This is a genomic window from Acinetobacter sp. CIP 64.2, assembly GCF_000369645.1.
In the GTDB taxonomy this organism is placed as follows: Bacteria; Pseudomonadota; Gammaproteobacteria; order Pseudomonadales; family Moraxellaceae; genus Acinetobacter.
Map to the genome: position 1 here is coordinate 1,356,627 of NZ_KB850122.1, position 115,343 is coordinate 1,471,969.

At 39.6% G+C, this 115,343-nt stretch carries 107 protein-coding genes, 1 tRNA gene, 5 pseudogenes and 2 other annotated features (2 of these 115 cut by a window edge); of the genes and pseudogenes, 41 read left to right on the forward strand and 72 right to left on the reverse strand.

The features are described from left to right. The 6 genes from F895_RS04650 to F895_RS04625 all read right to left on the reverse strand — a co-directional run. On the reverse strand, positions 1–260 hold the 5' portion of the coding sequence (locus F895_RS04650) for a hypothetical protein (protein ID WP_005243069.1). 100 nt of this gene lie to the left of the window's left edge; the window shows 260 of its 360 coding nt (coding positions 1–260); its start codon is at positions 258–260; the stop codon falls past the left edge of the window. Between the two features lie 40 nt (positions 261–300). Then, positions 301–666 carry a GFA family protein gene (locus tag F895_RS04645; RefSeq protein WP_005243072.1) on the reverse strand — a complete coding sequence of 122 codons (366 nt, stop codon included), beginning with the start codon at positions 664–666 and terminating at the stop codon, positions 301–303. Between the two features lie 30 nt (positions 667–696). Then, positions 697–2,073 carry a M48 family metalloprotease gene (locus tag F895_RS04640; RefSeq protein ID WP_227501360.1) on the reverse strand — a complete coding sequence of 459 codons (1,377 nt, stop codon included), beginning with the start codon at positions 2,071–2,073 and terminating at the stop codon, positions 697–699. Positions 2,074–2,264: 191 nt separating this feature from the next. Next, a complete protein-coding gene (locus F895_RS04635) occupies positions 2,265–2,852 on the reverse strand; it encodes a 1-acyl-sn-glycerol-3-phosphate acyltransferase (RefSeq protein ID WP_005243078.1) in 588 nt (195 codons plus the stop codon). Positions 2,853–2,963: 111 nt separating this feature from the next. After that, entirely contained in the window at positions 2,964–3,929 is a 966-nt protein-coding gene (locus tag F895_RS04630; protein ID WP_005243080.1) for a 2-hydroxyacid dehydrogenase, read from the reverse strand. A gap of 17 nt (positions 3,930–3,946) precedes the next feature. Beyond that, on the reverse strand, positions 3,947–4,585 hold the full coding sequence (locus tag F895_RS04625; RefSeq protein ID WP_005243081.1) for a hypothetical protein: 639 nt from the start codon (positions 4,583–4,585) through the stop codon (positions 3,947–3,949). Positions 4,586–4,865: 280 nt separating this feature from the next. Here F895_RS04625 and F895_RS04620 point away from each other — a divergent pair, with 280 nt between their 5' ends. Together F895_RS04620 and F895_RS20325 are read left to right on the forward strand one after the other, a co-directional pair. Next, positions 4,866–5,966 carry an MBL fold metallo-hydrolase gene (locus tag F895_RS04620; protein ID WP_005243083.1) on the forward strand — a complete coding sequence of 367 codons (1,101 nt, stop codon included), beginning with the start codon at positions 4,866–4,868 and terminating at the stop codon, positions 5,964–5,966. A gap of 249 nt (positions 5,967–6,215) precedes the next feature. Then, positions 6,216–6,386, forward strand: a complete 171-nt coding sequence (locus F895_RS20325; protein WP_005243087.1) for a Rossmann-fold NAD(P)-binding domain-containing protein — start codon at positions 6,216–6,218, stop codon at positions 6,384–6,386. Between the two features lie 309 nt (positions 6,387–6,695). On the opposite strand, the pseudogene F895_RS04615 reads toward F895_RS20325, so the two are convergent. Then, positions 6,696–7,291, reverse strand: a pseudogene (locus F895_RS04615) (NAD(P)H-dependent oxidoreductase). Positions 7,292–7,390: 99 nt separating this feature from the next. Between F895_RS04615 and F895_RS04610 the strand changes: the two are divergent. Further along, positions 7,391–8,296, forward strand: a complete 906-nt coding sequence (locus F895_RS04610; RefSeq protein WP_005243093.1) for a LysR family transcriptional regulator — start codon at positions 7,391–7,393, stop codon at positions 8,294–8,296. Between the two features lie 180 nt (positions 8,297–8,476). Here the strand turns inward: F895_RS04610 and F895_RS04605 are convergent, their stop codons facing one another. From F895_RS04605 to F895_RS04580, 6 genes are all read right to left on the reverse strand, one after another. Further along, entirely contained in the window at positions 8,477–9,631 is a 1,155-nt protein-coding gene (locus F895_RS04605) for an NADH-dependent flavin oxidoreductase (protein WP_032865323.1), read from the reverse strand. A gap of 90 nt (positions 9,632–9,721) precedes the next feature. Continuing rightward, positions 9,722–10,636 carry an alpha/beta hydrolase gene (locus tag F895_RS04600; RefSeq protein ID WP_005243096.1) on the reverse strand — a complete coding sequence of 305 codons (915 nt, stop codon included), beginning with the start codon at positions 10,634–10,636 and terminating at the stop codon, positions 9,722–9,724. Positions 10,637–10,756: 120 nt separating this feature from the next. Continuing rightward, the gene (locus tag F895_RS04595; RefSeq protein ID WP_005243099.1) at positions 10,757–11,659 is read right to left on the reverse strand and encodes an AraC family transcriptional regulator; all 903 of its coding nucleotides are present in this window, start codon (positions 11,657–11,659) and stop codon (positions 10,757–10,759) included. 51 nt (positions 11,660–11,710) lie between these two features. Beyond that, positions 11,711–12,619 (reverse strand): AraC family transcriptional regulator, encoded by a 909-nt coding sequence (locus F895_RS04590; protein WP_005243101.1) that lies wholly within the window; start codon positions 12,617–12,619, stop codon positions 11,711–11,713. A 169-nt stretch (positions 12,620–12,788) separates the two neighbouring features. Next, the gene (locus F895_RS04585; RefSeq protein ID WP_005243102.1) at positions 12,789–14,087 is read right to left on the reverse strand and encodes a Y-family DNA polymerase; all 1,299 of its coding nucleotides are present in this window, start codon (positions 14,085–14,087) and stop codon (positions 12,789–12,791) included. 4 nt (positions 14,088–14,091) lie between these two features. After that, on the reverse strand, positions 14,092–14,703 hold the full coding sequence (locus F895_RS04580) for a LexA family protein (RefSeq protein ID WP_005243105.1): 612 nt from the start codon (positions 14,701–14,703) through the stop codon (positions 14,092–14,094). A gap of 292 nt (positions 14,704–14,995) precedes the next feature. Between F895_RS04580 and F895_RS04575 the strand changes: the two genes are divergently transcribed. Then, a complete protein-coding gene (locus F895_RS04575; protein WP_005243107.1) occupies positions 14,996–15,229 on the forward strand; it encodes a hypothetical protein in 234 nt (77 codons plus the stop codon). A 196-nt stretch (positions 15,230–15,425) separates the two neighbouring features. Here F895_RS04575 and F895_RS04570 read toward each other — a convergent pair whose 3' ends face one another. From F895_RS04570 to F895_RS04550, 5 genes and pseudogenes are all read right to left on the reverse strand, one after another. Next, complete coding sequence (locus F895_RS04570) at positions 15,426–15,653, reverse strand: hypothetical protein (RefSeq protein WP_005243109.1); 228 nt, start codon at positions 15,651–15,653, stop codon at positions 15,426–15,428. 395 nt (positions 15,654–16,048) lie between these two features. Then, entirely contained in the window at positions 16,049–16,480 is a 432-nt protein-coding gene (locus F895_RS04565; RefSeq protein ID WP_005243111.1) for a class I SAM-dependent methyltransferase, read from the reverse strand. Positions 16,481–16,518: 38 nt separating this feature from the next. Continuing rightward, on the reverse strand, positions 16,519–16,698 hold the full coding sequence (locus F895_RS20330; RefSeq protein ID WP_005243113.1) for a hypothetical protein: 180 nt from the start codon (positions 16,696–16,698) through the stop codon (positions 16,519–16,521). A gap of 136 nt (positions 16,699–16,834) precedes the next feature. Further along, positions 16,835–17,164, reverse strand: coding sequence for a hypothetical protein (locus F895_RS04555; RefSeq protein ID WP_005243114.1), 330 nt, complete (start codon positions 17,162–17,164; stop codon positions 16,835–16,837). Between the two features lie 128 nt (positions 17,165–17,292). After that, positions 17,293–17,718 (reverse strand): annotated as a pseudogene (locus tag F895_RS04550) (LysR substrate-binding domain-containing protein); the annotation flags it as partial. Positions 17,719–17,768: 50 nt separating this feature from the next. Between F895_RS04550 and F895_RS04540 the strand changes: the two are divergent. Further along, positions 17,769–18,988 (forward strand): IS3 family transposase gene (locus F895_RS04540; RefSeq protein ID WP_107114716.1). Its coding sequence is split into 2 segments (ribosomal slippage): positions 17,769–18,045 and positions 18,045–18,988, totalling 1,221 coding nucleotides; the frame shifts between segments, so codons are not numbered across the junction. Next, positions 18,044–18,160, forward strand: a sequence feature (AL1L pseudoknot). (Overlaps the previous gene by 117 nt.) Positions 18,989–19,027: 39 nt before the next feature. Here the strand turns inward: F895_RS04540 and F895_RS04535 are convergent. Then, a pseudogene (locus F895_RS04535) lies at positions 19,028–19,504 on the reverse strand (LysR family transcriptional regulator); the annotation flags it as partial. Positions 19,505–19,608: 104 nt separating this feature from the next. Next, positions 19,609–20,589 carry an MBL fold metallo-hydrolase gene (locus F895_RS04530; RefSeq protein WP_005243118.1) on the reverse strand — a complete coding sequence of 327 codons (981 nt, stop codon included), beginning with the start codon at positions 20,587–20,589 and terminating at the stop codon, positions 19,609–19,611. A 118-nt stretch (positions 20,590–20,707) separates the two neighbouring features. On the opposite strand from F895_RS04530, the gene F895_RS04525 reads away from it, so the two are divergent. Then, a complete protein-coding gene (locus tag F895_RS04525) occupies positions 20,708–21,634 on the forward strand; it encodes a LysR family transcriptional regulator (protein WP_005243121.1) in 927 nt (308 codons plus the stop codon). Between the two features lie 45 nt (positions 21,635–21,679). Here F895_RS04525 and F895_RS04520 read toward each other — a convergent pair whose 3' ends face one another. The 3 genes from F895_RS04520 to F895_RS04510 form a co-directional block, all read right to left on the reverse strand. Further along, complete coding sequence (locus tag F895_RS04520; RefSeq protein WP_005243123.1) at positions 21,680–21,961, reverse strand: hypothetical protein; 282 nt, start codon at positions 21,959–21,961, stop codon at positions 21,680–21,682. Positions 21,962–22,156: 195 nt separating this feature from the next. Continuing rightward, positions 22,157–24,505 carry a TonB-dependent hemoglobin/transferrin/lactoferrin family receptor gene (locus tag F895_RS04515; RefSeq protein WP_026040235.1) on the reverse strand — a complete coding sequence of 783 codons (2,349 nt, stop codon included), beginning with the start codon at positions 24,503–24,505 and terminating at the stop codon, positions 22,157–22,159. Positions 24,506–24,940: 435 nt separating this feature from the next. Then, the gene (locus F895_RS04510; protein ID WP_005243127.1) at positions 24,941–25,957 is read right to left on the reverse strand and encodes an AraC family transcriptional regulator; all 1,017 of its coding nucleotides are present in this window, start codon (positions 25,955–25,957) and stop codon (positions 24,941–24,943) included. A gap of 1,152 nt (positions 25,958–27,109) precedes the next feature. Here F895_RS04510 and F895_RS04500 point away from each other — a divergent pair. Continuing rightward, positions 27,110–27,832 (forward strand): pirin family protein, encoded by a 723-nt coding sequence (locus F895_RS04500; RefSeq protein WP_005243131.1) that lies wholly within the window; start codon positions 27,110–27,112, stop codon positions 27,830–27,832. Between the two features lie 128 nt (positions 27,833–27,960). Here F895_RS04500 and F895_RS04495 read toward each other — a convergent pair whose 3' ends face one another. The 4 genes from F895_RS04495 to F895_RS20335 form a co-directional block, all read right to left on the reverse strand. Beyond that, a complete protein-coding gene (locus tag F895_RS04495) occupies positions 27,961–28,302 on the reverse strand; it encodes a hypothetical protein (protein ID WP_005243133.1) in 342 nt (113 codons plus the stop codon). 214 nt (positions 28,303–28,516) lie between these two features. Further along, positions 28,517–28,702, reverse strand: coding sequence for a hypothetical protein (locus F895_RS0119060; RefSeq protein WP_010590169.1), 186 nt, complete (start codon positions 28,700–28,702; stop codon positions 28,517–28,519). A gap of 278 nt (positions 28,703–28,980) precedes the next feature. After that, the gene (locus F895_RS04490) at positions 28,981–29,577 is read right to left on the reverse strand and encodes a phosphatase PAP2 family protein (protein WP_005243135.1); all 597 of its coding nucleotides are present in this window, start codon (positions 29,575–29,577) and stop codon (positions 28,981–28,983) included. A gap of 158 nt (positions 29,578–29,735) precedes the next feature. After that, entirely contained in the window at positions 29,736–29,933 is a 198-nt protein-coding gene (locus F895_RS20335; protein ID WP_005243137.1) for a hypothetical protein, read from the reverse strand. Positions 29,934–30,693: 760 nt separating this feature from the next. Between F895_RS20335 and pgaA the strand changes: the two genes are divergently transcribed. The 4 genes from pgaA to pgaD are packed head-to-tail and all read left to right on the forward strand — an operon-like array spanning position 30,694 to position 36,684. Further along, a complete protein-coding gene (pgaA, locus tag F895_RS04480; RefSeq protein ID WP_005243138.1) occupies positions 30,694–33,159 on the forward strand; it encodes a poly-beta-1,6 N-acetyl-D-glucosamine export porin PgaA in 2,466 nt (821 codons plus the stop codon). Beyond that, positions 33,159–34,973, forward strand: a complete 1,815-nt coding sequence (gene pgaB, locus F895_RS04475) for a poly-beta-1,6-N-acetyl-D-glucosamine N-deacetylase PgaB (RefSeq protein WP_005243140.1) — start codon at positions 33,159–33,161, stop codon at positions 34,971–34,973. The genes pgaA and pgaB overlap by 1 nt, the downstream gene beginning before the upstream one ends. Next, positions 34,970–36,214: a poly-beta-1,6-N-acetyl-D-glucosamine synthase gene (gene pgaC / locus F895_RS04470; protein WP_005243142.1), complete on the forward strand. Its 1,245-nt coding sequence runs from the start codon at positions 34,970–34,972 to the stop codon at positions 36,212–36,214. Before pgaB ends, pgaC begins: the two co-directional genes overlap by 4 nt. Further along, positions 36,211–36,684: a poly-beta-1,6-N-acetyl-D-glucosamine biosynthesis protein PgaD gene (gene pgaD / locus F895_RS04465; protein WP_005243143.1), complete on the forward strand. Its 474-nt coding sequence runs from the start codon at positions 36,211–36,213 to the stop codon at positions 36,682–36,684. The genes pgaC and pgaD overlap by 4 nt, the downstream gene beginning before the upstream one ends. Before the next feature lie 97 nt (positions 36,685–36,781). Here the strand turns inward: pgaD and F895_RS04460 are convergent, their stop codons facing one another. From F895_RS04460 to F895_RS04425, 8 genes are all read right to left on the reverse strand, one after another. Then, positions 36,782–38,503 carry an acetyl/propionyl/methylcrotonyl-CoA carboxylase subunit alpha gene (locus F895_RS04460; RefSeq protein WP_005243145.1) on the reverse strand — a complete coding sequence of 574 codons (1,722 nt, stop codon included), beginning with the start codon at positions 38,501–38,503 and terminating at the stop codon, positions 36,782–36,784. Next, a complete protein-coding gene (locus F895_RS04455; RefSeq protein ID WP_005243147.1) occupies positions 38,500–40,086 on the reverse strand; it encodes a 5-oxoprolinase subunit B/C family protein in 1,587 nt (528 codons plus the stop codon). The genes F895_RS04460 and F895_RS04455 overlap by 4 nt, the downstream gene beginning before the upstream one ends. 33 nt (positions 40,087–40,119) lie before the next feature. Then, positions 40,120–40,935, reverse strand: coding sequence for a putative hydro-lyase (locus tag F895_RS04450; RefSeq protein ID WP_111828238.1), 816 nt, complete (start codon positions 40,933–40,935; stop codon positions 40,120–40,122). Positions 40,936–40,937: 2 nt separating this feature from the next. Beyond that, positions 40,938–41,702: a LamB/YcsF family protein gene (locus F895_RS04445; protein ID WP_005243150.1), complete on the reverse strand. Its 765-nt coding sequence runs from the start codon at positions 41,700–41,702 to the stop codon at positions 40,938–40,940. Between the two features lie 35 nt (positions 41,703–41,737). Then, on the reverse strand, positions 41,738–42,991 hold the full coding sequence (locus F895_RS04440; protein WP_111828237.1) for an NRAMP family divalent metal transporter: 1,254 nt from the start codon (positions 42,989–42,991) through the stop codon (positions 41,738–41,740). A 342-nt stretch (positions 42,992–43,333) separates the two neighbouring features. Further along, on the reverse strand, positions 43,334–44,245 hold the full coding sequence (gene mumR, locus F895_RS04435) for a LysR family transcriptional regulator MumR (RefSeq protein ID WP_005243154.1): 912 nt from the start codon (positions 44,243–44,245) through the stop codon (positions 43,334–43,336). A gap of 158 nt (positions 44,246–44,403) precedes the next feature. Further along, entirely contained in the window at positions 44,404–45,201 is a 798-nt protein-coding gene (locus tag F895_RS04430; protein WP_005243156.1) for an SDR family NAD(P)-dependent oxidoreductase, read from the reverse strand. A 91-nt stretch (positions 45,202–45,292) separates the two neighbouring features. Then, positions 45,293–46,237 (reverse strand): DUF4424 family protein, encoded by a 945-nt coding sequence (locus tag F895_RS04425; protein ID WP_005243159.1) that lies wholly within the window; start codon positions 46,235–46,237, stop codon positions 45,293–45,295. A gap of 430 nt (positions 46,238–46,667) precedes the next feature. Between F895_RS04425 and mutS the strand changes: the two genes are divergently transcribed. Continuing rightward, positions 46,668–49,346 (forward strand): DNA mismatch repair protein MutS, encoded by a 2,679-nt coding sequence (gene mutS, locus F895_RS04420; RefSeq protein WP_005243160.1) that lies wholly within the window; start codon positions 46,668–46,670, stop codon positions 49,344–49,346. A gap of 1 nt (position 49,347) precedes the next feature. Here mutS and F895_RS04415 read toward each other — a convergent pair. Then, positions 49,348–50,567, reverse strand: a protein-coding gene (locus F895_RS04415) for an IS3-like element ISAba19 family transposase (RefSeq protein WP_155757828.1) whose coding sequence is annotated in 2 segments (ribosomal slippage) — positions 49,348–50,291 and positions 50,291–50,567 — 1,221 coding nt in all. Because the reading frame shifts where the segments join, the coding sequence is not laid out codon by codon here. Further along, positions 50,176–50,292 (reverse strand) — a sequence feature (AL1L pseudoknot). Its footprint overlaps the gene before it by 117 nt. A 206-nt stretch (positions 50,568–50,773) precedes the next feature. Here F895_RS04415 and F895_RS20110 point away from each other — a divergent pair. The 4 genes from F895_RS20110 (at position 50,774) to F895_RS04390 (ending at position 53,059) form a co-directional block, all read left to right on the forward strand. Further along, positions 50,774–50,941 carry a hypothetical protein gene (locus tag F895_RS20110; protein ID WP_005243163.1) on the forward strand — a complete coding sequence of 56 codons (168 nt, stop codon included), beginning with the start codon at positions 50,774–50,776 and terminating at the stop codon, positions 50,939–50,941. 168 nt (positions 50,942–51,109) lie between these two features. Further along, positions 51,110–51,439 (forward strand): ferredoxin FdxA, encoded by a 330-nt coding sequence (gene fdxA / locus F895_RS04400; RefSeq protein WP_004652744.1) that lies wholly within the window; start codon positions 51,110–51,112, stop codon positions 51,437–51,439. A 123-nt stretch (positions 51,440–51,562) separates the two neighbouring features. After that, positions 51,563–52,276: a D-Ala-D-Ala carboxypeptidase family metallohydrolase gene (locus F895_RS04395; protein WP_026040192.1), complete on the forward strand. Its 714-nt coding sequence runs from the start codon at positions 51,563–51,565 to the stop codon at positions 52,274–52,276. A gap of 114 nt (positions 52,277–52,390) precedes the next feature. Further along, entirely contained in the window at positions 52,391–53,059 is a 669-nt protein-coding gene (locus F895_RS04390) for an O-methyltransferase (RefSeq protein WP_005243165.1), read from the forward strand. A gap of 119 nt (positions 53,060–53,178) precedes the next feature. Here F895_RS04390 and F895_RS04385 read toward each other — a convergent pair whose 3' ends face one another. The 11 genes from F895_RS04385 to F895_RS04335 form a co-directional block, all read right to left on the reverse strand. Beyond that, positions 53,179–54,021, reverse strand: coding sequence for a universal stress protein (locus tag F895_RS04385; RefSeq protein ID WP_005243166.1), 843 nt, complete (start codon positions 54,019–54,021; stop codon positions 53,179–53,181). 116 nt (positions 54,022–54,137) lie between these two features. Then, positions 54,138–54,755: an acyltransferase gene (locus F895_RS04380; protein WP_005243167.1), complete on the reverse strand. Its 618-nt coding sequence runs from the start codon at positions 54,753–54,755 to the stop codon at positions 54,138–54,140. Next, positions 54,745–55,347 carry an IMPACT family protein gene (locus tag F895_RS04375; protein WP_005243168.1) on the reverse strand — a complete coding sequence of 201 codons (603 nt, stop codon included), beginning with the start codon at positions 55,345–55,347 and terminating at the stop codon, positions 54,745–54,747. Before F895_RS04375 ends, F895_RS04380 begins: the two co-directional genes overlap by 11 nt. 94 nt (positions 55,348–55,441) lie before the next feature. Next, positions 55,442–56,632, reverse strand: coding sequence for an HlyD family type I secretion periplasmic adaptor subunit (locus F895_RS04370; protein ID WP_005243174.1), 1,191 nt, complete (start codon positions 56,630–56,632; stop codon positions 55,442–55,444). Between the two features lie 17 nt (positions 56,633–56,649). Next, a complete protein-coding gene (locus F895_RS04365; RefSeq protein ID WP_026040191.1) occupies positions 56,650–58,773 on the reverse strand; it encodes a type I secretion system permease/ATPase in 2,124 nt (707 codons plus the stop codon). Continuing rightward, the gene (locus F895_RS04360) at positions 58,773–60,311 is read right to left on the reverse strand and encodes a TolC family protein (RefSeq protein WP_005243177.1); all 1,539 of its coding nucleotides are present in this window, start codon (positions 60,309–60,311) and stop codon (positions 58,773–58,775) included. The genes F895_RS04365 and F895_RS04360 overlap by 1 nt, the downstream gene beginning before the upstream one ends. 293 nt (positions 60,312–60,604) lie before the next feature. Further along, positions 60,605–61,351 (reverse strand): LPS export ABC transporter ATP-binding protein, encoded by a 747-nt coding sequence (gene lptB / locus F895_RS04355; RefSeq protein ID WP_005243178.1) that lies wholly within the window; start codon positions 61,349–61,351, stop codon positions 60,605–60,607. Then, positions 61,351–61,899, reverse strand: a complete 549-nt coding sequence (gene lptA, locus F895_RS04350) for a lipopolysaccharide transport periplasmic protein LptA (protein ID WP_005243179.1) — start codon at positions 61,897–61,899, stop codon at positions 61,351–61,353. The genes lptB and lptA overlap by 1 nt, the downstream gene beginning before the upstream one ends. Beyond that, positions 61,883–62,431, reverse strand: coding sequence for an LPS export ABC transporter periplasmic protein LptC (gene lptC, locus F895_RS04345; protein ID WP_005243180.1), 549 nt, complete (start codon positions 62,429–62,431; stop codon positions 61,883–61,885). The genes lptA and lptC overlap by 17 nt, the downstream gene beginning before the upstream one ends. A gap of 39 nt (positions 62,432–62,470) precedes the next feature. After that, positions 62,471–63,010, reverse strand: coding sequence for a KdsC family phosphatase (locus F895_RS04340; protein ID WP_005243181.1), 540 nt, complete (start codon positions 63,008–63,010; stop codon positions 62,471–62,473). Positions 63,011–63,013: 3 nt separating this feature from the next. Then, entirely contained in the window at positions 63,014–63,991 is a 978-nt protein-coding gene (locus F895_RS04335) for a KpsF/GutQ family sugar-phosphate isomerase (RefSeq protein WP_005243182.1), read from the reverse strand. Between the two features lie 376 nt (positions 63,992–64,367). Between F895_RS04335 and F895_RS04330 the strand changes: the two genes are divergently transcribed. The 5 genes from F895_RS04330 to F895_RS04315 all read left to right on the forward strand — a co-directional run bounded on the left by F895_RS04330 (position 64,368) and on the right by F895_RS04315 (position 68,293). Continuing rightward, the gene (locus F895_RS04330) at positions 64,368–65,774 is read left to right on the forward strand and encodes a purine-cytosine permease family protein (RefSeq protein WP_005243183.1); all 1,407 of its coding nucleotides are present in this window, start codon (positions 64,368–64,370) and stop codon (positions 65,772–65,774) included. A gap of 106 nt (positions 65,775–65,880) precedes the next feature. Continuing rightward, entirely contained in the window at positions 65,881–67,302 is a 1,422-nt protein-coding gene (cysS, locus tag F895_RS04325; protein WP_005243184.1) for a cysteine--tRNA ligase, read from the forward strand. A 62-nt stretch (positions 67,303–67,364) separates the two neighbouring features. After that, positions 67,365–67,440: transfer RNA gene (locus F895_RS04320), tRNA-Gly, on the forward strand. Between the two features lie 145 nt (positions 67,441–67,585). Next, positions 67,586–67,711 carry a type B 50S ribosomal protein L36 gene (ykgO, locus tag F895_RS19615; RefSeq protein WP_010590029.1) on the forward strand — a complete coding sequence of 42 codons (126 nt, stop codon included), beginning with the start codon at positions 67,586–67,588 and terminating at the stop codon, positions 67,709–67,711. Positions 67,712–67,819: 108 nt separating this feature from the next. Continuing rightward, complete coding sequence (locus tag F895_RS04315; protein WP_005243186.1) at positions 67,820–68,293, forward strand: copper resistance protein NlpE; 474 nt, start codon at positions 67,820–67,822, stop codon at positions 68,291–68,293. A 94-nt stretch (positions 68,294–68,387) separates the two neighbouring features. Here F895_RS04315 and tsf read toward each other — a convergent pair whose 3' ends face one another. Beyond that, positions 68,388–69,263 (reverse strand): translation elongation factor Ts, encoded by an 876-nt coding sequence (gene tsf / locus F895_RS04310; protein ID WP_004652724.1) that lies wholly within the window; start codon positions 69,261–69,263, stop codon positions 68,388–68,390. Between the two features lie 138 nt (positions 69,264–69,401). After that, positions 69,402–70,154: a 30S ribosomal protein S2 gene (gene rpsB, locus F895_RS04305; RefSeq protein WP_004652723.1), complete on the reverse strand. Its 753-nt coding sequence runs from the start codon at positions 70,152–70,154 to the stop codon at positions 69,402–69,404. Positions 70,155–70,388: 234 nt separating this feature from the next. On the opposite strand from rpsB, the gene map reads away from it, so the two are divergent. The 4 genes from map (at position 70,389) to F895_RS20400 (ending at position 74,064) form a co-directional block, all read left to right on the forward strand. Beyond that, positions 70,389–71,213: a type I methionyl aminopeptidase gene (map, locus tag F895_RS04300; RefSeq protein WP_005243188.1), complete on the forward strand. Its 825-nt coding sequence runs from the start codon at positions 70,389–70,391 to the stop codon at positions 71,211–71,213. A gap of 205 nt (positions 71,214–71,418) precedes the next feature. Then, a complete protein-coding gene (locus F895_RS04295) occupies positions 71,419–72,564 on the forward strand; it encodes an OmpW/AlkL family protein (RefSeq protein ID WP_005243191.1) in 1,146 nt (381 codons plus the stop codon). A gap of 167 nt (positions 72,565–72,731) precedes the next feature. After that, positions 72,732–73,943, forward strand: a complete 1,212-nt coding sequence (locus F895_RS04290) for an MFS transporter (protein WP_005243192.1) — start codon at positions 72,732–72,734, stop codon at positions 73,941–73,943. Next, positions 73,930–74,064: a hypothetical protein gene (locus tag F895_RS20400; protein WP_005243193.1), complete on the forward strand. Its 135-nt coding sequence runs from the start codon at positions 73,930–73,932 to the stop codon at positions 74,062–74,064. Before F895_RS04290 ends, F895_RS20400 begins: the two co-directional genes overlap by 14 nt. 217 nt (positions 74,065–74,281) lie before the next feature. Here the strand turns inward: F895_RS20400 and F895_RS04285 are convergent, their stop codons facing one another. Next, positions 74,282–75,463 (reverse strand): trypsin-like peptidase domain-containing protein, encoded by a 1,182-nt coding sequence (locus F895_RS04285; RefSeq protein WP_005243194.1) that lies wholly within the window; start codon positions 75,461–75,463, stop codon positions 74,282–74,284. 187 nt (positions 75,464–75,650) lie between these two features. Here F895_RS04285 and F895_RS04280 point away from each other — a divergent pair, with 187 nt between their 5' ends. The 3 genes from F895_RS04280 (at position 75,651) to F895_RS04270 (ending at position 78,233) form a co-directional block, all read left to right on the forward strand. After that, positions 75,651–76,409, forward strand: a complete 759-nt coding sequence (locus F895_RS04280; RefSeq protein WP_005243195.1) for a Nif3-like dinuclear metal center hexameric protein — start codon at positions 75,651–75,653, stop codon at positions 76,407–76,409. Between the two features lie 348 nt (positions 76,410–76,757). After that, complete coding sequence (locus tag F895_RS04275) at positions 76,758–77,381, forward strand: superoxide dismutase (RefSeq protein WP_005243196.1); 624 nt, start codon at positions 76,758–76,760, stop codon at positions 77,379–77,381. Positions 77,382–77,606: 225 nt separating this feature from the next. Further along, positions 77,607–78,233, forward strand: coding sequence for a superoxide dismutase (locus tag F895_RS04270; protein ID WP_005243197.1), 627 nt, complete (start codon positions 77,607–77,609; stop codon positions 78,231–78,233). Positions 78,234–78,530: 297 nt separating this feature from the next. Here F895_RS04270 and F895_RS04265 read toward each other — a convergent pair whose 3' ends face one another. Continuing rightward, positions 78,531–80,135 carry an isocitrate lyase gene (locus F895_RS04265; RefSeq protein WP_004652709.1) on the reverse strand — a complete coding sequence of 535 codons (1,605 nt, stop codon included), beginning with the start codon at positions 80,133–80,135 and terminating at the stop codon, positions 78,531–78,533. Positions 80,136–80,654: 519 nt separating this feature from the next. Here F895_RS04265 and F895_RS04260 point away from each other — a divergent pair. Beyond that, positions 80,655–81,656 carry a LysR family transcriptional regulator gene (locus F895_RS04260; protein WP_004652708.1) on the forward strand — a complete coding sequence of 334 codons (1,002 nt, stop codon included), beginning with the start codon at positions 80,655–80,657 and terminating at the stop codon, positions 81,654–81,656. Between the two features lie 200 nt (positions 81,657–81,856). Continuing rightward, the gene (locus F895_RS04255; RefSeq protein WP_005243198.1) at positions 81,857–83,185 is read left to right on the forward strand and encodes a polyamine export protein PaeA; all 1,329 of its coding nucleotides are present in this window, start codon (positions 81,857–81,859) and stop codon (positions 83,183–83,185) included. 41 nt (positions 83,186–83,226) lie between these two features. Here F895_RS04255 and F895_RS04250 read toward each other — a convergent pair whose 3' ends face one another. Together F895_RS04250 and F895_RS04245 are read right to left on the reverse strand one after the other, a co-directional pair. Beyond that, on the reverse strand, positions 83,227–83,490 hold the full coding sequence (locus F895_RS04250) for a hypothetical protein (protein ID WP_005243199.1): 264 nt from the start codon (positions 83,488–83,490) through the stop codon (positions 83,227–83,229). A gap of 63 nt (positions 83,491–83,553) precedes the next feature. Then, positions 83,554–84,069, reverse strand: a complete 516-nt coding sequence (locus F895_RS04245; RefSeq protein ID WP_005243200.1) for a hypothetical protein — start codon at positions 84,067–84,069, stop codon at positions 83,554–83,556. A gap of 213 nt (positions 84,070–84,282) precedes the next feature. Here F895_RS04245 and F895_RS04240 point away from each other — a divergent pair, with 213 nt between their 5' ends. Next, entirely contained in the window at positions 84,283–84,840 is a 558-nt protein-coding gene (locus F895_RS04240; protein ID WP_162629592.1) for a DUF2239 family protein, read from the forward strand. Positions 84,841–84,888: 48 nt separating this feature from the next. Here the strand turns inward: F895_RS04240 and F895_RS04235 are convergent, their stop codons facing one another. The 6 genes from F895_RS04235 to F895_RS04210 all read right to left on the reverse strand — a co-directional run bounded on the left by F895_RS04235 (position 84,889) and on the right by F895_RS04210 (position 91,992). Then, positions 84,889–85,245: a hypothetical protein gene (locus F895_RS04235; RefSeq protein WP_005243202.1), complete on the reverse strand. Its 357-nt coding sequence runs from the start codon at positions 85,243–85,245 to the stop codon at positions 84,889–84,891. 91 nt (positions 85,246–85,336) lie between these two features. After that, positions 85,337–86,950: a sulfate adenylyltransferase subunit CysN gene (gene cysN / locus F895_RS04230; RefSeq protein ID WP_005243205.1), complete on the reverse strand. Its 1,614-nt coding sequence runs from the start codon at positions 86,948–86,950 to the stop codon at positions 85,337–85,339. Between the two features lie 83 nt (positions 86,951–87,033). Then, positions 87,034–87,942, reverse strand: coding sequence for a sulfate adenylyltransferase subunit CysD (gene cysD, locus F895_RS04225; RefSeq protein ID WP_005243206.1), 909 nt, complete (start codon positions 87,940–87,942; stop codon positions 87,034–87,036). Positions 87,943–88,265: 323 nt separating this feature from the next. Further along, complete coding sequence (locus F895_RS04220) at positions 88,266–89,723, reverse strand: capsule assembly Wzi family protein (RefSeq protein ID WP_005243208.1); 1,458 nt, start codon at positions 89,721–89,723, stop codon at positions 88,266–88,268. 145 nt (positions 89,724–89,868) lie between these two features. Continuing rightward, the gene (gene lysS, locus F895_RS04215; protein ID WP_005243209.1) at positions 89,869–91,395 is read right to left on the reverse strand and encodes a lysine--tRNA ligase; all 1,527 of its coding nucleotides are present in this window, start codon (positions 91,393–91,395) and stop codon (positions 89,869–89,871) included. Positions 91,396–91,554: 159 nt separating this feature from the next. Next, on the reverse strand, positions 91,555–91,992 hold the full coding sequence (locus tag F895_RS04210; RefSeq protein WP_005243210.1) for an SRPBCC family protein: 438 nt from the start codon (positions 91,990–91,992) through the stop codon (positions 91,555–91,557). Between the two features lie 348 nt (positions 91,993–92,340). Between F895_RS04210 and rubA the strand changes: the two genes are divergently transcribed. From rubA to oxyR, 4 genes are all read left to right on the forward strand, one after another. Continuing rightward, complete coding sequence (gene rubA, locus F895_RS04205) at positions 92,341–92,505, forward strand: rubredoxin RubA (RefSeq protein WP_004678010.1); 165 nt, start codon at positions 92,341–92,343, stop codon at positions 92,503–92,505. An 83-nt stretch (positions 92,506–92,588) separates the two neighbouring features. Continuing rightward, the gene (gene rubB, locus F895_RS04200) at positions 92,589–93,770 is read left to right on the forward strand and encodes a rubredoxin reductase RubB (RefSeq protein WP_005243211.1); all 1,182 of its coding nucleotides are present in this window, start codon (positions 92,589–92,591) and stop codon (positions 93,768–93,770) included. A 78-nt stretch (positions 93,771–93,848) separates the two neighbouring features. After that, complete coding sequence (estB, locus tag F895_RS04195) at positions 93,849–94,793, forward strand: esterase EstB (RefSeq protein WP_005243212.1); 945 nt, start codon at positions 93,849–93,851, stop codon at positions 94,791–94,793. A gap of 6 nt (positions 94,794–94,799) precedes the next feature. Continuing rightward, the gene (gene oxyR / locus F895_RS04190) at positions 94,800–95,705 is read left to right on the forward strand and encodes a LysR family transcriptional regulator OxyR (RefSeq protein ID WP_005243213.1); all 906 of its coding nucleotides are present in this window, start codon (positions 94,800–94,802) and stop codon (positions 95,703–95,705) included. A 55-nt stretch (positions 95,706–95,760) separates the two neighbouring features. On the opposite strand, the gene dusB is transcribed toward oxyR, so the two are convergent. Beyond that, a complete protein-coding gene (gene dusB, locus F895_RS04185) occupies positions 95,761–96,780 on the reverse strand; it encodes a tRNA dihydrouridine synthase DusB (RefSeq protein ID WP_026040189.1) in 1,020 nt (339 codons plus the stop codon). A gap of 118 nt (positions 96,781–96,898) precedes the next feature. On the opposite strand from dusB, the pseudogene F895_RS0119070 reads away from it, so the two are divergent. Both F895_RS0119070 and F895_RS20405 read left to right on the forward strand, forming a co-directional pair. After that, positions 96,899–98,505, forward strand: a pseudogene (locus F895_RS0119070) (site-specific integrase). Between the two features lie 435 nt (positions 98,506–98,940). Continuing rightward, positions 98,941–99,075, forward strand: coding sequence for a hypothetical protein (locus tag F895_RS20405; RefSeq protein ID WP_005243218.1), 135 nt, complete (start codon positions 98,941–98,943; stop codon positions 99,073–99,075). Between the two features lie 77 nt (positions 99,076–99,152). On the opposite strand, the gene F895_RS04180 is transcribed toward F895_RS20405, so the two are convergent. From F895_RS04180 to F895_RS04165, 4 genes are all read right to left on the reverse strand, one after another. Further along, positions 99,153–99,506 (reverse strand): hypothetical protein, encoded by a 354-nt coding sequence (locus tag F895_RS04180; RefSeq protein ID WP_005243219.1) that lies wholly within the window; start codon positions 99,504–99,506, stop codon positions 99,153–99,155. Between the two features lie 62 nt (positions 99,507–99,568). Next, a complete protein-coding gene (locus F895_RS04175; protein WP_005243220.1) occupies positions 99,569–100,609 on the reverse strand; it encodes an NAD-dependent epimerase/dehydratase family protein in 1,041 nt (346 codons plus the stop codon). A gap of 362 nt (positions 100,610–100,971) precedes the next feature. After that, entirely contained in the window at positions 100,972–101,253 is a 282-nt protein-coding gene (locus F895_RS04170) for a hypothetical protein (RefSeq protein ID WP_005243221.1), read from the reverse strand. A gap of 37 nt (positions 101,254–101,290) precedes the next feature. Beyond that, positions 101,291–102,088 (reverse strand): hypothetical protein, encoded by a 798-nt coding sequence (locus tag F895_RS04165; protein WP_005243222.1) that lies wholly within the window; start codon positions 102,086–102,088, stop codon positions 101,291–101,293. A gap of 1,690 nt (positions 102,089–103,778) precedes the next feature. Here F895_RS04165 and F895_RS20340 point away from each other — a divergent pair. The 3 genes and pseudogenes from F895_RS20340 to F895_RS04155 all read left to right on the forward strand — a co-directional run. Continuing rightward, positions 103,779–103,922 (forward strand): annotated as a pseudogene (locus F895_RS20340) (pyocin activator PrtN family protein); the annotation flags it as partial. Between the two features lie 243 nt (positions 103,923–104,165). Continuing rightward, positions 104,166–105,374, forward strand: coding sequence for a DUF1615 family protein (locus F895_RS04160; protein ID WP_005243223.1), 1,209 nt, complete (start codon positions 104,166–104,168; stop codon positions 105,372–105,374). Then, entirely contained in the window at positions 105,341–106,015 is a 675-nt protein-coding gene (locus tag F895_RS04155) for an HAD-IB family hydrolase (RefSeq protein WP_005243224.1), read from the forward strand. The genes F895_RS04160 and F895_RS04155 overlap by 34 nt, the downstream gene beginning before the upstream one ends. Before the next feature lie 25 nt (positions 106,016–106,040). Here the strand turns inward: F895_RS04155 and proB are convergent, their stop codons facing one another. The 5 genes from proB to F895_RS04130 all read right to left on the reverse strand — a co-directional run bounded on the left by proB (position 106,041) and on the right by F895_RS04130 (position 111,585). Beyond that, positions 106,041–107,174: a glutamate 5-kinase gene (proB, locus tag F895_RS04150; protein WP_005243225.1), complete on the reverse strand. Its 1,134-nt coding sequence runs from the start codon at positions 107,172–107,174 to the stop codon at positions 106,041–106,043. Between the two features lie 15 nt (positions 107,175–107,189). Beyond that, positions 107,190–108,407: an Obg family GTPase CgtA gene (gene cgtA, locus F895_RS04145; RefSeq protein WP_005243226.1), complete on the reverse strand. Its 1,218-nt coding sequence runs from the start codon at positions 108,405–108,407 to the stop codon at positions 107,190–107,192. A 159-nt stretch (positions 108,408–108,566) separates the two neighbouring features. Further along, positions 108,567–109,247, reverse strand: a complete 681-nt coding sequence (locus F895_RS04140) for a hypothetical protein (protein WP_005243227.1) — start codon at positions 109,245–109,247, stop codon at positions 108,567–108,569. Further along, complete coding sequence (locus F895_RS04135; RefSeq protein WP_026040206.1) at positions 109,247–109,990, reverse strand: hypothetical protein; 744 nt, start codon at positions 109,988–109,990, stop codon at positions 109,247–109,249. Before F895_RS04135 ends, F895_RS04140 begins: the two co-directional genes overlap by 1 nt. A gap of 137 nt (positions 109,991–110,127) precedes the next feature. After that, entirely contained in the window at positions 110,128–111,585 is a 1,458-nt protein-coding gene (locus tag F895_RS04130; RefSeq protein ID WP_005243229.1) for a glyceraldehyde-3-phosphate dehydrogenase, read from the reverse strand. 393 nt (positions 111,586–111,978) lie between these two features. On the opposite strand from F895_RS04130, the gene F895_RS0119075 reads away from it, so the two are divergent. Then, complete coding sequence (locus tag F895_RS0119075) at positions 111,979–112,224, forward strand: hypothetical protein (protein ID WP_010590098.1); 246 nt, start codon at positions 111,979–111,981, stop codon at positions 112,222–112,224. A 24-nt stretch (positions 112,225–112,248) separates the two neighbouring features. On the opposite strand, the gene rarD is transcribed toward F895_RS0119075, so the two are convergent. From rarD to uvrB, 3 genes are all read right to left on the reverse strand, one after another. Next, on the reverse strand, positions 112,249–113,187 hold the full coding sequence (gene rarD / locus F895_RS04125; RefSeq protein WP_005243232.1) for an EamA family transporter RarD: 939 nt from the start codon (positions 113,185–113,187) through the stop codon (positions 112,249–112,251). A 103-nt stretch (positions 113,188–113,290) separates the two neighbouring features. Then, a complete protein-coding gene (locus tag F895_RS04120) occupies positions 113,291–113,875 on the reverse strand; it encodes a lipocalin family protein (protein ID WP_005243233.1) in 585 nt (194 codons plus the stop codon). Positions 113,876–113,995: 120 nt separating this feature from the next. Further along, positions 113,996–115,343 carry the 3' portion of an excinuclease ABC subunit UvrB gene (uvrB, locus tag F895_RS04115; protein ID WP_005243234.1) on the reverse strand. It continues 677 nt past the right edge of the window, so the window shows 1,348 of its 2,025 coding nt (coding positions 678–2,025); its start codon lies off the right edge, out of view; it ends in the stop codon at positions 113,996–113,998.

The following is a 115,343-nucleotide window of genomic DNA, read 5'->3' on the forward strand; positions in this document are numbered from 1 at the left end:
TGCGCTGGTAATGATGATCGATTTTTTTCAATCGCATCGGACATATCCTGAATATAACGCTGATTAATCTGACAATACTTTGCTTGCTGCTCAGGGCTAAATTGTGAAGTTTGTGGATTTAGACTTCGTAAAAAACTCCGAATATCCTGTGCATATGTGCCTCGAATTTTATCGACTGAGTTTGCATACTGCTCAATCGATGCTGCTGAGCTGATCCCCACACTGCTTATCGCAAAAATAAAAACTAAAATCTTCTTCATAAATGTTCTAACTTCTCAGCGATTTCTTACGCTCGTCATCTTATCTTAATTCAATAAAATTTGGTTTATGCTCAAGAAAAAATTCTTCTTTAGGTGCAGGAACTTCTCCTTCGGTCACCGTCCCAAGTCGTAAACGAATCACATCAGGCAAATCCTTGCGGTAAGAATAGAGTGGACTGGCACAGTTTTGACAAAATACACGCGCCTTATTTGGCGTGTGAAAATATTCTTTTAGCTGCTCACGCCCAGTAATCAGTTCAAATTTACTTTGCTCGACTGGACTGTTCCAGCCCGCAATAGAGCCTTGTGCCCGTTGGCAATCGCTGCAATAACATAAAATGCTGTTTTCAATTTCCCCATGATATTGATACTGCACAGCGCCACACAAACATTGCCCTTGAATCATGTGCCTTTCCTTTAATTGTTTTAATGCATATTAGAGTTTCATACGACGCTCATCTTGCATCTGTTTCAACCGTGCGTCAATCTTAGCCGACATCGCCACATTTCCTTTCGCAAGTCGTTGTGCATGCAACATCGACTTAATCGCATTTTCTTCATAACCTGACCAGTACTCAGCCTCTGCCCGATAACCCAACACATTGACGGCTTGTAAGGGTGAACTTTTGTCTAAATTGGTGGCTTGTTGCAGCAACTGCCAGCCTTCAATGTCACGTTGGTTTTTATGGATAAAACGTTGTACCAAAGCCTGCGCCTGTGCAATTTGCCCTTGGCGAATCAGCACCTCTGCTAGCTTATAAGATAAAGCTCTATTTTCAGGCATAACTTTCTGGATCGAGTTAATGCTGCTATATGCTTGATCTAATTTATTTTGGCCTAGATAGATATCAGTTTGAATCAAGGGAATCAGCACATGGTTCTTGAGTTTCGCTTTCACCAAATCCAAGTTGGCTTGTGCTTGCTTATAATCACCTTGTTCAAGATAAAACTTGCTCAGCGCCAATTGCGCTGCGGTATTGTTTTGATTCGCCAATGCCTGTAATTGAATTTCAGTGGCCTGATTAGAAACAACCAAAGTATAAAGTTTTAAAATTTCAAAATCGAGATCATAAATTTTTGATTTCACTTTAGGTAGTTGATTGGCACGCAAACGCGCCTCACTCATCCGTTCAGTGGTTAAAGGATGAGTAAACCAGAAGTCTGGTAAAAAGCTGACCCGACTGGTCGCTCGATGCATTGTTTCAAAATAATCGGCCATACTTTGCGGGTTATAACCAGCAGCATACATAAACTGCATCCCGATACGATCCGCTTCACGTTCCTGATTACGGCTATAACTCAACTGCTTATCCATCAATGCAGCTTGTGTCCCCATCATTACCGCTGCACCCGCATTACCATCTGCCTGAGATGCAATGGCAGCACCAACGATAATTCCCGCTAATGCGAGTAAACCCTGCCCCTTAAACGCTTCTTGAGAGCGGCTATAATGTCGCTGTGCAACGTGTGCAATTTCATGCGCCATCACGCCTGCAATCTCATCAATATTTTTGGCAGAGGTAATTAAACCAGTATTCAATGCAAATAGACCACCAGGTACGGCAAAGGCATTAATTTGAGGATCTTTGATAATGACTAAACCAATTGGCTGTCCAAGTTGGGTCTGGCTTAGGATCCCAGAAAAGACCTGAAAGAACTGATCTTCTAACCATGCATCTTGTACTGTTGGCATTTGACGATGCACTTCACGATAAACTTTTTCACCAATAAATTTTTCTTTTTGTTGATCGAGCAAACCTATGCCACTGCCAATTTCAGGCACTTCTGTTTGCCCTGTGCCCTGCGAAGGCAAAAAAACTTCAGTGTGACTGAGTTGGGTTGTGGCGAAAAGGCCACAGGCGAGCAGCAACGATCTCAAGTGGTTTCTCTATGATTTTAATAAAGAAAATCAATATAGCATTGAAAGTAGGAGAAATTTGCAACAAAGTGTTATAAAAGGCAGAGAAATCCTGCCTGACTTTATGATTTTTGCAAGTGCTTGAATCACTCTGTTGCAATATAACGCTGATCGACACTAAATTTTTCTGGGAATTTAGCATTGATTTCTGCATAAAAAGACATAATTTCAGTCATATCTTTTTGATAATCACCTGTAGGATAGATAATTTTCCCTACACCAGTTTTTTTCTTGGCATAGTCCATATAGGCAAGTGCAATCGGTACACCTGCTGTCATTGCAACATGATAAAAACCTGTTTTCCATTGTTCCTGCTTGGCACGTGTCCCTTCTGGGGTTACCAACATCACCAACTTGGGATGCGTCTTAAATAAATCGCTCATCAGTTGAACCATGCTTGGTCGTGCTTGACCTTCATGCTTCACGCTACGATCAATTCCAATCCCCCCCATAGCTCGGACAAAGGGGCCAAATGGCAATTTCATATAACTGTCTTTGATGGTAAGTCGAACATTAACACCCAAAGCCTTTAATGCCAAACGGGCATAAAGCGCATCCCAATTGCTGGTATGCGGCGCCGCAATCATCACACATTGGTCAATATTTAAATCCCAATGATTATCAATTTCCCAGCCCATTAAGCCCAAACTTTGTTCAGCTAATTTCTCGAACACCAGACACCCCAAGATGAAGTCACAAAGGGCGCAAGTGTACCAATATTAATCAATTTAAAAAGATGGGATAGTGCAATAATGCAGCAACCAATTGCTCAGCATTGTAAGCAATTATTCAAACTTTGGATTGACCAGATAACGTGGCGTACGATCTTCTAAAGCATCTATCAGGTTTTGATAAGCTAGCTTCACCATTTTCTGACGTGTTTCAGCTGTCGCTGAGCCTAGATGCGGTACTGTGACTGCATTTGCCAATTCGAATAAGGGAGAACTTTGCAACGGTTCTTTGGCATAAACATCTAAACCAGCAGCAAAAATTTTGTGTTGTTGCAAGGCGTCGACTAAGGCATTCTCATCAACCACAGAACCCCGTGCAATATTGACGAAGACGGCATGTTTTTGCATTAAATCAAACTGCTCTGCCCCAATCAGTGCTTTTGATTCATGATTTAAATCAACAGCCACCACAATAAAATCCGACTGCTGTAAGAGCTGGTCTAAGTCACGATACTGCGCATTCAAAGCTTGCGCCACTTCAATCTTTTCACGGCGGTTATGGTACAAAATATTCATATTGAAACCATAAAAACCACGGCGAGCAATGGCAGCCCCAATATTCCCCAAGCCAATAATACCCAAGGTTTTACCAAAAACATCCACACCAAATTGTTCAGTAGAAACAGTGCGTTTCCATTGACCTTGTTTGGTCCATGCATCTAGATAAGGAATTTGACGTGCGGCACTGAGCAACAAAGTAAAGGCAAGATCAGCCGTCGTTTCAGTTAAAACATGCGGTGTATTCGCGAGCCAGATTTTCTTTTGATTGAGATAGTCGACATCGTAGTTATCGTAACCAACCGACACGGTCGAAATAATTTTGAGTTTTTGGGCCGGAGCTAAATTGCTTTCATTGAGTAAGCGTCCTGCACCAATCATGGCATCAGCGTCTACCACTTCAGTTCGAATCTGTTCATTGATATCGCCCAGTTTTGGGTTGAGTACCACCACCTGATAATCTTGCTGTAACTGCGCTAAAACGTCCTGATCTATTTGGCTGAATACAACGACTTTCTTCATGATTCGATTTCCGTTCTTTATTGCATGAGCTGCCACAACCGCCTTTTCAATAGAGGTTGAGCCAGCATTTCTTCTAAACTCGCTAAATGTAATATATTGGAATGCTGAATAAAGTCCAGTTGACCTAAGCATAATATTTTTTTGTTATTTGCAGTGGCATCCAGAAAGCCTTGGATATAAGACGACAGCCCTCTGCTCTCTTGCAATGCAGCCAAGGGAAATGGCCATTTCAATTCGGCATATTGTCCGAGTTTCGCCTTTTGAATATTTTGCCAAAGCTGGCGTTGTCCATCGCTGAGCTGGCTGCTCTCTAATAAAATGGCACTGTTTTCTAAGACATACATTTGCAGTTCTAATGCTTGAATCTGCGCTGTAATGACAATCTGCTCTTTTTCAACAACTGTCTCTTTGACCACAGGCTTAGCAATGATTTCTGCAGGCTGAGGTGCTTCAACTGTAGTTGCCGTCGATACAGGTAAGACATGATCTTGAACAGCTGATACAGGAGCAATCATCGGTACTGAAGGCTGTGGTGCTTCATCCACCACTTGATCTCGCCATAGACTCGGTGCAGTATTTTTTTGACACACGACTTCTCTCGGAATCCAAACATCTATTCCTAAAGTTGCCAATATGTTTCTTTGCTGCCCGATCATGTTAACTACTCATTGTCCTCATTCACAGTGATTTGCAACACTGTAACCTTGGCTAGTCTAACATAAACCAACCCTGCCTAAATGACTTCCTTTTGCTCAATCACATCAATCCAAATTCAATTCACCTCGAAAATAAACGTTTCCGTAGTTTAGGCAAAAAATTCAGTCACTACAGGCAAGTTTTCATTCGTCGACTTTTAGATCATATTTCATCATTTTGTCGCTTTTAGTTTTTATTAGTGTTGTATCGAATGCTCAAATGAAAAGGTGGACTCCATTTATGCTTATTCTTTTTGCGATCGCTGTTGTTCTGCTCATTGCTGGCAGTGCCATATATACCCAACAACCTCTATTCGGCAAAATCCCTTCTGGTAAACGCCTCCAATTGATCGAGAACTCTCCCAATTATCGACAAGGCCAATTCCGTAACCTGATCGAAAAGTCTGGAATGAGTGAAGGTTCAAGTATTGCGGTAGAACTCTACAAAACCTTTATTAAAACCATTCCTCATCGCAATCCAATTGATCCGATTCCTTCAGTTAAAACCAATCTACTCAACCTCAATCCTAAACAGGATGTCATCATCTGGTTTGGACACTCATCCGTATTTATGCAATTGCATGGCAAAACCTTTTTGATTGATCCCGTCATGAGCGGCAAAGCCTCTCCTTTTCCTTGGGGCACACGTGCCTATAAAGGGACTGATATTTATACCGTTGAAGAGCTACCTAATATTGATTATCTACTGATTTCGCATGATCACTATGACCATCTTGATTATGAAACAACACTTAAACTCAAAGATAAAGTTAAATATGTCATTACAGGTCTAGGTGTAGGCGAACACTTTGAGTACTGGGGTTATCCCAAGGAAAAGCTAATCGAAAGAGATTGGGGTGACAAAATCGAATTTGATGATGGCATTACTATTATCACCGAAACCACCCATCATGATTCTCGACGTGCATTTGACGGCGGCAAAAATCTCTGGGTATCGTTCGTGATCCAATCCCCCAATAAAAAGATTTTCTATACCGGCGATGGCGGTTATGACAAACACTTTATCGCGATTGGACAGAAATATGGCCCCTTTGATTGGGCCTTGATGGAAAATGGACAATACGATGCGGCCTGGCGTTCAGTGCATTGCCATCCTGATGAGGTAGCACAAGCAACTGAAGAACTGAATGCACGCAATATGATTCCTGTGCACCATTCAAAATTCAGTTTGGCCAAGCACGCATGGGATGAACCGATTACCCGCATTGTCGAATATTCAAAGAACAGAAAATATCGCCTTGCCACTCCCATGATTGGCGAGCTGGTTGAACTGGATAATGAGCATCAAAGCTTCAAACAATGGTGGCATAACATTCGTTAATTAAACTCACCGCAACAATATACCGCCTCATTTCGATGAGGCTTTTTTATGGATTCCTTAAAAAAACCGTCAAGCTCATTAAATTAGGTAAAAACTGAGCATTCCAGGTCACGTCTATTTGGATATTTAAGCTTCAATAAGGACATCCAAAACAGTAAGAATACGCTATACAGACGGATTTTCTATGCAGAAGGCAGCTCAAATGAAATATATTAATTCATGGAGCGTCCGGCTAAATGAGTAATTGACATGCTCGTCAATCAAGCTGATCTCACTCAAACCTTATTTGTCTGCGATACAAGAAAATTAGCGTCAAATCTAGCTACCAATACAAAAGTTATCGCAGGTGATGTATTCAATTTGAAACAAGTGCAACAGGCCGTTCAGGGTCAAGATATCGCAAAGCTACGGATGTATTAGAGGTCTCTAATCTGAATTAGATTATTTTGCCTGCGGCGTGACTCATGAATGGAGATGAAATTGACTCTGAAACAACAGAACCCCAGAAGCATTTTAAAGACACATTCGTCTCGCGTAAAAGTGTCGCAGCCTTTATCGTGAAAAATTATGCAAACTCCAGAATTAGCCTGTCGAAAAAATTTAGGACTCAGTAAACCACATTCTGATGCCGATCAACCTCATTTTATATGGATATGAAAAAGTCGGACAAACGGCACCGTGTTTGTCCGATTCTGCCAATCAAGCAGCAGTAAAAGGGTTTATCAATTTTTAAATGGCAACCTGCTGAGCCTTTTGTTGTGCGGCTTTTAAAGCATCTGTTCTTAACGCTGGCATATCCAGACCTTCTGCATAGACAAAATTCACATCATGGATGCCCATCAGCCTAAAACAGACTGGAGATAAGGCGTCACCGCATCCGTTACCTGCCCCAAATGGATTCCACCACGACTGGTCATCACAATGGCTTTGACCTCTTCCACCAAACCTTGCGGATAAGTTTCGGTATATCGGAAGGTGTGACGGGCACGAGCCACTAAATCAAACCAGTTTTTTAACTGTGTTGGAACATTCAAGTTATACATGGGCGCACCGATGACCAATAAATCGGTTGCCTTCAATTCAGCAATCAGTTCATCTGATAACTGGATAATTTTTTGAATCGGTGCTGCAACATTTTCAGCACCGCGTAACGCTTGGAAAATTTCGGCATCAAGTACAGGTAAGTTAAGTGCTGCTAAATCACGAATGATAACTTCATCCTGCAACCCTTTCTCAGCACGCTCTTGTAAAAATACATCGACTAAACGACTAGTTTGTGATTGATCACCCATAATACTTGATTTTAATACCAGCACTTTCGCCATCGTTGTTCTCCATATCTTTGATGGAGCTATCTTACTATTAGATTTAAATCACCAGTAGTGATACTATTTCCACTAATTGATTCCAAATAATCTACAATAATGCAAACTGAACTCAATACGATTTCAATCTTTGTCACCGTGGTTGAAGCAGGAAGTTTTAGCAACGCGGCTGAACAATTGCATCTGACTCGCTCAGCTGTCAGTAAGAGTATCGCCCGCTTAGAAGAGCGCTTGGGCGTGACTTTGTTTAAGCGCACCACTCGTACGCTGAGCCTAACTACGGAAGGTGCTCTGTTTTATGAACACAGCCATCGTGCGCTCGCAGAAATCGATACTGCTGAAAGTTTATTAGATCAAGGAAAAATCAATGCGACGGGGCTATTGAGAATTTCAGCCCCAGTACTGTTTGGACAACTGTATGTCGCACCGCTAATGGTTGAACTTGCACAGCAACATCCTGATTTGCAAATCGAACTCTCTTTGAATGATCGAACCATAGATCTGGTGGAAGATGGCTTTGACTTGGCCATTCGGATTGGTACGCTGCCCGATAGTCATCATTTGGTTGCAAGAAAACTGGGGGATCACCGCATGCTGCTCTGTGCAACACCACAGTATCTTGAAAAGTCGAGTGCTTTACATCAGCTCGATGATCTACAACAGCATACGACGATTGCTTATCCCTATTCAGGACAGCAACCCAAGTGGCATCTTCAAGATGAACATAAACAGAGCTATACCATCAAACCACAAGCAAAATTGCTGTTAAATGACATGCAAGCGATTAAAAATACGGTCCTGTCACATCATGGTATTGCTTGGCTACCCGATTGGCTGATTCATTACGAACTGCAACAAGGGACCTTAATTCAGGTATTGGCAAATTTCTCCAGTGTTGACTTTCCAATCCACGTCCTTTGGCCTACTCTGCCCTTCATGCCCCTTAAAACCCGTTTGGCGATTGATCAACTCGTGGAAAAATTACCGCAACAACTGTATGCATAACCGCTTCAAAGCCTACAAAGATAAAAAAGACAGACCAAGCACCTGTCTTTTTTATCGCGTTATATTAAAGCTTGGCGCTAAAGAACGCTGTTAACTGTTTTACGGCTTCATCAACAAAATTTAGCTTGTCATAACATCATAGGTGTTTTCTGCAATCATCGTCTGATCCTCACTCATGGCTTAAATCGTTTCTGTGCGACGTAGTTTGAACCAACCTTCTCTTTCTTGTATTTCCTGCCATAGCAGATCGGGAATACTTAGTTCAGGCACATCAATAGGATTCAATTCAAGTGTAATATTATCGAATTGTCCATGCTGTGCCAACGCCACCCAATTTGGATTCATCACCAAAGCCTTACCAATCGCTATAAGCGGCAAACCTAGACCTAAAGCTTGTTCAGCCTGTTGAGGTGTACGTAACAAACCTGCCGCAATCACAGGAATTCGATCTGCCACCCGCTTTAATACATGGTGGATGCTAAGCTGTTGTTGAAGATCATGCTTAGGCATCGAATGAAGCACATCGACTAAAGACACATGTAAATAATCAATATCAGCTGCAATTAATTGGTCAATCAACGCCAGACTGTCTGCAATAGACAAAGCATTGTCTTCATACTCTTCAACCGAAATACGATAGCCCAATGCAAAAGGGCGCTGTGCATGTTGTTGAATAACACGTTGCACCTCCGCTACCACTGCTAGAGGAAATGCCATCCTCTTTTCTAATGAACCGCCCCATGCATCATCACGTTGGTTATATAAAGGTGAAAAAAAGTTTTGAATGATAAAGCCATGTGCACCATGCAGTTCAATCCCATCAAATCCAGCATCAATCGCTCGACGCGTTGCTTCACCAAAATCATGGATCAATTGCAAAACTTCATCGTGAGATAATGCCCGACTGGAAAGTTGTTCAGTTTTAAACGGTCCCGAAGTAATTGCCAAGCTACTCGCACTGACAATATCTGCATGAGGAATCAAGTTTGGAATCGCTTTCATACCAGCATGAAAAACTTGTAGGATTGCAGGTGCTCCGCCACTTTTAGCTGCTTGAGCCAATTGGGTCAGACTCGGTATAAAGCGATCATCAAAACCAGCAAACTCGCGGGTAAAGCCAATCCCACTTTCTTGCACATGTGTACAGCCTGTGATCACCAACCCAACATCTTTCACACGCTTACGCATGTACTCAAGTTCCTGAGCGGAAATCGTACTATCTCTATTTGCTGACCAAGTTGTCATTGGCGCCATGACGATTCGATTGCGTAAGTTCAAATCTGCAGTTAATTGAAAAGACTGGAATAACTTAGAATTCACTGAACATACCACCATTCAACTCTAGTAGAGGATTTTGCAAAAATAGAAAGTTGATCAGTCGCCCGACCAACTCAAAACACCGTTTTTTTGAACAACAAGCCAGAATTAAAGATTGGCTTGATAGAATGGAATCAGCTTATCTAAAGCAATTTTGACCGGCTCTGCTTTGTCATAGAGGTCATAATGAGACCAACCTTCAACCACAACCAATTCTTTATTTTTTGAGGCAGCACGATTGATAATTTCAAAACCATCACGATAGGCACCAAAACCTCCAGGCTTACTCCCCACAATAATCATCAGGGGTTGAGTCAATAAGATTTCTGCCAAATGAAATGCATCCCAACCCACAGCAACAGCGTTGTGAGAGAACAGCGTTTTATTCACACCATTTGGCTTTTCGCCCCGTGCAGTACGGTAATACTCCGTCGCTTCTAACGGATCAATATCGGCATGATCCGCTTTGGCTGCTTCAACCGTTGGATACAAGCCTTGATCCACCCGAAGTGCAGCACCTCTTGCCTCCGCTGTACGCTGAGCTGCAATCGCCTCTAAAAATGCAATCGGATTACCACCACTTGCTTCGCGCATTACACGTCCATAGTTTGCACCCGTAATTGTCCCTACCGCTTTAATCCGACGTTCTGTCATGGCTGCGTTGATCGAGTACCCACCGCCACCACAAATACCTAAAACACCAATTCGATTTTCATCGACATAATCCAGCGTAACCAGATAATCTGCCACAACGCGAAAATCTTCAACACGTAACGACGGATCTTCGATATAACGAGCTTCTCCTCCACTTTCTCCCTGAAAACTGGCATCAAATGCGATCACCACAAAACCCGCTTTAGCGAGTGCTTCCCCATAAACATTGCCCGAGGTCTGCTCTTTGCAACTACCAATTGGATGTGCACTTATAATTGCTGGATATTTTTTAGTTTGATCAAAAGTAGGTGGAAAATATAAATCTGCGGCAATATCCCAATAGGTATTTTTGATTTTGACTGCTTCCATTTCATCACCTCTGAATATAGGAAAGAGTAAGCAAAGTTCTCTTTGCTGATCATCCCATTTTAGAGACGACCTACAATCAAAGTTGCCTATTTTTAAAAATAGTTTGCCTATTCTGAGGTTTTACTGTGGTAGATCTCGACTTGGCGTATTACCAAATAAGCGTGAATATTCTCGAATAAATTGTGACTGACTTTCATAACCAACCCGATCAGCAATCTGCTGTATATTCATGGATTGTGATAACACTAGTTTTCTAGCCTCTTGTAATTTCAATTGTTTTTGATATTGCAGCGGCGTCATACCCGTAATGTCTCTGAAATGATTTCTGAATGTCGCTGCACTCATATGTGCTTGCTCAAAAGCATCTTGTATACAGTTTTCTTGCAGAAAATTATTTCTTAGCCAATGGATCACGTTGAAAACATGTTGATCTGACACACTTGCCTTGACCAAATTACGTAAATAAACACCGTGTTGTCCAACCAGTAAACGGAGTACAATTTCTTGCTTGATGATGGGCGCAAGTTGATCAATCATCTTCGGTTCTTCAATCAAATCGACTAAACGTGTCAATGCATTGACCAATGCAAGATCAAGGTTTTCGATTGAAAATGCAGGCAGGTTTTTAAGTTTAATCTTGTCATCTAATACCTGTACGGTTTCAATAATCAGGTTTAAATCTAATGACAGCATCATCCCCAAAAAAGGTTGATTATACGAGGCTTGCGTCACTCGACTAATTGCGGGTAAATCAATGGTGGTGAGCATGGTTTGACCTGCCCCATAGCGATACACATTATCGCGAATCAGCACCTCTTTTTGCCCTTGCAAGACAATGCCTAGACCGAGTCCATAAATACAATGGATAGACTGTTTGGCTATACGCCGATGTAAAGAAAAACCTGCAATCTCAGTTTGGAAATCTTCAATTTGAACGAGTCCATCAACTTTATTGGCTAATACTTTAATTTGTTCTTTGGTTTGATCTGACGCATACATCGCATCACCTACCTCTTCGCACATCTGAGCTCATATGAAATATGAAAATAAGTACAATCTCTTTTAAATAAATAATTATAAACCTTGTCGCATGCGTTGAATGTCCCGCTGCGGTGACTCGCCAAATAAACGGCTATATTCTCGACTAAACTGAGACGCACTTTCATATCCCACTAACCCAGCAGCTCGTCCTGCATCAACATTTTGGTTAAACATCAAATGCCGCGCTTCCTGTAACCGTAACTGCTTTTGGTATTGCAATGGACTCATGCCCGTCACTGCACGGAAATGTTGCCTAAAAGTTGAAGGACTCATAAAGGCCTTATCCGCTAAATCATCCATCCGCATAGGTTGCACATAATGATGCTTTAACCAACTCACCACCTGATGAATTTTCTGATTTGCCGAACCTGATTTCACTAACTTACGTAAGTACCGACCGTGTGGGCCATTCAACACTCGGACAATGATTTCTTTTTGAATTAATGGAGCTAAATGCGGCAACATCAAAGGTTCATCTAAAACACGAACCAGCCTCAAAAAGGCATCAATTAAGGAAGGATCTGCAACTTGCACCGAAAAAGAATGCTGGCTCTCATCTGATACGCTTAAAGCCTCTACAGGCATGTCTGCCACCATTTGATTGACCATTTGCAGATCAAGTAATAATAAGAGCGCTAAAAATGGTTGCTGTGGAGAAGCCTTTACAACATGTGAGGTTACGGGCAAATCAATAGTGGTCAAGATACTCTGCCCTTCACGACAAAGATAATGCTCATCACCAATCACCACCTCTTTTTGTCCCTGTAAAATCATACCAACGCCCAAATTGTAAATACAATGGGTGCTGTCGGTTGGATGCATTCGATGATGAAAAGAAAGTTGAGGTATCGCAGAAATATGGTCGCCTTGTTGTACAGCCAAATCTGAAACCGCTTGAATCAGCTGATCAGTATCCCTATTTCGTTCAACAGACGTCATCATATCCAAATAAATTATCCCCAAAATCTTGAAGTGCTATTCATCTTAAAACATCAGCTCACATTATCAACTCATGTTTTTAGTGTAAAAATGTGCCCGTGATCAATAATTTATTATGCTCACCACCATCAGTAAATAAGGGCTTAGTCATGATCTCCGATATATACGGATGCTATCTAACTTTTAAAACCTGATCCCATTGGGTCAAATAACTCGGTGATTTATGCTTTTGCGTCATCTGCCATGCTCGCCCATGTGGAGTGATCAAGCGCCCCAACTTCATGGTATCCCGTCCAAATTTCTCATTAATGTCATCGAAGGCCACGGAAAGCTTACGCCGAGCAATCACTTCATCAGTATCGTGAAATAAATCTACAGCATGGCTATGTTGTGGAATAATATCCAGCAAAATCACTTCCGCTTTTTTATAACGATGTCCGCCTTGATAAATACGGTCAAGTCCCTGCTGTACTGCCTTGATAATCTCTAAACGGTCATCGCTGTAATCAGATAGATACACCACCGTATAAGGCCGATAATATTGCTCTTTGTTAAAACGATTGGTTCGAATACTGACCCCAATGGCTTTGCACAGTAGTTTTTGCTGCCTTAACCGCTCAACTGCACGTAAACTAAATTCAGTGAGTGCGCCACTTAAGTCATTTTTATCTTGTATCGGCTGGCCAAATGAGCGACTACTTAACACTTGCCGTCGATCACTCACTACATCCTCAATCTCTAAACAGGCCATGCCCTGTAATTCTTTGACAGTATTTTCCATCACTACAGAAAAATACTTGCCCAACATTTTCGGATCAGCTTGAACCAAGTCCATCACCGAACAAATATTCATTTTTTCTAAGCGCTGTCGGATCTTCCGCCCAACGCCCCACACTTCGCCCGCTGGTATCTGCTGTAACAAGTCTTCAATCACGCACGGGTCTTCAGCCACGATATTACACACACTGTTAAAACAGCTATGACTTTTAGCTAAATGGTTAGCAAGTTTGGCTTGGGTTTTGGAATAACCGATCCCGATACAGCATGGTAGACCTAACCAGTTTTTGACGGTATCTAGAATCTTGTGAGCGTATTGGGTTAAATCATAACTGTGTTGATAAGCTGTCAACTCTAAAAAGCATTCATCAATCGAATACACTTCCTGTTCGCACGGATCTACAAAACTGCCTAAGATATTCATGAAACGGCGTGACATTTCCGCATACAAAGCATAATTACTGGAAAAGACCTGTACTTGATGCTGACCAATAATCTCTTCAATCTGAAAAAAAGGAACGGCCATTCGAATGCCGAGCTGCTTTGCTTCATAAGAACGAGAAACCACACAGCCATCGTTATTTGACAGAACGACCACAGGACGATTTTCCAGCTTTGGATTAAACACACGTTCACAACTGACATAGCAGTTATTCACATCAATCAAAGCAAAAATACGTTGTGGCAGGCTCATTGAGTTACCTCATTGGCTTTAAGTTATAGGTCACAACGCCCCAGATCAGTAGCTCTTGCCCCTCTGTAATATAAATATTCTGATAATCAGGATTTTCGGCTTTCAGCCAGACTTTAGGTGGACTAAAGTGATGGTCAACCATTAACCGTTTGACAGTAAAGTCATTGTCAATCAAGGCAATCACAATATCTCCCGACTTAGCAGCAAGGCTGCGATCTACCACCAGAGGATCATCAATATCAATCCCTGCATCCAACATTGACAGTGAATTAGCTTTGACAATAAAAGTCGAATTTTCGTTACGAATTAAAAATTCATTTAAATCCAGTGCTTGTTCAACATGATCTTGGGCAGGCGAAGGAAAACCAGCAGCAACACGTTCCGTTGCCAGCGGAATATGATAAATTCGGTCATTCTTAGCCTGCACATTTTGGATTTTCATCGAACTCGTTAAATCGGTACGCGCATCGGTTTTGACATTATTCAGTAACCAGTTTTTGATGAAATCAACTTGGGACTCAGGAACACGAATCACTTTGGTTGGCTCGCTGAATTTTGCCTTACGCCCTGCATTGCTTCTGGCACCGCCATGCTCAAATTCAGTTTTTTTAGACATAACTCCCCCTTACCCAAGTTTAAAGTACTTGCAAATAATTTAACTTGAAAAAGTTACAAATTCAAGTTGACGTACAATAAATTTTGCATAACAATAAATTCCATAGATCAGATTTTGACTTGTTTCACTTAGACACGGATGTAGGACAAATCAAAATTAATGTTTTAAATGAATAACTTATAGTTTTTTAATGCAATATTTAAATGTTAAGTTGTTGATCTAATTCACTAATATATTTGATCTCTCAGCAGTTAGGTTTTATTCAAATATTTTTGATGTGGAGACATGAAAAATGAACAATCAACGTGATGCTATTCTAGGTTATGCTGACGAACAACATGCTTTCTTTATTCGCCTGATCGAGAACAACACTGTGCTAGGTGAAAGCTATGGTCTATTTTGCGACAACCAAAATAGTGAAGCAGCAGAGAGTATTATGACCACCCTTTTTCTAAAGAAATCTTTTTGGCTCAATGGTTCGGCATTTAATGACATTGTTAAAGGCTTGAATCCTATTCACTCGTGACAACATTGATAAATTTCATATGACGCTAGCGATATAAAGCGCTTGTATAACGACAATAAATCCGCAAGCTCTTTAGCATTTCTCTCCCACGCTAAATGTATTCTTAAAGTGTTTCTTAAATGATCCAAATAAAAAAACCCGCTTAGACATTCAGCATAAGTGGGTCTTTTTATCGCATTGAATAACAGGATTAAGTTCAAATAAATCTTTTATCATTCACAGGTGCAACTAATCTATATATTTTTCCATCTGCATTGCTTTCAAACAATAGGTCAATATTTGGAAAAATGATATTTCCTTCTACTTCAATATGTTCAACCCGTTTAAAAAAAGGAATATCTTGATCTTCTAAATCATTGAGCTGCGCAACGACAATCGATTCGTTTTCTTCTTGGTCCTTGACGATGACTGTAATCTTATCCATAACAGTTCTCCCAATATGTATAGTTCATAGGACTATGGGAAATTTTCAATAAATTGTCGACTAAATGGTTGTAACAAGAGTTATAAGTATTATCTTTTTATTTTTTAAATCACTAACCTATTGAAATTGACCTTGAAATTATAAATTTCGTTAATATTTAATTAACCAAGCAGTTACAGTTCACAGGTAAACGTATCAAAATGATTCATCTGGCATCTGTCTGAGTTCCAATATCTAGGAATTAATACATTGCTTAACTCTCAATGAAATTTTCAGCCATTTACAAGAGGCTCAGGACAAAATGAGCGCATCCGAATTCCAGCATTAAACCAAATATGACGACACAAGGCATACTTATAACTGCCTGCCGCTGATCAACTCGGACTATCCTCAGTTTAATTTTGGCCTTTAAACTGCCACATAGTATTTAGAAATTTTTGTTCTGCACCCCAAGGGGTAATATGTGTTTCAAGCACCTGATGCAATAAGCTAAAATCGCTGCCAAGTCTCTGCACTAACTTTTCAACATTATAGCGCTCTACTGCTAAACCACTACATTGTGTTGGGCCATCTTCGGCAAACGTAGACAGAATCATCAATCCGCTTGGCTTCAAGGCATGCCGTACATTTTTTAGATATTGCGCTTGTTGCTCTTCTGTCACCATAAAATGAAATACAGCCCGATCATGCCATACATCGAAAAACTGAGCAGCCAGACCAACTGTACAAACATCTGCAACGAGCCAATGAATTTGACTGCTATCCAAATTCTTCTCAATTAATCTGGTTTGTGTTGTCTTCAATACTGTTTCAGATAAATCAAGCACATGTATATTTATATAGCCTGCCTCAATCAGTTGATCAATTAATAGGGATGCTCCACTTCTAATAGGGATGCTCCACTTCCAACATCAATAAGCTTTACATCAGGAAATAGATTCTGAGATCGGATCAGTGCTAGTGTTTTATGATTATGTTGCTGATACCAACTAACCTGATCGGCTTGTTTAGATTGATATACCTCTTCCCAATAATTTCTGCTCATTTCAGTTCCTTTGCAATACTTCATCTTACAGTAAGTGGTTCACATCAAATAATTCTCCTCTTGTTTCATGATTATTCCAATTACCTATGGTGAACGGTAGCAATGCGATCAATTATTGCAATACCTCTAACATGGCTTATTTCTGTGTCATCACAGTAGGTGAGGCTTTCTGATTTTGAAATTTATCATCCAACTGCGCATAACTTTGTTCCATTTCAGTTTTTTGCTCCAGATATTGTCTGGCATCTTCCCTGCGGTGTATTCCACCCAGTTTTAACGCCTGTGTATCGACCTCATCATCAATATCTGCTTTTTTGGTAGACTGCTTAATCAGTGAATTCTTATTTTTTTCTAATCGTGGGTTTGTAGAAGTTAACTGTTCTCCACCCTTGTTTGCTCGCGTTTCATCTGCACAAACTGCCATGGAGACAATCAGAACAGACATCAAACTTAGTATTCTTCTCATGTCTCTGCCCTAACTATTTTTAATTTTAATGCATTATTTTTATACATTAGCTGAAACCTATAGCTTGAACTCTCCTTCAAAAATTTGCAGAGTGAACTTTATCCTCATAATCGCCAAGTTCAGTTAGCTTATTCTTGTCTACTAAAATATCGCGCTTTTAAGATTCTTGCAAAATAATTCACCTCCTCTAAATACCGCTGATCTGCGTAAATAATCCCCACATTTAAACTGATATTAAAATCGTTGACTGCTACAATTTCCAGATCTGGATTAAAGATAGCATGTTGATCAAAAAAAGGTTTGGGGAAAACTCCCAATCCATCACCATTTAAAATACTATTCAATTGAGCCTCTACCCCAAAAATTTCTTTATTTGCATATAGAGGTAATCTTTGCTCATTTAATTTTTTATTTAAACTTTCTCTAAAGCAACATCCTTCAGGATGTATCACCCAACCTTTTTTACTGCAACGTTCAAGACTGCTATGTTCTTTAACTCCACTCCTCATTGAGACAATCACTAGAGGCAAAGTCCCAATATTCATAAACAGTAATGAACCGTACCGGGTTTGTCGGAGACTCAATATTCTGAGAGACTATTCCGATGAAAAAACCAAACTATACCCCCGAAATTAGAGAAAGAGCGGTTCAATTACTAATTGAATCTGAAAAAGATTATCCATCGAATTGGGCAGCAGTTTCCGCAATTGCTCCTAAAATTGGCTGTACTCCTGAAACACTTCGTGTTTGGTATCAAAAATACTTAGATCAACAAAATCCCGCCAAAGTACAACAGGTATCTGACCAAGAAAAAATGAAGCAAATGGAACGTGAAATTAAAGAATTAAAACGTGCCAATGAAATTCTACGTAAAGCAGCCGCTTTTTTCGCCCAGGCGGAGCTCGACCGCCCACACAAATAATGGTGGATTTTATCCATAACAATAAGGCGTTATATGGTGTTGAAGCGATTTGTAGAATTTTACCGATTGCAGCTTCGACCTATTATCGGGCTTTAGATTTCGTTGATAACCCAGAACATCGAGCGAAACGTGCTCTGCATGATTTACATCATGCAGAGCAAATCAAACGTATTTGGAAAGAAAGTTCAGGTCGATATGGTGTACGTAAAGTTTGGCAAAAATTGAAACGTGAGGGTTATGTTATTGCACGTTGTACAGTTGCTCGATTGATGCAAAAGCTAGGTATACAAGGTGTTTGGCGTGGTAAGAATAAACAAACCACCCGTAGCCGAGATGATCAAAAACGAGCAGATGATTTAGTGAAACGGAATTTTAGTGCTGATCGACCTGACCAATTATGGGTCAGTGACTTTACGTATATTCAAACACATTCAGGCTGGGTCTATACCGCCTTTATTATTGATGTGTTCTCACGAGCAATTGTTGGATGGAAAGTATCTACACGGATGAATACAGATATGGTGCTCGATGCATTGGAGCAAGCATTGCACGATCGAGGCATGCCAAAGAATGTGATTCATCATTCCGATAGAGGTGTTCAATATCTTTCTATTCGCTATACCAATCGTTTAGATGCTGCAAATTTACGAGCATCAGTCGGTACGACAGGTGATTCATACGATAATGCTCTGGCTGAAACGGTGAATGGCTTATACAAAACAGAGGTGATTGAATATTTAAAAGCAGATTGGCAAGGTTTAGCAGATGTACAACTTGCGACACTAAACTGGGTAGATTGGTTCAATAAAAAGCGTGTACACAGTGCACTGGGTTATGTATCGCCTTTTGAGTTTGAAGCAATGTACTATGATAAGATTAACCCGTTAGGTCAGGTGGCCTAACTTAAATAAAAAAGTCTCCGACAAACCCGGTACGGTTCATAACTCATTGGCAAAATGAATATTCGATGGAATCATGACAATGGCAAGTGCTAATTCATCTTCTGCCACTTGTTGAATCAAACTTCGTCCCCATCCACTTTGTATTTCTACTTCGGCCAGATAGTGATCGTTGTTATAATTTTTATAAACATATTCACATAGATCATCTACCAAGGTGACAGGAATTCCGATTTTAATCTTTTCTTGGAATGAAGCCTCTTCTTGTAAATGAAAGTGTTCTAACTGCTGCATCTGCTCAAGAATATAGCGTCCTTTAAAATATACTTTTTCACCCAATTGAGTCAGCTGTAAAGGGCGACTCTTACGATTGAATAGCTTTCCATTGAGTTTTTGTTCGATATTATTAATTCGTTTAGTCACAGTGGACTGATCAATACCGAGTTGTTCAGAGGTAATAGTTAAGGAAGAGTTCTCAACAGCATATACAAAAGTTTCTAGGTCTTTAATTTCTAACACTTTAACACCATTCCATTTCTTGTTTAGATCGCATCGAAATCAGCTCAATCTAACCTCATCGACCTTATACTGACCTCTGAAAGAGATGACACATGGATCATCCCTTACCAGTTTCCTCTGCGATGATTACTCACCCAACGATACATCCCCTGAATATTTGGCATTTTCATGCTACTGAAACCAATCCAGTTCTGAACATCAGAGCTAAATTTCACGTTACGATAAAGTTGATCCCATGACTGGCCTGCACGGACTAAATCCAGTACTTGTTGGTGTAAATCGATAATATAATGACGCAGTGCTATCTGATCATCTCGCGTTGCAGGACTATAGTGTCCAACATCAATAAAATCGACATCTTGCTTGATCACCCAGTCCAAGGTGTCAATCCATCCCGTGTAGTAAAAGTCTAAGAAATCATTGTACGGCATACTTTTACTTTCACAGACATCGGTACATTGCAGTGCTTTATATTTGGGAAAAAGTACCATGACCATACTGTCAGAATGGCTTGGTGCGACGTAATGTAGTAGAACCTCGTCCCCTCCAAGACTAATTTTCATATCCTGATCAAAAACTCGATCAGGCAATGCTGTTGGCAACTTTTCTCCGACAATCGGTTCAATAGTACGTTGATTGGCAACAATGGTGGCACCATCCGCTTTAAATATCTGACCACCACTGATGTGATCAGCATGCGCATGGGTATAGATCACATATTTTACAGGTACATCAAAACGTTTTTTAATTTCATCTTTTAACCATGTCGATGTACAAGTCATCGCAGGATCAATTACCAAAGCTCCCTCTTTGGTAATCAAGACCAAACCACTGTGTACGGCTAAGCCTGCACCAGTAGTATGTCGATACAGATTACCCTTAACTTGGGTTAAACTTTTGGGATTATCAGGACAGGAAGCCGCTGTGAAATCAGTTAAAACAGGACGATTCTGATACAGTGATTGATCTACAGAAATGCCATTATCTGTTGCAAAAGCAGAGCCTAGAGGCAATGATAGCAATAATGCTACAAAAATTTTATTGCCCCAAAAAGCGCTAATTCTTTGATTTTTAAATGTGCCCATCGATACGCCCTGTCTTGATTTTATGCAGTTCAATCTAACAATTTCCCCCCTTAGACAAAACCCATAAAAATCACAATATACTGTCCTAAAATTAGCAACAATACGGACTGAAAGCGTCATGCAAAAACTGGATGATCTTTTGTTATTTGCTGAAGTTGTGGAACACACTGGTTTTTCTGCTGCTGCACGCAATCTCGGCATACAACGTTCCAAACTCAGTCGACATATTGCAAACCTTGAAAACAGAATTGGGGTGCGCCTTTTACATCGAAATACAAGAAATGTTGCACTTACACCAGCTGGTGAAGAGGTTTATATTCATGCAAAGGCCTTAAAACAGGCAGCACAAAATGCTTATGCTGTTGCAACGGATCTTGCGGGTGATCCTAAAGGCACATTAAGAATCGGCTGCTCCTCAACTTTTGCCCAAGAAGCGTTATTGCCTCTTCTTGATTTATTCCTGCATGAATACCCAAAGATACGTCTGATCATCAATACATCAGACCACAATATTGATTTGATCAATGCACAGGTCGACTTGGTTTTCCGAATCTCCTCCAAACTACTAAATGACTCCAGTCTCATTGTCCGTCCGATCTGTGATTTACCGATGGTGTTGGTTGCTAGTCAGAACTATATGAGTGACAAGCAAAAGCTTCATCACCCCGACCAGCTCAAGAGCCTTAACTTTATCGCCCTTTCAGTTCAAAATAACTTGGTATCCAAAGTGTTTTTAAACGCAAATCATGATCTGCATATGGTTCAACTTGAGCCTTATATTGGTTGTGGCAATATGTCTGTACTTAAATCAGTCGTTCAACAAGGCATGGGGGTTGCTGTCTTGCCTTTGTATTTATGTATCGATGAATTGAAATCAGGTCAATTTGTCAATGTATTTGAAACACACTCAGGATGGTCCCCTCAAGATTCGCTTGTGAATGCACTTATTCCTACACGACAAAATGTATTACTGACAACCAAACTTTTTTTAGATTTTTCAATTCCTAGATTACGACATAAGCTCACTGAAGCAGTTCACAATTAAAGAACTTATTACAAACCAATGAATATCAATGTATTACTTTAAAAATCAATCTAGAATACAAATACACTCCCCAAACATATTATAAATAAAGTTAACTGGTGCATCTTCAGGATACACATCATTATCTTTTAGATAGAAAATTTCCCCACAATCCAAGATGGTTAAAACCTGAGCTTTTCTTTTTAGTATCACCCCCTTTCTTATTATTTTATAGATTTCTTCTGCTTCAATTCTAAATTGATAAAAAAATACAATTTGTCCTGCTTTAAAAGCTTCTGGTTCAACGTTTTTATATTTTCCGCATGTTAAGCAAATCCATTTCTTCATTCTCGGTGCTCTATGCAAGCTCACCTTATTGTATAAAAAACAACCTCAGAAAAATTAACATCAAATATGCAAAAAATTATCATATCGTGAAAATTTCAGCCTTTAGAACTAAAAATTATGCCGTTCAAACAAAATACAGGTGGCTAACAATGCCACCTGTATTTCATTTGGAGCACTAAAGTCATCCGTCTGGGTTTAGAAGGTCTGGGAAATACTGAGTTTAAAATCTCGACCTGTACCCGTCATATATTCACCTAAATACATTTTATAGTCTCGATTAAATAAGTTATCGATTGAAAGGTTCAATCTAGGCCCTTTTTCCCCTATAGGTTGCCAATCCGCATAAACACCATGTAGGGAATAACCTTTGGTCTTAGGTAAAGAAAAGGAAGATGCCGCAATCGATTTATCATTATCCGACAAACTCCGATCTTGTTTAGCCACAAAAATTCCGCGCCAGCCCATAGTGAGATGATGTTCAGGCACATTTACCCCCAGTGTTGCTGTTGCCTTTTTCGGTGGAATATCCGTCATCCATGTTTTTTGCTCAAACCATGGATTGACAGGTGAGTTATCACGTTGCCCCCGAATATACGAATAGGTTAAACCCGTGAACCAAGTGGACTGATTATAGAAAATCTCAGCTTCATAAGCTTTAATGGTATAGTCGGTGACATTGCGGTAAAAACCGTGCTTATAATTTCCATTACAGTCATTGATACTGCCATTACCACCATTGGCATTATTTTCAGCTTGTGCTTTACAAAACGTTGACCGATTACGGAAAATTTCATCACCGCCACGATTGTGATGATAGGTCAAGCGAACTTGCAAATGATCTTCTGTCGAAAAAAGATCATCAAAGTTCATTTCATTCCCTAAACGGATCGCCAACATTTTTTCAGGTAATAAGTAACGACTGGTGGATGGCACCGAGGTCATAGCGGATTGCACATAATATTGCTCGTCTACACGAGGGGCACGCCAAGTTTTACTGATATTGGCAAACCAGGTGAGATAATCTGCCTGCTTCCATGCCAAGGCTAAACGCGGCGACCATCCCGTATAAGTTTTGCTTGAATAATCATGTCCTGCACTGGGGTCATTATAACGGGGTGCTCGGTTCGGATTACCGGTATTGGTAATATGGTCATAACGAAGTGATGGTGTAATCGTGAAATTGGCAACCTGATATTGATCTTCTACAAAGCCACTGAGCATTTGCTGTTTGCCTGAAGGCATATAGTTTGGCTCATAATAACCAAAATTATAATCAGGTTTTTTAGCATTATTCTTATCATAAATGAGCGAATTCTGCTCCATTTTTTGATATTGCGCCCCGACCTTTACTTTATGCATCCCATATTCAGTCGCAATATCACTGATATTACTGAGTTTAAATGCGGTATTGGTATAAGTCACCCAGCTTTCATTGCCCAGTGTTGCAGCCGAGCCACTTACACTTGGTAATCTTTGATCATGCTGGTCAGTCTTTGAATAAGAAACGACTGCTTTCAAATTCACATAGGGATTTGCTTCAGGGTTTAACTCATAGCCCACTGAATAGCTACTATCATTTTGATCACGATAAACCAAACGACGTTTCCATGCTTCCTCATAACCATATTTCTTGATATCTGCCTCAGTGGGCACCGCATCCTGATCTCGCATAGCAGCAAAAGGTTCCCACCCTGTATGCCCACTTTGCATCGCATTCAAACTGATTTTTTGACTGTCTGTCGGATGAAAATTCAGTTTGGCCAAATAGGTCTCTTGCTGTTGCGCTGAATATAAGAATTTAGAACCATCTGGACGTTTAACATCACCACTGTCCCGATTGGTGTAGTAAAACATCCCGTCAGCCCCACCGGCCTCAGTTTTTCCATAGACCGCACCCGTATAGGTATTTTGCTGATTATTGGAGAATCGTGAGTATTTTACAAAGGTACCCACCTTTTTATTCTCATCGAGCAGATCAGTCGCATCTTTGGTTTCTAAGGTCACCTTACCACCGAAGCCGCCATTACCGACTTCAACATTGTGAGGGCCTTTATCCACCGTAATTTTCTTTAAGAGTTCTGGTTCGATAAAAACTGATCCTTGACGATATTTATCAAAACTTTTGACCGAATCATCCAAAGTAATTGGTACATCCTCAACCCCACCCATGCCGAGAATATTAATGGTTTGCCCGCCTGGTCGTGGTGAGCCTGCTGACCCCACACTCGGCATATGATCCAGCAATTGAGCCACATTGTTGGCTTGGTAACGATCAATGGCTTTTTGATTTAATACGCTCTGCCCAAACTGGATGGTATCTTCTTTCTCCGCTTGCACAACAATGGGGGTCATCTGATAGATTTGATTCTGTGCCTTGGTCTTGAACAATATTTCTTGTACGGTTTGTTCTTTTATCGTAGTACTCACCAAAGCCCCCCCTGTCCTACTATCGGCATAGGCAGATGTGGTCAATAAATTCATAGATAAAACCATAGCCATTACAAGTGGCTTTATTACCATTGTTTGAGAGAGGGATTGAGACATACATCTTCACCAAAAGATAAAAATTCATCAGCAGCCTAAACAGGCCACAAAACAACCAAAAAATTAAATAAAAAACAATAATGTAAAAAATTAACAGCAAAGCTTCGACTTAAAGATTGCAGTGGAGGCCCTCGCAGTCGGTATAAAGAGTGTCAAGCAAGCGTGATGGAAATGGGGTAAGAGAATTATTCATCATTCAATAGCATAAAAGCAATAAATGATATTAATTATCATTTACATTTTTGAATGTGTAAATGGATATTGACAAAAAACAGGTTCTTTTTGACAGTTTTGTGTGTTCAGCCTCAACTGAAGCAGCGATTTATATTTCACTATAATGGCGCTTATGTTTCATTATCAAACTTGATAAAGCTTGAAAACTACTAAATCAAACCGTGACTAGAACTTGGTCAACCTCCTGCAACACAAATAAAATTATGAATGATGATTTAAGATTTTTTTCTTTCGATATTGTAAAGGACTCATCCCCGTCCACGCTTTGAATGCTCGGATAAATGAGGTTTGCTCTTGATAAGCCAACAGCATCGAAATATCAAGAATACTTAAATTCAGATCCGCAAGATAATCAAAAGCTAAATCTCGACGTACTTGGTTCAGCTTTTCTTTAAAGGTATAGCCTTGTTGCTTTAATTTTAACTGTAATATACGAGACGGCAAACCAATTTTATGTGCAACATAATCAACACTAATATTCCCCTTCTTTACCGCTTGAATCAGCGTTTTTTGGATCAACTCATCAAAAACATCAAGATGAGGGCGTTTAGAAAGTAATAAGTTTGCTTGCTTCAGTAAAATATCATTTAGTACTGGATCAGCATTGGATACTTTTAGATCAAGACTATTCATTGAGATGTAGATTGCAACTTCTTCACTTTCGAATACAACAGGACATCCAAAAAAATTTTCATAATTATAAAAATTTTTTGTTTTCTCTACACAAAAATCAACCTGATGTACTTCGATAATATTAGGATGAACTAATTGATTTAAAAATACATAGAAAACCCCCATTAGCACCTCATCTATCAGTGCATTATTTTTACTATAAGGATCTACCCCCCAGCTTATGACAATAAATTTATCAGAGACAGACATTTTTGCTGGTTTAGTCTCACAAAAAAGTCTTTGGTATTTTATAAAAAAATTTAACACCTCCAATATATTTTCACAAGACAACCCAATATAACCCAATATACCAAGATGCTTAGGCTGAGCATATTTTGATATTTCCAGCCCTAGTGTTGGCTTGGGATATTTTTGATTAATCTCATCTAACAATTCGGCCCACTCATCAAATGGGATCAACTGATTTGTTTTATATTCGCTCAAATACTTTGCATTTTTAAGATCATTTTTTACACAGAAATAAATCAATAAATTAAGCATCGCACTTGATACTAATTTAACTTGATTAGGATGACTCAACACCATACTACCTACTCTACATCATATCAAAAACCACACCTCCAAGAAGGAATCACAAAACCAATCATGTAAGTATATTATTTAATCAATTTAAAAAATTCACAGTACGTTGATCTTTTACCTCTTTGCATGCAAAACAAAAAAGTATTTTTTTGTGACTTTTGTCACAGATAATGCTAAGAATCTACTTGAAAACTCAATAAAAAAATTATCATTTCAATAAAAAAATTTATCATTTCAAGGAAGTTTTTGAGCACAGAGGGTGATGTCTACATAAAAATGACAGTTAAAGGATATTTGTATTCACATTTCTAATCTCAGTTTTTTAAAAATATTATTAAATCTTTATTTTAAAATTGATATTTTATCTTACCTCTTCATCCATTAAACAAAATTTTTATCATCAAATTGAAACATTGCAAAACTGATAGTAAAATTAAATCGGCATTATTTTTCATTCCCCAAATAGACAAAAAATACAGTTACTAAATTTTATAGCTCTTTATTAAGGAAAAATAACTCTATTAGAAACATCATAAAAACCAAAAACAAAATCACAATAAAACTAAATATAAGAGAAAAGCCAACTAAAAAATAAAACTCACTTACTATTTCAAGAGCAAAATTTAAAAAATATAAGAACAAAGAACCATATCCAATATTGGTATTCCATAAACACATCATTAACAAAAAAACCAGATAACTTTTTAGGTAAAACTTACTCACCCCAACTTCATTTTCTCTATTTCTTTTCCGATATTCCGATACTATCGTTTTTTTATATACCACATCCAAACCTTAGTTATATACGATCAAAATAACCATAAACTTTTTCATTTGAAATTTATTAGCATTTTAGACAGTAAAATTGTCTATTTTTACACACAATATGATTTCTCTTCCTGACCTATCGTCCGCTCATGACTCCCCCAATCTCAACGAACGAAGAATAAGCTTTAAGCCATCATCTCGATCATTGCGCTTCCGATAAACGCTTTTATGCCATCAATAGAGCTTCGCTTTGTTCAACAAATGTTTTATTGTCGTACTCTTGATACATCATAAAATTAGAACAATACGTTCCATTTCTTCTAGATGAAACTTAAAACCAATACATTAAACTAAACTCAGTTAAAACAATGAATAAGGAGAATGATGATGTTTGATATACGTTTAGCTCATGAAAGAGGTGCCGCACATCATGGCTGGTTAAAGTCGCGCCACTCATTTTCATTTGCAGATTATTGGGATCCAAAACAAGTTGGCTTTTCTGATTTGCTGGTAATCAATGAAGATATCGTTGCCCCTTCTAAAGGCTTTGGGACACACCCTCACCGCAATATGGAAATTATTTCCTATGTATTAGAGGGTTCATTGGAGCACAAAGATTCAATGGGGACAGGGTCAGTCATTGTTCCTGGTGATATTCAATTGATGAGTGCAGGCCGTGGTGTAGCCCACAGTGAATACAACCACTCTGCACAAGAAGAGGTTCACTTCTTACAAATTTGGGTAGTACCCAATGAAGCGAATACTGAACAAAGCTATCAACAATTACATATTTCACCTGAAGATAAACGCGGCAAACTGCACTTGATGATTTCACCCAAAGGTGGTGATAAGACATTAACTATTAAACAGGATATCAATATTTATTCTGGTCTATTCGATGGTGATGAAAGTGCTGAATTCAATATTCCTGAAGGTCGCTATGTCTATCTTCATGTTGCTAAAGGTCACTTAGAGATCAATGGTCACACATTCAATGCGGGTGATGCAGCCCGTATCCGAGAAGGTGGAACCTTGTCTTTTCGCAACGGAGAGCATGCGGAAGTGCTGATCTTCGATATGCGCCCAGAAGAAGTTCCAACGATGCTATAGGAATAGCGGAATTCCTGTACTCCTCTAGTCCCCCTTAGCACTCAGGTTAAGGGGTGACTTATTTGTTATTTGTCTATTTATAAAGACAGAATTGCATCAAGCACAGTGCCTAATACACAAAACATGCATTATTCGCAGCGGATCAGTAATTTATGTTCATAATAGGACATAACGAGTTCCAGTTCGTTCCTTAACTGTTTCTCGGTGTATTCTTTGGATGCCAGTTTCAATAATGCAGGGATGTATTGCTTCTCAAATATCTCAGGATAATCATGGCACAAGACTTGTAACAGTTTTGCTCGCTCTGTCTGAGGGCTATCTAAGATATCCATGAGTGCATTGATTTTCTGATCAATCAAATCAAATTGTTTTCTCGCCTCTGAGTATTCTGCAATTTTATTCGGTTGCTCGCCACAGCCCACCCCTAAAAAAGTTGCTATAAAACATAGGCTTAATATTTTTAAATTCATAGCAATCTAATAAAAATGTTTGGAGAAGTATACTTGATTTTTATTACATTTTTACACTAAGCAACACGATTAATGCTTAGAATGATCTAAGCTAAATATTTTACAAAATCATATAAGATTTTTTCCAATCCATGAAAGTATCGAGTTTAATTTATCTAGCTGGATTAAATACAATTGATCATCTCCATCTCTACAGATCTTGGGACAAGTGATTTCAAAACAGCCATGCTGCTAAAGACAAAATGACGACTGGCCAAATAAACACTGGTACAACATCCCACTTTACCTGTGAAAAATTAGCAGCTTCCAAATATATTCTTTGCACCACCTCAATACCCAAATATAAAGGATTAGTATAAGTTGCTATTTCCGAATCATGCGGCATATTTTGAGATGGCATTAGTCCCCATCTTGATGCTAATCCAAGCACGTGTTCCGATATTAATGAAGGAAACTGCGCCTAAACTTTCCTGATTAAATTTTGAGTCAATATTATTGATACATGAACTAGCCACACCCACAGCTAAAGAATTGTGCCCATCTGAAATTATCTAACTGACTTGTTTAAATCATCAAAAAAAAGCCACATCTGGAGAATGTGGCTAAAGTATTGCTTTGCTTGCTACGGTTAAACCGTAGTTTTAGATTAAAACACTTAGCTTAATTGAAACTGAATCGTTAGCGTATATATCCCTTTTTGATAAATTTTGAGAATGCATATTGGTAAACTTTTAAAATCCAACTCACCAAGTAATTTCCATATTTCTGCCAGATCGAGATGCCGACCAAATTGAGTAACAGTGCAAGCGTAAATGCCCCGATCATGTCCAAAGGATAATGAACCCCTAAATAAACACGAGACCACGCCACAAACCATGCAAGAATTAAGAAGATATAACCGATACGCTTTTGCTGAGAAAATAGATATGAGAAAGCGATGGTGCTAAAAAATAGCATATGATCACTTGGGAATGATCCACTCGGTGCATGTTCTATAATCGTCCGTCCAATCTCTGCAACAAAAGGACGAGGATAATAAAAATAGTTCGAGATGATCTGACTAACAATAAAAGCAATTAAAGTAAAAATTGTCGCTTTAACAATTTGCTTTTTAACAGCAAAACTCCCTTTTAGCCAAGCAATCAAAAAACCTAAAACCACTAAATATAACAAATCATTAGCAACAAATATCGCAAGCTTTATTGTAAATTCAGACGCGTTTTCAGAGGCATTTATAAAATGAAATAGGTTTAAATTACCTTGCTCTATATTCATATCAGCAACCCAAAAAATTGAAGGAATATAGCATATTGACTAAACAATACTGTTATATCCGCTAAACAATTTTCCAGAACTGACTATATTTCAAATAAATACATATAGTTAGCAATGTATCGTTTCTGTGATCTTGATTTAATAAAGAAATCTAAGAATTAAGACCCTAATAATTGCCCTATTTCCAAGCTTGAATAACCTCGTTCTTTAAATATTAAAACGATGGCTTTTTTATAGGCTTCGGAGTGCGAACTTTTATATTTTGTGATCAGTTGAATTTCTGTATTCAGTTCAAGATCACTTTTTAAAGTCAATACTTCCGTAGAGATTGTGTCAAAAATCTTTAGATTAAACATACAGGTGCTCTTTAATTAAGTTGTAGCGGCCCGACTACAACAAACACCTGCCTAAGTTCAACTAGACACCCTTTGAACAAGGATTACAAATTTAAGAAATGTCTGCAAGACTCTATAAAAGAAAAGTGTAAATATTATTCAAGACAAACTTATCAATAGATTGCACCATCAAGTAAATGCTCGCCCAAGCGATAAGAGCCAGCTTTATCTCACAAAGGACGTTGCCTTGATCTTCTTGGATGAAATCACTCGTTCCATTTTCATAGAAAGAGCTCGCTAATGAGTTTTTAAAAAACAACTTTGCACAACAGATCCATTTATTTTTTTTTGTAATTCCAGTAAAAATCAATTTCTTTTATATGTGCTATTCCCGCTTATCTCAGTCCTTCATCTACAACTTATAAATCGATGAAGAGATAGATTATACAATTTCATGATTTTACTTAAAAATATCTTTATAAAATCTTAATCACCTATTCTGAATATGGATCGAATCCAAAATTTATGACCTTGAATATTAATTGCATCATTCATCCGCAGCATAAAAAGTAAACACACAAAATACACAAAGCAACAGATAGAAAAAACATAAAAAATATCCTGAAATTTAACTAGGAAATCTTTATAAATCTTAAGCGACTGATAAATAAATACTTAATTAGAATAAGACAAAATAAATTGCTATACACAAGCAAGACAATATGCGATTTAAATCACATATTAAAATAAAAATGAGAAATACTTAACAATCAAATTATTTATGAAAAATATTCAGCCATTCCTTCCAACCAGTCTATTGTTTTTTTTAATTTCAAATCTTTCATATGCACACTCCACTGATTTATTAAGAGAAAAAGCAATTTCTCAGATTAAAAATGGACAAACAGCACAAGGTTTGACAACGCTTGAATTGCTATTACAGCAATATCCTGAACAACAGAAAATTCTAGCTGACTACCTCTTGTCAGCTTCGCAAATCCAAGGCATCCCCCAAACTACTTTGACCCATTTAACACAGCGGATTTTACCAAGCCAATTCCCAGAATATGCTCAGCTCGCAACAGTGAAACTTTTACGTGACCAAAAACAGTTTGCTGACGCATTGGTATTACTAGAAAAGTTTGAACCATATCAAAAACATAATGAATTACAAGTTTCAATTCTAAAATCTGTATTATTTGCAGAAAATAAACAGCAGGCTGAAGCAGCGAAGATATTAAAAAATCTTGATGCCAAGCATATGAACGCTGAACAACTTGCCCTTGTCGCATATGTATATCGTCTATTACAACAAAATACTTCTGCCTTACAAACCATTCAGTTGGCTTATGCCCAACAGCCAACAAATGAAACCATTCAAAAGGAGTATTTAAATATTTTAATTGCACTTCGCAGTTATGAAATGGCAGCAGCTTTTTCTCAGAAACATCATCTCACTGATAAAGCTGAGAATTTAACTTGGCAAACTAGAGTTGGAAAATTTTCACAAAACATAAATGAGGCAATTAAACAGCAAAAATATTTATCTGCTCGTGCGGAAAGTGATCACAAAAGTTTTGAACAACTCGATCAAGTTCTGAAAGAAGGCGAGCAAATTGCACAGCAGATTCCAGCGAATCAAGCCATGTTCAATCGTTTCTATTATGACTACCTGTATGCATTAAGTTATCGTGGGGAAAAACAACAGCTGTTGAGCATCTTAAGGCAAATTCCCTTACCCTCTATTGAGCAAATGCCTGCCTATACACGCCATGCCATTGCAGATACCTACCTTGCAAATAAACAACCAGCCAAAGCTGAGATGATCTACCGTACCCTATTAACTGAAAAAAACTACCCAGATATTAGCCTCTATACCTCACTGTATTATTCATTGATCGAGCAAGAAAAATATCAGGATGCCAATGCACTCATTCGCTTGACTGATGAACTACTTCCTACATATGAATACAGCGAAGCCAAAGGTGTCGATAAAAATGTACACCCAGATCGAAATGAATATCTATCTCTGCTTGCTCTCAATATGGCTTATAACAACCGCCTCGATTTATCTGAGCAATATCTCAATGCTACCGTTGCCAAAGCTCCCAATAATGCTCAGTTTTTAAATGACTTAGCCAAAATCCAACGTTGGCGTGACAACCCTCGCCAAGCTCAACTCAGTATTGACCGTTTAAATGGTTTAGAACCACGCTCAAAATATACACGGATCAATGCCATGCAAAACACTCAAGCACTTGGAGATATCCAAGCTTGGCGTAAGCAAACTAAAGATCTCGTTGAAGACTATCCAAACGATAGCAGCGTCATAAAAAGTAGGCAGGAATTAGATGATCGCAATCACGCGATGATTACACATGAAAGTCGATTTTCACGTAGTCGTTCGGAGCAAAATCAACTCTTGCAATCACTCAAAGGGACACGCGATCGCGAATCGAATACATCCTTATATTCACCTTGGATTGCAGACAATTATCGTCTCTTTATTGAACATCAGAATATTTGGGGAAAATATGCCGATGGCAACCTACAAGAACAACGCTTTGGTTTAGGCCTACACTGGCAAGACAAAGGTAAAAATTTGGCGCTTGTTGCCTCTCAAAATACTGAGGGCCAGCGCCAAGGCTTCAGAGCGGATTGGTCACATCAACTCAATGACAATTGGCAGTATGCATTATCCCTCAACACCCAAGCCAATATTCCATTACAAGCCATCAATCAAGGTGAAAATGGCGAATCTTATAGCGCTTCGATTCAATGGCAACAAAATGAATCCCGACAAGCCAATGCCGGATATGGCTACACCGATATTAGTGATGGAAATAAACGTCATGATTTTTTTGCAAACTATAATCAACGTATTTTTCAAACTGCCCACCACACCACACAAGCTGGTTTTTCCGCATTTTTAGGAAAAAATCGTTTAGATAACGTTGCTTATTTTAGTCCTAAACAAAGTTATAGCCTCGCAGTCAACTTGAGCCATGACTGGCTGACTTGGCGAAATTACGAACGTCACTTCAATCAAAATTTTTCGATCAATGCAGGGCTGTTCCAGCAACAAGATTACGGCTCTAAACCCATTTTTGATGCGCAATATCGACATGAGTGGCAATTGTCTCGGATCTGGGCACTGCATTATGGCATTGGTTGGAAGCAACATCCTTATGATGGCATCAATGAGAATCAAACCTATGCCCTGTTCGGTTTTGGAGGACGATTCTAATGAAATTTTCTAATATTTTTAAAATACTCTCAGCTTGTGTCATCCTCATTCCAATCTATAGCTTTGCAGCAGACGAAGCAAAATTCGACACTCATCATTTTGTCAGCCTGACCTTTCATGATGTCCGTGACGATGTCTTGAAAACGGGTGACCGCGATATTTATGCCATTAATACCCAGAATTTAGTGCAGTTTTTTGAATGGCTGAAACGTTCTGAATGGACTCCAATCACCTTAAAACAAATTATGGCCTCTCGGGAACATGGTGTTCCCCTGCCTAAAAATGCAGTTTTGATTAGTTTTGATGACGGCGCCTTAAGCGGATATAGCCATGTCTATCCTTTGGTCAAGCAATATCAAATCCCTGTGGTATTTGCTTTGGTCACCAGCTGGACCGAAGGTAATACACAAGCTGCTTATGAAGCCTACGGTCAAAATAACTTGATGAGCTGGAAACAACTGCAAGAGATTCAAAAATCAGGTTTAGTCGAATTTGCCAGCCATAGTCATGATTTGCATAAGGGTGTACTGGCCAATAGACAGAAAAATGAAAAACCCGCCGCGCTGACTCGACAATATGATCTAAGCAATCAACGCTATGAAACTGAACAAGAATATCGCCAGCGGATCTATAACGACTTGGTGAAATCAAAACAGGTGTTACAGCAAAAACTAGGAATAGATGCACTTGCAATCATTTGGCCCTATGGTGCGGTCAACCCACAAGTCACTCAAATTGCCAATCGAGCAGGCTTTCCTCTGTCTTTTAGTTTGGGGACGGAAAAATTAAATGATGCCAATGATGCAACCTTTCAACGCGGCATTGTTTCGAATAATCCAACGGCTGAAAATTTACGTGAACAACTCACGGGTTTTATGGAATATGGTCAACGACAAGAGTATGAACCCATGCGCGGCTTGCAATTTGATCTGGCTCAATTTTCACAAGACGACGCCTTGTTTAATCAGCAATTAGGCAGCTTATTAAACAATCTAAGTGCGTTAAAAACCAATACCTTAATCGTTAATGCGTTAGCTGATAATAATAAGAGAAACGATAATCAAGCGTACTTCCCAACCAAACATTTAAAGCTGGCTCAGGATATTTTAAGTCGTACCCATTGGCAGGCACGAACACGGGTTTTTCATCGGGTGTATGCCCAGATACCTATTTATCCCGATCTGAAGCAGACTCATTTAACAGTCGATTTAAGTAAAGACCTGATTCAGAATAATCCCAATCTGGATGGCATTATTTTAAAAACAGACCAACTCCTTGCATGTTGTTATAGCACCGTTGTGGACTCAGCTTGTCTGGAAAAAGAAGCTCAAATCTTAAAGCTGACTCAGCAGGTACAAGCTGCGGTCACGCCTTATCTCAATCAAAGCAATCTCTTTCATTTAACACTACAACTTTCACTCTCTGATTTAACAGATCAGGGCTTAGAGCAAATTGTTAAAACCTATCTGCCCTTCGTGTCATTACTGAATATTGAGATCGACAGTCTAGATCACCTCCAAACCTATCAAAAATTTATAGCACAAGTTGATCATTTAACTGCCCCACAAAAAGCCAGATTGATGGTCACCTTAGTGAATCGAGACCAAACTTCCGCAAAAGAATTACAGGTCTTGCAACAACAGTTTTTAAACTTACAAAGACATGGAATCCAAAAACTGGTTTTAAGCAATTACCGCTTTGATAATGCAAAAGCGGTGCATGAACAATTATTTACACCACTGAGCTTAAATGAGAGTCCAATCAGTTATCGCAATCCTTTTATTGATCAGCAGGTCCATGGAGCACAACCATGAGCTTAATGGAAATTCTCTTTTTATTTGCTTTTCTCTATCCATTGGTCATGGCATGGACATGGATGGTCGGTGGTCTATGGTTCTACTTTAAACGTGAATATCAACAAAACCACTTGCCCGAGATATCAGAACAGGGATGCAGCATTATCATTCCTTGTTTCAATGAACAAGCTCAAGTTCGAGAAACCATACGTTTTGCCATACAAACACAATATCCTCAATTTGAAGTCATCGCGGTCAATGACGGTAGTTCTGACAATACCGCAAATATTCTGGATGAGTTGGCGCTTAAACATCCAAGTTTAAGGGTTGTACATCTGGCAGAAAACCAAGGAAAAGCGTTTGCCTTACGTTCTGGCATGATGGTGAGCCAACACGAATATCTGATTTGTATTGATGGGGATGCTTTGCTGCATCCGCATGCTGCGATTTGGATGATGCATCAACTGACGGCATTTAATCAGGTCGGCGCAGTGACTGGTAATCCTCGAATTTTAAATCGTTCAAGTATCCTGGGAAAACTACAAGTCGGTGAGTTTTCATCCATTATTGGCTTAATTAAACGTGCGCAACGGACTTATGGACGTATTTTTACAGTTTCAGGTGTCATTGCCGGCTTTAGAAAAACAGCACTTATGCAAGTGGGATTATGGTCAGAAGATAAGATCACTGAAGACATTGATATCTCTTGGAAACTCCAACTCGCTGGCTGGGATATTCACTATGTTCCAAATGCACTGTGTTACATCTATATGCCTGAAACCTTTAAAGGGTTATGGAAACAAAGATTGCGCTGGGCTCAAGGTGGCGTTGAAGTCATCAAAACCTACCTTCCCAAGCTTTTTAAAGTTTCAGCACTCAAAATGTGGCCTGTCGCGCTTGAAGCAATTACCAGTATGATTTGGGCATACGTCATTTTTCTGATCATTCTCCTGTTTTTCCTTGGATTAGTCGTTCCGCTGTCCCCAACATGGCAGATTAAATCCTTATTTCCACAGTGGTACGGCGTCATTTTAGCGGTCACCTGTCTGATTCAGTTTTTTGTCAGCTTATTCATCGACAAACGATATGACGCTAATCGTTTCTTGAGAAATTATTTCTGGGTGATTTGGTACCCACTATTTTTCTGGATACTCAGTGCAGCAACCACCGTTGTTGCTGTCCCGAAAGCCTTATTTACACCTAAAAAAAGAGCGAGATGGGTCAGCCCAGATCGTGGGTTTAGAGGAGAATCCGAATGAAACCCCTCCATTCAAATATTGTTGTTGATGAATCACAACTCGATATTCCTGAATATATTGACCAACAGCAATATGTAAAAAACAAAGGCGCACACTATTTACTTCAAGGCATCGGTTGGGCACTCTGGACACTGCTGTTTTTACCCTTATTGGTAATATTTTTATGGCTATACCAAGGTAAATTAATTAAAAATTATATTTTTGCAGAACAGATCAGCGTACAGATCCATAATTTCTTTTGGTTAACACTGATCGTTGCGATGTGCTGTACCTCTTTATTGTTATGGGCAAGCTATAATTGGTTACGCTACCGCAAGACTGAAAAGTCCACAATCAACAATGTTAGTCCATCTTTATTGGCAGAATGCTTTTTCATTCCAATGGATGATTTAGCAAAAATTCAGAATTCCAAAAATATTGTACTGCACTACGATCATAAAGGTCTGTTAGCTGATTACGAACTTAAATAAATCTTCATTCGTTATGAAATAAAAAAGAGGCAAATCATTGCCTCTTTTTTTATACGTTCTATACTTCAATTTCAGCAATAAAGACCTGTTTCAAGCCTCACTCAATCATGCCAATAATTGATTCCGCTTGATTGGTACTTCCCTGCTCTACCATGCTTTTTATTATGCCACTGCGATGTGCCAACACAGGGACTTCCATTTTCATGGCTTCCATAATGGCCACCATTTGTCCTTCTGTAACCTGCTCACCCTGCGCAACTTTCCAAGCGCTAATTACCCCATGAATGGGTGCAAGTAAATGCTCAGCTCGTATTTCTGGCTCGGCAGATTGTACTGGCGTTGTCGTTGTTACTGAACCTTGTGCAAACATACCTGCTGGTAAGCCTAAACGATGTAATTTGCCATCAATTTCAATATAACTGAGCAACATCGGTTGTTGATGGTTTGGAATACCACGCTTGCTTGGCTTTAACTCTTGTTTAAAGTCATTTTCGATCCAGCGGGTATGTACATTAAATTCATCTGTAAAGTCAGACTCATTGAGTACCGCACGATGAAAGTCTAGAACCGAGGCAACCCCTTCAATTTTAAATTGCTTTAAGGCACGTTTGGCACGAGCAATCGCAACCTCACGGGTTGGGCCAGTCACAATCAGTTTTGCCATGAGTGAGTCAAAATGACTGGAGACCAATGAACCCGTGCGAACGCCTGTATCGACTCGCACACCATGACCAAACGGTGCTTCAAACAAGCTCAATACCCCAAAAGCAGGAATAAAACCGCGTGCTGGGTCTTCGGCATTGATACGAAACTCAATGGCATGACCTTGAACTTTGGGTGTCGCTTTAATCGAAAGTTCATGGCCTTGTGCAACACGGATTTGTTCTACCACTAAATCCACCTTTGCGGTTTCTTCAGTAACAGGATGCTCAACTTGCAAACGGGTGTTTACCTCTAAAAATGACAGCTTGCCATCTCTGCTGAGTAAATATTCAACTGTGCCTGCGCCGACATAGTTTGCTGCCTGACAAATGTTTTTTGCCGAGTGTAAAATTTGTTGGTAAGTCTCATCACTAATAAAGGGTGCTGGTGCTTCTTCGACTAACTTCTGGTTACGGCGTTGCAATGAACAATCACGTGTCCCCAGCACCACAATATTGCCATGTTGATCGGCAATCACTTGAGCTTCAATATGACGGGGTTGATTCAGATATTGCTCGACAAAACATTCACCACGACCAAAAGCAGCTTTGGCCTCACGTACCGCCGAATCATACAGCTCTTTGACTTCTTCAAGTTTCCAAGCCACTTTTAAACCTCGACCGCCACCACCAAATGCGGCTTTAATCGCAATCGGCAAACCAAATTGTTTGGCAAAATCCAAAGCTTCATCAGCATTGTTGAGCGGGTCTTGCGTCCCGTGAACCAAAGGTGCACCCACCGAAGCTGCTATTTTACGCGCTTCAATTTTATCACCCAGTTTTTCAATCGCGTTTGGTGAAGGCCCCACCCATTTTAAGCCTGCATCAAGCACCGCTTGGGCAAATTCGGCACGCTCAGATAAAAAGCCATAACCCGGATGCACCATCGTTGCTTGGGATTTTTTTGCAATCTCGATAATGGCCGCAATGTTTAAATAGGTTTCACTGGCAGTCGCACCAGCCAAGCCCCAAGCCTCATCGGCAAGCTCGACATGCATACTGCCAATGTCGTCATCGGCATATAGCGCGACCGATGCAATGCCCATATCACGGCAAGCATGAATAATACGGACGGCAATTTCACCACGATTGGCAATCAATAATTTTTCAGTTTTCATCTTTTATTCTCAAAATCTGTCAATTCAGCAATTTTTTTAAATTGGATACGGCAACCCGCGGGAATCTGTGCCACCAAGTTCCAATGGTGTTTCGCAACCGCAGCAATGACGGGATATCCACCCGTTAAAGGGTGATCATTCATAAACAAAACTGGTTGACCACTGGGTGGAATCTGCAAAGCGCCAATGCACGCACCTTCACTTTCCAGTTCATGGCTAATTTTGCGAGTTAAAGGTTCAGCACCTGACAGTCTAAGTCCAACGCGATTGCTTTCATTGGTCACCAGCCATTCCTGCTGACAGAGTAGGTCTATACTGTCTGGTTCAAACCAATCAGTGCGTGGGCCCATCACAATATCGAGCTCAACCAGATCACCGACTTTGGGCAGATTTAGTTGAGCCACTTCGTTAATGCTGATATTGGTGACTTTGACCCGCCCCTGATAAATGGTATCACCAAGTTTTAGCGGTTCTGGCCCTAACACCGCCAAACTATCAAATGAAGCACTGTCTAAAACAGGTTGAACCTCAATGCCACCACGAACGGCAAGATAGTTTCTCAGCCCCGCTGTAGGCGGCTGAATGTGAAACTCATCACCGTCATCCAGATCAATGAGCTGATAACTAGCAAAATCTGCAGTTTGACCGTCGGCAAATTTCACACGGATATTTGAGATGGCGCCTGTCACTGCAATTACGGCGGCATGCTGCAGTTTGGCCTTTAAGCCACCATTTAAAACCTCAATCACGGGCGTATCAGTTGGATTCCCTACAAGACGATTGGCACTGTGCATCGCAGATACGTCCATTGCTCCTGCAATACCCACCCCTAGCTTGGTCTGGTTAAAACGTCCTTCATCTTGAATAAGCATCTGTAAACTGGGTGCAGTGATGCTAAACAATGGCACCGATTGTTTCGGTTCAACCGTACGCGTGATTTGCTGCGCTATATTCACCGTTGTTGGACGATGCGTGACATCTTCAAAATGTACCGTCATGCCCGGCAACAAGAGCGCTGGATTTTTTCGCGCTAAATCCCACATTTTTTCTGTTGTGGTGCCAATCAGTTGCCAGCCACCCGGACTGTCTTTCGGATAAATACCAGAATATCTCCCAGCCAAGCCTAACGAGCCTGCAGGTATTTTTTTACGTGGAACCGTTAAGCGTGGAATATCGGTAAAAGGTCGGTCAGGACTACTCATATAAGCAAAGCCCGGCGCAAAACCAATAAAAGCCACATTCCACACGCTTTGCTGATGTTTTCTAATCACATCAACAACAGACAGCCCTTGCAACTCAGCCACCTGTGCAAGGTCTTCACCATCGTAACGAATCGGGACTATCACTTCTTGACCACTACGCTCAAATCCAGCATCAACTTTGAGGCTCTGAATTGAAGCAACCAGCGTCTTAAAGTTGGTTTCGATCTCGTTGAAAAAAACCAAAATTGTTTTGGCAGCAGGGACTAGGTCTTTAATTCCATTTAATGGCCTGTTTTGCAATGTATTGTACAAGGCCAAAGTTTCTTCTAGGCTTACAAGCTCAATCAGGAAACAGTCGGCGTTTACCGATAAAAAACGCATTGGCTTATCCTTTTTAATGGTTGCTTAGTCCAATTAGCCCATCCAAGCCCGGTCAGGAATGTCGGTAATCAACATATGGCCAGGTGCATGGCTAATTGCAAAAGGAATTTTAGAGTTCATGACTGCCGCTTGTGGAGTGACTCCACAGGCCCAAAACACGGGGATTTCACCTGCTTCGATTCGGGAGGCTTCACCAAAATCAGGCTGATTTAGATCCCGAATGCCCAAGCCTTCAGGATATCCAATATGTACGGGTGCGCCATGCACACTCGGCATACGTGCGGTAATTTTTACCGCTTCACTAATTTGATGTGACGGAATAGGTCGCATGGAAACCACCATATTGCCTGAAATACGCCCTGCGGGCTGGCACTGAATATTACTCAGATACATTGGCACATTGGTCTTATCTTGAATATGACGAACTTCAATCCCCGCTTCTTGCAAAGCAGTTTCAAAAGAAAAACTACAACCAATTAAGAAAGTCACCAAATCAGGATGTGCATGATAAATCTCGCTCGCATCAGTCACTTCATCGACCATTTCTCCCTCTTTCCAAATGCGATAACGCGGGAAATCGGTTCGGATGTCTGAATCTGCGGCAAGCTTGCTTGCATAGATGCCTTCTTCGAGCACATCCAGCACTGGACAGCTTTGCGGATTACGATGTGCATAGAGCAAAAAGTCATAGGCCCACGCTTTCGGCACCGAAATCATATTCACTTGCGTCATACCCGCAGCCATGCCTGCTGTCGGCTGATCAAAACCAGCACGGATTTTTAAGCGTGCATCTAAAGCGGCTTCAAGCTGAGCTGGGTCGACTTTAATATCCTTATACATGGTGCTCATCCTTATACTTTATTTACAAACGGGCGGATTTCAATCTTGTGTTTTAGTAGTTCGGCTTTAATCGCTGCTGACATTTCTAAAGCGCCATCGGTGTCACCATGTAGGCAAATGGTGTCAGCCTGAATGGGAGTAAATACACCATCAATTGACTCTACTCCACCATTTTTCAGCATGGACACCACACGACTGGCCACAAATGCTGAGTCGTGTAAAACTGCACCGTCTAAACGACGAGACACCAGTGAACCATCGCTGTTGTAAGCACGATCTGCAAATGCTTCCGACACCACGTTTAAACCCGCAGCACGTGCCTGCTCGACCAAGTTTGAACCTGCCAAAGCCACTAGAACCAGTTCAGGATGATACATTTTAATCGCATCAATCACTGCGGCTGCCTGAGCTTGATCATGGGCAATGGTGTTGTAGAGTGCACCATGCGGTTTAACATATTGCACTTTTGAACCTGCCACTTTTGCTAAACCATCCAGCGCTGAAATTTGGTACAGCACATCAGCAATCAATTCGTCACGTGACACATCCATATTACGGCGACCAAAACCAACTAGATCTGGATAAGACACATGTGCACCGATCGTGACACCCAGTTCAACGGCTTTACGCACTGTTTTTAAAATGCCAAGCGGGTCTCCTGCATGAAAACCACATGCAATATTGGCACTAGTCACCACAGGCAAAATCTGATCATCATTGCCCATTTTCCATGAACCAAAGCTTTCGCCCAAATCACTATTTAAATCTACAAACATGGCATCATTCCTTTATCAATTCACGATCATCTGGCTTACAGTTTGGTCAAATAGTTAAACACGGTTGTAAACGACATATAGCCCATCCACCACGTCAACACACAGGTTAACGCACCCAGAATAATTAACCATTTTGGATAATTATAATTGCCCATCAAGTCTCTACGGCAAGCCGCAACATAGACAAAAATGGTAAGTCCGATTGGTAGAACTAAACCATTAAACCCACCAACAAAAATCAATAGACCGGCTGGCGTTGCACCTAATACCACATACAGTAATAAGGCCAAGGCAATGAAGCTAATCGTGGTGTAATTGCTTTGCTTTGGCGTTAAGTTCTTTTTAAATGCAGTGAAGAATGAAACCGAGGTATAGGCTGCACCAATGGTGCTACTGATCCCTGCTGCCCAGAAGATCAGGCCAAATAATTTATAACCGAATGTCCCCGCAGCGTAATGGAATGCCTGTGCGGCAGGATTGGCATTATGACTGGCGAGATCAATACTTGCTCCACTGACCACCACACCCAAGAATGCTAGAAACAGCACATAGCGCATGATGCCAACCACCACAATACCTTTGGTTGCAGCTTTGGCCACTTCATCGATATTTTCGGGACCAACTGCGCCTTTATCCAGTAAACGATGTGCACCTGCATAGCAGATATACCCACCAACCGTGCCACCGACAATGGTGGTAATAATGGCAAAATCAATTTGGTCTGGTGCAAAGGTTTGCTGTACCGCTTGTCCAACAGGTGGCATTACAATCACAGCCACAATGATGATCAGGATGATTTTCAGCAATCCCAATACAATCATACTTTTATCCATCGCAAGCGTGGCTTTTCTTGAAGCAAAAATCAAAATCGCCAAGGCACCGCTGAGGATACCGCCCCACTTGGTATCCAAACCAAATAGCGCATTGAGACCTAATGCCGCGCCTGCAATATTTCCGATGCTAAAGAAGAAACCGCCTAGAATCACCAGAAACGCGAGCAGATAACCACTGCCCGGTAAAGCCTTATTGGCAATATCGGATGCACGCATTTGCGTGAGGGTCACTACACGCCAAATGTTTTGTTGCACCACATAATCAATCAAAATTGAAACTAAAATGGCAAACCCAAATGCGGCACCTAACTTCACCGTAAATACAGCGGTTTGGGTTAAAAATCCAGGCCCCATTGCCGAAGTTGCCATCATAAATATTGAGGCGACGATGGCCCATTGGCGATCGGATAGAAAAGAAGACTTCAGTAAAGACATATTTATGCGTTCCTCATCCATTTGAGCTCAATAACGCGATTTTTAACTTGATCCAAGAGCATCATTTTATTTACAAACGATCTGCTTTAATCCTTTTAAATCAAAAAGATTCCCTGTTCTCCCACAACGCGATGGGTAATCAAATCTTCCATTTAGAATAAGAACATAAGCAAGCCAGCTGGACAATACGACTTTTTACAGAAAAAATTTAAAGTAAGAATATGAATTTATTAATTTTTTATTTTTAATATTGTTCAATATAAATTTTACTTATCACATTCCATAAGCTGCTTTTATGGCTTATCCAACAAATGACCTTGTTCTAGAGCAAAGCAATACACTGTAAAGTAAGTGAAGCAGCTTCTATTTTTTGATGTGTTGATTCAGCCTTTGCATCGCACTTTCTGAGACCATCACGGCGACATCGGTTAATTTCTCTTTTAAAGCAACATCACTGCCTTGAATATAAATCGAGGTAAAGTGAAAGGTCTTTAACTGAATTGGCGTATTTAATATTTCTAATCGACCATCGGTAATTTCTTTTAAAGCGGTTAAGGTCGGCACCACAGCGATTCCCAAACCTTGCTCAGCCAAACGTAACAGTGTGGCTAAAGAATAACTGGTGATCGAAAGCGGCTCATCCAGCCCCTGTTCCTTCATTTTTGCTTTAAGTTCTTTATAGGGATAAGTTATTTTTGGATAGGTTAAGATCGTATGCGACATCAAGGTTTTCAATGACATTTGCCCAACCCCACCCTTAAATGACGGCGAAGCCAAAAAGCTGAGTTCAAAATCACAAAGCGCCTGTTCGATACACTCAAAAGCCAATGTTGGTCCCAGCAAAAAAGCCATGTCCAGATCACCTGTGCGTACACCTTCTTGTAAATTCGGGGTCAGATCAACCACAATTTCCACCGAAACTTTGGGAAATTCTTGCTGAACTTTCTCGATATATTCGACCAACCATGTGTAGACAATAGTTTCCGAAACGCCTAAACGAATTATGCCAGTCAAATGCTGATTTTCAGTTAATTCTGCGATGAGTTCAGTTTCTAAACGCATCAATTTTTCAGCATATTTAAATAAGGTCATGCCCTTATGCGTGGGTTTCAGTTGGCGAAAACTTCGATCTAAAACTTTAAATCCAAGGTCATTTTCAATGGCAGTGATTTTTTGTGAAACTGCTGGCTGAGTGGTCTGTAATTTTGTCGCTGCCTTATTAAAACTATTCAGCGTCACCACCCAGTAAAATGCTTCCAGATTTTTTAAATTCACGTTTCATCCTGTCTAAAAAACTCCTCTCTTTTATAGTATGAAAGGTATTTCCATAATTAAGCTAGCAACATCAGCAGTTTTTTATGCAAGCCACCTAGCATCAGAGCAACAAATACTCATTTAATCGTTTGAAATAAAACAAAATATAATATTTATTTTTAATCAATTATTGCACCAGCGGTCATGTTTACAACCGTTGCGGTCATTGAGTTCGCATGTTCCGAGGCAAGGAAAGCAACGGTTTCTGCAACTTGTGAAAGTGTCGGTAGTCGCTTTAGCATGGTGCCCTGAGCAGCACCTTCAAGCCATTGCCCTATGCTGAGCCCCATGGCCTGTGCTTTAGACTCAAACAATTCACGTGTATAAGAACCCGCTTGAACCGCATCAACAATTGCATGCGAGCGCACACCGAGTACCCGTATATTTTTAGAACCTAACTCACTGGCAAGCGCCTTAATAAACGCTTCAATTCCAGCACAGCCCACAATATGTCCTAAATGTCCCGGTATTGCCATCCGAGCTGATGGTGCCACAATTGAAATGATGGTTCCGCCGCGCTTACCGCCCATATAAGGAACCACAGCTTTCGATATATTAAACTGCGCCGTTAGAAATGGATTTATTCCCCCAACGAACTCATCAAGGTTTAACTCCAAAAGTTCTTTACCCTGATTATGTATAAAACTGGTCGCATTAATGACGATATCGAGTCCATCCGTCGCTTGGGCAATTTGAGCAACTGCCTCACTGGTTACTTGGCTATCTAGCACATCAACACTAACGGTATGTACCACACCTTTATGTTTTTGCAGTTGTGTCGCAATGTTTTGTAGTTTATTTAAATCTCTTGCGCATAAATAAACATGTGCTCCTTCACGAAGAAAAACCCGCGCAATCGCAGTGCCAATTGCACCGCTGCCTCCAAAAATTACTGCTACTTTTCCCTTGAGCAACATACGGCATCCTCTTGTTATTGTGCGCCATAGTTAGGTTATGACACACAATAACAAGTGATGCAATTTTATACAGATTAAAGTTTGTATGGGTTTATGGGAGATGAACAAAAATAACGTCTAAATCTTGTTTTGGTACAAACTTGGTTTTGCTCATTTGAAATTGAGTCGGACTAATTTTGTTAACTTTGCCATCCCAACAAAATGAAACCAGTTCGTCTTTATCACGCTCAATCGTTAACTTAAAGTTTTCAATAGGCTTTGCCCAATTGGCACCTGTGGTCAGAATATAGCTTAATGCATTAAACGGTGAATTTTCTGCTCTGGCTTTTTTTAAGCCCTGCTTAAATTGAGCATCCATACAAAAGTTCTGATTATATTCATCCGGATATAGCGCAACCGAACCACCCACCAAAGGTTGATATTGATGCTGAATTTTAGTCAACGCATTGGCTTTAAAGGTTTGCTTCCAACTATAAATCACTTGAGATGACCATGGAATTTCATCATCTGGTTTAAAATTCGCCAAAATTTTCTGCATTTTTGGCTGCTTACATTGCTTTAATTTATCAACATAATAGCTAGAGTCATCATTGTTACGAACCCAAGGATTAAGCATCTCTGTTTGGCTAAAACCACATTGTTTAAATAGATCTGTTGCATCAATCAGCGGCGACTTTTCATCCTTTTGGATAAAGGTGCGCACATGCATTTCTGGTTTTATATTTTTACCATCAACAATAATTTTAAAGCTTTTTAACAATGCTTCGGTATGGGAAAAATCCGCTTCAAAGAAGTTATCGATACGCGGTAAGGGAAATAAAATGGTTTCCGTCACATCTTGAGAACTTAAATTTTTATACAGATAATCCACCTTAATCAGCTTTTTACTAATAAATAGCTCTTCACTTTGCATCGCAATCTGCGCATTTTTAAGATAGGCAACGCCACCCGTACCGACATAACCGGTTGAGTCATTAGCGAGACTATAGCTTGGTAGCTGAATCAAAATAGCAGAAATAAATAAAATATTTTTCATTATTAAGTACTCAGTTTAATACTGTAATTATCAAGACAATGATAGCGGCTCAAGACTCCGGCTGTTAACTTATTTCACTTAATTTTGCATCGAAGTAAAATCATATTAAATCTTTGACTATGCATCATAAGCATTTAAAAAGAAAAAGTTTTCATGTAAAACCCTACCATTCAAAATCTATGATTTTATCGTAAATGGCTAACTGTACATTGAATATACATACTCTCATTTCACCACCCTTTTTTTCAATAACTCAAATTTGTTACCATTGCATCACTAGAAAGGCTTGAAGCCGCTTTATACTATGGATGCAATTCTCTACGTTTATTTAGTTGTCATCATTATTTGAGTGGCATCCATATTCACAAAAACTGAAATTGGTTCAATCACCAAAAGTAAATATTATTGATTTTTAAAGAGTTTAATACGCATGAATAGCGCTGAAATCATGACTGATCTTTCATCACATACGCCGATGATGCAGCAATATCTCAAAGTTAAAACAGACTATCAACATGCATTGCTGTTCTACCGTATGGGCGATTTTTATGAGCTTTTCTTTGAAGATGCACATTTAGCAGCCAAACTTTTAGGTATTACCCTGACCCACCGTGGCAAAGCCAGTGGTCAGCCAATTCCAATGGCGGGTGTACCTTATCATGCAGCAGAGGGCTATCTGGCTCGTTTAGTCAAAGCTGGCCGTACTGTCGCCATCTGCGAACAAGTTGGTGAGGTCACAGGCAAAGGTCCAGTTGAGCGTAAAGTAGTCCGTATCTTAACGCCAGGCACATTAACCGATGATGCTTTATTGGGAAGTTACCAATCGTCGAATCTGGTTGCGCTCTGTATTCAACAAAATCAAATTGGTTTCGCCTTACTCGACTTGAGTGCAGGCATCTTTAAAGTTCAACAACAAGACTATAAACCTGAACAATTGGCCATTGAACTGGCGCGTTTAATGCCAAGTGAAATTCTGATCGATGAAGATCTGGTGGATCAGAATATTATTGAGCAAATTAAGAAAAATCTGGACTGCCCAATCACTAAACGTCCGAATGTCGATTTCAATTTAAATAATGCCCAAAAGACCTTGTGCGATCAGTTTAGTGTATCGACTTTATCTGGATTTGGCTTAGATCCACTTCCACTGGCAAAAGCCGCTGCCGCAGCACTGATTCACTATGCCAAAGAAACTCAAAAAACGGCCTTACCACATATCCGTTCCATTCAAATTGAGCAAAGTACCGACTTTATTGCACTTGATCCGATCACCCGTCGCAACTTAGAGATTATTGAGCCATTGTTTGAACATGGCACATCTTTATTCCAGTTGATTAATGATTGCCAAACCGCAATGGGTGGACGCTTACTCAGTCGGACCTTGATGCAACCGATTCGTGATACCGCCGTTTTGGATGCGCGTCTTGATGCAACCGAGCAATTATTAAAAGGCTATCACGAATCACCTGTGCGCTTGGTGCTCAAAGAGATTGGTGATATTGAACGTGTACTCAGTCGTGTCGCTCTGGGGAGTGCACGTCCACGTGATTTAGTACAATTGCGTCAGGCATGTGCACAAATTCCATTCTTACGTCATGCCCTTGATCCTGTATTAAAAACACAGCAATCTAAACTGTTAACACAATTAGATGAAGAACTGGGTGATTTTAAGAGCCTGCATCAACATTTAATGGCTGCCATTGTTGAACATCCACCTGTGCTATTGCGTGATGGTAATGTTATTGCAGAAGGCTATGATGATGAGCTGGATGAATTACGCAAAATTCGTGATCATGCTGGACAATTTCTAATTGACTTAGAAATCAAAGAGCGTGAACGTACAGGAATTAATACCTTAAAAATTGGTTATAACCGTGTCAGTGGTTACTATATCGAGTTGACCCGTGCACAAGCAGAACAGGCGCCTGCCGATTATATTCGCCGTCAAACGCTGAAAAATGCTGAGCGTTATATCACACCTGAACTGAAAGGTTTTGAGGATAAAGTGCTTTCCAGTGAATCACGCGCCCTTAGCCGTGAAAAACTGCTGTTTGAATCACTTTTAGATGAGTTACGCCAAAATATTGCACATTTACAAATGATGAGTGCCGCGATTGCACATATCGATGTAGTGGCAAACTTTGCCCATCAAGCCCGATTGAACAATTGGGCAAGACCTGAGTTTAGCGCAGAAACAGGTATCAAAATTCAAGCGGGTCGCCATCCTGTGGTAGAAGCCTTAAATAAAGCGCCATTTACACCTAATGATACCTTTTTGGACACCCAACATCGTATGGCGATTATTACAGGTCCAAATATGGGTGGTAAATCGACTTTTATGCGTCAAACCGCATTAATTAGTCTACTGGCCTATTGCGGCAGTTTCATTCCAGCCAAGTCAGCAAAATTAGGTCCGATTGATCGAATTTTTACCCGTATTGGCTCTGCAGATGATCTCTCTACAGGTAAATCGACCTTTATGGTCGAAATGACTGAAACCTCCCAGATTTTGCATCATGCCACCAGTCAATCTTTGGTCTTGATGGATGAAGTTGGTCGTGGAACCAGTACCTATGATGGTCTTTCTTTGGCTTGGGCCTGTGTGGTTGATCTAACCAAACGGGTAAAATGCTTATGCCTGTTCGCAACACATTACTTTGAATTGACTGAACTTGGCAGTGAAGCAGGCATTGATAACTACCATGTCACCGCCCAAGAACTGAATGGCAACTTGATCTTGCTGCATAAAGTACAACAAGGCCCTGCAAGTCAAAGCCACGGTTTACAAGTCGCAAAATTGGCAGGTATTCCAGCCAATGTAATTAAAGAGGCGCAGAAGCGTTTAAAAATTCTGGAGAAACAGCAACACCAACATTTGCAAAGCAGCGTACAGAATGATTTATTCAGCGCTGTTGAACATGAAATTGAAACTCCGGTAGTTGAGCGAGTAATTGAAGTTGAAGTCAAATCTCCTGCATTGGAATTGTTACAACAGATTGATGTTGATGATCTGACCCCTCGTCAGGCGCTTGAACAACTGTATCAACTCAAAGCCTTATTTAAGACAACACTGAACCGTACCGGGTTTGTCGGAGACTTTTTTATTTAAGTTAAGCCACCTGACCTAACGGGTTAATCTTATCATAGTACATTGCTTCAAACTCAAAAGGCGATACATAACCCAGTGCACTGTGTACACGCTTTTTATTGAACCAATCTACCCAGTTTAGTGTCGCAAGTTGTACATCTGCTAAACCTTGCCAATCTGCTTTTAAATATTCAATCACCTCTGTTTTGTATAAGCCATTCACCGTTTCAGCCAGAGCATTATCGTATGAATCACCCGTTGTACCGACTGATGCTCGTAAATTTGCTGCTTCTAAACGATTGGTATAGCGAATGGAAAGATATTGCACACCTCTGTCGGAATGATGAATCACATTCTTTGGCATGCCTCGATCATGCAATGCTTGCTCTAATGCATCAAGCACCATATCTGTATTCATCCGTGTAGATACTTTCCATCCAACAATTGCTCGTGAGAACACATCAATAACAAATGCGGTATATACCCAGCCTGAATGAGTTTGAATATACGTAAAGTCACCCACCCATAGTTGGTTTGGATGATCAGCATTAAAATTACGTTTCACTAAATCATCTGCCCGTTTTTGGTCATCTCGGTTACGGGTGGTTTGTTTATTCTTACCACGCCAAACACCTTGTATACCTAGCTTTTGCATCAATCGAGCAACTGTACAACGTGCAATAACATAACCCTCACGTTTCAATTTTTGCCAAACTTTACGTACACCATATCGACCTGAACTTTCTTTCCAAATTCGTTTAATTTGTTCAGCATGATACTCATCATGTAGATCTCGTTTCGCTCGATGTTCTGGATTGTCAGTGAGATCTAAAGTTCGGTAATAGGTTGAAGGTGCAATCGGTAAAATTCTACAAATCGCTTCAACACCATATCGCGCTTTATTGTTATGGATAAAATCCACCATTATTTGTGTGGGCGGTCGAGCTCCGCCTGGGCGAAAAAAGCGGCTGCTTTACGTAGAATTTCATTGGCACGTTTTAATTCTTTAATTTCACGTTCCATTTGCTTCATTTTTTCTTGGTCAGATATCTGTTGTACTTTGGCAGGATTTAGTTGATCCAGATGCTTTAAATACCAAACACGCAATGTTTCAGGAGTACAACCGATTTTAGGAGCAATAGCTGTGATTGCTGCCCAAGTAGAAGGATAATCTTTTTCAGATTCAATTAGTAATTGAACCGCTCTTTCTCTAATTTCGGGGGTATAGTTTGGTTTTGTCATCGGGATAGTCTCTCAGAATATTGACTCTCCGACAAACCCGGTACGGTTCACACAGACGCTCGAAAGTTAATCAGCTCGAATTCAGCTCTGGTTTTATACCAGAGCTGATTTACATAGTGCGCACTAAAATCAACAATCCCTCACCCCGTTATCGGCTTGATCATGTTATTGCTGTATGAGATCAATACCTCTGTGAGGAAAATCTCATGTCTCGTGGTGATAAATCGGCTTATACAGCAAAACAGAAAAGACAAGCAAAACATATTGCACAAAGTGAACTGGAGCAAGGCCGCTCTCCAGAAGAAGCTGAGCGAATTGCTTGGGCAACGGTCAACAAACAAGATGGTGGTGGGCTGAAGAAAAAGTCAAACTAACAAGTTGAGCGCTGTTGTTGAGACTTATTATCAACAAAAGTCATATAAATAAGTCCATTTCATTGATACGAATAATAAATATCAATAAAAGGAATTGTTTCTATCAGTATTTTTTGCCTAAAATACACTATGCAAAATGAAAACCATATTTTTTAGGTAGCTGTCGCCATGACCTTTGTTGTCACTGAAAATTGTATTAAATGTAAATATCAAGATTGTGTTGAAGTTTGTCCAGTTGACTGCTTCTACGAAGGTCCAAACTTTCTTGTCATCAATCCAGATGAATGTATTGACTGTGCGCTCTGTGAACCTGAATGCCCAGCAAATGCAATCTTCTCTGAAGATGAATTACCAGAAGGTCAAGAAGTCTTTATTGAACTCAATGCTGAATTGTCTGAGAAATGGGCGGGTAATAACATCACCCAAATTGGCGAACAACCTGCCGATCGTGAAGAGTGGAACGGCAAGCCAGACAAACTGCAATATTTAGAAAAATAATTTGAAAGGCCAGTTTTACTGGTCTTTTTTATACCTGAATCACACATTTCTTTGCAATTACCTCATTATTCATGGCTTATTTTGCATTAAAATAGTTCACCTACAGATTTTGAACTGCCTTTTATCATGCAAAATAAATTACAGGGTCTATTACCATTATTGATCATTCCTGTGATGATGGTGGGCTGTAGCAGCTCCACAACAAAAGTAAATCAAAACCAAGGTAAAAGAATTTACATTCCACAAGAACAAGTGACCTTTACTCGCCCGATTCCGAATAAAGTTGAACCCGCATCATATCGGCAATGGCTCAATCAAGGTGATAACTATGCACGCGTTCGTGAGTATGAACAGTTTCTGAACCGAAATAATGTCGCACACATCATTCCAAGTTTTGAGCTATTACGTACAGCACGTGACTGGCAGAAATGTGGTCGTACAGAATATATGGTTCCTAATCGTGAATTGTGGGGTAATGCCCTATCAACCCTACGAGTGTTTAAGTATTTAATCGCAGCCAAAGTTTTAACCGATTTTGAAGTCACTTCAGTTTATCGCGATTTACCCCTAAACCAATGTGCTGGCGGGGCTGGCTCTTCAAAGCACTTATTTAACTCAGCGATCGATTTTCGTATCGGGCCTGAATATCCTCAACCGCAAGACTACGCATATATTGAACAAACCAAGTTTAAGCTATGCCAATTCTGGGCCCAGCATGGCCAGAGTCTGGATTTAGGGATTGGCCTATATAGTTCTGGTCAGATTCATATTGATACTCAAGGCTACCGTACTTGGGGACCAGATCTGACCCGAAATAGCTCAATGTGCAATTTCTAAAAGTAGATTACGCAGCAAAAAGGGATCATTTAGATCCCTTTTTGCTGCAATCAAATTGCACTCTGAATATAAATGTTTAAAATGCAGCTAACAGATTGATAGGTAAATTTGATTATGCAACAGATGTGGACCGAGGTTGATGACTATATCAATTCACATTTAATTCCCACAGACCCAAGACTTCAACATGCATTAGACAATACCAATACTCAAGGCTTTTCTAATCATTTGGCTGTTGCGCCTAATCAAGGCATGTTTTTGCAGATGCTGATTCAGATGAACCAATGCAAACGGGTATTGGAACTAGGTACCTTTGGCGCATATAGCACCATTTGGCTCGCCAAAGCATTACCAGAAGATGGCTACCTACTTACCATTGAAGGTCGAGATACCCATGTCGTGATTGCCCAAGAAAATATTGATTTTGCCAATATGCCAACCCGTATTGAGCTAAAAAAAGGTCGCGGTGCAGATGTCATGAATCAACTGATCGCGGATCACAGTGAGCCTTTTGATTTCATTTTTATTGATGCAGATAAACAAAGCTACCGTGAATATTTTGAACTGAGCTTACAGCTTTCTCATTCAGGTACAATTATCGTGTTGGATAATGTCATCCGTGCCGGTGCTATTCTGGATGAAAACAACAAGAAACCAAGTATTGAAGGAATTCGTGAGGCATTCACAGCCTTGAAAGATCATCCTCAATTGCTCTCTTGCACCGCTTTACAAACAGTCGGTTCGAAAGGGCATGATGGTTTTGCAATCGCGATTGTAAAATAGCGATTAAAAAACAACCTATTTAATTTAGTTGTGTAATATCAACAAATTATATTTATCTCTAGTGCTTTTCCATATAGTTATCCACAGGAATTGCGGATAACTATATAGAATAAAATGAATCACTTAGCCACTAATAGTGGAACATTGGCATTACGGAAAATAGTCGTCGTAATACTGCCTAAGAAGAATTGATGAATTTTACTATGACTGAAAGCTCCCAATACGATTAATTGAATATCATGTTCTCTTTGATATTCAAGAATATTTTGGGCAACATCTCCATAACGATAAATAGAAACCACATCTAAACCCGCATCAGTCAAATACTTTTCCGGTTCCGCCAACATTTCAGGATGATCTCCAACATACAACAAATGGCACTGAAGTTTTTTTAACAGGTCACTTTGTGCAATGCGTTGCAACATTTTTTGGCAGGTCGGTGAATATTCATAAGCAAAGATAAAACGCTTTGGTGGCTGGAAGTGTTCCCCGACAGTAATCACTGTACAATTGGCACCACGAATAAAATTCTCAACATTACTTCCTATTGGTTTATTTTTTTCTGCCGCCCGTTCCCCAACCCGTCCGATAATCACGATGTCATTTTCATTGAGGAGATTGAAACTTTGCTCTAGAAAATCACCTTTTTCCTGAATCTTAGAACTGCTTAAGCCATACTGTTTTTCAATCATTTCTGAAATATGTTTCAGCAAATTATTACTATAATCCAGTGCTAGCTCACTTTGTTTTTGTTCCAACTCGGCAAGTTCTTTGAGAAGCATAGCATTACTCTCAAAACCAATCACCCCACTGATTTCACCTAAATGATAACTCGCTGGGTAATAGTCCAAGATTTGCAACAGTACTAATTCCCTTTGGGTTTGTCTGGCTACCCACACAGCCGCCTCTGCCAAAGCATCAATGCAGGGTGAAGAATCAATACATGCAATTACACGGTTCATTTTCGCCTCTCTCTAGGTATATACCTTAGGTCTTCTACTTATTTTTAACTTAACATAGATAAAAGCATGGTAGGTTAAATTTATGTATCGAATCTCATACGCTTTTTTAGTGCTTTTTATTCAGTACGATAGCGAATTTTTTTAGCTGGATTTCCGACAACGACAGCGTAGTCTTCAACATCTTTAGTCACCATGCTATTCATACCCACTACTGCATGATGCCCAATTTTGATTCCATCTTTTATTCCAACATGCGCCCCCAGCCAGACATCACACCCCACCTCAATTCCTTTGGACGTAACAGGTTGCTGATAAATAGGACGATCCATCCCCATTCCATGATCAAATGCATATAAATGGCTATAGGCTGCAATTCGGACTTGATCATTTAATTTGATCCCAGCTCTCCCCCCATCTAGAATGCAATGATGGTTAATCGCAACCTCATTCCCGATTTCCAAAGGACCATGTAAAGTACAATCCGCCGCGATGAAAGTATTATCCCCAATTGAAATTTTTCGACCTCGCTCGGCAAAAATATGCGCTAAAGGTGAAATAAAACAGTTCTTTCCAATTTCAATGGTTTCCATCTCCATCAAATAGGCTTGATATTCAGCTTGCCATGCTTCAGCCCATTCACGATGCTTTGGTTTTAGTGACCAATATAACCATGGCATGTAATTCAAACGTTGTTTATGCTGTTCCCGATATTTTAATAAAGGATCATGCGTCATGTTCTTGTTCCTCTATTACTTTTAGCAATTCACGACCCCGAGTCACATCTTGAAGTTTAATTCTCAAAGCTTCAATTTGATGCACTTGTAATCGGGCTAATACCATGACTCCTGTATCGGTATAGCTTTCTTGATATTCAATCTGTTGCTGCATCAATTCATACTGAATAATCGCCCATTCATTAAATAGACAGGCAAATTGAACTTGTTTCTTTTCAATCAATTCTATCTTTTCAGCCAAGAGCAGACATTGTCCTGCACAGCCCCCATAAGCACGAACCAAACCACCTGTTCCCAGTTTAATTCCACCATACCACCGATTCACCAAGACAATCACATTGGTCAGCTCATTGCCTTCAATGGTTGCAAGAATTGGACGGCCTGCTGTGCCAGAAGGTTCACCATCATCATTAAAGCGGACATGATGACCGATCTTCCATGCCCAACATTGATGCGTTGTCGACTGATCTTTATGCTGTTCCAGAAAATCTTTCACCTGCTGTTCATTTTCAACAACCGCAGCAATCGCTTGGAAACGACTTTTTTTAATGTCTTCTTCAAAAGTAACCGTACTGGCAAAGGTAAATGGCATAAAAACAAATATAAACTTAAAACATAATTATAGCTTTTTACATCACAAATAAAAAACCTCGCAGACAGCGAGGCTTTTTTTAAATCAACATCGCCTAGCGTTCGCGCAATGCTTCTTTCGCTTTATTAAATGGTTTAAGTAAGTAATCCATAATGGTTTTTTGTCCTGTACGAATATCTACCGTTGCCACCATACCTGGCGTAATACTAAAAGCTTTACCAGCTTTGTTATACAAACGGTCTGAATCCGTACGAATATAGACACGATAGTAGAATTGATCTTGCTTCACTTCATCACGAATAGTATCTGGTGATATCACTGTTACTTTTCCATCTAAACCACCGTAGATCGAATAATCATAGGCCGTGATTTTAACCAATGCCTCCTGCCCTGGACGAATAAATGCAATGTCCCGTGGTGAAATACGTGCTTCAATCAATAATTTGTCCTCTAAAGGAACAATCGTCATCAGCTTTCCGTTTTGCGGAATCACGCCCCCTAGTGTGGTAACGTCAATCTCTTTCACCACCCCACGAACGGGTGCCTTAAATACTGCACGCTGCAAACTGTCATTCCGACCATTGACGATTTGTTGTTGAGTCTGGATATCGGTATTTGCTTTAGATAACTCTTCGCGTGCTTTGACATAATACTGATTACGTGTGTCATTGATCTTATTACTAAGATCATTGGCTTCACGTTTCAAACGTAGAACTTCAACCTCACTGGCTGCACCTTTTGCCACGAGCGGCTCGGTCATTGCCAATTCCTGACGGACTAATTTAGCAGCCTGTTCATAGCCTTCAATCGACTGATTCAAGTTAGCACGGCGAGAGAGATACAATGCTGTTTCCTCTTGTACAAGTTTTGGATTCTTTTGTACTTCTTCTGGGAAACTCAATGCTGTTCCGCTGACCTCAGCACGCAAACGTGCTGCCGTTGCCTGTGCGGAAATCAACAAAGACTTAGATTCACCAACATTTGAAGCAAATCGCGTTGGATCAAGTTGGGCAAGCACTTGTCCTTTTTCAACAACATCACCTTCTTTGACATCCAGTTTAGTTAGAATCCCCCCTTCAAGCGACTGGATAATCTGTTCTTTTGAAGAGGGAATTACCTTCCCTGTACCCGTTGAAACTTCTTCTAAATTAAATAACCATGCCCAGATTAAGAGTGAAAATAAACCAATCCCAATCATCCAAACAACCAGCGTCGAACGAGGTAACTTAGGCTCCTTATAAGTTACATTCATCGAACGGCTGCTGTTTTGTTGTTGTTCACTCATAAATTTTCCTCGAACTATTAAACTATTTTTTGTTTTATCGTTGATTGTTGTAAGACTTGATCTACTGGTCCATCCATGACGATTTTACCCTCGTTCATGACAATAATTCGGTCAACCAGCTCCAAAACAGCACGTCGATGCGTAGCAACGACTAAAGTTCGATAACCTAACCAATTTTTCAAATGATCAATTAATTGTTTTTCTGCAACATCATCAATTGCAGCTGTAGGCTCATCAAGCAATAAGATATTAGGCTGACGAATTAATAAGCGTGCCAGTAACAAGGCTTGTCGTTGCCCGCCAGAAAAACCAACCCCACCTTCCAAGACCAAATGATCTAGTCCTTCTTTCTTTTCATGTACAAAACTAAGTGCTCCAGTCACTTTGAGCACTTTTAAGATATCCTCATCACGGGCTAAAGGTGCCCCAAGCGTCAGATTCTCACGGATGGTGCCATAGAATAAATGTGCATTCTGATTGAGCAGTCCCATATCGCGACGAACATCAGCAGGATCAATCAAACTAATATCCAGATCATCTAAATGTACTGAACCAGAGTTTGGAAATTGCATGGCAGATAAAATTTGTAGCAGCGTTGACTTACCAGCACCGTTACGCCCCAATATTGCAATCCTCTCCCCAGCCCGAATTTTGAGTTGTGGAATGACTAAACTTGGACGTGGATCTTCCTCTGTATATTGGAATACCACTTTGTTCAACTCATAATCACCATGTAGCACCTCTTTGTGTACCAAATGCGCTTGATCAGGTTGATCAACAGGTTTCTGCATTAATTCATCCAGGCTCTTTTTCGCTACTTTCGCCTGTTGTAAACGACCTAAAATCCCCGTAATTTGTGAAATCGGTGCAAGCATACGAGAAGATAAAATCGAACATGCCACCAATGCACCCGTTGTCATATCCCCTTTCATTACAGCAAAACAACCCACCAGAATTACTGCGGCATAAGTCAGCCCCTGAATTTTCTGTGTCCAAGCCGTGAGTACACCAACAATCTTACGTTGCTGCATACTGATATCCGCAGATACCTCATTCATGTGGTTCCATTGATTTTGGAACCGAGACTCCGCACGTAATAGCTTAATGTCTTCAATGCCTTGAACAGCCTCTACCAAGATCGCATTACGAATAGACGATTCTCTCATTCCTTCTTGGGCAAGTTCTGCCAATTTCTTTTGTGCCAAGATTGCAGGCAAAATCATTAATGGCACCACTAGAAGCATGACCCAAAATAAATCACCACCAATAATTGCAAAGATCACCAAGAATAAAAAGAAGAATGGCAAATCCGCCAGAGCGCCCATAGTGGTTGATGTAACGAGCTCCCGAACACCTTCCAGTTCACGAATTTGAGAAATAAAAGTTCCTGTTGACTTTGAGCGTTCACTATTTTTAATTCTCAAAGCGTGACCAAAGACACGATCTGATATTCTTAAATCAGCGCGTTTTCCAATAATGTCAGAAATATAAACCCGAGAAAGCCGCAAGGTAAACTCGAAAATGGCAGCAATCAGAACACCAGCTGCAAGCACCCAAAGCGTTGGAATTGACTGTGAAGGGACGACCCGATCATAAACCTGCATGGAAAAAATAATCGTTGCCAAAGCTAAAATGTTAGCAATCAGCGAAGCCAGCATAATGTCGACATAACGCTTCCAGTCTTGTAAAACGATAGACCAGAACCAGCTTTGCTCATAAGGTTTAATGTATTCATCAATACGCGCATCAGGCACAGATTGCTCAGGTCGCAGTACATATACATTCTTTATGATGTGTTTGAGTGCACCAACGGCAAATTTCTGCGAAAGGCCTTGATCACCACTCAGTTGAACACTGACATGGCCTGAACCATCGGCTTTATCAATCACTCCCACCTGCCCATCTGCAAGCTCTACAAGTATAGGTAATCTCCAGGGATTAATGACATCATCACTAAATGCAATTCTTCTTACATTCATGCCAACCTGTCGACTAATCAAAATAAGGACTTCGTCTAAATTTTGATTTTGATTCCAGTCAAGTTGTAGGCGAATCCGTTCCTCAGAAGGTTCAATTCGATAATGCTTTGCAATCGTCAGTATGGCTTGTAACCAAGGCTGATAGTTTATTTTTGTAGTGATCATGGTTGTACCTCAAATCCTTGGATTTTTATATTATTGAGGTCATAGGCTTGACGAGAACGTCCTGTCGCAGCAATGTATTGTGCAATACTGCTGTAGATATCATAACGTGCTGTTTCTGCCTCTGAGTTCGCACTATGAATCGCTTGCTCTGCATTAAGCAGATCTACCAAAGTGCGAGTTCCCAATTTATATTGTTCTTGGTAAAGTTCTCTTGTTCGTATTGTTGTCGCTTGTTGCCCCGCCAAGACCTGCATTTGACGTTGCTTATTTTCGATTTGCTCCCTGCTGGTCCGGATTTGATCCAGCACTTTTAAATATACTGCATTAACTTGTGCTTTTGCTGCCTCTTCAGCAAAACTGGCAGCCCGGGTTCTTGAGGATGTCGCCCCGCCTTGATAGAACTGACTGGTTGCTTCAAACATAATGGCACTATCAAACCCACCATCTTTTTCATTATTGGGGTTACGACCGTGTAAAGCTTGACTCAGTTCTCCTTTTACAGATAGTGTCGGATAATTACTGACCTGTGTTTGTAATTTTTGATTACGTGCAACTTCAATCCCTGCCTGTGCGGCAATCATCTGCGGAATCGTATTGAACTGCGGTGCGGCATATAAATCAGACTGTTTAACAAACTCATCTGGGATGATCCATTGTATACTTTGTGTATCAAAACCCAATAAAGTATATAAATGCTGTTGATACTGACTCAGTAAAGACTGCTGGGCGATCATTGCAGATTGTGCAGATTGTAAATAAGATTGTGCCTGTATCGGGTCAGCCTGACTACTAATTCCCGCATTTGCACGTAGATTTGCAATTTCTTGAATGCGTCTTATCCCAGCAATCTGCTGATTAGCAATCTGTATAAGCTTATGATAACGCTGAATATTAATAACTGTTTGTGCAACATCCAATGAAATATCATCAATTTTAACCAAGACATTGGCTTGCCCAACAACGACTTTTGCTTTTTCAACATCGACTCCAGACTTCACTTTTCCAAAGTCATAGAGCATTTGTGTCGCGCTCAGAGTGAGTAATTGCTGACCTCGGGTACTTTTCTTACCCAGATCTCCTGTACTTACGCCCCCCCCCACTTGCGGATAGTAACCTGATTTAGCAACATCAATATTGGCATTTTGAGACGCCAATGCTGAAATCCCTTGGGCAATCTCTGGGTTACGCTGTACTGCAATCTGGACGGCATCTTTTAATACTTTAGATTGATTCTGCCAAAAAGCCGTCGGAATCGTTTCTTGTGGACGTCCAGAACCAACTACGGGTAAATCACTCCCTAATGAAGAGTCCACAGAGAAATTACTTAATTTCTGCATCTGTGCGACCTTAAACTCATCACTGCTTTGCGGAACAAACAGTTTCGTTAGATTGTTCTTTAAAGTGTGATATTGCTCACTTGGTGGTGTTGCATGTGTCATCGGCACAGATAAGGTTGCTACATAAAGTAACCACTTGAAATCTATACTTTTTATCCACAATCCATTATTCACTTTTATATCTTTTTGCAAGTTCATATTTTTTTCGTATTGTTATCATTTCAGCATTTTCATTTTAATCATTTTTTTATAAAAAACACTATGTTCCGCACATAATTTCAGCTAATGATATGTTTATATTTTTGTAAAACAGTTCACACTTTTATAGAATATAAAAATTATACAAAAGGTATAAAATAAATATTTATCATTAACTTAAGTAAAAAAATATAAAAAAACTAATCGGAAAATAATTTTTCTTCTTTAATTTCGGTTCGATCATAAAAAAAGAACCCGTAGGTTCCTTTTTAAAGTTTCGGCTATCAGGAGCCTTAAACAACAAAATCGTCACCTAAATATACTTTACGCACTTGTTCATTGTCTAAGATTTCTTGCGGTGTGCCTTCAGCAATCACAGAACCTTCACTCACGATATAGGCTTTCTCGCAAATCGCTAACGTTTCACGAACATTATGATCAGTAATGAGTACTCCAATCCCCCGATCTTTGAGCGTCTGAATAATATCTTTAATATCACCAACAGAGATTGGATCAACGCCAGCAAAAGGTTCATCCAAAAGCATAAACTTAGGATCTGCAGCCAAGGCACGTGCAATTTCAGCACGGCGACGTTCACCACCAGAAACGCTCATTCCCAATGAATCTTTAATGTGATTGATTTTAAAATCGCTCAATAATTCATTTAAACGTTGCTGACGCTGCTGTTTATTTAAGTCTTTGCGGGTTTCCAAAATTGCCATGATATTTTCAGCAATCGTGAGCTTTCTAAAAATAGAGGCTTCCTGTGGTAAATAGCCAATCCCTTTACGCGCACGCTCGTGCATTGCGAGATCAGATAAATCAAGATTATCGAGATGGATCTCCCCTTTGTCCATACGAACAAGCCCGACCACCATATAGAAACTCGTGGTTTTACCTGCACCATTCGGCCCAAGCAAGCCCACAATTTGTCCACTTTGCATTGTAAAAGATACATCTTTTACAACCCAACGTTTACTATAATTTTTAGCTAAGTGCTTAATACAAAGCGTTTGTGGTTGTTGTCCCGACTGTTCCATTAATCACGCGCCCCTGGGAAACTTTTTGAACTAGAAGGTGGAATAATAATTTGTACCCGATTGGTCGAAGAACCTTGAGCCTCAACGTCCCCTTTGTTCATGCTGTATTTTAAGCTATTACCACGAATACTCGAGCCATCTTGATACAGATATGCTTTGCCAGTTAAGGTAATGATTCCTGTATCAGCATTATAGACAATCGTCTGTGCTTCACCACGCGCTAAACCTTTGTTAGTATCCATTTGCTGTTGAAATTTTGCAGGTTGTCCTTTAGCCGTGATAATTTGAATCTCTTTCTTGCTATTTAAATTTGCAACAAGAGAATCAGCCTGAAGCTTCATTGTCCCTTGCTCAATAACAACATTGCCAGTATAGGTTGTTATACCCGTTTTATCATTATAGGTAGCACGATCAGCAACCAGAGAAAGTTGTTGATTCCGATCTGATGGCAAAGCAAAGCTAGCAGCAGAAGAAAGTGCAACAAGAGCAGCACAAGTTGCTTGTTTAAGGAAAGCAGAACGAGATTTAGAATTAAGAGCTTGGCGCATACTTTCCTCGAATTTTATAAAACTCATATTGACCATTATTTAAATTAGCCTTTAAACCCTGACTCACGAACTCAGCAGATGGTGATTGAACCGTGACTTGATGTTGTGTTTCGAGTTCTCTTGTTTTTGGGTAACCTGTGAGTTCATCAGTGTAGAACTCCATTTTACCTTGATCAGACAATTTTGTTGCAACGACATCGCCCTGCAAGATGACTTTACTATTATCATCAAAGCCATTTGCTTGTTTGGCATAAAATGTTGCATCAGGCTTACCCTGTTTGTACATCGTCGCATTCAGTTGATCAAGCTGAGAAGTTTTTGATTGCATATTCTGTTGTAGCTGTTTAACTTCAGCCCGAATATACAGATTCCCCTTTTCATCTGTTTGCGTTAAATGAACACCTTGTGCTGAATAAGTCATATTCTTTGCTGAATCAACATCCAGCTTTTTTGCTTTGCCACTATAATAGTAATAGCCACCGCTCACAGCAGCGACCGCAACAGCGACAACATATAAAACTTTGGTATCCATAAACTGGGTTACCTAACCTTTGAGCAAATCAACACTATATTAATGTGGTACAGCAAGATATTTTTCAAGCAGTTCTTGGTAAACACCTTTTGCCATCAATAACATATCGCACACTTCACGTACAGCACCACGGCCACCCATCGCCTGAGTAACCAGATTGGCACGACGGCGCACTTCTTCATGCCCATTTGGTACAGTGACTTTCATGCCTGCAATAGCGAATGCAGACAAATCAGGCCAGTCATCTCCCATATAGATACAATCTTCGGGCAAGAGTCCTAATTGAGCACAAGCTTCACGTAATGCAGCGCCTTTATCTTCACGGCCCTGAAAAACCAAATCGACACCCAGATCAGACATCCGTTTTTCAACGATGTTACTTTTACGCCCTGTGATGATAATCACTTTCATACCCGCTTTCTGGACAAGCTTCATCCCCAAGCCATCACGAATATCAAATGATTTAATTTCATCGCCGGAATTGGTTAGTGTGACAAAACCATCACTTAAAATTCCATCTACATCAAGTACAAGTGCCTGCAAATGACGCGCTTGTTCTTGTAAAGCATAAGATGCCATAGCTTAATTTACTCCAGCCTGAATAAGGTCATGCATAGCAATCACACCAATGACCTTATTGGCTTCATCAACGACCACAAATTGATTCACTTTTTTCTCATGCATTTTTTCCAATGCTTTGACCGCACGAGCCTCCTGAGAAATCGTCAGTGGTTTTTTAGTCATTACAGCCGAAACAGGCAAGTTCACATCAAAACCTTGTTGTTGATCAATCATGCGACGTAAATCACCGTCCGTAAAAATACCTAATAATGTATCATTTTCGTCAACAATCGTGGTTAAACCCAGACGCTTATCTGAAATTTCATACAACACCTTATTCATCGGCGTATCAGGGCGAACTTTTGGTAGCTCAATCCCTGTATGCATCAAATGTTTCACATGTAAAAGCAAGCGTTTACCTAATGCACCTGCAGGATGCGAACGTGCAAAGTCATCGGCAGTGAAACCGCGTGCTTCCAATAAAGCAACCGCTAAAGCATCACCCAACACCAGTGTCGCAGTAGTACTTGAAGTTGGTGCCAAGCCTAAAGGACATGCCTCATCGGCCTCACCCAAAGTTAATGCCACATCAGCCGTTTGTGGCATTGGGCCTTTATCATCACGACTAATCGTAATTAGTGGCACCCCTAAATGCTTGATGAGTGGCATCAACATCATAATTTCATCACTCTTGCCCGAGTTAGAAATTGCGATGAGTACATCTCCACGTACCAGCATGCCCAGATCGCCATGACCCGCCTCACCTGGATGCATAAAGAAAGAGGGCGTTCCCGTCGATGCAAAGGTAGCCGCCATTTTACGACCAATATGACCAGACTTGCCCATACCTGTAATGACGACACGTCCCTTGCATTGCAAAAGTATTTCACATGCAACATCAAAACGCTCATCAACCTGTGCAGCAAGAACTTCAATTGCTTGTTGTTCGACACGCAAAGTTTCTAATGCACTTTTTTGGAAATCTATGGCTTGTGACATATGAGCTTGACTCAAAATAATACTCTATCCACCCACAGGGTAGATGATTTTAATCAAAAGAATGATGCGGATTCTAACATATCTGCAAATCTTACACGTTTCTAAATGTATAAGTTTTCATGAAAAATGGAGAGATGAAGCATGAAACAAGACTCATTATATATGAGCTAAATGTCAATCTTTTGAACATCTATGTATTCGCCACTTTTACATTCATCTATAAACGCTTGTCCCTTCCACGCTTTGCACAAAAGACTTGCTTATTATTAAACCAAATTGTATATACATATACATGTCAGTTTATACATGAACATACTTAAGCAACAAATCATGTATTTGTGAATAACGATAAGTATTTCAAGGATACGGAGTGAAAATGAGCTCATTGGATGAGAAAGAAAAACATCAGTTTATTGAAAGCCGCAGTATTGATTTCATTCCAGAACATGAAAGGCATGGCAGCATATTTGGTCAATTCACATTGTGGTTTGGTGCCAACTTGCAAATTACTGCAATCGTTACAGGTGCCTTAGCTGTTGTACTTGGTGGCGATGTATTTTGGTCAGTTATTGGTTTATTGATTGGGCAATGCTTCGGTGCCATCGTCATGGCCTTACATGCCGCACAAGGTCCTAAACTGGGTCTTCCCCAAATGATTTCCAGCCGCGTCCAGTTCGGTGTTTATGGAGCCTGTATTCCAATCTTCTTAGTTTGTTTAATGTACATCGGATTTACTGCCACAGGTGAGGTTTTGGCGGGTAAAGCCATCGCACAATTGATCAATGTAAGCAGCACAACAGGAATTTTAATTTACGCAGCTTTTATTGTGATCTTTGCAACCATTGGTTATCGTCTAATCCACTGGGTCGGGAAAGTTGCCAGTGTCATTGGCATCATTGCCTTTGTGATTATTTTAAGCCAAATTTTGACTCATTCAAATTTTGCAGCGTTAATTGCCGTTCAAAAATTTAGCTGGCCATCCTTTTTATTAGCGATCTCACTGTCAGCCTCTTGGCAAATTTCATTTGGTCCTTATGTTGCTGATTATTCCCGATATTTACCCTCAAACACCTCTTCCACACGTGTCTTCTTGGCAGTCGGTTTAGGCTCTGTACTCAGTTCCCAAATTTCGATGACTTTAGGCGTATTCATTGCACAGATTGCTCAAGGCGGATTTGTCGGAAATGAAGTGCAATATGTCGTCGGCATGAATACGGCTGCTCTTATTATTACCTTTTTATATTTCAGTATTGCCTTTGGCAAAGTCACCCTGTCAACGCTGAATGCTTATGGGTGTTTTATGTGCATTGCAACGATTTGGAATAGTTTCAAACCTCATTCTCAAATTTCAAAAATGACGCGTTTATCTATCGTGCTTGCGATGGTTGCCATTTCTACACTCATCGCGATTCTTGGTGAACATACTTTTTTAAATACCTTCAAGGCCTTTATTCTGTTCTTGCTCACCTTTTTTATTCCTTGGAGCGCCATCAACCTCGTGGACTACTATTTCATTTCTAAAGAAGAATGTGATGTTGCCGCGTTATACGATCCAGATGGGGAATATGGTCGTTGGAACCCTATTGGTATTGGTTGTTATGTCATGGGAGTACTGTTACAACTCCCCTTTATTCACAGTAAAGTTTACACGGGTGCAATCGCGACCATGCTAGGTGGAGTCGATATCTCCTGGTTAGTCGGTCTCTTGGCAACGGCTATCATTTATTATTATTTTGCAAAAAAGGCACAAATTCGAGTATCGCACCCCATCGGCCATGAATAAAGAAATATTGCAAACGAAAGCCATCTTTTTTCTACTGATAACTTTATGAAATATGGTGCATACGTTATGATGAATAACGATTTTTGTAGAGTGTTTGAAAACCCTTATGCAACCTTTTGTTCTATATAACTCTGAGCAACGTAAAAAAGTTGAATTTGTCCCACGTAAAGAAGGTCAAATCGATATGTATGTCTGTGGCATGACAGTCTATGACTACTGTCATATCGGACACGCTCGGGTTATGGTTGCATTCGACTACATCATTCGCTTCCTGCGTAGCCAAGGCTGGAAAGTTCGTTATATCCGCAATATTACCGATATTGACGACAAAATCATTGCACGTGCCAATGAAAATGGTGAAAGCATCCAGCAACTCACAGCTCGCTTTATTCAAGCCATGAATGAAGATGCAGCAAATTTAGGTTGTGCTGAACCTGATGAAGCACCAAAAGCCACCGAATATATTGATCAAATGCAAAATATGATCGGTACATTGGTTGATAAAGGAGCTGCATACCCTGCTGCCAATGGCGATGTTTATTTTGAAGTCAGCAAGTTCAATAACTATGGCCGTCTGTCAGGCCGTAAATTGGATGATATGCAAGCAGGTGCATCTGAACGTGTCGATGTTGAAGTTGAAAAGAAGCATCCTTTTGACTTTGTACTCTGGAAACACGCCAAAGAAAATGAACCTGCTTGGGCTTCACCTTGGGGTAACGGTCGTCCAGGTTGGCATATCGAATGTTCAGCAATGTCAACCTGCTGCCTCGGCAACCACTTTGATATTCATGGTGGTGGTTCAGACCTGATGTTCCCGCATCATGAAAATGAAATCGCACAAAGTGAGGCTTCAACGGGCGAACAATATGTAAACTACTGGATGCATGTTGGCTTCATCAATGTAGATGGTGAGAAAATGTCTAAGTCTTTAGGCAACTTCTTTACCATTCGCGATGTGATGGAGAAATTCCACCCTGAAGTGATTCGCTACTTCATTGTGTCATCACACTACCGTAGCCCGGTTAACTTCTCTGATGTGGCTTTAAAAGAAGCAAAAACAGCACTCAGCCGTTTCTATCATTCGTTTAAAGCCTATCAACAGGTGTACGGTCAAAAAACGGTTGAGACGCTAGAACAGGGCTTTGTTGAACGCTTTAACAATGCCATGTGTGATGACTTTAATACTGCTGAAGCAATGGCGGTACTATTTGAACTGAATAAAGAACTAAATCGTGCAGTGAAAGAAGAGCAAGCAGAACAAGCAACAATGCTTTACTCTACCCTACGCCACTTAACTAACATTCTTGGTTTAGTTCAACATGATGTGGATGAATTCCTTAAGTCAGATATTGGTCAAGAAGCACTTAAACTGTCTGATACTGAAATTGAAAACTTCATTCAGCAACGAGTCGATGCAAAAAAAGCCAAAGACTTTGCGAAAGCCGATGGCATTCGCCAGTCTTTATTGGATCAAGGTGTAGTTTTGGAGGATACCCGTCAAGGTACAATTTGGCGACGTGCTGATTAATTCAACACTTAGCATGATAAAGAGTTGACACTTGAATGAAACTCTCTATAATGCGTCCTATTGCGGGAATAGCTCAGTTGGTAGAGCATAACCTTGCCAAGGTTGGGGTCGGGAGTTCGAGTCTCCTTTCCCGCTCCAGATTCAAAAAACCCTCATCGAAAGATGAGGGTTTTTTTATTTCCCACACTTATCTCATCACCACTATTCTTCAAATAATAAGGCAAACTTTACAGCACAAATTAAATGTAATATTATAACATTACATTAAAACTTAGGAACCAAAATGAAAGTATGCTCATCCCTCAAAAGCGCCAAACGTCGCAGCAGTGACTGCCAAATTGTTAAACGTCGTGGCAAGCTATTTGTCATTTGCAAATCAAACCCCCGCTTCAAAGCAAGACAAGGTTAACTTGTCCTGCTTTACCAAAGGTTAAATAACCCTTACATTCCCTTACTACCATTTCTTTTTAAAATCTAATAACTTGGATATTAATGTTTTCACAAGGTTATATCTAAGATGAAAAAATCAATTATCGCCATTTCTTTAGCTTCTATTTTTTTAGTCGCATGTAATAAAGCAGAAACCCCTAAAACTGATGAACAAACTCCACCTGCAATGAGCACGGAAAGCAGCTCAGAAGTTGTAGATAGCGCACATACCGCAGAAAATTCATTAGACTGGAATGGTACATATAAAGGCGTTCTTCCTTGTGCAGATTGCGAAGGTATTGAAACCCAACTTCAACTCAATTTGGATAAAACCTACACACTCAAAGAAACCTATCTTGGTAAAGGTGATGGAAAAGCATTTGAAAACAAAGGTAAATTTACTTTTGACAGCAAAAACACCTCTGTTATTGAGCTCGATAAAGCGGGTGATGGCCGCAAATACTTTGTTGCTGAAGGCTACTTGAAAGCTCTCGATACAGAAGGCAAAGAAATTACTGGCGAACTGGCTGAAAAATACGAGCTACAGAAACAAGACCAATAAGCCCATCCATAAAAAGCCCACTCTTCTTGCTGGGCTTTTTAACAGGCAATAAAAAACCCAGTCATAAAGACTGGGTTTTTTTAGAAGATACGAATTACTTCGCAGCAGCTTGAGCAGCAGCAACTTCTTCTGCAAAGCTCATTTCAGCTTTCTTCTCAATACCTTCACCCACTTCGAAACGAACGAATTGAGCTACAACAGTACCAGTCGCTTTTAATACATCAGCAACTTTCTTGTCATTGTCGATTACATACATTTGGCGATCAAGAGCAACTTCGTTCAAGTATTTTTCAACTGAACCCGTTACCATTTTCTCAACGATGTTCGCAGGCTTACCAGATTCTAACGCTTTCGCTTCAGCAATTTCTTTCTCTTTAGCGATCAAGTCAGCTGGAACAGCTTCAGCATTTACAGCAACTGGGTTGAACGCAGCAACGTGCATTGCAATACCTTTACCAGTGTCAGCATCACCTGTGTAAGAAACAACAACACCGATTTTTAAACCGTGTTTGTAAACAGCCAAGTTTTCGCCTTCAACGATTTGAGCACGACGAACTTGAATGTTTTCACCGATTTTTTGAACCAATGCAACACGAGCTTCTTCTACAGTCGCACCGTCTTCAAGCTTAAGTTCAGCAATTTTCGCAGCATCAGTTTCGTTTGCAGCAAGTGCAGCAGCAGCAACTTTATCAGAGAAGTTTTTGAAGTTTTCGTCTTTAGCAACGAAGTCAGTTTGACAGTTAACTTCAACAAGAATTGCTTTGTTACCGTTTTGAATAATAGTGATCGCACCATCAGCAGCAATGTTGCCTGCTTTTTTAGCAGCTTTTGCTTGACCTGATTTACGAAGGTTATCAATCGCAAGTTCGATGTCACCGCCTGCTTCTGTTAATGCTTTTTTGCATTCCATCATTGCAAGACCAGTACGGTCACGTAATTCTTTTACCATGCTCGCAGTAACTGCAGTCATGTTGATCTCCTAAAATCGGTAGAAAATAAATCTGTTCAACAAAAACGGCCCAAAGAATCTCTGGGCCGTTTGCAATCTCGACGCTTTAATTTGCCACCATTACATGTCGCAAAAATGACAAGCTTGCGTCAAAACGCATTAAGCCTCAGAAGCGTCTTTAGCAGCGTCGTCGCCTTTAGCTTGTGCATTTGCTTGTGATTGAGCATATTCTTTACCAGCAAGAATCGCATCAGCCATAGCAGAAGCATATAAAGTTACTGCACGGATCGCATCGTCGTTACCCGGAATAACGTAATCAACGTTGTCTGGGTTAGAGTTTGTATCAACGATACCGATTACAGGAATACCTAAGTTTTTCGCTTCTTTGATTGCAATCGCTTCGTGATCAACGTCGATTACAAATAATGCGTCAGGTAAACCACCCATGTTTTTAACGCCGCCTAAAGCACGTTCAAGTTTTTCCATCTCACGAGTACGCTCTAAAGCTTCACGTTTAGTAAGCTTAGCAAAAGTACCATCTTGAGATTGAGTTTGAAGATCTTTTAAACGGTTGATAGATTGGCGAAGTGTTTTCCAGTTCGTCAACATACCACCTAACCAACGGTGATCTACATATGGTTGACCAGCGCGTTGAGCTTGTTCACGGATGATGTTAGAAGCAGCTCGTTTTGTACCAACGAACAATACTTTGTTCTTTTTGCTCGCTAGGTTGTTAACAAAGTTCAAAGCATCATTTAACGCAGGAACAGTATGCTCAAGGTTGATGATGTGAATTTTGTTACGCGCACCAAAAATGTATTGACGCATTTTTGGGTTCCAGAAACGAGTTTGGTGACCAAAGTGTGCGCCTGCTTGAAGAAGGTCGCGCATGCTTACGTTGTAATCTGCCATTTTCTTTACCTTAAAGTTTGGGTTAGGCCTCCATATATCCGCATTCTCCACCTATTGCTAGGCACCCAGAGTAATGTGTCGATATATGTGCGGATTTTTTTACGACTATTGTTATCAGATATCTTCGTAAAATCTTTTCATAAATAATAAAAGATAGTCACGAAAAGCATTTGATAAAATAGGCGGCTATTTATACCATAGACGCTTGCAAATTACCAAAAGTTTTTAGAGATCATGAATACGACTTATACAGCTCCTCGTCGATTAATCAAAACGCCCGAAGAAATTGAGAAGATGCGTGTTGCAGGCAAATTGGCGGCTGAAGTTCTAGACATGATTAAACCGCATATCAAAGCGGGTGTGAGTACATTAGAACTCGATACAATCTGTCGCAATCATATTGAAAATGTTCAACAGGCGATTCCTGCCTGCGTTGGCTATGGTGCTGCACCTGGTCGCCCTGCTTTCCAGCATTCTATTTGTACTTCTGTAAACCATGTGGTTTGTCACGGTATTCCTTCTGAAAATAAAATTTTAAAGAATGGCGATATTCTTAATATTGATGTGACCGTAATTAAAGATGGTTATCACGGCGATACCAATATGATGTATGTCATTGGTGGTGAAACTTCAATTTTAGCTAAACGCTTGTGCTCAGTGGCTCAGGAAGCGATGTATCGTGGCATGGCAACAGTAAAGGATGGTTCATACCTTGGTGATGTCGGTTATGCAATTCAGCAATATGTTGAATCTGAGCGCTTTAGTGTAGTACGTGAATATTGTGGTCACGGCATTGGCAATGTGTTCCATGATGAACCACAAGTGTTACATTATGGGCAAAAAGGTACAGGTATGCGCCTAGAGGCTGGCATGACCTTTACGATTGAACCAATGGTAAACGCAGGTGTTTGGCAGACTAAACTTTTAGGTGATAAGTGGACCGTCGTCACAAAAGATCACAAGTTATCTGCTCAATATGAACATACAATTTTAGTAACCAAAACAGGGATCGAAGTTTTAACAGCTCGCCCAGAAGAAGATCTATCACGCTTTATGTGATTAATTTTCCTTAAATTTAGTTTAAAAAGTCACTTCGGTGGCTTTTTTTATTCCTTCACAATTTCTTCATCAATTTATCTAAATCAAACAAAAAAATTCATAAGCATAACAATTATAAATCCTAACTAAACAAAGCCCAAATAAAAATCGCGTTAAGGTGGGCGCAAGAAAAATCCTAACAAACATTCGGACATGGAGTCCTCAAATGATGAAAAAGCCCTTCGCTTGCCTAATTACAGGCTTATGTGCCCTACCCACTTTTGCTTTTGCAGACTCACCTTATTTCAGTCTAAAAGATGGCGATGGTTTCAAACGCTTTTCGGTTTCCGCAGGTTGGTTACATGCTATGCCTCAAGGCAACGGCAACCCAATTAATATCAACACGAGTGTAGCCGAGGGAACAAAGTCCAAAGTCGGTGATATCACCGTTGACTCTGTTTTGGGTGCTGTAGATCAATCCACAGCAGATGGTAAGAAAAAACATGATACCCTGCAAAGTCTGGTCACTAATCCGTTAACAAAACCACTTATTACTCACAAGGGTTCTGATGGAAAAACCTATTTAAATTCAGAAGTTGCTGGAGATGCCACCATCAATGGTTTATCTAATTGGCAAGCCCAAGGAACAGGTCTGACCGCAAATAATGTCGACACACTTGGTATAATGGCCAATTATCATTTTACTGATAATGTGTCCTTAGAATTTAAAGCAGGTATACCACCCAAAGTTAACATCAAGGGAGAAGGACAAATCTCAGCACCCTTAAGTGGATCAGATAAGCCAGGAAAAGTTGCAGGCATAATCGATGCTGGACTGATTATTGGTGGAGACTTACCGCTGAGAAAAGATATTCCGATTACGAACCTCTCACAGAGCAAAAAAGCCGCGTCAGCAACTGCCTGGTTACCGGCTGCTGAACTTCATTATCAATTTGGTAAATCTGGTGTGAATAAATTCCGACCTTATGTAGGTATAGGCGTTATGTATGCCCATTTTACTCATCTAAAACTAGATGATAATGTTGGCAATGACTTAGTTGCTGCTGGTCATAAGATTCAGAATGTGCTTGATAACAAAGCTGGGGCAGCGCTTGATGGAAAAATATCATCGGCTAATCCTAAAATTAAGGTCGAAGCAGATGATGCTTGGGCACCAATGGCAACATTAGGTGCAACTTACGATTTTACCCCTAACTGGTTTGCTGTAGGCTCGGTAACTTATGCACCAATGAGTAGTGATGCAAAAATTACCATTTCAGACTCCAACACTGGCAAAGAACTCATCAAAGCCAATACCAAAATTGATATTGACCCACTGATTACCTATGTCGGTGTCGGCTATCGTTTCTAAAAGTCTTAACTCATAAAAAAGCAGCCATCGCTGCTTTTTTTATTTCCTGACATTTTTAATAGTAAACAATTTACTCAAACAAATAGAACTCTAATCATTTTTTAGAATCGAAATATCAATAGAAGTATTTTAAAATACTTTTCACTTATTCCAAGATCACAACAACAATGCCAACTCCTCAATTTTCCAAACAATTGGTCTATATGCTAATTGGAAGTGCACTGATCCTTGCACTCTCATTAGGTGTCCGCCATGGTTTTGGTTTATACCTCGTTCCCATGAGTGATACCTACGGCTGGGGTCATCATATTTTTAGTTTTGCCATTGCCATGCAAAACTTAATCTGGGGTGCAGCGCAACCATTTACAGGGGCCATAGCTGATAAATATGGAACGAAAAAAGTGGTCATGACAGGTGGCCTCTTCTATGCCATTGGTTTAGTGCTCATGGCATTTAGCTCCACAAGTCTTTTACTTAATCTTAGCTTAGGCCTTATCATCGGGCTTGCGCTATCAGCGACCTCTTTTACCGTACTGCTTTCTGCGGTTGGTCGTGCTGCACCACCAGAGAAACGTAGTATGGTGATGGGGATTGCCAGTGCTGCGGGTTCCTTTGGGCAGTTTATCATGTTGCCTTCAACCCTCTTGCTACTTAAAACGATCGGTTGGTCTTCTGCTTTACTGGTGAGTGCCTTTGCCATTGCATTTATTGTCCCGCTGGCTTGGTTATTGAAATCCCCTGCCTCTACAACACCTAAAGCGTTAAATCAACCCAGCCTCAGCTTTAAACAAGTTTTACACATTGCCAGAAAACACAAACCATTTTGGTGGCTATCTCTTGGTTTTCTGGTCTGTGGCTTCCAAGTGGTGTTTTTAGGGGTACATCTGCCTGGCTATCTGATCGATCACGGCTTTGATGCGACAACAGGAACGGTGTTTTTAGCACTCATTGGTTTATTTAACATCATTGGGACTTATGCTGCTGGCTGGTTAGGCGACCGCTATTCAAAACCGAAGTTACTGATGCTGCTCTATGGTTTACGTGGGATTGCGATTATTGCATTTCTATTGCTACCACTCAGCACATTGACCGTTTATGCTTTTGGGATCATTATGGGCTTACTTTGGCTTTCAACGGTTCCACTCACCAATGGCATTGTAGCCAACATGTTTGGGGTCAAATATTTATCCATGCTGAGTGGTATTGTGTTCTTTACCCATCAAATCGGTTCATTTTTCGGTGGTTGGTTAGGTGGCGTCAATCATGACCTTGCAGGTAACTATAATATGATCTGGCTGGCCTGTTTAGTGCTTAGCGTATTTGGTGTGGTGATCCATCTTTTCGTCAATGAAGAGACTATCATTCATGATGAATATTGAACGATATTTTACATTGATCCTGCTCGTCTGCGTTGTTGGCCTCATCAGCATCTCGATTCTGATCTGGTTTCAAACGCCTGATTTATTTGAATACTTCAATCAAGCCTTCTGTGCACATTAAGCACATATTTCGACTCTTCATTATTGTCATCTAACAATCAGAAAACTGTCATCAAATCATCAAATTTCGATGCTTTAATAAAAAATAAAAAGCTCTAAAAATGTAAAAAGCCTGCTGATTGATTCAATCAGCAGGCTTTTTACACTATGAATAAATGCATAAAATAAAAGAGCTGCACTTGAGCAGCCCTTTTATTAATCAACATCAATCAAGTTTACTACTGACGTTTAGGCAGCGGAATATATTGCGATTGTGCATTTTGCTGCACTTTACGCTCCCCAACTTTGACTTGCACAGTTTGCTGCTTACCATCACGCTCAATCACAACATCAATTAAGCTTTCTGGTGCTTGTAATGCAACATAATTAATTAAATGTGATGCAGAAGAAATCTGTTCATTATTCACCTGAATGATTTTATCACCACGTTTAATTCCCGCAGAATCAGCAGGACCTTCGCGTAGTACATCTGCAACAGTAACGCCAATCGGTTTAGCAGCCAATACATCTTCATCCAAGTTATTTGGAATCAAACTTATTCCTAACCAGCCACGCACGACACGACCATCTTTCAGAATAGAGTTCAGCACTTGCTGGCAGACTTTGGCAGGAATCGCAAAACCAATCCCTAATGAGCCACCTGATTGAGAGAAAATCGCGGTGTTAACACCTATCAGATTGCCCGCAACATCAATCAATGCACCGCCCGAGTTCCCCGGATTAATTGCAGCATCAGTTTGAATAAAGTCTTCATAGGTATTAATCCCCAAATCAGAACGTCCAGTTGCCGAGATAATGCCCTGAGTCACGGTTTGCCCCACACCAAATGGGTTACCAATTGCAAGTACAACGTCACCCACTTCATTACCACTCAATTTAAATGGAAGAACAGGTAACTTGTCTAACTCAATCTTAATCACAGCCAAATCTGTATCAGGATCAGTACCAATCACTTTCGCTTCAGCACGACGACCATCATAAAGTGCAACTACAATGTGCTCAGCTTGGGCAATCACATGATTATTGGTCAGAATATACCCATCAGCACGCACAATCACGCCTGAACCTAAACTGTTTTCATTTTGAGGCTGTTGCGGTACTTGGTTGCCAAAAAACTCACGAAATACAGGATCATTCAATAAAGGATGATTCATCTGCTTTACTTTCTGGGTCGTGAAAATATTGACCACGGCTGGCGCTGCCACTTTAACCGCAGCACTATACGACACCACCCCACCCGCACGCGAGGTATCGATCAACGGTTCAACCTTCTCGGCTGGCATTTTTACACCATCAGCCGCTACAGTTGGTTTCGGCTGATGCGATTTCTGCCAAGCCAGAAAACTAAATATAACAAGAATGAGTAATACCCAAGGTAACCATGTAAATGCACGGCGCACGTTTATTATCCTCTACGCGAAATTATGTTATGAACGTAATTTATTGAAGAACTGGAAGTTTCCACTATTGTAAAGTAAATTGCTTAAAATAAATGCAAAAGTTAAAAAAGTTTTGTCTAGCTTTAGTTACATTTAAAAATATGTTCTTATTGATCTTTAGAAAAGATGTAAACAATTGAGGAATCGCATGGCAAATTTGCATGACATTGTGCAGTGGTGTAATCAAACCTTAAAAGCAAATGAGTTTAAAGACTATGCACCAAACGGCTTACAAATCGAAGGCAAGCTTGAAGTCAACAAAATTGTCTGTGCTGTAACCGCATCAGAAGATGCGATTGATGCTGCCATTGTTCAGCAAGCTGATGCATTGCTTGTTCATCATGGCTATTTCTGGAAAGGTGAACCCTACCCAATTACAGGAATGCGAGGCAATCGCATTAAAAAACTGATTCAAAATAATATTTCTTTAATTGCCTATCATTTACCTTTGGATGCACATCCAACATTAGGCAATAACATCGCTATTGCCGATTTGATTGGTCTACACGATCTGGAAGCACTAGATCCAAGTGAAAAGCATCCTATTGGTAATATCGCCTATTTAGACGACTCGCTCAGCCCTGAACACTTCAAGGCAAAGTTGCAGACTATTTTTGATTTTAATGTGATCCATTTACCAAGTGATAAAACTGCAATTAAAAAAATAGGCTTCTGTACGGGTGGAGCGCAAGACTTTATCGCCAAAGCAGCTCAAGCAGATTGTGATGCTTATATTTCTGGTGAAGTAAGTGAGCGTACTTTCTATGAAGCTAAAGAACTTGGGGTACATTATTTTGCCTGTGGTCATCATGCCACTGAACGTTATGGTGTACAGCGCTTAGCACAAGCCATTGCCGATCAATTTTCAATTGACACTGCATATTTTGAACTCAACAACCCAATTTAACCCGATCCATCCATCAAGGGAGTGAAGTTTGTTTCACTCCTTTCCTTTATATTTCAACTCAATATTTAGACCAGCCCCTATCCAATTTAACTGATTAAAATCATGAGACGCTCCGCATCGCACTGCTTCTGACTATTTAAAATACGCGAACAGTCGGAGAGCAGATCCGCGTTACTCACCCTATCAGCTGCCAACTAGAATAAATGATAAATAAAATTTATTTTTTATCGCTTTTTATATAGATAAAAGCAAATTAAAAGATATTGATTCTCATTTACTTTTAAATAAATAATGAAGGCGCTTTAATTTATGCCAATAAAATCATTTTGATTAAAAGGAATCAAACACATGGCTTATTCTTTACCAGCGCTTCCTTATGCTTACGATGCACTTGAACCCAATATTGATACCAAAACCATGGAAATTCACCACAGCAAACATCATCAGACGTACATCAATAATATTAATGGTGCAATTGAAGGTACAGAATGGGAAAAACTCCCCGTAGAAGAATTGGTTGCCAAAGTGAATGAAGTTCCTGCCAACCTTAAAAATATGGTGATCAACAATGCAGGCGGCCATGCCAATCACTCACTGTTCTGGACAGTCATGAGTCCACAAGGAGGAGGAAATCCAACTGGCTCTGTTGCAGAAGCCATTGATCAACAACTAGGAGGCTTCGATGCTTTTAAAGAGGCTTTTACCAAGGCTGCCATTAGTCGCTTTGGGAGTGGCTGGGCATGGCTGAGCGTCACATCTGAACATCAACTCGTTGTGGAAAGTAGTGCTAATCAAGACTCACCACTGATGCATGGCAATACACCTATTCTAGGTCTGGATGTATGGGAACATGCCTACTACTTAAAATATCAAAACCGCCGCCCTGAATATATTGCTGCGTTTTATAATGTTGTGGATTGGGATGAAGTGAATCGTCGTTATCATGAGGCATCACAAGCTAAAGCGCAGTAGTTTTTCCGAAACTGGGCTTAGATCAGCATTGTTATAAAAACAGGTTAGAGTTTTTTATACCGTTCACTAAATGAACTAAAAACTCTAATCATTGTTGTATCGTATATGTCTCATAAAGAAATTTTTTGCATATTTTGTGTATTAAAAGACTGCCCTATTGTCTATAGAATCATTTACAATAAAGGCACTTAATGTAAAACCCAGCAAATTTGCAAGGAATGAAACATGACAACCATTACTTTACCTGCACTGCCATATGGCTATGATGATTTAGCGCCACACATCACTCGCGAAACTTTAGAATACCATCACGACAAACACCACAATACTTATGTTGTTAACTTAAACAACTTAATCAAAGGTACTGACCTTGAAGGTAAAACTTTAGAAGAAATCATCAAAGCATCTGCTGGTGATGCATCTAAAGCAGGTATCTTTAACAATGCTGCTCAAGTATGGAACCACACATTCTACTGGAACAGCATGAAGCCAAATGGTGGTGGTAAACCGACTGGCGCGATTGCAGCTAAAATTGATGAAGCTTTTGGTAGCTACGAAAAATTTGCTGAAGAATTCACTGCCGCTGCAACAACTCAATTCGGTTCAGGTTGGGCTTGGTTAGTGGCTGATGAAGTAAACGGTAAATTATCGATTACTAAAACTGCCAATGCAGATACACCACTTGCTCATGGTCAAGTTGCAGTATTAACAATCGACGTTTGGGAGCATGCTTACTACATCGACTTCCGTAACTTACGCCCAAAATACATCGCGACTTTCTTAGAAAGCCTAGTAAACTGGGACTATGCAAATGCAAAACTTGCAGGTCAACCAGCAGGCGTTGAGAAATAATTGATTATTTCTTGAATAAAAAACTGCTCTTGATGAGCAGTTTTTTATTGCCACGATATTTCTCATATCGCGCATCAGGACAACAGCTTTTACGACAATAAGAATGAGGCTTAATATTAATTATTCTTTGGCAAATCTTTTAAATGTAGCCTCTTGTCTGGCCTGACAGCAGAGACTCAAACAATAAACTTAGCTTCCCTTCTGAAAAGAATCACATTCAAACCACCACAGCACATCCAATTTTTAAGCAATGAAAAAACCCTGCTTTCGCAGGGTTTTCTTGAATCAGTTCAGTGCTTAGTGAGCAGCGAATTGGTTCATTGTGTTTTTAGCATCATCGTGTGCTTTAAGTGCGTTGTCACCAGAGAAGATTTCTTTGTGATCATCACCGATGTCAGAACCCGCCATTGCTTGGTGTTTAACACAAGCGATACCACCACGGATTTCTTTACGTTGTACGCCAGCAACATAAGCCAACATACCTTCAGTACCGAAGTAACCTTGTGCAAGCTCATGAGTAGAAAGCGCAGCAGTGTGGTAAGTCGGAAGTGTGATCAAGTGATGGAACACACCCGCTTCACGAGCAGCATCAGCTTGGAAAGTACGGATCTTAGCATCAGCATCAGCAGCTAATTCAGTTGCGTCGTACTCAGCGCTCATTAATTTAGCACGGTCGTAAGCAGAAACGTCTTTACCTTCAGCAACCCAACGGTCGTAAGCTTGTTGACGGAAGTTTAACGTCCAGTTGAATGATGGGCTGTTGTTATAAACAAGCTTCGCATTTGGAACTGTTTCGCGTACACGGTTAACCATGTGAGCAATTTCTTCTACGTTTGGAGTCGCAGTTTCGATCCAAAGAAGGTCAGCACCATTTTGAAGGCTAGATACACAGTCAAGTACAACACGGTCAATTTGAGTGTCAGCACGGAACTGATACAGGCCAGAAGCTAAACGCTTAGGACGGTGTAATTTACCATCACGCTTGATCAGGATTTCATCTTCTTGAGCATCAGCGATGTCAATTTCAGTTGTGTCTAAGTAGCTGATGTATTGAGAAGCGATGTCGCCTGGCTCTTTAACCACTGGGATTTTTTGAGTCAAGTCAGCGCCTTCAGAGTCAGTACGCGCAACGATGATACCATCATCAAGACCCATTTCTAAGAATGCATAACGTAATGCATGGATTTTAGCGATGAAGTCTTCGTGTGGAACAGTTACTTTACCAGCTTGGTGACCACATTGTTTTGCATCAGATACTTGGTTTTCGATTTGAAGTGCACATGCACCCGCTTCGATCATTTTCTTAGCAAGTAAGTAAGTCGCTTCTTCGTTACCGAAACCAGCGTCGATGTCAGCAATAATTGGCACAACGTGAGTTTCAAAGTTGTCGATTTGAGCAGTGATTTCAGCTGCTTTAGCTGTATCACCCGCTTCGTTTGCTTTTTTAAGTGCGCGGAATAAATCGTTTAATTCTTTCGCATCAGCTTGACGTAAGAATGTGTAGATTTCTTCGATCAATGCTGGAACAGATGTTTTTTCGTGCATAGATTGGTCAGGAAGTGGACCAAATTCTGAACGAAGTGCAGCAACCATCCAACCAGAAAGGTAGATATAACGACGTTCAGTTGTACCAAAGTATTTTTTATTCGCGATCATTTTTTGTTGCGCGATAAAACCGTGCCAGCAACCTAATGATTGAGTATATTTGCTAGAATCAGCATCATAAGCAGCCATATCACGACGCATAATCGCAGCTGTATATTTTGCGATGTCTAAACCAGTTTTGAAACGGTTTTGCAATTGCATACGAGCAGCATCTTCAGGACTAATATCTGCCCAAGTGTTGCCAAATTTTGCTTTTAATTCGCGGATTGCATCAATCGCTGTTTGATATGTAGTCATGATCTATTCCTTTGAGGATTGGCATCGAATGTGGGCTAAAAATCCTGATTTTATTTAGTCTAGATTTCAAGCGCCTCATCAACATGTATCAAAGCTTAGTCTTTGGCAAGCGATTTATCCAATATTCTGGCTTAATCTTCAGTATTTTCTAAAAAAATATATGTATAAACATTTTTCAAAAATGCGAAAAATGCAACACAAACACATGTTTTTATTTAATTTTTAAAATACGCTATCAAGTATAATTATTCGATTTCCGAGTCATTTATTAGACTCATCAGTTCAGAAAAAGCCAAAATTTGATTCTTAAAAACACTCAAAATGACAATTTTTAGCCGTGTTTTTCCACAAATGATATCGAAGAAATAATCACCTAAATACCTCTCAAATTAAATAAACCAACAGAATGTGCCAAGTTGCAGTACACATCTCGCTACTGTCGCTTTTATGTAGGATTAAGTTACACAAATCCCTTTGGATATGTCATAATTCAAGGATTTTATTTTCGGTATTTTTTTTATGAATCTGGAGCGGGTCGATCTCAATTTATTAATTTATCTTGATGTACTTCTTCGTGAAAAAAATGTCACCCGTGCAGCGGAGCAATTGGGTGTTACCCAACCTGCAATGAGTAATATTTTACGTCGATTACGCAATCTGTTTAATGATCCCCTACTCATTCGCTCTTCTGAAGGCATGACCCCTACTGAACGTGCATTAGAATTACAACCGCGTATTCGAGATGCATTGTCAGATCTTTCAATGATTCTTGAACCACGTACCGAATTCCGTCCTTATACCAGTAATCGTGTGTTCCGGATTATGACATCCGATTATGCTGAAGCCACACTTGTTCCACGCTTAGTGAAAGCATTACGCTCAGAAGCACCTAATGTGGTTTTGGATTTTTTAACTCCGAGTGATGTGTCTTATCGTGATATGGAGCAGGGTAAAGTTGATTTGGCGATTAATCGCTTCAATGAAATCCCGCAAAGTTTCCATCAAGTCTTGGTTTGGCGCGATAGCTTTAGCTGTATTCTGAACGACAAACATCCCGCAGTAACCCACCTCAATTTAAAAAGTTATCTAGATGCTCAACATATTTGGGTATCTAAAACTGGCATGGGCGTTGGTTTCGGCGTAAATCCGGAAAAACAGGCAGGTTTAGGCTGGATTGATCAAGCTTTGGAACGTATCGGGCAACGTCGCAAGATTTCTGTCTTTACCCGTCACTATCAAATGCCCGCTCTGCTCGCTCAAAATGTAGATTTGATCGCAACCTTACCCACCCGTATGGCACGTTTGCAAACTCAGAATCCTAGACTGGTTATAAAGGATCCTCCATTTTATATTCCAGAGTTTGAATTAAAAATGGCTTGGTGTCCGTTATTGCACCATCATCCTGCTCATCGCTGGCTCAGACAACTGATTTTGTTTGTTGCACGCCAAATGATTGAGGAAGAAAATCGTGAGTATTTATTAAATAATGGCAACTCACAATTACCACATAGCTTTTTTTAATTGGCCAAATTAACTAGATGAAATTTCAGCCATATCTTAAGTATGGCTGACTGTTTTAATAACAATATCAATAAAAACTTATTTCTTTTACTTATTGATACATTATATTCTATTAAAGAATAAGCGAGTGAAATAATGCCAAAGCAAGCATTATTTACATAAGCGAACTATAGGCTGCGGCCTACCAACATAGGTGATGTATGGATATTTTTCAAAGCATGATGATTCTAGTTATTCTAGTCGCATGTTCATTCTTTTTATCCTTATCTGAAATCGCGATTGCTGGATCACGAAAAATTAAACTGAAACTCCTTGCTGAAAGTGGTGACGAACGCGCAAATAAAGTGATTGAGTTGCAAGAAAACTCAGCAGACTTTTTTGCATCAACTCAAGTCGGTGTCAATGCCGTCGCGATCTTAGGCGGTATTGTTGGTGAATCATCATTACGCCCCTATTTCTACAATTTAGCAACCGAGCTTTACCCAGGCCCATGGGCAGAAACAATTGGTTTTAGTTTATCCTTTTTAACCGTCACATCTCTTTTTATCTTATTTGCCGACTTGATGCCAAAACGTTTGGCGATGATTTTTCCTGAAAAACTAGCCATCAAAGTCATCAATCCCATTACCATCTTTATCAAAATTTGCAGGCCTTTAGCTTGGGCAATTAACATCATTGCTAATTCAATTTTCAGAGTCTTTAAAATTGATACCAAGCGTGATGACAGCATGACCTTTGATGATATTTCTGCCATCATGAATGCAGGTGCGCAAGCCGGTGTCTTACAAAAACAAGAACATCATTTCATTGAAAATGTATTTGAACTTGAAGAGCGTACTGTTCCATCAAGCATGACTGCACGAGAAAACATCGTTTATTTCACCTTGAATGAAGCTGAACACAGCATTCGTCAAAAACTGGCTGACCATCCTTATTCAAAATTTTTAGTCTGTAATGAACATATCGATCAAGTGATTGGTTATGTAGATGCCAAAGATATTCTGGTTCGTATTTTAAATAATCAATCTTTCACTCAGCTGAATGAATCGATTATTCGCAATGTGCTGATTATCCCAGACAGCCTCACGCTATCAGAACTTCTTGACCGTTTTCGCTCAACCAAAGAAAAGTTTGCGGTTGTGATCAATGAGTATGCTTTAGTGGTCGGTGTCATTACCTTGAGCGATATCATGATCACCGTCATGGGTGACTGGGTGACCCCGATGGATGAAGAGCAGCAGATTATCAAACGAGATAATCATTCTTGGCTAATTGATGGCAGTACCCCGATTGAAGATGTTAAACATGCGCTGGCAATTGAAGAATTCCCAGAAAATGAAAACTATGAAACAATCGCTGGCTTTATCATGTATCGTCTACGCAAAATCCCACGTCCTGCGGATGCGGTCGAATATGCCGGTTTTAAATTTGAAGTAGTCGATATCGACCACTATAAAATTGACCAATTACTAGTGACTCAAATTACACCAAACCTAGAAAATGATTCCCCTATCACCCAAGATGATTAAGACGAGCCATCTATAAAAAAAGCCCCTTGTTGGGGCTTTTTTTATTTCAGGACAAACCAGACTACGGCAGCCAAAATCAAGAAGATCAAAATCAAGACTTTCATTCCACTACGACTACGCTGTACCAATTGCTCCTGGATCTGTGCCTGTTCTTGTGGATGATCTTGCAGATACTGATCAATTAAGTCTTTAGATTCCTTGAGACCTAAACCTGTTTTTTCCCGTGTGATCTTAATAGCATCAATCAATTGCCCTGCCCTGAGCACATTAAGCGCTTCTGGCGGAATCTTCGGTGCTAAGGTCATAAAATTAACAATCCTTGTTATTTTCTATTGGAAACCGCATTAGAGCAGGATGTTTAGAATCCCTTAGTTTCCACCATATAATGAAATGAGCTCATCAAGTACGGCTTGATAATGAATGCTGATATCTTCTGCTAAGATTTTATAAGCATTGTCAAACTGAACCATCGGCCAGCCTTCTTTCCAGAATGGAAAAATATTATGCAAATCGTGTGTGACTGTCGCATCTTCACGGCCAATAGCTTGTGCAACCTGTGCCAACACTTGAGCAGTTTCTGCACCGTCTATTGCTAGATAGTCAATACCACGCACTTTTAAAATACGAATACGGTCTTTTTTATAACGGATCTTTTTCGCCTGACCTGCATTTAAACCCAATGCCAGTGTCACTGCTTCGACAAACTTTTCTTCAAAGCTTGTACTGAGTGCAACCAGAGCCTGTTTATGTGCTTCTTGACGCCCAGCTTTCCCCCCATTACGGATCATCTCGTTTGCTTCCGTATCCAGCTTATCTTTTTTCATAGACTGTAAAATGTCTAAAATTTCGATATCGCTTAAAGATTCAGGAGATTGCTCAATCATGGGAGTCCTTATACACATAAATAAAGACATATTGTCTCATAAAAGCGATATTAAAGCAGAATAAAAATTTAAAATGGCCAGCCATCTTTGCTATTGTTGTAATGCGTACTCTAAAGATCCCGTTTGTAAAATCAAATCTTCTTCGATTTTTTGGTTATTTATTTGCCAAATTCATTTTACCCTGATAATATTATTTTACCCAGATAAAAATATGTGATTAAAATGAATACTCAAACCACCTACACTGCATTCTCAGGCAGTACACTGATTGCAAGCGGCCAACCGACTGATCTCGTGTTGAAGATTAAGCTTATTCCTGAAACAACCGAAAGCATTTTGATTTTTAATGATCAAACAGGGCAACAAATTGATCTCGATCTTTCGGGTTCTGAACAAGAGCTTCAACAACGCTACGCCGAACCAGAGGCAATTAAAAAAGTTGGACGGCCTAAACTCGGGGTTATCTCTCGTGAAATCACTTTACAGAAAAAACATTGGGATTGGCTAGATCAACAAAGTGCAAGCGCATCAGCAGTGATCCGCAAGTTGATTGATAAAGAGCTGAATGATCCTAATTCTGAAAGCAATATCATGCTTGCCAAACAAGCGACTGATCGTTTCATGTCTGCGATGTTAGGCAATATGCCAAATTATGAAGAAGCAACCCGTGCTTTATATCAAGGTGATCGAGAAGTCTTTTTAAAGATGATTCAAGATTATCCTAAAGATATAAAAGAATATTTAATTCAAAAAACCCAAAATATTTTTTAATTTTTTGATTGTTCCGCCTCCTTGATAAGTGGAACAATCAGACATAATCTATAAAGCATCTTCATCATTTATTGAAGATGTCATCTTCATATCAATATTTTTATAATCAATGACCTGCAAACAACTTAGACACCTCTCTTTCAACTCATTAATCATTTGCTGTTGCCTTACCTCTCCACCATCAAAGCTAGATAAAGCATCAATCTCATCAAAACATGCTATTACGTATTTCAGATCGTCAGAAATTATGGTGGATTTTAAGACATCATTAGAAAAGCTCGGCCTTGCTAAAGACCATATTCCAGCTTCAGGAGAAATAATACCCTGTTGAATTCCCTCTAATACTCCCAGAGCTAGTGAAGCGATATAGAATTCAGCATTTTTATTAAGGGTTTCAAGTTTCATTTATTAGAAATATAATTATATAAAAATATCGAGTATACACAATACAACAAAAAACCCGCTTACGCGGGTTTTTTAAAATCAATTCAGTCGATTAAAGACGAACCAATTCCACAACTTTTTCAGCAGCTTCTTCAAGTGTTTCAGCAGCAATCTCGGTATCAGCACCTTCAATGGTCGTTGTGATAACCACAACGCCAGTTTCACGTAACAAGGCAATTTGCTCAACCGTTAAATTGGCTTTTGCAATCGCAACTACACCTTGTTGAATCAATAAGCTTTCTAATGCTTGAGCTTTTTCAATCAACGATGCAGACACACCAATCACCGCAGGTTTTTGACCTAAACGTGCCGCACGATCTTCAGCAGTCACAGGATTGCTATGCGCCGTCCATTCAACTGCAGCTTCAACCATGCCCGCACCAACAGTCACGTTGCTGAGACGGTCAATAAAGATAAATGAGCCAGTGTAACGGCTATCCTGATATTGATCGAAGACCACTGGCGCATCAAACTCAACCACAACATCCGCAATCGCATTCAACTCAAGCTCTTCAACTTGCGTATGTTCCAACGTATTCACATTAACACGGAAATTAATTGCAGTGACTTTCGCTGGAACAGTTTGCGTGCCAATTTTGACGTTGTAGAGCTTACCTTTCACCAACGGATGTTCATTCATCCACACCACTGAAGCACGTACACTACGTGAAATCAAAGGTTGTTCGCCTGCACGGACCAAAACGTTACCACGAGAAATATCAATTTCATCGTTTAAAGTTAACGTCACGGCTTGACCAGCAACAGCTTGTTCAAGGTTACCATCAAAGGTGACGATTTCTTTGACTGTTGATTTTTTGCCAGATGGCAAAGCAACAATTTCATCACCAACCTTGATTTCACCCAACGCAATGGTCCCCGCGAAACCGCGAAAATCGAGGTTTGGACGATTCACATATTGAACCGGGAAACGGAATTCATGTTTATTTGATTCGCGTTTAATTTCCACTGATTCAAGAATGCTCATCAAGGTTTGACCCTTGTACCACGGCGTACTTGCTGATGGATTCACCACATTATCGCCATTCAGTGCCGAAATCGGTACGAACACAATATTTTCAGGACGACGATCACCAAGTTGACTGACGAAAGCATCATATTCAACTTGAATTTCATTGAAACGTGCTTCTGAGAATTCCACCAAGTCCATTTTGTTAATTGCAACCACGATATTTTTAATACCGAGCAAGCTTGCAATAAATGAATGACGACGGGTTTGAGTTTGCACACCATAACGCGCATCAATCAAGATAATCGCAAGATCAGCTGTTGATGCACCTGTTGCCATGTTACGCGTGTATTGTTCATGTCCAGGCGTATCTGCAATGATGAACTTACGCTTTTCCGTAGAGAAATAGCGATAAGCCACATCGATGGTAATGCCCTGCTCACGTTCAGCCTGCAAACCATCGACCAGTAAGGCAAGGTCAGGTGCATCACCCGTCGTACCAACTTTTTTACTGTCACGGGTTACCGCTTGTAATTGATCTTCATAAATCAATTTTGAATCATAAAGTAAACGACCAATTAAGGTACTTTTACCGTCATCGACGTTACCGCAAGTCAAAAAGCGTAATAAGTCTTTTTGCTCATGTTGTTTTAAATAACCCAAGATGTCTTGGCTAATAAGATCTGATTGATGAGACATTGCTCAAAACTCCACATATTCTTTAGAAATCGCTTTTAATCTCCCTAAATCCCTCTTTTAAAAGAGGGACTTGCTTAAGGAAATTAGAAATAACCTTCTTGCTTTTTCTTTTCCATCGAGCCCGCCTCATCATGGTCAATCATACGACCTTGACGCTCTGAGCTGGTTGCCAAAAGCATTTCTTGGATAATTTCAGGCAAGGTATCTGCTTCAGACTCAACTGCACCCGTGAGTGGATAACAGCCAAGCGTACGGAAACGTACCGATTTCATTTGTGGAACTTCCCCTTCTTTTAAACGCATACGCTCATCATCCACCATGATCAAGGTACCGCTACGCTCGACCACTGGACGAACCGCAGAGAAATAAAGAGGAACGATTTGAATATTTTCCAGATAGATATACTGCCAAATGTCTAATTCAGTCCAGTTCGACAATGGGAAGACACGAATACTTTCACCCTTGTTCACTTTACCGTTATACAGATTCCAAAGTTCTGGACGCTGGTTTTTAGGATCCCAACGATGTTTATTATCACGGAATGAATAAACACGTTCTTTGGCACGTGATTTTTCTTCATCACGGCGTGCGCCGCCAAACGCAGCATCAAACTGATACTTGTCCAAAGCTTGTTTTAAACCTTGTGTTTTCATAATGTCGGTATATTTTGAGCTGCCGTGATCAAACGGGTTAATCCCAGCCTCACGACCTTCGACATTTTGATGTACGATCAAATCGAAACCATGGGTTTTTGCCATGTTGTCACGGAAAGCGATCATGTCTTTAAACTTCCAACCAGTATCTACATGTAGTAGCGGGAATGGAAGTTTCGCTGGATAGAATGCTTTCAAAGCGAGATGTAACATCACCGCTGAATCTTTACCAATCGAGTAAAGCATCACAGGGTTTTCAAATTCAGCTGCGACTTCGCGAATAATATGAATACTTTCTGCCTCAAGTTGTTTGAGGTGCGTTAATCTATTTTCAGTCATGTACAATTTCCCCCTTATCCATGCTATCCATAAAATCTATAAGTGGAATTACACCACCACTTTGAAGACTGTGTGGAGGAACGAGTGCCATAACAACTCCAATTTTTCATGATATCGATATTCTTACTTGTAGTAGAATGAACTACTGAGTAAAGGTTATTCATTATAATAATTTAGATTCAGTTCTTTAGCTTGTTTTTTCATATCAATATGCAAAATTATGATATGAAAATAAGATTTGAGAATAACAATAGACCCAATTTCACGTGAATTAATAAAAAAAGAAGCCCTTAACGGACTTCTCATTGATCGATTAATATCGCTTAGAAACGGAACATCTTCATTTCCAATGGAATTTCAACACCGACTGAAACACCGCCATCACGACCATTTAAATCAGAGTCACTCACCCAACCATTAATTTTTAATGGAAGTGTTGGTTTGATATAGTGTGTCCAGGTTAAATCCACACCCTTCACTGTATCTTCTTTTGGAAATTCGGCATTAATTGCCAAGTTTGATTGATTGACCTTCGCATAAAGCGCACGCGCACTGAGACGGTTCATCACATCAAAACGAATATCGCCACCCAACGAATACATTTGACTATCACCGCCAATCGAATGACCTAACGGGAAACCATGTTGATAGTAACCATCTGTATATTGGTGATGGCTATAAGAAACTCCTCTCACTTCACCATTAGTTCGAGTATCCGCCCACTCAGCATAAAGCTGATAAGGCATATTTTTATAATTCGATGAGAAGTCAGCACCTGCTAAATAGAGGTATTTTGCCGGCAATCCACCCGCCTCATCTTCACCGACAAATTGAGTATATAAACTTACTGGCACATTGAATAAAGGTTGGAGTAATAAACGACCATCGAAACCAGCAATTTGGTTTGAAGCGTTATTATCACCAATACATGTACTGTCATCACAACCATTGTCATTACCAATCATTGCATTCCAATACGCTTTAAAGCTATTTGGCTGACCTTTACCGCCAATTTGAATTGCTCGGGAAGCCCCTAATTCAAGATAAGGCAATGGTTGAGCAGAAAAACGTAAGCCAAGTAGCTTAGTGTTAGGCACAGCCTTATAATCATCCAACTGCCCTACAAATGCTTGATATTGCCAAGGGCCAATCCAAGAAAGCCACTTAGATTCAAAAGCGTTTTGTACTGCACGTTGTACCGTCACCCCATAGACTGGACGGCTTGCATCACCACGAATCAAACTTCCGTCATGCCCTGGTCCCCAATACGTTGGGATTTGGCCCGCAATTACCCATTGATTCCAGAGTTTCCCCGCAATATATGAGCCTTCAACATTCGCATCATGACCATTATCAATCAAAGGGTCTTTTTCACCATTAACTCGTAACTTTGCATCCCAGTTCTCACCGCCCGCATTAAACTCGACAGCTGCCTGGTATTGAGATTTCTGGTTATCACCAAAGGTTTGTGGAATTTGCTTGAGATCAGTACCTGCATGTAAGCCAATTTTCACTGTTTCATTATCAGCTTGCAGCGCACTCATGACAGAATTGACAACTTTCTGCTGTGCACTGTTATTGACTTTTGCTTGAGATAAAGCACGCTTAACCTCATCACCACTTAACGGCCAAGTCGATGTACTGATTTGAATCACACCTTGTTGATTCAGCCAGTTTAGGTCCGTACGTAAATTTGCATCATTTAAAACAAGGCCTTGTGCAAAAGTAGTCGCAGAAAAAGACGTAAATAATGCGAGATAAAGCGATTTTTTTAGCAGCATGTCCAAACTGTTCTCAAATTTATTTATGTGCACATGATCGTTTTTTTACACTCGCATTTCAATCATCAAACGAAACAATTACATTTTTTAACGTAGAAATAAAAAGACCACCTCAAATAGGTGGTCTTTTTACAAGCAAAAAAGATTAATCTTTACGGCGCATATGAGGGAATAAAAGTACATCACGAATACTTGGCGCATTCGCAAATAACATAACTAAGCGGTCAATCCCAATCCCCTGACCTGCTGTCGGCGGTAAACCATACTCCAATGCTTCAATAAAGTCTGCATCATAATGCATGGCTTCATCATCACCCGCATCTTTTTCAGCAACCTGTGCCTGAAAACGTTCTGCCTGATCAATCGGGTCATTTAACTCGGAGAAACCATTTGCCAATTCACGACCGCCAATAAAGAATTCAAAACGATCTGTAATATGTGGATTATCATCATTACGACGTGCAAGCGGTGAAGTTTCTGCCGGATATTCCGTAATGAATGTCGGCTGACGTAATTGAGTTTCTACTGTTTCTTCAAATACGATGGTTTGCAACTTACCTAAACCAAATCCTGGTTTTACTTTCTCTTTCAATACATCTTGAATGAACTTCGCCAAGAACTCACGATCATTGACATTTTCAGGTGTAAAGGTTGGGTTATGTTCAAGAATCGCATCAAACATTGAAATTTTCTTGAATGGACCTTTGAAGCTATAGACCTCTTCACCATAAGGCACATCAGTTGTACCTAAGATATCGACTGCCAGTTTTTCAAGCATGTTTTCAGTCAAGATCATCAAGTCTTTATAGTCAGCATAAGCTTGATAGAACTCGATCATGGTGAACTCAGGGTTATGACGTGTTGAAACCCCTTCGTTACGGAAGTTACGGTTAATTTCAAATACACGTTCAAAACCACCAACCACCAGACGCTTTAAATATAATTCTGGTGCAATACGGAGGTAAAGCTCCATATCCAATGCATTGTGATGGGTCACGAACGGTTTTGCAGATGCGCCACCTGGAATCACATGCATCATTGGCGTTTCAACTTCCATGAAACGTTCATTGGTCAAAAAGGCACGAATACCCGCAACGACTTTGGCACGAATTTCAAAGGTCTTGCGTGTCTCCTCGTTGACGATCAAATCTAGATAGCGTTTACGATATTTCGCTTCAGTATCCGTTAGACCATGGAATTTGTCTGGCAGTGGGCGCAGGGATTTGGTCAATAGTTCAAAACCTTCAAGGTGAACATATAAGTCACCTTTACCCGAACGTCCAATATAACCTTCGGCAGCAATAATATCACCGAGGTCCAAGCTTTTAATGGTTTCTAAAATATCTGCTGGCAAACCTTTACGGTCTACATAAAGCTGGATACGACCTGTCATGTCTTGGATCACAATAAATGACCCACGGTTCAACATCACACGGCCTGCAACTTTGACATAAACTTTTTCAGCACCTTCAATTTGTGCTTTGTCTTGATCTTTAAATTGTTCTTGCAGATCGCCAGTATAGTGTTCACGCTTAAATGTGTTCGGCCACGGGCTCTTACCCGTTTGTTTTGCAGTCTCTTGGATTTGCTTTAATTTGGCATGACGCTGTGCGATTAAATCGTTTTCGGAAAGTGTTTGTTCAGAAGTCGATTGAGCGTTTTGTTGCGTCATCTCTGCCTCGATTAAGTAAAAAAAGAAGTGACATAGAATAGCAGATCACAATCCATTTTCGTATTGTTTCAACCAGACAATTCAAAAAAATCAAGATTTATCAGATTTTGAATCGAGATAACGCAACAATGAGCCACTCGAAAAACACACATTGATCCCTTATTTCTCAGCTAGATGTTTAACGATAGCCAGCCCTTGATCAAAACCTTGATGAATAAATTCTGCATGTTCAGGTTGAATATCGACTTCAACATGTAATTGGGTCTCACCATTAAAATCAAACAGCATATATTTCTCTAAAACGCCCGCCCAAGATTTAACCTCCTCACTATCCAGATCTTCCTTACCATCTTTAATCATTCCGAGATGTTTAAAAACAACTTCTTTGGGTACCTGTATACTTTCAATGGTGGAGACCATACCGTTACCTCTGCCATCGCTAAAATAGGTTTTACCGCCGACTTTCCAATCGGTTTTCATGGTTGAGTCGCAAGCAAAGAATTTTGTCCATTCCCGATAACTTTCAGGTGTCCATAAAACCTCCCAGACTTTCTCTGGGGTAGCATAAATTTTTATATTATATGACAGCGTTTCCATGTACTTTTCTCCATTATCATTGTTGTGATTTATCATAACCTGTTCTTGAATGTTTATTTTTTATACACACTATATTCATACGATTATTCATTTTTAATTACATAAGCATTTATATTGCTGTAAAAAATTAGAGCAATTGCTCAAATAACAAGACTTTCAGATAGAATAGCCATATCGCTATTTGAATAAATGATTAAACTCTTGCATTTACTTTACTTAAATGGCGTTCTGCGTAAAAATCTAACTCCCGATCAACACAAGTTAGTTCTATTGCAGCGATCGTAGCGACATTATGGAATAGTTTTACTGAAAGGCAATTTGAGCATACCTATCAGTTTGGAGAGTCACATGAAAAAATATCAATGTATCGTTTGTGGTTGGATTTACGACGAAGCAGAAGGCTGGCCACAAGACGGCATTGCAGCAGGTACCAAATGGGAAGATATTCCTGATGATTGGACTTGCCCAGATTGCGGCGTTTCAAAAGCTGATTTTGAAATGGTTGAAATCTAAATAGATCGAGAAGACCATGACAATGATCATGGTCTTTTTTTTGCTATCGTTTGTTTTTAAATAAGAAAATATTGGAGATTAGAATGCATCCTATCGTTATCATCGGATCAGGTATGGCGGGTTATACCGTTGCTCGAGAATTTCGTAAACTGAGTCCTGAACAAGAACTCGTTATGATCTGCGCGGATGATGCGGTAAATTATGCAAAACCAACATTATCCAATGCCTTTGCAGGCAATAAAGCACCTGAACAAATTGCTTTAGGCGATGCCAACAAAATGGCCACCCAACTAAATATGCGCATTGAAGCAGAAACCTGGGTAAAAGAAATCAATGCCGCCAACCATGAAATCACATTAGAAAAAAATGGGGAAACGCTGACTCAACCCTATTCAAAACTGGTACTTGCAGTCGGCGCAAATCCGATTCGCTTAGCAATCGCAGGCGATGGCAGTGAAGATATTCATGTGGTGAACTCACTCATCGACTATCGCAACTTCCGTGAAAATCTGGCTAAACGCAAAGATAAGCGTGTGGTGATTCTAGGAGCGGGTCTCATTGGTTGTGAGTTTGCCAATGACTTGTTACATAGCAATTATGATGTAACCGTGATTGATCTTGCAGCACAACCTCTGGGTCGCCTACTGCCGAATCATGTCGCTGAAGCATTCAAAACCAATCTAGAACAAGCAGGCATAAAATTCGCCCTTTCAACAACAGTTGAAAAAGTCACGAAAATTAATAACGGTGAAGACTATGCCGTCACTTTAGCCAATGGTCAGACTTTAGTTGCAGATATCGTACTATCGGCTATTGGATTACAGCCAAATATTGCTTTAGCGAAAGCAGCAGACATTCAAACCAGTCGTGGCATCATTACCAATACTTTATTGGAAACCAATCAAGTAGATGTTTATGCCGTAGGTGACTGCGCTGAGGTAAATGGTACGTTGCTGCCATATGTCATGCCAATCATGCAACAAGCGCGTGCTCTAGCAAAAACCCTGAGTGGTCAGAGCACTGCGGTACACTATCCAGCCATGCCAGTTGCAGTTAAAACACCTGCTGCACCATTAACTGTTTTACCAGCTCCCCTAAACGTTGACGTGAACTGGGAAACAGAGGAGTTCGAGGATGGCATGTTGGCCAAAGCGGCTGACGGCGAAGGCACATTAAGAGGTTTTGTGCTTCTCGGTGCAACAGCAGCAAAGCAACGTTTAAGCTTAACCAAGTTGGTTCCAGACTTGATTCCAGCACAAGTTTAAAGTTTAAATACGGGAGTTGCAGAAAAAATTTCTGTATCTCCCAAACGCATAAGAAGAATTCAACTCGGAACGGATATCATGAACAGTGCGCTTCAATTTAATGTGTCACCCTATGCTTCATTTATGCAAGAGACCAAAGTCACTTTAGGTAATGGCATTGAATTGCATGTTGAAATTGGAGGAAATCCTGAACACCCAACCATTTTGTTAATTATGGGCTTGGGTGCACAAATGCTATTTTGGCCTGATTTCTTTTGTAAGGCTCTCATTGACCAAGGTTTCCGTGTCATTCGTTTCGATAATCGGGATATTGGTTTATCTTCTAAAATCCGCAATAAGGGAAAACGGCTCAACACAATCAAACTCATGAGTCGCTTCATGTTTGGCCTTGGCAATGAAGGTGCACCTTATACCCTGTATGATATGGCCGATGATGTTACCCTGTTAATTGATCAATTAGGTCTTGAAAAAGTTTACCTGCTTGGTGCATCTATGGGCGGTATGATTTCACAGATTGTGGCCGCGAAATATCCAGAAAAAATAGAAAAAGTGGCTTTACTCTTCACCAGTAACAATCAGCCTTTTTTACCACCGCCCTATCCCAAGCAATTGTTTAGCTTACTTGGCAAGCCAGCTGCACACGATGAAGAAACAATTATTAATCATAGTTTAAACGTTTTCCGGATTATTGGGTCACCCGGTTATGTCAATCCAGTCGAATCAATTCAAACCATTCGCAAATTATATCGTCGTAGTTTTTACCCTGCGGGTGTACTTCAACAGTTTTTAGCAATATTATGTACGGGTTCTTTGTTATCATTGAACAAAACGATGACTCAGCCAACTTTGGTTGTACATGGATCAAAAGATCGATTGTTACCGCCAAGTCATGGGAAAGCTGTTGCAAAAGCAATTTCTGGTGCTAAGTTTGAATTAATCCAAGGAATGGGGCATGATATTCCTGCACATTTCATTCCACAACTTAGTGGTTTGTTTGCTCACCACTTTAGATCATCACACTAGGACACTATGGCTGCATTACCCTCATTAAGACAGCTATCATATTTAGTTACGTTGTCAGAAACTTTACATTTTACTGAAGCAGCGCGTCGTTCCTTTGTTACCCAGTCAACATTATCGGGTGGCATCATGGAATTAGAGCGTTTATTGGGTGGCGTCTTAGTTGAGCGTGATCGTCAAAACGTCCGTCTAACGCCTCTAGGCGAACAGGTTGTGGCTCGAGCACGAGTATTACTTGCAGATGCCCAAGACTTAATGCGCTTAAGCCGAGAAATGAGTGAACCTTTAACAGGTGATTTACATCTTGGTATTATCCCAACTATTGCACCATTTATTCTGACGCAACTGCTTGAAGAAGTGCATCAACAATTGCCAAAAATTCAACTGCATCTACATGAAGCACAAAGCGAGAAAATTGTAGAAAAGTTAGAACACGGCAATCTGGACATGATTGTACTTGCGCTCCCTTTTGACACACGTAGTTTAAAAGTCGCTGAAATTGCCAAAGAGCATCTGTTTCTTGTATACAACAAGAAAGATAACAATGCCGCCAATGCAAATTCCCTAGATGACTTAGATCTATCGCGTTTGATGTTACTTGAAGAAGGCCATTGTTTACGTGACCATGCGCTTAGTGCCTGTCCTGTGGGTGAGCGTAAAAATGATCACCGCTTAAAAGCAAGCTCATTACCAACGCTTGTTGAAATGGTTTCTTCGGATCTTGGCTTTACCTTATTGCCAGAGATTGCATTAAAAAACAGTATGATTCACTTCAATGAAGATATTGCAGTGAAATCAATTGAAGCTGCACCAAGCCGCACCTTGGCTTTAGTTACACGTAAAAGCACTCCATTACAAAGTGAGTTTGATGTGATTTTGCAAATTCTGCAAAAAATCACAGCGCATTTAGCGTAATGCAATAAAAAAGCCTGTAATCTCATTACAGGCTTTTTTAGATCTATAACAATGATTACTTGATATCTAATAAATTAACCAGTTCGACTTGCACATCACTCATCCGCTGTCCTTGATCCAGTAGCTGATCAAAATAAGCCTCGACGACCTTGGCTTGGTCTGCCGTATTTTCAACTTTATACATGCTCTGACGAAACTCATTGCTTGAGCGTAAACCTTTGGTATACCAAGCAATATGTTTACGGGCAATACGACAACCTGAGTATTCACCATAGAACTGATACAGTTCCGCCAAATGCCCAAGTAATACTGTTTTAACTTCGGCAATATCAGGCGCAGCAAGATGCTCCCCTGTTTTTAGGTAATGCGCAATTTCTCGAAAGATCCAAGGACGACCTTGAGCCGCACGCCCAATCATAATGGCATCAGCCCCTGTATAGTCCAGCACATATTTGGCTTTTTCCGGACTATCAATATCGCCATTGGCAATCAATGGAATATCGATCAGTTCCTTAACCTGTTTAATCAGCTCATAACGCGCTGTATTTAAATACATGTCTTCACGGGTACGGCCATGCAAAGCCAATGCTGCAATTCCAGACTCTTCAGCCCGCTTGGCAACACGCATAATATTTTCATGGCCATTTAAAAAGCCTAAACGGGTTTTTAAAGTCACAGGAACATCCACAGCTGCCACTACAGCATCAAGAATACGTGCGACCAAATCTTCGTCTTGCAGCAATGCAGAGCCTGCAAGTTTATTACAGACCTTTTTCGCGGGACATCCCATATTGATATCAACGATTTGTGCCCCATTTGCGACTTGATAACGTGCCGCTTCCGCCAATTGTTCAGGATCAGAGCCTGCAATCTGTGCTGAAATTGGCGCGAGTTCACCATCAAAATTGGCTCGATATAAGCTCTTTTTACTCATGCGCAATGTCTTGTCAGCAGTCATCATTTCACTGACCGCATGTCCTGCACCAAAGTATTTACATAGCGTCCGAAAGGGCCGATCTGTAACGCCTGCCATCGGAGCGACCCAAAGTTTCTTATCTATTGATTTATCAAACAATTCTTTAATAGTGCTGTTTTTACTCAATTTCTATAGCCTCGTATAACTTCGTATAGTCGCGTATTCTTGACTTTTGGTGTTAATTAGTTGCACCTTAGATTCTTTGTGGTGCAAATTAATGGGAACAGTCACTAAACGTGCTCAAGCAGACGGTACAACTCGATATCGTGCACAGGTGCGTATTAAGCGTGAGGGCTACCCTGTTTACAATGCATCAAAGACTTTTAATAAAAAGTCATTAGCTAATGAATGGATCAGAAGAACAGAAGCTGAAATAGAAATAAATCCCGATAAAATGCTTAATCCTGCTGAAGAATTAAAGCAAGCGACACTCGCTGAATTTATCATGACTTATAGAAGCAGATAGTTTTGCCAGAACAAAAACGGGAGCACTCAAACACATTGCTAGTTTAGAGATTTCTGAAAAAAATATCTATTCTTTAACACGCTAAGATTTTTCTGATTTTGCAATTATGCGGCGCAAAGGTGACCCGATTCGTGGCACGGATGGTGTAGCCCCTTCAACTACGTTAAAAGAACTAAGCCACATTAAAGCGGTTCTACTACATGCCCATTTTGTTTGGGGCAAAGAAATTGAACATGTTATTGATGAATCTAATAAATCTATGACAGACTTACGAAAAGCCCGTATTGTCACTAAAAGTAAGACCAGGGATCACCTACCTACTTCTGAAGAACTTCAAGCTTTAACAAACTTTTTCTATAAAGGCTGGATGCGTATTAAAAATGCGGTACCAATGCATTTGATCATCTGGTTCGCTATTTATTCGGGAAGACGCGAAGATGAACTCTGCTCTTTATGCCTTCCAGATTACGATAAACACCATGCACAATGGTTAGTTCGAGATGCGAAGCACCCTGACGGATCTGAAGGAAACCATAAATACATCCACCTTGAGCCAAAAACTATCATGCTGGTTGGAAAGTTTATAGAAGCCGAAACTCGTAAGCGTATGCTTGAGCTCGGTTATAACGAAAAGCTATTAATTCGTAAATACAGCAACCGTTTCAAGTTACTTTACAAGAGTATGCCAACAGCTCGGTATTGAAGATTTACGGTTCCATGACATACGCCACGAAGCAGCGACAAGATACGCTGAAGAAGGGTTCACGACCCCACAATTGCAAACAATCACTTTGCATGAATCTTGGAATACTTTAAAAAGATATGTGAATCTCAAAAAGCGTGGGGAGCAACGACTAGATTTTGCTGAAGCTATGAATATTGCTGAGAGTAGTTATAACAATCACTTTAAAGAGTGGAATAAAACGCAGCGTAATATCGCAAGCATGGATATTTTTGAAGCCTTTGAGGTTGCTCTGGATGACACTATCTCTGTACCTTATAAATTCTTAGAGGATCAGATAAATGATTTCATTCAGGAATATAAGCAGAATAAATACTTTATCCGAAAACATATAACAAAGTTAAATACAGAATACCCTTTTGCTTGGAGTAAAGAAAAACAAGAGTTTTACATCAAAGAAATCCAGATAGCCTGAGAGGATTGGTTTGCAGAACATGGCCATGTAATTTGGTCTGATTTAACTGATGAAACTTCGCATTTTGGATTTAAAAATAATCGTGTGATTCGTCTATTTAAGAACAGGGTTTTAGAGTTTAATACTGAGCTTAATGCTTGGTTAAATATTTCCAATGATTACTATTTTAATGAAAACTTTCACATCAAAAAGTCTATTTAATTATTTTTTACATAAATAAAAACACCACAAGATGTGGCTTTTATTATATAACGAGCATAAAAATCACCCAAGTAAGTTTTAAATAGAATCACCTTCCATAAAAATTGTAGCAACACCACCAATCTGCATATTAAAACTAGTCTTTTTATAAAGATAAAATTCCCATTAACATTTTACGTTAAGCTATTTTAAAAAATCAAAAAGGAAAGACTTTTCCATCAATAGAAAATATTATTTTTTGTAATCTTCATTTTTACCAAAAAAATAAAAGCCTTTTAAATCCAAATACATATAATTATAAAATAATTAACAAATTTAAAACAAACAATAATATAAAATATAAAATATAAAAATACACACTAAAAAAATATATTACCTGTAATATCAATCACGTGATAATTAATCACAAACATTATTCAAAATAGGAAATTTTCAATGAAAAAGCTAACTTTATTATTAACATCATTAACTTTACTTTCTGCATCAACTTTAACAATGGCGGCAGATGAAAAAGCTGAAAATGCAATTTTCTGTCCACCAGGTTCTAAAATTTGTGTACTACCTATTTAAAGTTAGCGAATAGCAAAACCTTAATTAAATAGTAATAAAAAACCACCTAACGGTGGTTTTTTATTTGAAATAAATTATCATTTAAACTCTAAAAGAATTTCACGATAAACTGAATTTCCAATATTCTTCGCAAGATGAGTAGCAGGCAATTTCGCCCCATTTCCAATTTCAGAAGTTATTTCGATAACATCATCTTTTACATTTAAGGAAACAATGCCACCAGTAGGTAACTCAAGTACTCCACAATTTTCTCTATTTCTGTCTAGCACTTGTAAAGTCGAACCTTGAGTTGTATACCATATATAACTTTTTTCATGAGTATGTAACTCTGTTTCTTCTCCAATAGCTATTTCAAAATCCCAAAGGATAATTTTTTCATTCTCAAAAATTATTTTGTTTCCGACATTTTTTGAAGGTTTAATTGGTTGCATAAAAAAGCTCCTTGGCGTAAAAAATATTTGTAATTGCAGTATTCTTAGGTAAAAAATAGGAACTATTTAAGAACTATAGTTTCTTTATCCCTACGTATTCTTGAAATACTATTTCCTTCATAAACAGGATATGGCATATTTGTAAATGTGCTATCGTGATATTGAATCCAACCGACTCTTTCCGCAAGATTACTTTTAAAAGGTTTACCCTCTTTTAAACAATCAAGAACATATGAAAATGTATATTTAGGTTCCCATTCTAAGAGCTTTCTGGCTTTAGTATTATCATAGACTCGGTCAAATCTTGGGAATAACCTCCAACCCTTATCCTTGTAAATGTAAGAACAACCTGGGTAAATTTTATTTATAATTTTTAATGGATTACAGTTTAAGACTTTGCAATCATCTTTAACAAATGGTGTGGTACTACTTATGATAAATTTATCGAAATATTCATCACCATTGTAGTGAAAAGCTGCCTTTAAATGTGCATTAACAACATCTTCAATATCTGCTCGACGATATAACAATTCATTTACCTTAACATTATCCTGATTATAATTTTCACGAATAAATTTGTTATCATCATCCTCATAAAAAAACCGAGAGTTTCTAAGAACAATACATCTCATCTTCTTATCCAAAGAAAATAATCTACATAACTCTTCTGCACTCAACTTGGTTAATCCATAAATATTTTTGCTCTCAATCTTAGTCGACTCATTTATCCAAACTGCAGGTAGACTTTGATCTGGGGATAAAACACTACCATATACACTTGTAGTACTAGAAAAGATAAATGATTTTACCTTTTTATCTTTAGCACTTTGAAGTAAAACACATGTCCCCCAAATATTAGTTTCAATAAACTCATGTATTGAATGGGTTGCTACATGTGGTTTATGCAAGCCTGCTGTATGAAAAACAACATCTATACCTGTCATACAGCTATTTATAAAATCCTCATCATGAATATTACCAACATGCGTAGTTTCAGTAGATTCTCTTATATCCACACCAATAACACTATAACCTTTTTCTTTACAAACAATAGATAAGGCCGTACCTAGATTCCCACTACTTCCAGTAATTAAAATATTCATTTCCACCTCTTTATTTATAAAAAACTAATAATTTTGCATATTAAATATAATTTCAATTTTTAGTATTCCCGAATTCATTTAAATCATTAAAATAATATCTATATGCATTCAAAGTACCCTCTATTACAGAATTTTCGTTTTCCAAATTTAACTCCAGATTATTCACATAATTAAGAAACCTGTCCCAATGCTCCATTCTTTCATCTTTATTTCCTGCTAAATTTCTTGCTCCAAAATTCTCAGACAGACAAAAATAATTTTTTGCACATTTTAAGAAATCTAATGAATACAGTGACAATTTCTCTGAAAAATATAACCAACCTAATGCTTCATATTCATTAATTAAAACTGGGCTTTGCGGTCTATAATTCTCTAAGATAATAAATAAATCTACTACATCCCCCCTTAATAGCTTTCAATCTGTCATAGCATTTAACATTTGGAATAAAACGTGGAACATCATAAATAGAACTTATTTCAATCATTTCATAATAAAAATTATATTGCATTAAAACATAACTTTTGTATCGTTTTAAGCTTCCAAACAAACCAAAATTCGATAAAGCCTCTTGCAATATTAAATTTTCATTTTCAGTGTGGCTCAATATTTTATTATGCAAATTACTTTTAATAACAATGCTCATACCAACTCCATTTTTTAATTAGAAATTAAACCTAAAGCTAATTGCAAATTTTGAGCTGATGATCCCAGAATTCATTCCATAGATCACAATATTTCAAGCATATTTCATAAATATTTATATAATCTTCTTTTGTACAGGCATGTGCTAAAGCAAACCATAAGTCTCCTTTAGCTCCGCCTTCTTCAAGGCAATATCCACCGTCTATATGAATACCTATATTTTTTAAAGCATTACTTAAGGGTGAACTAAATATTAATGCTTCCATCTCAACAACAGCTAATAAAGCAAGAATTGATGTGTAACTAAAAAAACTATTTTCTAAATATTGACGAACTTTTTTTGCTGATTTAGATGGTATGTATCTTTTTCTAGCATCACTACCAACTTCTAGCTCATCAAGTACTTTTTCAAATTTTGGGTATCTTGCCAAATCAGGATTTCCAATATCATTTAAATCCCTTGAATTTAAATTAAATCCAAATTCTTCAAAAACATTTAAACCCAGCAAGAATCTCGGATACATTTTTATACCAGATTGAAATCTTAGCTCTAATTGCCTAGTTTGATACTGAGCCATAAGTAATGCATCTGTGAATATTTGAGCTATTGCGTATCTATACTCCAGATGAATTTTAACTAGATTTTCTCTACTTATCTTTCCATCATTCAGAGCATCAATTATTGGATGTCTATTTAAAGGATGAATTTTAAGAGTGTCTTTTAGCAGATCAATAAAATCGATATTTTCATTCCACTGCTTGTCACCTATACTTACTTTCATTTTATTAACTACTGTATCTCTTGTTTGATTAAAAACTCTGATTTTAATAGACATTTTTCATTTCTCAAAATATAACTTAGATTCACAGTAATTAAACAGGGCAATGAAGCCATACAATAATTAAAGTAGCAACAATAATATTAACAACTCTAGTATCAATAACAATTAAATTATTACCCACACCAAAAACCAATATCAAAACTTACAAATAAATTTTCTCTTCAATGGATTTAATAAAACAATACATTTAAAGCATCACCCTTCAGAAAAGCAATTAGTAACAGTAAATAATTTTCAACTTAAAAGAGAATAATTTACATATAAAACCACTCTCTCGAATCAATCAATACAGTATCTTTCTCTTAAAATATTTCGTTAAAACTATGAAATTAAAGCCCTTTACACTGTTACAAAATCTTTTTAAAATGTTTTTATTTGTATACAAAAAAATACCAAAAACTTAATTCTTTTCAAAAAAAACTATTATTTATTAGTAGATTAAGAAATTACATCTCATTTATAATTATTACAAAAAAACACAATTGAATTAAATTTAATTCATTGATTTATATGGTTTTTATTTTTTTATTACATTATCTTATCGTGATAATTTACAACTTAACCTATCACTTTTCTTCTTTTTTAAAGACAGATTTTTCATCTTTTTTTATTCAAAAATCATAAATAATTTTCTTTAACACACACTAGGTTTAAGCAAAAATTATCACATAACGACAATTTGAATTTTAAAACTAAGTTTATTAATATGAAAACCATCTCTAAATATCTATTTAACTTTTGATACAACTTGAAAATTTAAAAAAATTTCTTTATTTCACATATACATATTAAATTCCTCAAACCTCGTTAAAGTTTAAAGTGGTCCCATACTTATGCTCTATGCAATTAATTTTTACATTTAATCTAAACAGCAATGTGGTTACTGATGGCATCAAAATTCACTAATAAATATGATTACAACAACAGATGTCAAAATAAATTCCACCTTGAAAAATATTGCATAGAAAAGCGTTTATTATAACCAAATTTCAACCCACAATTGAGCAATAACTCTATTTTTAATCGAGTAATAACTCTTTTTTTTTAAAAACTTAATTTTTTATTATTTTAACACATTAATTTTACAAAAAACAAACACTGTAAATTAATATTTTTTTTAATTATAAACTACGTGATTATGTTGAATCATATTAATCACAATTTTCACTTAATAGTGAGGACCGCTTCTCCGAGTGGTCTTTTTTTTATTTATATCTCTAATCAGAAAATTTTCAAATTTATCCAAAAAGGACGGTATTGTATTTAGAAAAGGTAAGCTGACTGGAAAAATTTTAGGAGAATGGGAAGTTCAAGAAGAAGCTTACGCGATGAATTTACACTGCATTCATCGTTTTTAAATGTTTACTGAGTTGTATTTAAAAAGTGGGCAACAATTTCTTGATGGTCTAAGGAACCAAGAGGTTAAGCGTTTACCTCCAAATATGAGAAATCAGTTATTGAAGGTGGCGGCATGAGTTCTAAAAAAATTGTTTTAATTAAGCAAAATGCATTTTTGGAGGGTGTTTAAATGAGCGCTGCAAGAAAATTTTAAGATCCAAATAATAACGAGCTTTATGATACCCTTATGATGCTGCAATGGAAGTATCGTAGCCCAGTTGTTCCACTTGATCAGGTTATTCCTGATTATCTGAAGCATTTAAAAATAGAATAGGCAAATAAACGGGCTAACAAGTGTGACCTTCCATTTCCTACATTTAGGTTAGACGGTGATAGATCGCCATGGTATGTTCATGTCAAGGACCTAGCTCAATGGATGGTCAGCCGAAAAGATGGGGCTAAGCAAGACTGGAATACCATGAACAGCTAATAATTCTATAAAAATATCTGCGCGGGTGCACCATATTTGCACCACGTACCACGTGGTTTTTATTAAATCATTGTTTTATAAAAATATAATAAAAAGATCTATCCCACCTGCCATCGGAGCAACAATCAAATTATTTGACAGTTGATATGAACCAATATACATATATTTTCTTACAATTTCTGATCAACATAGTATACTTCATTCGCCCGTTCGGCTCATCTTTTTGTGCGGTGTTGTTTCATTATGAACCAAGTGTTTTCGACTCATCCTCTATTCAAGACATTTAGCCTCTTGGCAATCAGCATAAGTTTAGCAGCTTGTGGTGATAATGCGTGGTGGTCAAATGGTAAAGAGCCTGAAATGAAGGCAGAACAAATTACCAAAGTTCTTCCGCCTCGCGTCAATGACCGCCAATCATGGTCGCAAGATATCTTCGATATCATGCAACAACTCAATATTCCGAAAACCAAGCAGAATGTCTGTAGTATTGTCGCTGTGGTCGATCAGGAATCGAATTTTGTTGCTGATCCTGCTGTACCTGGGCTGGGTGAAAAAGCTGTCAAGGAAATCAATACTCGACTAAATGAAAAGTTTGAAGCCAAACTGGGTGAAACTATTGGTGGTACCGTTGCTGGTTATTTTGAAGACGTATTAAAAAACCAGCCATCGCCCGAAAATAACTACATGAGCCAAATGCGCAAAGTGAAAACCGAGCGTGAACTTGATTTACTTTATCGCGAAATTTTTGATTATATGTCAAAGCACTATCATGTTAGTGCTTTAACTGGTGCAGCCAAGTTGGTCGGGCAAGACATCGGTGAGAAAATGAACCCGATTACGACATTAGGTTCAATGCAAGTGCATATTAATTATGCCAAAGAGCATAAGCGCCAAAGTGGTAATATCGCGGAACTCCGTAATGATCTCTACACCCAATACGGTGGTTTATATTATGGAATCCATCGCTTGATGGAGTATTCTGCCGATTATGATAAAGCCATTTATCGCTTTGCTGATTACAACTCAGGTATGTATTCCAGCCGTAATGCCGCTTTTCAAAAAATGGTTGAGGTAATTCAAAATAAAGACCTCGATTTGGATGGTGATTTACTGCTTTATAATAAAGACGGTAGCCCACAATCGACCCTCAGCCAATCTGAAAAAGAGATTATCGCAGCCTTTACTAATAACAAGGTTTTAGTGACGCCACGCCAAATTCGCGCGGATTTAAAAAAAGAGAAAGAGAAAAAATTCGAAGATACACAAACCTATTTAGCCATTCAAAAGCTGTATCAAAGTAAAACCAATAAAGAACCAATTTATGCAATGATGCCTGAAGTCATCATTTCAGGCCCTAAACTCAGTCGTGACTATAATACCAATTGGTTCGCCAGTCGCGTAAATGGACGATATGAAACATGCATGCAAAGAGCGAAACACATCAGACTATAAATTTAGCTTTATTTGATTTTGATGGGACACTTTACCCAAGAGATAGTTTTACTGGGTTTATTTTCTTTGTGCTTTCCAAACGCCATATTGTCAAAAAAGGCTTGAAGATTCTCCCTTGGATTCAAGCCTATTATTTACGCCTCTACCCTGCTCATGCGATGCGACCCCGCCTGTTCGAAACCATGTTCAAAGCCATTCCAATCGATTTTGTTGAAAAACTAGCTCAGGAATATGCACAAAAACTGATTAAACACCTAGATCCAGATTTACTACAACAACTTCAACTACACCAGCAACGAGGCGATCATGTTGTTTTGGTTTCCGCCTCTATTGATCTGTACCTAGATTCAATCTGTAAACTACTGAATATCGACTTAATTTGTACCCAGACAGAGATCAAGGATGGCGTTTTAACAGGCCGTTATCGCTCAGAAGATTGCAGCTGTGAACAAAAGAAATTACGTATTTTGCAGAAATACAATTTAGCAAATTACCAAAGTATCTATGCGTATGGTAATAGTGAAGAAGATTTAGAGATGCTTTCTCTAGCAGACCATGCTTATATGGTGGGCACAAAGCAAGCCCTGCCCTCATTAAACGGTACACAATTAGAACTGGCAGACATGAAAAAGCCCGCTTAAAGCAGGCTTTTTCATTGAAAACAATTTAATAAATCGCCATATGATCCCGATGAATCATTTCTAGCGAACGTGCTTCACCTAGAACCTGATACACCTTTTCCGACGATAAACCCTTGATCATTTCTGCTGAACGCGAACTAAAATTCACACGCCCAACGGCAATACGAGCACCGTTTTTATCGACGCATTCAACCACATCACCACGATCAAAATGCCCTTCAATTGCTTTAACGCCCACAGGCAATAAACTACGATGCTTGAGCTTGATCGCTTCAACCGCACCATCGTCAATCACCAAACGACCCGCGGTTTGTAAATGTGCAGCCAGCCATTGCTGATGTGCCGTCACGCGGTCATTGTCTGTGGTAAATAAAGTTCCCAACATCTCGCCCGCCATTAAGCGTGCTAATACGTTGTCACTTTCACCACTGGCAATCAAGGTTGGACAACCTGATCGTGCTGCTAGACGCGCTGCACGGACTTTGGTGACCATACCACCACGCCCCAGTACACCACCGCCGCCTGCCATTTCAAACAGACCATCATCCAATGCACGAACAGCTGAGAACAGCTTCGCATTCGGATTACTGCGCGGATCAGAATCAAACATACCTTGCTGGTCTGTCAGAATAATCAACAATTCCGCTTGTACTTGTCCTGCAACCATTGCAGCCAAGGTATCATTATCGCCAAAGCGAATCTCATCGGTCGAAACCGTGTCATTTTCATTGATGACAGGAATCACATGCCAATCAATCAAGTTTTGCAAAGCATCACAAGAGTTAAGATAACGACGACGATCGGCTAGATCATCATGGGTGAGCAGCACTTGTGCTGTTTGAATGCCATGTTGATCCAATACACTTGACCACGTATGGATCAAGCCCATTTGACCAATGGCAGCACAAGCTTGCAAACTGGGTAGATCAGTGGGTCGACTCGCAAGTTTCATACGTACCATCCCTTCTGCTACTGCACCTGATGAGACCAAAATAATCTCATGTCCAGCATTGTGTAGATCTGCAATTTGTTTCGCCCAATGCGAAATTGCATTTAAATCTAAACCTTGCCCGTTTGCAGTGAGTAAAGATGATCCGATTTTAACAACGATTCGTTTACACGCATTGAGCTGACGTTGCCCATCGACCACTTCTATCATTTTTCCCTCGGTTTACTAGTCACGAATGTAGATGCTTTCTACATCGCCTTCATCCTCATCATCATCAAAGTCTTCATCATCGTCCAAACCAGCTTCACGCTGAGCTTTACGCATGGCACGATATGCTTCTTTTGCTGCGATGGTTTGTTCACGTGTTTCAGCTTCAAGCTGCTCACGGAATGCTTTCACTTCTGCTGCATACTCAGGATCTTCAACTTCACGCTCACGTTGCTGCTCGATCTGATCCATTAAGTAATACACAACGTCTTTAGTCCCTTCCGACATCAAACCAGAAGTTTTGAATACAGGGCCTTTCCACTGCAATTCATCAAGAATGTGCTGACACCACTCTTCTCTCGACTCTTCAGGAAGCTGATCAAGCTTGTTCAACACCAATACCACTGGAAGTTTTGCCAGTGTTGGAGAGAACTTCTCTAATTCACCTAAAATTGCGCGTGCATTGTGGGCAGGATCAGAACCGTCAATGGGTTGAACATCCACAATATGCAACAGGATACGGGTACGCGCCAAATGCTTCAGGAAGCGAATTCCCAGACCTGCACCTTCTGCTGCACCTTCAATCAGTCCTGGAATATCCGCCATGACAAATGAACGATGACGATCCGCATCGACTACACCCAGATTTGGAACCATCGTGGTAAATGGATAATCGGCAACTTTAGGTTTTGCTGCGCTAACTGCACGAATAAAGGTTGATTTACCCGCATTCGGCATACCAAGTAAACCAACATCTGCCAATACTTTCAACTCTAGACGAACTTCGCGATATTCGCCTTTGATACCATGTGTACACTTACGTGGTGAACGGTTGGTTGATGATTTAAAGTGAGTATTCCCCAAGCCACCATCACCACCATGCGCAACTTTTACGCGCTGACCATCAGCGATCAAGTCACCAATGATGTCACCAGATTCAGTATCCACAATGGTTGTACCCACAGGTACTTTTAAAATCACGTCTTCACCGCCACGGCCGGAACAATTCGCACCCGAACCATTTTTACCGCGTTCTGCACGATAACGACGTGTATAACGGTAATCTACAAGTGTGCTGGTATCATCATCTGCTTGGATGTAAATACTTCCGCCACGTCCCCCATCTCCGCCATCTGGGCCACCAAAAGGGACAAATTTTTCACGGCGAAAACTGGCTACGCCATTGCCACCGTCGCCAGCCTCTACGGTAATGACTGCTTCATCAACAAAGCGCATGTGCCAATCCTCAAATTCTTAAAAGCGGACTATTTTGCCACATTTTAATAAAATTCTCGAATAGAAAAATCAGCAAATTGTTTTTTTTAAATTTATTATTTGTTCAATATTCAATTTCATGACTTTAGTCAGCAGACTAGCAGAATTTTTTCTCCTCAATTACGGTCTTACATTCTTCAACGGTAACTGCATTTGCATATCTAAATTCGCTTTAGTCTGCTGCACAGAGTTATACATGATCGCATCGAAAGAAGAGATATTGCTCATATTAATTGCATCATTCATATAAAAGCTTGGCTTAAATTGATGCTTCACAGCTAAATCAACTGACTCATCAAAATCAAAATAAACCGGCCCATCAAAAACAATTTTTACAGGAACGGTATAGGTTCGTTTCAGTTGAAATGGAATATCTAACTTCACTGGAATATTCAAACTCAAAGGAAACTTAGGCAATAATTTATTTTGATAAATCAAATCCGTACTGGTCTCGATCGGCATCACTTCATCCACTTTCAACATGGTTTCATAGTTAATATTGACTGTGATCGGTGTCTCCACCTCAAAACTTAGATCAGCCAAATACTTGCCTTTTAATGGCAAGTGCAAAGTTTGATCAATATCCAATACCGTCTTGAGCTGACCTTCGGACTTGACCCTTAAATGATCTCCCACCTGAATTTTAGTTCCTAATGATTCAGGCAAACGAATATCCGCCTGCTGTGCAGAAACAATCAATGACGCCTGAATATTCAAATAGAACCAAAACAAGATGGCCACCAAAGTGGTGACGATCACAAAACTGATCAACAAGCTTTTAAACGATTTGGTGATATCCATTATTCACCTACTTTTACATTATGTTCAGCAGCTTGTACTTCTACGGGTTGAGTTTTGACCCGATCCAGATACATGGTAGACAATGGAATTTTTAACTCGCCCTGCGCAATTTTAACCGGTAAGGTATTTTTTACATCCACAGTAGCATTCAGCTCAGAGGTAATCGGGACATTTAAATTACCTTGAATTGGAATATTGGCATTTAATTGTGTTTTCAACGGAATGTTCAAGTTTTCTTTCAGTTCTGTACGAACAGGCGCATCAAATTTTAAATGAACTTTTTGCTGTAAGGGAACTTGAATATCAATCGGTACATCCAGTTGCAATGGAATCGAGCCTTTCAATGGCAAAGTAACATCACGACCTAGAATTTTAACCTGAACCTTGGTATCAATCGGCAGACTTTGGTTCACTTTAATGGTTTCTTTAACAGGAATCGTGGTACTGATAGGAACCATATTATCGAAATAGACACGTGGTTTCAGGGTTTGAGTGAGTGGAATATTCAGTTGTTCATTAATTGGTATCTTGGCATCGACACGTCCATTCACATCAACATTGAGCGCATCTTTAACTTTGACCCGAACCTGTAAAGGTTCTTGCAAGTCAATTGCGACATCTTGATTCTTCAATGGAATATAAATATTAAAATGCTTAAATACCCACATTGCGATGTATACACCACACAAGTTGGCAACCACAATTAAAGCAAATACCACGAACAAACGTCTGAACTGCAACAATGATCTATCCCTTGATTAATTATTTCCCTTTTCCCCTATTCTTATCGATTTTTATGTTTAATTCAGCATATATTCTGTACAGTCAATAAAAAAGCCCAGTTAAAAACTGGGCTTTTTGTTATCGCTGTGCGAACAAATTATGCATTTGTTTCAGCAGGAACTTTCGCATAGCTTACGCCACACATTTGTTCAGCAATACGTAATACTTGGCAGCTATAACCCACTTCGTTATCGTACCAGACATAAGCTGTTAAACGCGTACCAGATGCGATTGTTGCTTGTGCATCAAAAACACCTGCAGTACGTGAACCAATAAAGTCGCTTGATACAACTTCAGTTGAGTTGGTATAACCGATTTGACCTTGTAGCTTCGAGTTGATCGAGATTTGACGAATGTATTCGTTCACTTCTTCACGATCAATTTCTTTCTCTAAGTTCAAGTTCAAGATTGCAAGTGAAACGTTTGGTGTAGGTACACGTACCGAATTCCCTGTTAACTTACCTTTAAGGCCTGGCAATGCTTTTGCAACTGCTTTAGCCGCACCAGTTTCGGTAATCACCATGTTCAATGTTGCAGCACGACCACGACGGTCTGCTTTATGGTAGTTATCAATTAAGTTTTGGTCGTTTGTAAACGAGTGAACCGTTTCAACGTGACCATTTAATACTTTGTATTTGTCGTCTAAAACTTTTAATACAGGTGTAATTGCGTTGGTTGTACAGCTTGCAGCAGAGATGATCTTGTCTTCATCTAAGATATCGCCGTTGTTCACACCAAATACAACGTTCTTCATCTCACCTTTACTTGGTGCAGTTAATACTACACGTGCAATGCCTGCACATTTCAAGTGTTGGCTTAAGCCTTCAGCATCACGCCACTTACCTGTGTTGTCGATAAGAAGTGCGTTATCAATACCGTAAGCAGTGTAATCTACTTCGCTTGGGCTTGATGCATAAATCACTTTAATGAATTGACCATTGGCAATGATTGCTTCATTTTCTTCATCAACAGAAATTGTACCGTCGAAAGTACCGTGAATCGAATCACGACGTAATAAAGAAGCACGTTTCGCCAAGTCACCGTCAGAAGATTTACGTACAACAATTGCTTTCAAGCTTAAACCACGGCCCAAACCTGATTGGCTGATGATTAAACGTGCCAAGATACGACCGATACGACCAAAACCGTAAAGAACAACATCTTTAGGTGCAGCAGTAGCAGCATTACCTTTGATTGAAGCAACCGCTTGTGCAACAAAAGCGTCTACATCACCGCCTTGGTTCTTGTATTCAACAGCAAGCTTACCGATATCAACTTCTGCAGAACCGATATTGTCAACTTTCATTAACGCTTCCAAAATCGGGAAGGTATTTACCACAGAAAGTTCAACATCAAGCATACGTGTACGACGATGCGTCTTCAGAATTTGAATTACTGAACGGTTAATTAAAGAACGACCGTAAACAGAAACAACAATATTTTTCTCACGATATAATTGACCGATGAGGGTAATCATACGTTCCGCGATTTCTTCACGGTTTTTCCAACGACCTTGGTGTTCTGCATGTAGGGCAACGATTGTTTCTTTGCTCACAGTTACGTCCTCTAATTTATATATACTGGGCGTGAATTTTTAAAACGCCATTATTGTAATAGAATTATCATCAAGATTGAATCAAAAGCCGCTAAACGAGCTAAGATTTTGTCCTAATTGACTATAAATTCATAAAATACCTATAATTATTTTTGTGAATTTTGGTAAAAAGTGACTTTAATCATCAGAATAGCTGAAACTTCTCCTATGCATTCAGTGATTTTACTTATAAAAAATTTAGTACTCAGCGAAATATGATCTAAATCACCCTCTAAGTTTAAAATGCTCACCAAATCAGATTAAAAGCCAGAATCACTACACAAGATATTGAAATAAAAACAAAAATAACGTATCAACTTGGTCGGACCTAGTATTCAAAAACATGAAGAGCAAATGAATTTTAAAACATGGTTATTACTGATTAGTATTCCCCTTGCCTGTGAAATCTCTATGGGCCTTATCGGAATGATCGGGCTTGGGCTGACAAATATCGTTTATTTTCCTATTTCTTGGATTGGCGAACCCTTTTTCAACTGCAATGGTGAGATAGGCTGTCTTCCCCGAGAATATGGGCGTATTTTAATGTTTCTGACCATCAACCTGAGCTATTATTTATATGCAAAGATTAAAGGAATTTAATTAGAAAACTAGATTCGCCTCAATCTAGTCCCCATCACTCAAACGTTGCGAGTATTGTTTTAAGTTCAATTGCAAATGTTGCTTGCGGCGTCTTTGTTGATATAGATGTGTTGCACCCTCAATCACGAGCAGCAAAACGGCCAACCAAATTGGGATATACGTCAACCATTCATCAGCGCCAATTTTCTCTCCAAGCAATAACGAAACCAAGGCTAACAATACGGGCTCCAAATAGCCAAGTAAGCCAAAAATAATTAAAGGTAAGTAGCGACTCGCAAGAATGTAGCTTCCCAACCCAATCGCGCTTAATAAACCTAATCCGATCACGACAAAAACCAAGCTCGGTTGATCCAAGAATTTGAGATATGACATCTCACCAGCCTGAGTAAAGAAAATCGCAATCGGTAAAATCAGCATAAGATCCCACCAAAAACCACCTAAGTGATCGGTTTGAATCTTTTTACGCAAAATAAAGTAAGCAGCATACCCCAATGCAACAAATACCGTTTCCCAAGCAATACTGCCTAAACGCCATATTTCATGCCCAACGCCTAACACAGCCAGCAATACTGCGACATACTGGAATCTGGAGAGCTTCTCCACATATAAAAAACTCCCTGCCAACACCAGAACTAAGGGTAAAAGAAAATAACCCAAAGAAACTTGCAGGCCTCTGCCATGCATGGGGGCCCATAGAAATAGCCAGAGCTGAGCTGAAGTGAGTACTGAAGTGGTCAATAAAAGTAATAATAAGCAAGGATTGGCAAGAATCCGTTTAAACACAGTTTTGATGAGGGATAAATCACCACTTAACCACATAAATAGGGTCAGAAATGGAATTGTGGCAATAATTCGCCAACCAAAAGTCTGCTCACTATCCAAAGAACCGAGGAACTGACTATAAAAATAGAGAACGCCAAAAGTAACAGAAGCCAAAATTGAATAAGCAATTCCTTTTATCATTTTCAGCCTCTGCTTGAATAATATTTTAAAAAGTACGTGATTTATCCACTATATAAAATAAAAAAAACCATGCATGCATGGTTTTTCAACAAGTATAACTGATTTAATGATGTTCAGGATAAATAACATCCGCAATATCATAACCCAATGATTGAGCATAATTTAAATATTCATGAATCACTTCTTTTTTGGGATTAGGTATGCGTGAAAGCACCCATAAATATTTACGGCGCGGTTCTCCTACCAGAACCGTTTGATAGTCATTATCGAGTTTTAAAATCCAGTAATCACCACGGATTACAGGCACCCAACGCACGACTTCAGGCAAGAAGCTCACTCGTAATTTAGTATTAAAGGGAGCATTATCAACAAAAGCCTCTCCGAGACTTTGCTGTAAATTACCTTCACTGTCATAACATTTGTTATCAACAACAATATTGCCATTTTCATTTAAGGTGTATGTAGCAGTGACGTTATAAGCACACTTCCGCTCAAAAAACATCGGTTTTCGCGCCACTTCATACCAAACACCCAAATATTTATCGAGTTCTACTTTGTCAACTGTTGGCAAGGGTTTTGCTTGTGCATAAGCAATCGTTCCAACAGCCAGCCCAGTTAAAACGGCCCCACCAATGGCAATCTTTGCAAGGCGCCAACTCGCTTTCGGGAAATTTTTAATAAAAGGCATGAGACATCCTCAAAACGGTAATTTGTTATCAATAGTCATATAGTTAGCAATTTAAAATAGCTTACTTTGTGAACAAAAACTGTTGCGATATGTATCCCTTTTCAAGATTCCCGACCTAGATCAAGACTGTAACATATGCGATTTGAGACGAACAATCTCATCACGCAATCTTGCCGCTTGCTCAAACTGTAACTCTTTCGAGGCTTTCAGCATTTCCTTTTCCAGTTTGCTGATGTGTTTTGCAAACAGTTTTGGATCAGATAAAAGATGCTGTTCATCTGCACTGATAGTTTGTGTTTGTTCAAGCACTTTTTCATCAATTTCATCATCAGTCAGTACTTCACCTGTATCAATTTCCTTGATGGTTTGACGAACTGCACTACGTGGGGTAATACCATGTAACTCATTAAATTCAATTTGTTTATTACGCCGGCGCTCAGTTTCATCTATCGCTTTACGCATCGAATCAGTAATACGATCGGCATATAAAATTGCTTTACCTTTGACGTTACGTGCGGCACGACCAATGGTCTGAATCAATGAACGTTCAGAACGCAAGAAACCTTCTTTATCCGCATCCAGAATGGCAACCAGAGAAACTTCTGGCATATCCAACCCTTCACGCAGCAAGTTAATGCCGACCAGAACATCATGCACGCCTGTCCGTAATTCATGAATAATCTTGACGCGCTCAACCGTATCAATATCCGAATGCAGATAAGCGACTTTGACACCATATTCTTTCAGGTATGAAGTTAAATCCTCAGCCATCCGTTTGGTCAAGGTGGTAACAAGGACACGTTCATTTAACTGTTTACGAATATTGATTTCAGAGAGCACATCATCGACTTGGGTGAGCACCGGACGAACTTCAATTTCAGGATCAATCAAACCTGTTGGACGTACCACCTGCTCAACAATCTGCTCAGACTTTTCCAGTTCATAATGGGCTGGCGTTGCGCTGACGAAAACAGTGGTCGGAACAATCCGCTCCCATTCTTCAAATTTCATTGGGCGGTTATCCAAAGCACTCGGCAAGCGGAAACCATAATTGACCAAATTTTCTTTACGTGAACGGTCACCTTTATACATCGCTCCAATTTGTGGAACGGTCACATGCGATTCATCAATGATCAACAACGCATCTTCAGGAATATAATCAAATAAGGTTGGCGGCGCTTCACCAGCTCCCCGACCAGAAAGATGACGTGAGTAGTTTTCAATGCCATTGGTATAGCCCAACTGCTGCATCATCTCTAAATCATAACGCGTACGCTGCTCAATCCGTTGTGCTTCCAATAACTTGTCATGTTCTTTAAAAAATTTAAGCTGATCTTTCAACTCGTCTTTGATGGTATCAATCGCACGGGTCAAATGATCTTTTGGTGTCACATAATGACTTTTTGGATAGATGGTTACACGTGGCACTTTACGCACCAACTTTCCTGTTAGCGGATCAAACCAACGA

Excerpts from the sequence above, each read along its gene's own strand:
- F895_RS04645 (WP_005243072.1), bottom strand. The coding sequence starts at position 666 with ATGATTCAAGGGCAATGTTTGTGTGGCGCTGTGCAGTATCAATATCAT.
- F895_RS04630 (WP_005243080.1), bottom strand. The coding sequence starts at position 3,929 with ATGAAGAAAGTCGTTGTATTCAGCCAAATAGATCAGGACGTTTTAGCG.
- F895_RS04625 (WP_005243081.1), bottom strand. The coding sequence starts at position 4,585 with ATGATCGGGCAGCAAAGAAACATATTGGCAACTTTAGGAATAGATGTT.
- F895_RS04620 (WP_005243083.1), top strand. The coding sequence starts at position 4,866 with ATGCTTATTCTTTTTGCGATCGCTGTTGTTCTGCTCATTGCTGGCAGT.
- F895_RS20325 (WP_005243087.1), top strand. The coding sequence starts at position 6,216 with ATGCTCGTCAATCAAGCTGATCTCACTCAAACCTTATTTGTCTGCGAT.
- F895_RS04610 (WP_005243093.1), top strand. The coding sequence starts at position 7,391 with ATGCAAACTGAACTCAATACGATTTCAATCTTTGTCACCGTGGTTGAA.
- F895_RS04605 (WP_032865323.1), bottom strand. The coding sequence starts at position 9,631 with ATGGTGGTATGTTCAGTGAATTCTAAGTTATTCCAGTCTTTTCAATTA.
- F895_RS04600 (WP_005243096.1), bottom strand. The coding sequence starts at position 10,636 with ATGGAAGCAGTCAAAATCAAAAATACCTATTGGGATATTGCCGCAGAT.
- F895_RS04595 (WP_005243099.1), bottom strand. The coding sequence starts at position 11,659 with ATGTGCGAAGAGGTAGGTGATGCGATGTATGCGTCAGATCAAACCAAA.
- F895_RS04590 (WP_005243101.1), bottom strand. The coding sequence starts at position 12,619 with ATGATGACGTCTGTTGAACGAAATAGGGATACTGATCAGCTGATTCAA.
- F895_RS04585 (WP_005243102.1), bottom strand. The coding sequence starts at position 14,087 with ATGAGCCTGCCACAACGTATTTTTGCTTTGATTGATGTGAATAACTGC.
- F895_RS04580 (WP_005243105.1), bottom strand. The coding sequence starts at position 14,703 with ATGTCTAAAAAAACTGAATTTGAGCATGGCGGTGCCAGAAGCAATGCA.
- F895_RS04575 (WP_005243107.1), top strand. The coding sequence starts at position 14,996 with ATGAACAATCAACGTGATGCTATTCTAGGTTATGCTGACGAACAACAT.
- F895_RS04570 (WP_005243109.1), bottom strand. The coding sequence starts at position 15,653 with ATGGATAAGATTACAGTCATCGTCAAGGACCAAGAAGAAAACGAATCG.
- F895_RS20330 (WP_005243113.1), bottom strand. The coding sequence starts at position 16,698 with ATGAGCAGAAATTATTGGGAAGAGGTATATCAATCTAAACAAGCCGAT.
- F895_RS04555 (WP_005243114.1), bottom strand. The coding sequence starts at position 17,164 with ATGAGAAGAATACTAAGTTTGATGTCTGTTCTGATTGTCTCCATGGCA.
- F895_RS04530 (WP_005243118.1), bottom strand. The coding sequence starts at position 20,589 with ATGGGCACATTTAAAAATCAAAGAATTAGCGCTTTTTGGGGCAATAAA.
- F895_RS04525 (WP_005243121.1), top strand. The coding sequence starts at position 20,708 with ATGCAAAAACTGGATGATCTTTTGTTATTTGCTGAAGTTGTGGAACAC.
- F895_RS04520 (WP_005243123.1), bottom strand. The coding sequence starts at position 21,961 with ATGAAGAAATGGATTTGCTTAACATGCGGAAAATATAAAAACGTTGAA.
- F895_RS04515 (WP_026040235.1), bottom strand. The coding sequence starts at position 24,505 with ATGTCTCAATCCCTCTCTCAAACAATGGTAATAAAGCCACTTGTAATG.
- F895_RS04510 (WP_005243127.1), bottom strand. The coding sequence starts at position 25,957 with ATGGTGTTGAGTCATCCTAATCAAGTTAAATTAGTATCAAGTGCGATG.
- F895_RS04500 (WP_005243131.1), top strand. The coding sequence starts at position 27,110 with ATGTTTGATATACGTTTAGCTCATGAAAGAGGTGCCGCACATCATGGC.
- F895_RS04495 (WP_005243133.1), bottom strand. The coding sequence starts at position 28,302 with ATGAATTTAAAAATATTAAGCCTATGTTTTATAGCAACTTTTTTAGGG.
- F895_RS0119060 (WP_010590169.1), bottom strand. The coding sequence starts at position 28,702 with ATGCCATCTCAAAATATGCCGCATGATTCGGAAATAGCAACTTATACT.
- F895_RS04490 (WP_005243135.1), bottom strand. The coding sequence starts at position 29,577 with ATGAATATAGAGCAAGGTAATTTAAACCTATTTCATTTTATAAATGCC.
- F895_RS20335 (WP_005243137.1), bottom strand. The coding sequence starts at position 29,933 with ATGTTTAATCTAAAGATTTTTGACACAATCTCTACGGAAGTATTGACT.
- pgaA (WP_005243138.1), top strand. The coding sequence starts at position 30,694 with ATGAAAAATATTCAGCCATTCCTTCCAACCAGTCTATTGTTTTTTTTA.
- pgaB (WP_005243140.1), top strand. The coding sequence starts at position 33,159 with ATGAAATTTTCTAATATTTTTAAAATACTCTCAGCTTGTGTCATCCTC.
- pgaC (WP_005243142.1), top strand. The coding sequence starts at position 34,970 with ATGAGCTTAATGGAAATTCTCTTTTTATTTGCTTTTCTCTATCCATTG.
- pgaD (WP_005243143.1), top strand. The coding sequence starts at position 36,211 with ATGAAACCCCTCCATTCAAATATTGTTGTTGATGAATCACAACTCGAT.
- F895_RS04460 (WP_005243145.1), bottom strand. The coding sequence starts at position 38,503 with ATGAAAACTGAAAAATTATTGATTGCCAATCGTGGTGAAATTGCCGTC.
- F895_RS04455 (WP_005243147.1), bottom strand. The coding sequence starts at position 40,086 with ATGCGTTTTTTATCGGTAAACGCCGACTGTTTCCTGATTGAGCTTGTA.
- F895_RS04450 (WP_111828238.1), bottom strand. The coding sequence starts at position 40,935 with ATGAGCACCATGTATAAGGATATTAAAGTCGACCCAGCTCAGCTTGAA.
- F895_RS04445 (WP_005243150.1), bottom strand. The coding sequence starts at position 41,702 with ATGTTTGTAGATTTAAATAGTGATTTGGGCGAAAGCTTTGGTTCATGG.
- F895_RS04440 (WP_111828237.1), bottom strand. The coding sequence starts at position 42,991 with ATGGATGAGGAACGCATAAATATGTCTTTACTGAAGTCTTCTTTTCTA.
- F895_RS04430 (WP_005243156.1), bottom strand. The coding sequence starts at position 45,201 with ATGTTGCTCAAGGGAAAAGTAGCAGTAATTTTTGGAGGCAGCGGTGCA.
- F895_RS04425 (WP_005243159.1), bottom strand. The coding sequence starts at position 46,237 with ATGAAAAATATTTTATTTATTTCTGCTATTTTGATTCAGCTACCAAGC.
- mutS (WP_005243160.1), top strand. The coding sequence starts at position 46,668 with ATGAATAGCGCTGAAATCATGACTGATCTTTCATCACATACGCCGATG.
- F895_RS20110 (WP_005243163.1), top strand. The coding sequence starts at position 50,774 with ATGTCTCGTGGTGATAAATCGGCTTATACAGCAAAACAGAAAAGACAA.
- fdxA (WP_004652744.1), top strand. The coding sequence starts at position 51,110 with ATGACCTTTGTTGTCACTGAAAATTGTATTAAATGTAAATATCAAGAT.
- F895_RS04390 (WP_005243165.1), top strand. The coding sequence starts at position 52,391 with ATGCAACAGATGTGGACCGAGGTTGATGACTATATCAATTCACATTTA.
- F895_RS04385 (WP_005243166.1), bottom strand. The coding sequence starts at position 54,021 with ATGAACCGTGTAATTGCATGTATTGATTCTTCACCCTGCATTGATGCT.
- F895_RS04380 (WP_005243167.1), bottom strand. The coding sequence starts at position 54,755 with ATGACGCATGATCCTTTATTAAAATATCGGGAACAGCATAAACAACGT.
- F895_RS04375 (WP_005243168.1), bottom strand. The coding sequence starts at position 55,347 with ATGCCATTTACCTTTGCCAGTACGGTTACTTTTGAAGAAGACATTAAA.
- F895_RS04370 (WP_005243174.1), bottom strand. The coding sequence starts at position 56,632 with ATGAGTGAACAACAACAAAACAGCAGCCGTTCGATGAATGTAACTTAT.
- F895_RS04360 (WP_005243177.1), bottom strand. The coding sequence starts at position 60,311 with ATGAACTTGCAAAAAGATATAAAAGTGAATAATGGATTGTGGATAAAA.
- lptB (WP_005243178.1), bottom strand. The coding sequence starts at position 61,351 with ATGGAACAGTCGGGACAACAACCACAAACGCTTTGTATTAAGCACTTA.
- lptA (WP_005243179.1), bottom strand. The coding sequence starts at position 61,899 with ATGCGCCAAGCTCTTAATTCTAAATCTCGTTCTGCTTTCCTTAAACAA.
- lptC (WP_005243180.1), bottom strand. The coding sequence starts at position 62,431 with ATGGATACCAAAGTTTTATATGTTGTCGCTGTTGCGGTCGCTGCTGTG.
- F895_RS04340 (WP_005243181.1), bottom strand. The coding sequence starts at position 63,010 with ATGGCATCTTATGCTTTACAAGAACAAGCGCGTCATTTGCAGGCACTT.
- F895_RS04335 (WP_005243182.1), bottom strand. The coding sequence starts at position 63,991 with ATGTCACAAGCCATAGATTTCCAAAAAAGTGCATTAGAAACTTTGCGT.
- F895_RS04330 (WP_005243183.1), top strand. The coding sequence starts at position 64,368 with ATGAGCTCATTGGATGAGAAAGAAAAACATCAGTTTATTGAAAGCCGC.
- cysS (WP_005243184.1), top strand. The coding sequence starts at position 65,881 with ATGCAACCTTTTGTTCTATATAACTCTGAGCAACGTAAAAAAGTTGAA.
- ykgO (WP_010590029.1), top strand. The coding sequence starts at position 67,586 with ATGAAAGTATGCTCATCCCTCAAAAGCGCCAAACGTCGCAGCAGTGAC.
- F895_RS04315 (WP_005243186.1), top strand. The coding sequence starts at position 67,820 with ATGAAAAAATCAATTATCGCCATTTCTTTAGCTTCTATTTTTTTAGTC.
- tsf (WP_004652724.1), bottom strand. The coding sequence starts at position 69,263 with ATGACTGCAGTTACTGCGAGCATGGTAAAAGAATTACGTGACCGTACT.
- rpsB (WP_004652723.1), bottom strand. The coding sequence starts at position 70,154 with ATGGCAGATTACAACGTAAGCATGCGCGACCTTCTTCAAGCAGGCGCA.
- map (WP_005243188.1), top strand. The coding sequence starts at position 70,389 with ATGAATACGACTTATACAGCTCCTCGTCGATTAATCAAAACGCCCGAA.
- F895_RS04295 (WP_005243191.1), top strand. The coding sequence starts at position 71,419 with ATGATGAAAAAGCCCTTCGCTTGCCTAATTACAGGCTTATGTGCCCTA.
- F895_RS04290 (WP_005243192.1), top strand. The coding sequence starts at position 72,732 with ATGCCAACTCCTCAATTTTCCAAACAATTGGTCTATATGCTAATTGGA.
- F895_RS20400 (WP_005243193.1), top strand. The coding sequence starts at position 73,930 with ATGATGAATATTGAACGATATTTTACATTGATCCTGCTCGTCTGCGTT.
- F895_RS04280 (WP_005243195.1), top strand. The coding sequence starts at position 75,651 with ATGGCAAATTTGCATGACATTGTGCAGTGGTGTAATCAAACCTTAAAA.
- F895_RS04275 (WP_005243196.1), top strand. The coding sequence starts at position 76,758 with ATGGCTTATTCTTTACCAGCGCTTCCTTATGCTTACGATGCACTTGAA.
- F895_RS04270 (WP_005243197.1), top strand. The coding sequence starts at position 77,607 with ATGACAACCATTACTTTACCTGCACTGCCATATGGCTATGATGATTTA.
- F895_RS04265 (WP_004652709.1), bottom strand. The coding sequence starts at position 80,135 with ATGACTACATATCAAACAGCGATTGATGCAATCCGCGAATTAAAAGCA.
- F895_RS04260 (WP_004652708.1), top strand. The coding sequence starts at position 80,655 with ATGAATCTGGAGCGGGTCGATCTCAATTTATTAATTTATCTTGATGTA.
- F895_RS04255 (WP_005243198.1), top strand. The coding sequence starts at position 81,857 with ATGGATATTTTTCAAAGCATGATGATTCTAGTTATTCTAGTCGCATGT.
- F895_RS04250 (WP_005243199.1), bottom strand. The coding sequence starts at position 83,490 with ATGACCTTAGCACCGAAGATTCCGCCAGAAGCGCTTAATGTGCTCAGG.
- F895_RS04245 (WP_005243200.1), bottom strand. The coding sequence starts at position 84,069 with ATGATTGAGCAATCTCCTGAATCTTTAAGCGATATCGAAATTTTAGAC.
- F895_RS04235 (WP_005243202.1), bottom strand. The coding sequence starts at position 85,245 with ATGAAACTTGAAACCCTTAATAAAAATGCTGAATTCTATATCGCTTCA.
- cysN (WP_005243205.1), bottom strand. The coding sequence starts at position 86,950 with ATGTCTCATCAATCAGATCTTATTAGCCAAGACATCTTGGGTTATTTA.
- cysD (WP_005243206.1), bottom strand. The coding sequence starts at position 87,942 with ATGACTGAAAATAGATTAACGCACCTCAAACAACTTGAGGCAGAAAGT.
- F895_RS04220 (WP_005243208.1), bottom strand. The coding sequence starts at position 89,723 with ATGCTGCTAAAAAAATCGCTTTATCTCGCATTATTTACGTCTTTTTCT.
- lysS (WP_005243209.1), bottom strand. The coding sequence starts at position 91,395 with ATGACGCAACAAAACGCTCAATCGACTTCTGAACAAACACTTTCCGAA.
- F895_RS04210 (WP_005243210.1), bottom strand. The coding sequence starts at position 91,992 with ATGGAAACGCTGTCATATAATATAAAAATTTATGCTACCCCAGAGAAA.
- rubA (WP_004678010.1), top strand. The coding sequence starts at position 92,341 with ATGAAAAAATATCAATGTATCGTTTGTGGTTGGATTTACGACGAAGCA.
- rubB (WP_005243211.1), top strand. The coding sequence starts at position 92,589 with ATGCATCCTATCGTTATCATCGGATCAGGTATGGCGGGTTATACCGTT.
- estB (WP_005243212.1), top strand. The coding sequence starts at position 93,849 with ATGAACAGTGCGCTTCAATTTAATGTGTCACCCTATGCTTCATTTATG.
- oxyR (WP_005243213.1), top strand. The coding sequence starts at position 94,800 with ATGGCTGCATTACCCTCATTAAGACAGCTATCATATTTAGTTACGTTG.
- F895_RS20405 (WP_005243218.1), top strand. The coding sequence starts at position 98,941 with ATGAAAAAGCTAACTTTATTATTAACATCATTAACTTTACTTTCTGCA.
- F895_RS04180 (WP_005243219.1), bottom strand. The coding sequence starts at position 99,506 with ATGCAACCAATTAAACCTTCAAAAAATGTCGGAAACAAAATAATTTTT.
- F895_RS04175 (WP_005243220.1), bottom strand. The coding sequence starts at position 100,609 with ATGAATATTTTAATTACTGGAAGTAGTGGGAATCTAGGTACGGCCTTA.
- F895_RS04170 (WP_005243221.1), bottom strand. The coding sequence starts at position 101,253 with ATGAGCATTGTTATTAAAAGTAATTTGCATAATAAAATATTGAGCCAC.
- F895_RS04165 (WP_005243222.1), bottom strand. The coding sequence starts at position 102,088 with ATGTCTATTAAAATCAGAGTTTTTAATCAAACAAGAGATACAGTAGTT.
- F895_RS04160 (WP_005243223.1), top strand. The coding sequence starts at position 104,166 with ATGAACCAAGTGTTTTCGACTCATCCTCTATTCAAGACATTTAGCCTC.
- F895_RS04155 (WP_005243224.1), top strand. The coding sequence starts at position 105,341 with ATGCATGCAAAGAGCGAAACACATCAGACTATAAATTTAGCTTTATTT.
- proB (WP_005243225.1), bottom strand. The coding sequence starts at position 107,174 with ATGATAGAAGTGGTCGATGGGCAACGTCAGCTCAATGCGTGTAAACGA.
- cgtA (WP_005243226.1), bottom strand. The coding sequence starts at position 108,407 with ATGCGCTTTGTTGATGAAGCAGTCATTACCGTAGAGGCTGGCGACGGT.
- F895_RS04140 (WP_005243227.1), bottom strand. The coding sequence starts at position 109,247 with ATGGATATCACCAAATCGTTTAAAAGCTTGTTGATCAGTTTTGTGATC.
- F895_RS0119075 (WP_010590098.1), top strand. The coding sequence starts at position 111,979 with ATGAATTTTAAAACATGGTTATTACTGATTAGTATTCCCCTTGCCTGT.
- rarD (WP_005243232.1), bottom strand. The coding sequence starts at position 113,187 with ATGATAAAAGGAATTGCTTATTCAATTTTGGCTTCTGTTACTTTTGGC.
- F895_RS04120 (WP_005243233.1), bottom strand. The coding sequence starts at position 113,875 with ATGCCTTTTATTAAAAATTTCCCGAAAGCGAGTTGGCGCCTTGCAAAG.